Raw genomic sequence first — 113487 nt, 5'->3', positions numbered from 1 at the left:
TCTCGCTGACCGAACCGGCCGGCCCGGAATTCGGCGCGCTGTGGGAGCATATGGCGCGGCTTTCATGGAAAAATTTCCGCTCCTATGTCGGTCTGCCCGGCGAACCCGTGCGGTTCGGCGATCAGTATAATCTGGCGGACGCCCCGTTCGAGCATCGCGAACAGGAAGTGGTCGATCCCACCAAGGGAACCTATGCGACCATGGGCATGCCGCAGCAGAGCGCCGAGTTCGGTCGCTATTCGGATCGCATTCGCGACATCATCCCGCAGCAGCATGATCTGGCGCCTGAGGACAATCCCTTCGGCACCGCTCATGCGCGGCTGTCCTCGGTGATGCATTTCAACTTCGGTGCTTATGGCCATTTGCTGATGCAGCAATTCCTCGAAGCGGGAGGGCGGTTCGAACAGCGCGACTTCCATTCGCCGGGCGACATCATGGACCTTCCGGAAAAGGTCGTGATCAACTCCACCGGCTTCTCCGCCAAGGCGCTCTGGGGCGACAAGCTCATGTTTCCGGTCCGCGGCATGAATGCCCGCCTCACAGCGCAGCCCGAGGCCAATTATGGCGTAACCTATCGCGGCGTCAGCCTGCTCTCCAAGACAGACGGCGTGCGCGCCAACCCGCCGCGCGAGGGCGGAGAGATGCTCGGCTTCAACGATTGGAACGAGGTGCCGGACCGCGCCGCAATCGAGGAGGGATTGCGAACGATCGCGCCGCTCTTCGCAAAAATGGGGGGTTAGCCATGCACCGCTTGCCACTAGCCGCCATTCGCCGCCGACAGACGGGCGATGCAACCGGCCGTCACTCTTGCAGTCAGGCGCGGCCGTCATGCCGCAATGGGGGAATGACCATATGAAAGGCTCCGACATCATTGGGCGCAGAGATCTTCTGCGCGGGACATTGGCGGTAGGCGGGCTGGTCGGTCTTTCGGCCTGCAGCACGACGCCGCGCGCATCCCTGGCGGCTGTTGCCCCACCACTGCCCACCCGCCTGCCGATGCTCCGGCGCCCGCCGCTGGTGCCGTTCAGGGTCGGTGTCGAGGAGCTTGTCGACGTCAAGGCGTGCCTGCGACCTTTCCGCGCGGCAGGGCCGAACCTCAACGCCGAGCAGGTCGGCGACAAGCTCGTGGTGCATAATTATGGTCATGGCGGCAGTGGCTGGTCGTTGAGTTGGGGATCTGCCGAGGTCGTCGTGGGCAAGGTATTGTCGGTGACACCCGGAGACGTCGCGGTGATCGGGTGCGGCGTCGTCGGGCTGACCGCAGCCGTGCATGCGCAACGCGCAGGGCTCAAGGTCACGATCTATGCGCGTGAGCCCTTTGCGCGCACGCGTTCGGTGCGCGCGACCGGCACATGGTCGCCGGACAGCCGGATCGCCTTGACCGAGCCCGCCGGTCCGCAATTCGGCGCCCTGTGGGAACATATGGCCCGGATCTCCTGGAAAGCCTTTCGATCCTATGTCGGTCTGCCCGGTGCTCCGGTGGATTTTGGCGATCAATATGCACTGTCCGATACGCCGGCCAAGCCCCGCGAGGTCGCGCCGCTCGATCCGACTCTCGGCACCTTCTCGACCACGGGCGCACCACAGCAAAATGCCGAGTTCGCCAAATATGACGACCGGATCAGGGACATTGTTCCGCAAGCCTATGATCTGGCGCCCGAGGACAATCCCTTCGGCACTCCCCATGCCCGCTTCTCGTCGCACATGTTTTTCAATTTCAGTTCCTACGGCCATCTCCTGATGCAGCAGTTCCTCGAAGCTGGCGGCAAGTTCGAGATACGCGATTTCCATCGGCCGTCCGATATCGCCCAGCTCAAGGAAAAGGTGGTGATCAACGCGACGGGCTTCGCGGCCAAGGCCTTGTGGGATGACAAGACGATGTTTCCCGTACGCGGCCAGAATGGCTGGCTGACGGCGCAGCCGGAGTCGAATTATTCGGTCAGCTACAGGGGCGTCAGCCTGTTCTCCAAGGCAGATGGCGTGCGCGTTTCGGCGGCGCCGTCCGGCTTGGGGAATATGTACGGCGTCAATGACGGCAATGAAGTTCCTGACTTCTCCGAAATCGAGACAGGCCTGCGAATGATCGCACCGCTGCTCGCGAGAATGGAAAACCGGGCCTGAGCTTCCTTTCACAACAAGGGGTTTCGCATATGCGTAGAATGATCATAGTCACCGGGCTCGGCGCAGCTACGGCGTTGATTTCGATGGCGGCTGCTCCCGCTCCGGCGCCCTCCACCATGACCGGCATCTACTCAACGGAGCAGGCCGAGGAGGGCAAGATGCTCTACGACGGAGCATGCGCGGTATGCCACGGACCCGATTTGCGGGGATCGTTCGAGGCTCCGCCGCTGACCGGCCGGCTGATTGCCAATTGGTCGGGGGGCAGCGTCGACGCGCTGCACGGCTATGTCCAGAAGGCTATGCCATTGTTCGCGCCCGGCTCGATGAGCGCCGAGGACACGTCGAAAATCATCGCCTACATCCTCAAGACCGACGGCTATCCCGCTGGTGCCTCGCCGTTGCCTGCCCAGAGCTCGAGGCTCGCGAAGATGCGTTTCGAGCCGCTGACGCCAGCACGCCTCGTCGCGATCGACGCCGGAAAATGACCGACGCCCCGGGTCACCATGCTGCCAGCAAGGCGTGGCGACCGGGCTGCGACAGGGGAATGTGCATATGATCGGTTCCAGCAGATTCGGGCGCAGGGATTTCCTGCGCGGTACGGTGGCAGCCGGCGGGCTCGCCGGGCTCGCAGCCAGTCCAGTGCGGGCCATGGCATCGCCTGGACTATGGCGCCCGCCGCTCGTTCCGCTGCGGCTCGGTGTCGAAGAAATCATCGACGTCAAATGCTGCCTGCGCCCGTTCCGCGTGGCGGGCCCCAATCTCGACGCCGAACAGCTTGGCGATACGCTGGTGGTGCATAATTACGGCCATGGCGGCAGCGGCTGGTCGTTGAGCTGGGGATCGGCCGAAATCGCGGTGGGCAAGGTCCTGTCGGTCATGCCCCGGGAGGTGGCGGTGATCGGGTGCGGCGTGGTCGGACTGACCGCTGCCGTCCATGCCCAGCGCGCCGGACTGAAGGTCACGATCTATGCGCGCGAGGTGTTCCAGCGAACCCGTTCGGTGCGGGCCAGCGGCTCCTGGTCGCCCGACAGCCGGATCTCGCTGACCGAACCGGCCGGCCCGGAGTTTGGCGCGCTGTGGGAGCATATGGCGCGGCTTTCATGGAAAAATTTCCGCTCCTATGTCGGCCTTCCCGGTGAACCGGTTCGGTTCGGCCCGTCCTATGCCTTGTCGGACACACCACCGAAGGGCCGCGACGTTCCGCCACTTGATCCGGCCAAGGGAACATTCGCGACGACAGGGATGCCGCAGCAAAGCGCCGAATTTGCGAAATATGAAGATCGCATCCGGGACATCATTCCCCAGGCTCAGGATCTGGCGCCCGAGGATAATCCCTTCGGCACCGCCTTTGCGCGCTTCACGACGCGCATGCATTTCAACTTCGGCGCTTATGGCCATCTGCTGATGCAACAGTTCCTGGAGGCCGGAGGGAGGTTCGAGCTGCGCGACTTCCACACGCCGCACGACGTCACACGGCTCCGGGAAAAGGTCGTGATCAACTCCACCGGTTTTGCCGCGAAGGCGTTGTGGGACGACAAACTGATGGTCCCGGTTCGCGGTCAGACCGGCTGGCTCACGGCGCAACCGGCGGCCAATTACTCGGTCAGTTACAATGGCGTCAGCGCATTGTCCAAGACCGACGGCATCGTGGTGATGCATCAGCCGACAGGCATCGGCGAGATGTACGGCGTCAACGACGGCAACGAAGTGCCCGACCGCACGCTTATCGAAGCCGGTTTGCTGAAGATCGCGCCACCGCTCGCCCGGGCGCAGCAGGCGCGGACATGAACGCCCGCCTGCGCGGCGCCGCTCCGGCCGCCGAGCGTGTTCCACCTGTCCGCTTCGGAGCAACCAACCGCATGGGAGTACCGACATGACGACCAAGACCATCTTTGCCCTGCTCCTCGCCGCCACGGCCGCCTCGGCCGGCCACGCCGCCGGCGTCGAGCGCAAGCAGCCGCCCAACGCAATGATCGCCGCTTCCGCAAAGGTACCCCCCGGCACAACCCTGATCTGGCTCTCCGGCTCGACCGCGTCGCCGACCGATCCGAATGATCCGAAGAGCGTCGGCAACACCGAAGCCCAGACATTGAGCGTGCTGACCAAGATGAAGGCACAACTGGCGGAATATGGCCTTACCATGGGCGACATCGTGAAACTGAACGTCTATCTCGTCGGGGACCCGGCGTTGGGCGGCAAGGCCGATCGCCCCGGAATGACCGCGTCCTACCAGAAATTCTTCGGCACCGCCGAACAGCCCAATCGACCAACGCGCACCACTGTGCAGGTGGCGGCTCTCGGTCGACCGGAGACGCTGGTCGAGATCGAGGCGGTGGTCGCCCAGGTTCAGTAACCCGCGTTCGTCGGACCCGGCGTGACGGCGCAAACCAGAGGCCCGTTGTCCCCGCGGCCGAGGCCATGGGCATCCACGTCGTTCGCAGAGGAGGCAGCATGAAGCTCTTTTCCATCGCCATGACAGCCGGGGTGTTTCTGGCGGCATCTCCCTCCGCCGGGCAATCCGACAGGACATATCTTCCCAGGCTCGGTCCCGTGGCCCCCGGGGCCGTTTCTGCGGCTGGCGCTCCGGCCTTCAGCGCCGCCGTCCTGAACGGAAACACGCTGTATATCTCGGGGGCGACGGATATCGATCCGGCGACCGGCAAGCCCCCTGCCGATCCAAAAATCGGCGCGAAACTCGTGCTCGACAGCATCAAGCGCACTGTGGAGCGTGCGGGAATGACAATGGACGACATGGTGTGGGTTCAGGTTTTTGCCACCGACTTGTCGAACTACGCCATGTTCAACGATGTCTATCGTCCGTATTTCAAGGGCCCCGTACCCGCACGCGCCTTCATCGGCGCCGGAAGCTTGCTCGGAAACGCACATTTCGAAGTCATGGCAATAGCCGTCAAGCCGCCCCGCCCAGATCGCGCACCCTGACGGCCCGTCCCGCACCGGGTGCTCCTTCGTTGGGAAATATCCCGACGACCTCGGTGCGCCGCTTGATCTCGCCGCCGACACGCTCGAGCGGATTCGTGCTGTGCAACTTGGTGCGGTGTTGCTGCGGGAAGCTCATATAGGCCAGCACGTCCTCCTCTGCGGTGTCCATGAGGATGGCAAGCTTGGGGACGGTCGGCCTGAGCTGATCGGCCACCTTGCGCCACTGGACCTTGGCGGCTTCGGCGGTCTTCTGCGCGAACGCCGTGGCGATGAACGCGGCGACGACGCGGCGTCCGCTCTTGCTGGAATGGGCCAGGCCATTGCGGGAGAAGTGGACGCGGCAGCGTTGCCAGGTCGCGCTGAACACCCGCGAGACCGAAGCCTTGATGCCTTCATGGGCATCGGAGATGATCAGCTTCACCACGCGCAAACCACGGTGGGCGAGGCCGCGCAGGAAGTCAGTCCAGAACACCTCGGCCTCCGACGGCCCGATCGCCCTGCCCAGCACCTCGCGCCGGCCGTCGCTGTTGACGCCGACCGCGACGGTGACCGCAACCGAGACGATGCGGCCATTTTGGCGCACTTTCAGATAGGTGGCGCAGATCCAGACATAGGGCCAGTCACCCTCGATGGGCCGATCGAGGAAGGCCTTTACGCGAACGTCGATCTCTTCGCAAAGCCGGCTCACCTGGCTCTTCGAGATGCCGCTCATCCCCATCGCCTTGACGAGGTCGTCGACTGAGCGGGTCGAGATGCCCTGAATATAGGCTTCCTGGATAACGGCGGTCAGCGCCTTCTCGGCCAGCCGCCGCGGCTCGAGGAAGCCGGGGAAGTAGCTACCCTTCCTGAGCTTGGGGATGCGCAGTTCGACGGTCCCCGCGCGGGTCTCCCAGTCACGCTCGCGGTAGCCATTGCGCTGGGCCAGCCGGTCGGGGTTCTTCTCGCCATAGCCAGCGCCGGTCAGGCCGCCGACCTCCGGATCCATCAGTCGCTGCGCGGCAAAGCCGATCATCTCGCGCAGAAAATCAGCGTCAGCACTCTTCCCCAGCAGCGCTTGCACGTTCATCACATCGTCTGTCATCGGGGTCTCCGTAAGTTGAGTGTCGCAACCCAGCATTATTCGAAGATCTCCGATGGCCACCCGCGAAGCTGACCGGCCGCTACAGCGCTGTTGAATGGCGCGCGGCCGGTCAGCTTCGCTACCGTCGAACTACACCACGAGCCGGGACACGATCGGGGGCTTCGAAATCGATGGACAACAGCATGGCTGTCAGGGGGAGCAGAACTGAGCTTGATCATGTTCGGTCTGCCTCCAGAGGGTCGTTGAAGACACCGTATTTCGTTGTCCGCCAAACAGACAGCGGCTCAGATCGAGGATCATCAGTGCGGCTTCCAAACGTGCCTGAGCTCCGGCCAACGAGACATATGGTGGCGCTACGCAGAGGCTGCCCGGTCAAAAGCATAAAGCCGCCCGCAAGGCTCCCGATCTCTTCAGGGCAAGGGGCATGCCGCAGTTCGAAAAACTGATGCACGTTGCGATGACCGCGACGCCGGAAACGGTGAAATATGGGCTCTACGTCGACGTCATCGCCTGTGCCCTGTTCCGCGAGCATCAAGGCGACCCGTTCCAGTCGCGCGCCTTCGCGATGGGGACGAAAAGGAGTTATGGAAAGGACGGGCCGATGCCGGATGCGATCCGGCATCTCGTGGGGGGGACGCGACAGGGAGGTTGAACTGGCCCGCGGGGGCGATAGGAGCGGTGCGAATTGGAGTTGCCTCCTTTGTCGCCGGAACTCCCGCTCACGCCTTGACTCCGTAGAGATTGTCTTGAGTGGGGAATGATCCGTTGCGTACCGCAGTCGAGAACGCAGCGATCCCTGCGTCCATGGTTGATCTGAGATCGGCGAACCGTTCAACGAAACGAGCCGTGCGCTCGGTCATGCCCAGCATGTCCTCCAGAACCAGAATCTGCCCGTCACAGGCGGCGCTTGCGCCGATGCCGATCGTGGGAATGGTGACTCTCGCGGAAATGTGCCGGGCCAGCGGTTCAACTACCGCTTCGATCACGACGGAAAAGGCTCCGGCAGCCGCGACGGCTTCCGCATCGGCCTCAATCGAGCCCGGCGCGTTGGACCGCCCCAAACTGGCCGCTTCCTCACGCCCTCGCGCCCTGAAAGATCCCAGAGTGTGAATGGACTGCGGCGTCAGGCCAATGTGGGCCATGACGGGGATCCCTCGCGCTGTCAGAAAGGCGATCGTTTCGGCAAAGTGAACGCCGCCCTCGATCTTGACGGCCCCACAACCGGTTTCCTTCATCATCCTTGCTGCCGATGCGAAAGCCTGCTCCTTCGATTGTTCATAGGACTCGAACGGCATATCGACGACCACAAGTGCATGGCGGGTTGCGTGCACGACAGCGCGCCCGTGGGCGATCATCATCTCCAATGTCACCGGCAGCGTCGATTCAAAGCCATACAACACATTGCCCAGCGAATCGCCGACAAGCAGGATATCGCAATGTGCATCGGCCAATGATGCACTGAGGGCATGGTAGGCTGTTAGGGCGACCAGTTTCTCGCCCCCCTTGGCCGCCAGCACATCTGCTGCCGTGCGGCGCTTGATCGAAGTTTGTGCGCTCACCACGCGGTTCCATCCTTGCGGGTGAAGCGCCAGCCGCCTTCGGACCATGCGGCGGCCAGGTCATCCTCGGGATATTCGCCTTGGTCGGCAACACTCCGGTCGCCCACTTCCAGATAGTGAACATCCTCCCCGGTAAGGTTGACCAGATGATGGGCCATGCCGCCCGCCGAGAATCCCATACACATTCCCGGTGCCAGCGGAACCTCGCCCGCATCTGTGCGCAGGGTGGGACGACCGGAGAGGATGTAGATAAACTCTTCCTGCTCCGTATGCCGATGCAGCAGGGCGGATTGCGCGCCCGGAGGCAGCACGGTGAGGTTCACCCCAAAGCGCGACAGGCCAAAGGCATCGCCAAGCTGGCGCTTGACCCGACCGGACAGGCGCGCGGCAAATTGTGGCGGGTAGTTGGAAGGCTTCGCGCGTGGCGCGATATCCATGGCGCGACGTGGCACCGGGGAAGAAGTGGTCATGCGATATGCCTCGGCGAGATCGTCAAAAATATCGGCCTGATGACAGACAATGCATATCTTGTTGCCGTCGAGATCCCGAAAATAGGCACCGTAGTAATGGGCGTGATACTGTGGTCGCAAACCTGGGGCGCCCTCGCTCGTTGCGCCGGCTGCTATTGCGATCGCGTAGGCGCGGTCGACCGTGGCGCGATCCGGCGCCATCAGCGCCACCATGCCGCCGTTGCCCGGATCGGCCGCTTGCCCGTCGAAAGGCGGACCAAGTACGAAAAGCGGGCGGGTCGACTCCACCGGGTTCCAGATCACGAGATGCGAGGGGGCTTCGGAATGCCGACGGCACCACCCCAGTTCACCCATGATCGGGGTATAGAAGTCGCTCGCCCGACCAAGGTCGTTCGTGCCGACAAAGACATGGGAAATCATCGCTGTACTCCTTGAGGAGAATTTGACGCGGACACGCGCGTCAGAGGATTTTTGCTTCGATTTCGTTGGGGTAGAGGAATTCCCGCGCGTAAACGCCCGCGACACGCCGGATCTCGACCAATTTCGGGGATTCGAAGAAAGCGCGCGCCGCGTCCAGCGAGGTCCAACGAGAAAAGTGGACGACGCGCCTTGCATCGGTGTCACAGGCCAGAAGCTGATAGGCCATCTCTCCCGCCTCCTGCCGGATCGGCGCGGCATCATCGAAGAATGCCTTCGACCTCTCGCAATCCCCGACCTCATGGATGATGAGGAGATGGAATCCATCTACGCCTTCCAAAGGCGTGGTCACATCCGGGCTCCTGTGCTGGCCAGGATATCCACGACGAAGCCCAGCCACATGGCGAACAACGCGACGCTCGAGGCGATGTACACGCGAGCGCGAGTCCTGATCGGATTGGGGCCGATATGGATGATGCTGTGCACCAGCCGGAGGGCGACAAAGACCCAGGCCAGCGCAACCTGTATGCCCGACGCCCTGCCCGTCACAATCAGCAAGGGCACCAGAGCGAAATAGAGCACGGGCATTTCGAACAGGTTGGCCAGGTTCTGCGCGGGCCGTTCGACGGGACGAAAATAGTGCCTAACGGCTTCCGCGCTAGCGAAGTCGGCAGCCGTCGGCCGGTTGGCGGCAATATGGGCGAAGCGCTGCCGCAGAAGCACCCACCAGACCGAGAATATCACGGCAGCCATCGCTACTGTTGGCCAGATAATGGCCAGGTTCGTGTCCGTCATCGCTGCGCGCCTCCTCGCTGATCAACCGATTCTGAGTCCATTTTACATACTTAGGTATAGATGCTGGATTTGCTTTTGCAACCCAGATATTCTTCCGCATATGGCCACACCCCCGTTTCGACGTCAGTCACCGATCCACATCAGCCGCTGCACGCTCGCTGCAAGCTTCGATTTCCTGGGGGATCGCTGGTCATTGCTCATCCTGCGCAGCGCCCTCTTTGGTGTGCGTCGCTATGATGATTTCCACACCGAGATCGGCATACCGAGGACTGTCCTTGCCGATCGCCTCAAGCGCCTCGTCGCCTCAGGGCTGATGATCCAGCAGGACTACAAGGCGGACGGGAGCCGGCCGCGAAAGGAGTATCTCCTCACCGAAATGGGCGAGGCGCTGAGGCTACCTTTTCTGGCGATGCGCCAATGGTCGGACCACTGGGTCGGCCAGGGACGAACGCCACCCATGAGGCTGATGCGCAAAACGGACGGCTCGGAGATAACCGTCGCGTTGGTCGACCAAGCGGGACGTATTGTGCCCCCGGAGGACCTGATGGCAGGGTTCGAAGACTGGGCGTCGAGCCCTGCTGTCGAGGCTTGATCGCCGGCTCGAAGCCTGGCGTCGCCGTTTCGCACGGAGCTTCGAGTCCGCTCTGAACGAACTGGGCGCTTGGGCGTGCCCAAGACCTGCCGCCTCTGAACCGGAGCACCCTTCCTAAGATGGACATGCGAGAAGCATGCGTGCAGCTGGCCTATTCAAACCAGATGGCCGAACGCCCACGCGCAACTGATAGGAAATATGGCCCCGCTTTACGGGTTTCCAAGGATATAGGCGAACCTTGGCGATCAGGGAAATGGTGCCGCTTACAGGACTCGAACCTGTGACCCCCGCATTACGAATGCGATGCTCTACCAACTGAGCTAAAGCGGCTCGCTGGTGTGGCGCGCCTTAACAGTGGTTTTCGGCATATTCAAGCGCTCGATGTTCGGATCGTCGCTTCCCCCTGCCCTCCCCGCCGATCCGCGGCGTCACGGCGTGCGGTAGGGCTTCGGACTCCACCTGCTGCCCCCCATTTTTACCAATCCTCAACCGGCTGCGGCGCATGACGGCGGCAAGGGCGGCGATTCCGGACTGGCCGCCGATGGGGACTGGAATGGAAGATTATCGCTCGTTCATCGCGGAGGACTTCGCCGACTGGGACTTCCCGATCGGCGACGAGCCCTGCATGGACCTGCCGCCGATGATCGGCGCGGACGAGCGGCGAATGCATATCCGCGCCTATGAGATGTGGCTGTCGCTGCTCGACGGGCGCGACTATCCGGCGATCGGCGATCTGGATGCCGAGGCGCTGGGCGAATTCGGTCCGCATTCGGTGCTGCTCGACTTCTCGGCCGATCCGCTCAACCCCGGCATCACCTATCTCGGCCGCGCGCTGCGCGAGGAGGGCGAGATCGACGCCGAGGTGGCGACCGTCTCCGACGTGCCCGAGCAGGCGCTGTTGGCACGCCTGACCGAACATTATGCAGAGATCCTGGCGAACCGCGCGCCGGTCGGCTTCGAGGCCGACTATATCAACCGCCGGGGCCAGCCGATCCTGTATCGCGGCATATTGATGCCTTATTCGTCCGACGGCAGCCGGATCGACATGATCCACGGCGTCGTCAACTGGAAGGAAGCCGCCGGCGCGAACCTCCCCGCCGATATCGTGCAGGCGGTCACCACCGCCTTCGCCGGCCCCGCCCAGCCCCTCGCCGAGATTTCGGCCGAAGGCGAGGGCAGCCCCGCTCTCACGACTTTCACGGACCTGGACCAGCCGGCCCTTTCCGAGCTGGTTCAGGACGCGCAGGAGCTGGCGCAGGAAGCGGTCGCCTGCGAAGGGCGCACGCGCAACGCGCTCTACCGCGCACTCTCGCTCGCCTATGATGTCGCGCTGGCGGCCGAGGCCGAACCGGAAGCATTCGGGGCGATGATCGCCGACGCCGGGATCGTGCCGCAGGCGCGCGCACCGATGACCCCGGTCGTGAAGCTCGTCTTCGGGCGCGATTATGATCGCAAACGCGTGACCGAGTTCGCCGCCGTCCTGACCCACGCGCACCGGCTATGCCTTGCCCCCGGCTCGCTGCATGGCTGGCTGTCCGGCGTCGAAGGCGGAATCAAGGCTGTCGTCACCGCCGAACGCGGCGAGCGTCGCCCCGCGCTCAAGGTCGATCGCGCGCTGTCGGCCAGGATGCTGCTGGGCAGCGCCCCCGCGCGCGCCATCGTCGACATGGGTGAGGTCGAGGCCGAGGTCGTCCTGCTGGTCGCACGGCGCGAGACGGACGGGCGGCTCGCCATCGTTGCGAAGCCGATTGCGGAGAAGGCGCTGGTCGACAAGGCGCTGCAGCGCTTCGCCTGCTGAGGCCAATCACCGGAAAGCCAGCGCCTCGAGTGCCGCGCTGACCTGCGCGCGCATTTCGGGGTCGCGGGTCACCTCCAGCATCGCGCTCAAACTCTCGCGCGCGCCTTCGACCTGGCCATCGGCCAGCTGAAAGCGCGCGAGATCCCACCAGCCTTGCCCATAGGACGGCGCGACCGTGGCGATGCGTTCCTGCACGATCAGCGCGCGCGCCGAATCCTTGCCCTGTTCGGCGCGGATCACCTGGTTGGTCAGCAGCCGGACGAGCGCCAGCCGGTTCGACAGCGGCGCCATATTCTGCGCGTCGATCTTGGCGCCCGGCCCCAACGCCTGCCGGATCAGGCGGACGATCGTGTCGCGGCTGACGACAGCCCCCTCGTGAAAGGGGTCGATCACAACCGCCCCCTCGTCGGCGCCGATCCGGACCATGACATGCGCAGGCGTGTTGAGCGCATGCGCCGACCAGCCGAGCCGGCGGGCCTGCCCGACATAGAGGATAGCTAGCGCGATCGGCAGGCCCATGCGACGGTCGATCACGCGGATCAGATCGGCGTTCACGGGCGCGTCATAGCTGTTGCGGTCTCCGGTGAAGCCTTGGCCGACGGCAAAGACCTCCGCCAGCGCGGCCGCCTGCCCCATCGGATCGCCGGCCGCCACGCCCATCGCACGCAGATCGGCCTCGATCGCCTCGAGCAGGTCGACATAAGGCGCGAGGTCGACGCCCGGATGGTCGAGCGCACTCAGTTCGAGGGCGGCAAGGTCCAGCTGGATATCCTCGTCGTCCAGCAGGCCCAGATGGGCGATGGCTTCGATCATGGCGGCTATCCCTTTCCTCTCGCTTCGACAGGGATCGCAGTCCTGTAGACCACGGGCCGCAGGGCAAAGCTGGACGTCACCTGTGACACGCCGGTGATGCGGGTCAACTTCTGACGCAGAAAATCCTCGAACGCGGCAAGCGAGGCGACGAGCACACGCAGCTGATAGTCGCTTTCGCCGGTCATCAGATAGCACTCCATCACCTCGGGAAAGCCCGACACCGCCGCCTCGAAGGCGGCGAGGTGGCGATCGTCCTGCCCGTCGAGCCGCACCCGCACGAAGGCACTGACATGCAGGCCGAGCGCGGCAGGATCGACGAGCCCGACATAGCCCGACAAGACTCCCACATCCTCGAGCTGGCGAACGCGGCGCAGGCAGGGGCTGGGAGACAGACCGACGCGCGAGGCCAATTCATGGTTGGTAATGCGCCCATCTGCCTGCAGTTCCGCCAATATCCGCCTGTCTATCGCATCCAGCGCACTATCCGGCATGATTGACCTCATTAATCGCTATCAGAGCAATAATCTGCCAAATCATTGCGATATGTCGAGCATCTTCGCAAGAAGTGGCATACGACTTTGCATTATCCTGCAGCGGCCGGCCGCCCGGCGCTTCAGGGAGCATGCCGATGCAGCAGGACGTCAAGCAGCAGGACCCCGATACCGTGGCCGCGCTGGAGGCGCTCGAGGGGCGGCTGCGCTGGCTGTCGAGCTGGACGATTCACAATGCGAACCATCTGCGTGACAGCCGCGACGGGCTGAAGGTGGGCGGACACCAGGCGTCCTGCGCATCGATGACGGCGATCATGTCCGCGCTCTATTTCCATGCGCTGCGGCCGCAGGACCGGGTCGCGGTCAAGCCGCATGCCGGACCAGTGCTCCACGCGATCCACTATCTGCTCGGCAACCAGAGCCTCGATCAGTTGCAGCGTTTCCGTGCTCTCGGAGGCGCACAAAGCTATCCCAGCCGGACCAAGGACCGCATCCCCGTCGACTTCTCGACCGGGTCGGTCGGGCTCGGTGTCGCGGTCACCGCTTTCGCCAGCCTTGTGCAGGATTATCTGATTGCGCATGGCCAGCTCGACGAGGCCGATGCCGGACGGATGATCGCACTGATGGGCGACGCCGAGCTCGATGAAGGCAATATCTATGAGGCGCTGATCGAGGGCTATAAGCACGACATCCGAAATTGCTGGTGGATCGTCGACTATAACCGCCAGTCGCTCGACGCGACGACCGCCGACCGCATGTTCGGCCGCTTCGACGACATCTTCCGCACTTGCGGCTGGCGCGTGCTGACGTTGAAGCATGGCCGGCTCCAGCGCGAGGCGTTTCGTCGGCCCGGCGGTCAGGCGATCGCCGACTGGATCGACAATTGCCCCAATGCCGATTTCGCCGCGCTCACCTATCAGGGCGGGGCCGCCTGGCGCGAGCGTCTGACCCGCGATCTTGCCGGGCAGGACGAGGCGCTGTCGCTGATCGACGGGTTCGACGATGCCGGCCTCGCCGCGCTGATGACCAATCTCGGCGGGCATTGCATCGAGACGCTGCTCGACGCCTTCGCGCGCGCGGACGATGACCGTCCTACGCTCTTCATCGCCTATACGGTGAAGGGCTATGGCCTGCCCTTCGCCGGTCACAAGGACAATCATGCCGGGCTGATGAACCCGACCCAGATCGACGGCCTGCGCCAGTCGATGGGGATCGCCGAAGGCGAGGAATGGTCGCCCTATGCCGGGCTCGGCGACAATGTCGAGGCGGTCGTCCGCCGCTTCGTCGCCGCCTCTCCGCTCGCCCGCCGCCCCGCGACCGCCCCGGCGCAGCCGGTGCCGGTGCCGGCCCAGCTGCCGGTGCCCGAGGGTGATGAGCAATCGACCCAGGCCGCCTTCGGCCGCATCCTGCTCGACCTCGCCAAGTCGGGTCATCCGCTGGCCGACCGCATCGTGACGACATCGCCCGACGTGACGGTGTCGACCAATCTCGGCGCCTTCGTGAACCAGCGCGGGCTGTTCCGGCGGCAGGAGTTGCGCGACGTGTTCCAGGCGGCGCGCATCCCCTCGGCGCAGAAATGGTCAGGCCATGACGCGGGCCAGCATATCGAGCTGGGCATCGCCGAACATAATCTGTTCCTGATGCTGGCCGCGCTCGGCCTGTCGGCGCCGACCTTCGGCACGCGGCTGATCCCGATCGGGACGGTCTATGACCCCTTCATCGCGCGCGGGCTCGATGCGCTGAACTATGGCTGTTACCAGGATGCCCGCTTCCTGCTGGTGGCGACGCCCTCGGGGGTCACGCTCGGCCCGGAGGGCGGCGCGCACCAGTCGATCAACACCCCGCTGATCGGCATCGGCCAGCCCGGCCTGACCTATTTCGAACCCGCCTGGGTCGACGAACTGGCGCTGATGATGCGCTGGGCGTTCGAACATCTGCAGGCCGACAATGGCGGATCGGTCTATCTGCGCCTGACGACGCGCAGCATCGCCCAGATCGCCCGCGAGGACGATGGCTGGCAAGCCGATGCGCTGAAGGGCGCCTATTGGCTACGCAAGCCGACCCCGGGTGCGGAGGCAGCGATCGCCTTCACCGGCGCGATCGCCCCCGAAGTGCTGGCGGCATGGGAAACGCTCAGCGAGGACCTGCCCGGCCTCGGCCTGCTCAACGTCACATCGCCCGATCTGCTGCACCGCGACTGGTCTGCCAGCCGCGCCGCGCGGTGGCGAGACGGCGGCTCGCAGCCATCGCACATCGCCCGGCTGCTGGGGGAGCTTTCTCCGACCGCCGGACTGGTGACCGCGATCGACGGCAGCCCGTCGGCCCTGTCCTGGCTGGGCGGCGTGCGCGGCCAGCGCGTCAGCCCGCTCGGCATCGACCGTTTCGGTCAAACGGGCGACCTGCCGGATCTCTACGCGACCTACCGCCTCGACCGGGACGCGATCGTCGAGGCGGCGGCCGAGCTCTTCCTGCGCGACTAGGCCCGTGGCCCGGGCGGCTTAGCGGGGACGGATCGATGCCGTCGGGCGACCAGCCCGCCTAGAACAGGGCATCGTCGAACAGGGCGTCGTCGTCTCCATCGCCACCGCCCATGGTCGAAGCGGCTGCCAGCGTGATCGGCTCGCCGATGCGGAACTGATCGTGGATACGGCGCTCGCTGGCCATGGTGTAGGTCCGCGCGATCTCATCGAGCACCAGGCGTGCCGGGTGATCGACGTCGGGCGAGAGCGGTTCGCCAGCCCCCACTTCAGCGGCGAGCGTGGTCGCGATACCCTCGATGATCCCGCCCAGGTCGAGACCGGCTTCGAGTTCGTCGGTGGTCTGACGCAGCATGCCCAATATGCCATTGGCTTCGGCCGTGGCGCTGTTCATCGCCTGCTCGGTAAGCCGGGCACCCTCGCGGATTGCATCGAGCGAGCGGGTGAGTTCGTCGCCGGCGCCGGCGCCCGCCGCATCGGAACGGTCGCGCATCCGCAGCGAGATCATGTTGAGTTCGTCGGCCGACTTGGTGATGCCGCCGATCGTCGCGTCGAGCTTCTCCGAATAGCCGCGTATCTCGTTCGAGATCACCGTCACCGCGCGGCCGATGCTTTCCACCCGGCGGCAGCGCAGGCCGATGTTGATCGCCATCTGCTGCACGTCGAGCCGCAGATCGCGGATCGCGACCACCCGCGTCGACAGGTCGGCCACGGTGGCGACGATGATCTTCAGCGTCTCGTCGGCCTGGCGGTCCGCACAGTGGAGCTGGGCCAGCATGGCTGCCGCATCGGAGATGCCGGTTTCCAGCCGGCGCAGGAATATCTGGCCGTCATCGCCATTGCCGCCATGATCCTTGAGCGCGAGCAAGCGCCCCGCCTGAGGCCCCAGCGCGCGCAGCGACCCGATGACGACCTCGGTCTCGCGGCGGAAATCCGAGGCGGTGTCGAACAGCTGTGCCACCAGCATTGCGAGGACGTGATGACGGGTCTGAGCACCGATCTCCGCAGCGCCATCGGGCCCGGCCAGAAAGGCTTCGAGCAGCGTGGCGCCGGTCAGGACATGTTCGAGCCGCTGCCGGGCGATGTCGCCAATCTGGATCGCGCCGAGCACCGCCGCGACATTCCCCTGGATCGAGCGAGCCAGCTGGCCGGTCGATTCGGCGAGCTTGGCGAGCTGCGCCTGGTGATCGCGCAGGTCGCTGGCATCCTGCAGCAGGCGTTCGGGCACCTGCGGCACGACGCGGGCGCATTCGGACGCCAGCAGCCGATCGGTACGCTCCATCCCGGCGAGGCTGGCTTCGAGCTGTTCCAGCTTGATGCCGAAACCATCGGCCTCGACCTTGCCGTCAGTCAGCTGCTGACGCATCACGTCGGCGAACTCGACGAAGTCGGACGCCCCCGACGCGGCAATCTTCACATTCATGCTGTAGATCTGCAGCACCTCCAGCGTGCGCTGGACCTCGTCGACATATTTGCGCAGCGTCGACGATGCCGACCGGATCAGCGACACTTCGGACGCGCGATCCGAGACCTGCGCCGATACGTCGAACAGCCGCCGCGCCGCGTGTGTCAGATTGTCGACCGCTGCCGCCGCGTCCCCGCTCTGGAAGACCGTCCCGACGACGTTGAGCGAGGCGACCACCTTGTCGATCGCCTCGACCGCTGCGGCAAGCGTCGTGCCCACCTGAAGGAAGCGGGCGTCGAGGCTGGTGACGATGCGTGACAGCTCGTCCTGCGAGGCGAAGACCTGTCCCGGCCAGGGCTGCTCGATCGAGAGGATTTGATGCTGCATCCAATAATCTCCTCAGCGCGCCGTGGCGTGCAGCAGTTCGCGGGCGATGGCACCGAGCGGCACCACCTTGTCTACCGCGTTGCGGGCGATCGCTTCCTTGGGCATGCCGAAGACGATCGAGGTCGCCTCGTCCTGCGCAAAGGTACGCGCACCTGCTTGCTTCATCTCCAACATGCCGCGCGCACCATCGTCGCCCATACCCGTCATGATGATGCCGACGGCGTTGGAACCGGCGCAGCGCGCGGCCGATCGGAACAGCACGTCCACCGAGGGACGGTGCCGCGAGACCAGCGGCCCCTCGCGGACCGAGACGAGATAGCGGGCACCCTGCCGCTCGAGCATCATATGGCGACCGCCTGGCGCGATCAGCACATGGCCGCGCATGACGGTGTCGCCATTCTCCGCTTCCTTGACACTGACCTCGCACAGCCCGTCGAGACGCTTTGCAAAGGCGCGGGTAAAGGTCTCGGGCATATGCTGGACGATGACGATTCCGGGGGAATTGGCGGGCAACGCCTCCAGCACTTCGCGCAACGCTTCGGTCCCGCCCGTGGACGCACCGATGCAAACGACCATCTCGGTCGTGCGGCTCATCGCCTTGCCGCTGGGCGGCGGCAGCACAGCATCGGCGGTCAGCTTCGCCTGGGGCTCGATCCGCGCTGGGGAAGCACTGCCTGACGGGCTCGGGCGACGTCCCTGGACGCGTGCCCGGGCCGCGCCCTTGACCGTTTCGCGAATCATCATGCGCGCTTCGGACAAATGGTCGGCCACGCCGACACGCGGCTTCAGGATGACGTCGACCGCCCCTGCCGCCATCGCCTCGAGCAGGGTTTCCGAGCCCTCCTCTGTCAGCGACGAACACATGACCACGGGTAGCGGGCATTGTTGCATCAGCTTGCGGAGAAAGGTGATCCCGTCCATCCGCGGCATCTCGACGTCCAGAGTGATCACATCCGGAAGCTCGGTCTGCAGAAAGCGGGCGGCAGCGAAGGGGTCAGCAGCGGTGGCGATGACCTCGAGTTCAGGGTCCTCCTCCAGGATCGCCTTCATCGTCTGGCGGACGCTGGCGCTGTCGTCGATCACGAGGACACGGGTCTTGGCTTTGGGCATGCTCAGTTCCTCCGGAACACCGTGTTCGCAACCGCTTTGACGGGCAGGTTCATCCCCGCGATCGACTCCGAATGCCCCAGCATCAGATAGCCGCCGGGCCGAAGCTTAGCGCACAGCCGGTTAACGACCTTCTGCTGCGTCGGTTTGTCGAAGTAGATCAGGACATTGCGGCAAAAAACGACATCGACCGGCTCGCCGATCGGGTAATTGTCGTCCATGAGGTTGAGACGCCCGAAGGCGACCTTGGACCGCAAGGACGGACTGATCCTGACATCACGCCGCTGCGGCGAGCGAGGACGCATCACGTAGCGGCGATGCAGTTCGGGTGGAACCGGAGCCAGCAATTCGGCTGGATAAATGCCCTTGACTGCGGTCGACAACACCTCGGTATCGAGATCGGTTGCGATGATCTGGAAATCCGGCCCGCCATTCTGCTGGCTGAAATCGTCGAGCACCATCGCGATCGTATAGGGTTCGGCGCCGGTCGAGCAGGCCGCGCTCCATACCCGGATCCGACGTCGCCCTTCCTGTCGCCATTGCGGCAAGATGGTCCCGCGCAGATAGTCGAAATGACGGGGTTCGCGGAAAAAGTCGGTCTTGTTGGTCGTGACCGCGTTGATCAGGTGGACGAGTTCCTCGTCCGACACGCCGGTCCCCAGGACATGCTCGCAATAGGCATCGAGGCTCGCCATGCCGAGTGCCCGCACCCGGCGGCGCAAGCGCCCCTCGACCATAGTCAGCTTGGTCTCCGGCATCCGGATTCCGCTCTGTCCATAAATGAAAGCCGCGAGCTTCTTGAAGTTGCGGGGGCTGATTCCATCGTCGAGAACAGCAGTGGCGGCGCGAGCATGCACTTCGGGAACTCCAATCGATTGAGGTCATGCGGTGGCGGAAGACGGCCTTGCGGCCAGCGCCTCCGCCGATGCGACATGGCACCGGGCCGTCATGCGACCTTCGCGCTCCCCTGCGGCACGACCACGCTGTCGTCGGTCGTGAAGATGTGGGCAACGTCGACGATAACGACGAAGCCTGCCTCTTCGCGGATCACTCCGGTTATGTAGTCTGAACGCCAGCCGATCCCGATGTCGGGCGCCTGCTCGATCCGCTCGCAGGGGAAAGCGCTGACACCCAGGACACGGTCGATGACCACGCCGAGCGATAGCGTCCGGTCTGCGAGCGGAATGTCGAGGATGATGATCCGTGTCGCCAGCGTCGGCTCTGCCGCCGCCAGCCCCATGCGCAGCCGGAAATCGACCGTCGGCACCCCCTGCCCCCGCACATCGGTCAAGCCGACGAAATGGGCGGGCCCATTGGGCACGTGAAAGGGCTCGCAATAGTCGAGGATTTCGCGAACCAGTCCCACCGGAACCGCGAAAACCTCCTCATCGAGACCGAAGGTTACGACCTGTATTTCGCTTGTACTCATGCCGCTGCTCCAAAGTCGATGTCGTCGGCGTCGGCGCCGCCATTGGTCATGTCCAGGGCGAAGCCCCGGACGCGGGACTGCTGGTCGGCGATCGAGTTGGGCTTCACCTTGCGGACGGTCTTGGCGGCTGCCCGCTTGGCTGCGGGCCGCCCCGCATGTTGCGACCGGCCGGAACCGCTCTGCTCAACCCGGAAGAAGGCGATGCTCGCCTGCAGCTCCTCGGCCTGCGCGGCCAGTTGCTCCGAAGTCGACGAGATCTGCTCGGACGCGCCGGCGTTCTGCTGGGTGACCTTGTCGAGCTGCTGGATCGCTTCGTTGATCTGCGAGGCGCCGATGTCCTGCTCGCGACAGGCCGCGCTGATCTCGGAAACCAGTTCGGCGGTCCGGCGGATATCGGGCACCAGCCGGGTCAGCATCTCGCCGGCCTCGGCCGCCGCCTTCACCGTGTCGGACGATACCGCCACGATTTCGGATGCCGCTGTCTGGCTCCGCTCGGCGAGCTTGCGCACTTCCGACGCGACCACCGCGAAACCCTTGCCATGCTCGCCGGCGCGCGCGGCCTCGACCGCCGCGTTCAGCGCGAGCAGGTCGGTCTGGCGGGCGATCTCCTGGACGATGCCGATCTTCTCGGCGATCGTGCGCATCGCACCCACCGCCTTGTCGACCGCCACGCCCGAAGCCTCGGCGTCCTTCGACGACTGGCGCGCGATCTTCTCGGTCTGCGCGGCATTGTCGGCGTTCTGCTTGATGTTCGCCGCCATCTCTTCCATCGAAGCGGAGGCTTCCTCGGCCGATGCGGCCTGCTCGGTCGCGCCCTGCGAAACCTGCTCCGAGCTTGCCGCCAGTTCCTGGCTGCCCGCCGAAACATTCTCCGATGCCGCCGTGGCGTCCGAGACGACCGTGCGCAGACGCTCGATCATCATGTTGACCGTGTCGACCAGATCCTTGATCTCGTCGTTCGAGCGCACCTGCGCCTGGTTGACCAGATCGCCGGCCGCCACGGCGTCGAGTGCGTCTCCGACGGTCTTGAGACCGCGCGAAAGGGTCATCGATATCCACAGGGCGCCGCCGACCGCCGACAGAAGCGCGAAGACGATCGTGACGATCATCAGGGTGCGCCCGGCCGCATAGGTGGCGTCCGCACTCTCCTCGGCTTCCTTCATCTGACGCATATTGAGGTCGAGAACACGGTTGATCGTGGCTTCCATATCCTCGACCGCCTTGCGACCGACCGTCATGGAAAGCCGTCCAGCCTCGTCCTGCTTGCCCTCCATGCTGAGCTGGCGGACCTGCTCGTCCACTTCTTTCAGCGCCTGCCACTGGCCGCCGATTTCAAGCCAGAGCGGGCGCCCCTCTGCGGTCGAACGAGCGATGCCATCATCGACCATCTGCTTGATCTTGGCCGAGGTCTCGATCGCCTGGAGATCGAACTTCTTGACCTCTTCCGGCGTATCCGCGAGAATTTCATTCTTCTCCCGGCGGATGAGGCGATTGACCTCGATCGCGATTCCGCGGACGTGGGACAGACGTGCGACAGGGCCAGCGATCAAATTGGAGGTGGTCTCATTGAGGCCACTCATCTTCGTGATCGCTACGGCGCCCATAGCCAGCAGGATCACTATCAGGACCCCGAAAGTGGCCCCCATCTTGAACTTTATCGTTGCACGCATCTGTCTGTCTCCTTGAGCCCGCATCGGGGCCGAATGCCATCATCCCTCTCGTCCCGCCTTTCCCCTCGGCGGGCATGCAGATCAGCAGTTGCCGCTGCCGATCTGCATGATGTTCAGCACCGCGTCAGGCGACCTGCCCGAACTCGGCGTCGTCATCGTCGGCCGCACCACTGGTCAGGTCGAGCGCGAAACCCTTCACGCGCGCCTGCTGGTCGGCGATCGAATTGGTCTTGGTCTTGCGAACCGGCTTCGCCGGTGCCCGAGAAGCGCTTTTCGCAACCGCCGGCCGCACCACCGGGCGGGAAGACCGCCCCCCACCGCGCGCATCGACCCGGAAATAGGCGATGCTCGCCTGCAGCTCCTCGGCCTGCGCGGCCAGTTGCTCCGAAGTCGACGAGATCTGCTCGGACGCGCCGGCGTTCTGCTGGGTGACCTTGTCGAGCTGCTGGATCGCTTCGTTGATCTGCGAGGCGCCGATGTCCTGCTCGCGACAGGCCGCGCTGATCTCGGAAACCAGTTCGGCGGTCCGGCGGATATCGGGCACCAGCCGGGTCAGCATCTCGCCGGCCTCGGCCGCCGCCTTCACCGTGTCGGACGATACCGCCACGATTTCGGATGCCGCCGCCTGGCTCCGCTCGGCGAGCTTGCGCACTTCCGACGCGACCACCGCGAAACCCTTGCCATGCTCGCCGGCGCGCGCTGCCTCGACCGCCGCGTTCAGCGCGAGCAGGTCGGTCTGGCGGGCGATCTCCTGGACGATGCCGATCTTCTCGGCGATCGTGCGCATCGCACCCACCGCCTTGTCGACCGCCACGCCCGAAGCCTCGGCGTCCTTCGACGACTGGCGCGCGATCTTCTCGGTTTGCGCGGCATTGTCGGCGTTCTGCTTGATGTTCGCCGCCATCTCTTCCATCGAAGCGGAGGCTTCCTCGGCCGATGCGGCCTGCTCGGTCGCGCCCTGCGAAACCTGCTCCGAGCTCGCCGCCAGTTCCTGGCTGCCCGCCGAAACATTCTCCGATGCCGCCGTGGCGTCGGACACGACCGTCCGCAGGCGATCGATCATCTCGACCAGCGCATTGCCCAACTGGTCCTTGTCGGACAGCGCCTTATGCTCGACCGTCAGGTCACCAGCTGCGATCTTGTCGGCAATATCCGCCGTCTTGCGCAGGCTGGCCGTCATGGTCTCTACCGTATCGACAAGATCCTTGATCTCGTCATTGGTCGTCACCACGACGGTGCTGGTCAGGTCGCCGATAGCAACCGCCTTGAGCGCGGTGTCGATGCTACCGAGGCCCTTGGAGACGGTGCGTGCGATCCACAGCGCCGCAGCGATACCGACAATCAGCGAGATGGAAATGACGGTCAGGAAGATGGTCCTGGCATCGACATAGGCCTTGTCGGCGTCCTTGCTGGCACTAACCGCGGAATCGACGTTGAAACTGACCAGCTTGAGCAGATCGGCCGACATCTCGTCGTAGAGCGCCTTGCTGGCGTCGAGCTTCACAATAGCGGCTTCGGTCTGCTGTGCGCGAGAGAGGGCAATAAAGGCGCTCGACGTCTCCAGATAGCGATCATATTTCTCGGAGAAGGCGTTGTACATCGCACGCTCCTCCTGCGAGGTGATCAGCGGCTCGTAGCGGTCCCGGCTTTTCTTGATGTCGCTCTGGATGCTGGCCATCTCGCGCTCAAGCCGCGCCATCACCGCAGGGTCGGTCGACACGACATGGTTATATTGCGCAATGCGCAGGTCAGATGTCGCGGTGTTGATGCGATGCATCGCATCCATGCTGGGCATCCAGTTTTCGGTAATGATCGTCGACTGTTCGTTGATGCTCGACATCTTGAGGATACCGATGGCGCCGAGCAGGCCCATCAACAAAAGAATGGCGGCAAAGGAGCCTGCCAGCTTCATCTTTATGGTTGCACGCATTGATCGTCTCCGGTCGCCAAGCGACGTCTGGGTTGAGTATTACCTGCGGGATCTCGTGCGTCCCGCCTGGCGCTTCATCTTGTCGTTGCCATCCCCAGCGGCTCAGTTCAGAAAATCTCGCGGCTGTCGGGCGCGCGGTCCGTGTCAGGCGGCTGCCTGCATCCGGCCGTGCATCATTCCGAAAATCGCATCGAGGTCCGGCAGCACAACCAGGCCCGTAGGCTCGCGCACCAGTTCCCGTACGAAATCGCGGCGCCAGCGCATGCCGACCATCGGCGGCTCTGCGCTCGACGCGCGGCTTAGCGTCGCCACTTCGTGGACGCGATCGGTGCGGATGCCGAGCTGGATCGTCTCTCCGGCTATCTCGGTCTCGATCACCACGATACGGCTATCGGCCCCGGGCTCCTCGATCGGCATGCCGAAGGCCAGGCGCAGGTCTGCGATCGGGATGATCTTGCCGCGAAAATTGACGATGCTGCCCACCAGGTCGGCGGCACCGGGAACCTTCGTTTCCGGAAGAAGATCGAGAATCTCGCGGATCATGACCGCTTCGAGCGCGAATTTCTCCTCGCCGATGTCGAAGGTCAGCACTTCGAGATTGCCGGCGTCGTCCCAGGCGGTCTTTTCAACGTCTTGCATGGTCATACAGCGGCGCGAAGCCGCTCCTCCCGGTTCTGTCCGAGCGCGACCAACTGGACGACGTCGAGGATCAGAGCGACCCCGCCGTCGCCGAGGATGGTCGCCCCGGAGAAGCTCGTTACGTCCTGATGCAGGACCGACATCGACTTGATCACGGTCTGGTGGCTGCCGATGATCTGGTCGACGACCAGCCCCACCCGTTCACCGCCTGTCGTGATCACCACGATCTTCTGATAGGGATCGGGGCGCGTGCCCGTGTCGAACAGCTCGCGCAGGCGGATGAACGGCACCAGCGTGTCGCGGACCTGGATCATGCTGCGCCCACGCGAGCGCAGATCCTCTTCCAGCGACAGTTCGAGACATTCCTCGACTGCGGCCAGCGGAATGACATAGCGGCTGTCGCCGACCCGTACGAGCAGGCCTTCGATGATCGCTAGCGTCAGCGGGATGCGCAGCGTGATGCGCGAACCACGCCCTTCCTCGCTCACCATGTCGATCGTTCCACGCAGCGTCTCGATCGTGCGCTTGACGACGTCCATGCCGACACCGCGCCCGGACAGGTTGGTAACCTGCGCCGCAGTAGAGAATCCGGGGTGGAATATCATCTGCAGCAAGTCCTGATCGCTCAGCACCTGACCGGCCTGGACGAGGCCGTTGGCCTCGGCCTTCGCCCGGACCCGTTCGCGGTTGATCCCGCGCCCGTCATCCTCGATCGTGATCAGCACTTCGCCGCCCGCCTGCTGCGCTGCCAGCCGGACTTGTCCCGCGGGGGGCTTGCCAGCAGCGACGCGCTCCTCGGCGGTTTCCAGGCCATGATCGCAGGCATTGCGGATCAGATGCACGATCGGATCGGCGAGCCGCTCGGTAACGGTCTTGTCGACTTCGGTGCTCTCGCCGCTGGTGATCAGATCGATCGTCTTGCCGGTTTCCCGAGACAGGTCGTGGACCAGGCGGCGGAAGCGCCCGAAAAGCGCGGCGATGGGCACCATGCGGAGAACCATCATCGTGTCGCGAAGCTCACTCGCCAGTCGTTCGATTTCCTCGGAGATCGAGCGCAAGGCCAGTTCGCCGACCGGTCCCGACGCGCCCGCATTGGCAAGCTGCGACAGTCGGCTCTGGACGATCACCAGTTCGCCGACGCGGTCCATCAATATGTCGAGGCGTTCGGCGGGAACGCGGACGCTCTCACCGGCCTTGGTGCCGGCGCGCGTTGCCGTTTCGCCTGAGGGCCCGGCGGCCTCGACCGGCTGCGCCGCAGCGGCACGCGCCGGCTGATCAGTTTCGACCCTGGCCTCGGGCGTTCCGCCGAGCGGTTCGAGATGCATTTCCATGTCGTCCATGACGAACAGGAAAACATCTTCGATCGCGCCGCGCTCGATGTCTCCGCGCAGCTGAACATTCCAGCCGATATGGCATTCGGTCGGCACGAGATCCGGCAACGGCGGGATAGCATCGGTGCAGGCCGTGATCGTGCAATCGCCCAGTTCGCGCAGCTCGTCGAGCAGCATCAGCGGGTTGGTGCCGTTGGCCATCGCATCGGGCGGAAGGCGGAAGAACAAATTCCAGCCGGAGGCGCGCACGCTGTCGTTAACTACCTCGGCCTCTTCGTCCTCTGCTGTCGGCGCTGCGGCAGCATCGCCGATCGCGTCGTGCAGGCGTGTGAGAATCTCGGTGCCCGTGGCTTCCTCGGCCGCCGCTTCGTCATCGACCAGGGCACGCATGTGATCCATTGCCGAAAGGATCACCGAGACGAGCTCGACGGTGGCGGGCACGACGCCCTTGCGCACGCGGTCGAAGGCGCTTTCGCAATGGTGGGTGAAGGTGGCGAGCCGGTCGAAACCGAACATCGCGCCCGAGCCCTTCAGCGTGTGCAGACCACGAAAGGTGGCGTCGATCAGCGACTTGTCGTCCAGCCGATTGCTGAGATCGAGCAAGGCCTGTTCCACCTGATCGAGAAGCTCGGCCGCCTCGATCCGGAAGGCGGCTACCGGATCCTGCTCGCTCATCGACCGAGAACCTTCTTGGCGATCTTGAGCAGCTGATCCGGAACGAAGGGCTTGACCAGCCAGCCGGTCGCCCCCGCTGCCTTCGCCTGTTGCTTCATCGCATCGTCGGACTCGGTGGTGAGGAAGATGATCGGCGTGCCCGCCTGGATCGGCAGCTTGCGGATCTCGCGGATCATGCTGAGGCCGTCCATGTTCGGCATGTTCAGATCAGTAATGATCATGTCGAACTTCTGGCTCTGAGCCTTGTTCAGCCCTTCGCATCCGTCGGCCGCTTCAGTCACCGCATAGCCGGCCCCGGACAGAGCGATACGCGTCGCCATCCGAAGACTCGAAGAGTCGTCCACGGTCAAAATGGAAGCAGTCATTCTTGAATCTCCCTCGATTGTCTCGAGTATCGAAAGCCTCGCCTCTTCGCGAAAACAGATAGAATAATGTCGTTAAGATTGGATAAATTAGCTGGCTTCAGCCCTTTATATTTGAACGACACTTTTTGCCGGATCACTCATCAGAACAGCCACTCCCCCGACATCCAGAGCTTGCTGACCGATGCATCGCCGGGAAAGCTCGCCTGCACCCTCGGATGACCGTCGGCATATCCGAGGAGGAAGGCGTCGCGGCCCACTCCGCAGGGGAGGCACGCTCCATCGTTCGATATTGCGGATCGGCAAACGGCGCATGATTAGCCGGGCCGGTTGCCCTGGAACCAGAAATCGAGTGTTTCCGCCGAACCGGGCGACAGAAAGCCTGCGCGCTCGAGCAGCGCTGCACAGTCAGCCGAAGCCGGCTGTGTCAGGCGCAGAAGCTTGTTGTCATGCGCGGCATATTGGCGCGCGGCTTCAAGCAGTTGCACGAAGGACAGGTCGGCGTCGGCGACGCCCGAAATGTCCAGCGCCACGTCCGCATCAGCCTCGATCGCCTCGACGATCTGATGCTGCACCGCAGCGATCGATTGCAGGTTCACTTTTTCCTGGAGCGTGACGACAATACCCACGGCGACCTCATTTGCTGGAGACACCTTGGCCTAATCATTTCCCGTAAACGTCACGTTAAACATGGCGATTTTCAGGAAGAGAAAGACCCGGGGCTCGTCTGGAGATCGCTATGCTTGCGGCATGGCGGACACGGTATGAAATTTCATCGGAAACAGGGTGTTAATCGGTATATCTACTAGTATCCGTACATTTACCTATAGATTTCTACGGAGAGCATGCAGGGAGTCAGGGAAATTTCACCATATCTTTACCCGCCATCACCATGGTCCGCTCCGGGGATGCGTTTCTACAAAGCGGGAGCATGGTGCGATGAATCCGGAGTTGCAGACACGTTTGAGATTTTACGGCCTGGAGCAGGCCGATACCTCGGCCTTTCATAGTGTGAGAAATGCGCTGACCCGCTTCGTGGGCGGCGCACTCGATAAATTCTATCGCAAGGTCAAGAACTTCCCGGAGCTGGCGCACTTCTTCTCGAGCGAAGGCATGCTCGAGCATGCAAAGTCTGCGCAGAACAGCCACTGGATGAAGGTCTTCGGCGACGGCCTGACCGAAGATTATTACCAGCGCGCGGTCGGCGTCGGTCGCGTCCATGCCCGGATCGGGCTGGAACCCAAATGGTATGTCGGCGGCTATGCCGTCATCCTCGAAGAACTGGTGACCGAGATGGTGACGTCCAGCCGTTTCGGCTGGCTGCCCTCGCGGAAGCGCCAGCTCGCGGAAGACCTGTCGGCACTCATCAAGGTGGCGCTGCTCGACATCGACGTCGCTCTGTCGACCTATTTCGTCAATGCGGAGGAAAAGGTCCGCAACGTCGTTCTGGGCCAGATGGGGTCGGCGCTCACGCAGCTGGCGGAAGGTGACATGACCGCCCGCATGTCCGGCCTTCCGGCCGAATATGCGCAGGTGGAGCGCGACTTCAACGCCGCGATCCGCGCGCTGCGCGATACGCTGCAGTCGGTCAGTTCCAGCGTTAACATGATTTCCTCGGGCAGCAGCGAGATCCGCGTGGGATCGGACGACCTCGCCGCGCGCACCGAGAAGCAGGCGGCCTCGCTCGCCGAAACCGCCGAGGCCATGCGCCAGGCGACCGCGATGGTGCAGGAAACCGCGAAAAACGCGGCCTCCGCCAATGGTGCGATTGCCAAGACCCACAAGGAGGCGACCGAGGGGGGCGTCGTGGTCAAGCAGGCGGTCAGCGCCATGGATGCGATCGAACGCTCGTCGGGCGAGATTTCCAAGATCATCTCGGTGATCGACGGCATCGCCTTCCAGACCAACCTCCTCGCCCTGAACGCAGGGGTGGAAGCCGCGCGCGCCGGGGATGCGGGCAAAGGCTTCGCGGTGGTCGCCCATGAAGTGCGCGCGCTCGCCCAGCGCAGCGCCGAAGCGGCGCAGGAGATCAAGAATCTGATAACCAACAGCACCGAGCAGGTCGAGATCGGCGTGAAGCTGGTCGGCGAAACCGGCCGGATGCTGACCCGCATCGTCGACCGCGTCGGCGAGGTCAGCGAGGTCATCACCGACATCGCGACATCGGCGGAGAGCCAGTCCACCAGCCTGATCCAGGTCAACGATGCCGTCGGCGAAATGGACCGGATGACCCAGCAGAACGCCGCGATGGTCGAGGAAAGCGCCGCATCGGCGGTCAACCTTGCCAACGAGGCACAGAGTCTGGCCGAACAGGTTGCCCGCTTCCAGTTCGGCGGCAGCACTTCGGCAGCAGCGCCGCGTCCGACCGCCCTGCCCGCCCCGAAGAAGGTCGCTTCAGCGCCCCGCGTCGCCGGCAATCTCGCGCTGAAAGCCGAGGACGACTGGTCGAGCTTCTGACGCCGGTGCTCCGATATATCGCATGACCGCCTCCCGTTGAGCAGCGCGGCAGGATCGTCTGGGTCAAGAAGCCCGACGGCCTGCCGCGCCGCCCTTTATCGGGCGGCTAGATCGAAATCCGTTCCGATTGCATCGGACGGATCGCTCTAGAATATTGTTTTACCGCGTTTTCCGAGTCACCAGATGATTCCATCTGGTTCGAAAACGCTCTATTCTTGCAGGTGTCAGCGCGCCCGGCGCAGATAGAGCGAGAAGGGCACCGCTCCCTCGCTGTTGAGCGTCCCGAAGACATCCGCCAGCACGTCCGCTGCGGGCCGCGTCTCGTCCGCCTCCGCGGCATCGGCGATCAGCGCGTCGAGTTCGACCTTGCCCGTGACATAGCTGGTGCCATAGCCGGGCTGGCGCAGGTAGAGCAGCTGTTCGAAACCGACGAGCGGATTGTCGGGGTCCGAATAGCCACGCGGGGTCCAGCGGGCATGGAAACGTCCCGCTTCCGCCAGCGTCCATTCGTTCGCCTGCACATGCAGCGATGCCAACCCACGCGCCGCGCGGTTGGCGAGCATGATCCACACCAGTTCACGGCCACGCGGCACGTCGTCATAGAGACCGGCATGCATCGCCAATTCCTCCAGCGCCGTCGCGAAGCCCTCGGAGCGAGACTGGAAGATGTTGAACAAAGGCGCCGTCCGGCGGATAGGATCGGCGCTCGGCTCATGCTTGATCCGGGCCAGCTCCATCCAATGGATGTCGTGCGAGTAGAGCGGCCAGGGATCGAGCGCGGTGACATGGTAGAAGAAGTTGCGCCGCTCGGGCGGGACATAGTTCAAGGTCTGGGCAGCGAGCGCGGCGCGGTAATAGGGCTTGTCCTCCATCAGCCGGTTGGCGACGAGGAAATCGGTAAAGCGGGCCATCTTCTGCTCGGCGAAGCGCCGGTACGCCGCCGGGTCGTCGATCGGCTGAAGCGGGGGAAGATTGCGGTTGCGCGCTTCCTCCAGCCGGAGCCCCGCCCAGGCGCGATCAAGCTCGCGCTGGAGCATCCCGCGCTGCGCTTCCCAGTCATAGGGCAGCAGTTGCACATGCTTCATGTACCAGTCGTAATCAGCCTTGCCGACGCCCGAGGGACCGGTCTTCTTCGGCGCCTCGGCCTTCACCCAGGCGGCGAAGGCGAGCGTCGCATCGCGCGCTTCGGTGACCGCGCGGCGGAGAGCGGGCGACGCCCCCTTCAGCGACGCCGCCTTCTGCCCCTCCAGCGTCCGCATCGACAGGCTGCCGTCGAGCAGCGCCGACAGCACCGATGCCTGCTCGGCCAGCGCCCGATCGCCGTAGCGCCAGAGGTCCGCCGCATTGCCGCCGGCCAGCCAGGTGCGCGCCCGCTGCAACAGGATCGGCACCGAGCGCAGCTGCGTCGTCAACCGGGCATCGTCGGACGTCGACAGGGGCCAGTCGTAGCGGAACAGGTCGATGACGTCGGCCGCCGGCCCCTCATGTGCCGGGACGTCGCTCTCCTCGCCATAGACGGTCGCAAAATAGCTCGGGTCGCGCGCCCAGGGACGGCGGACGCGGAGATCGAAGTCGAGCCCGTTCATCTCGGCTTCGAGCAGCCGCGCATCGGCCTGCGCCCGCTGCGTCCAGCCGGTCCGGTCGAGCTGCGCCAAGCGCGCCTTCCACTCGGTCAGCCCCGCCTGCTTGCGCGCCAGCGCTTCGGGACCGAAGTCGGGAGCGCCAGCGGTAAAATCGGGCTGCGCGAACCGGCGCCAACCGGCCGCGAAATCGACCAGCGTCGGCGGCACCTCCGCTGCGGCGGCCATCGCCGCAGGAGGCGCAGCCAGAGCAGGCGTCAGGGCTCCGCCAACCGACAATATGGCACAACAGCCAAGCAGGACTCTGGTGCGCAGCATCGAACGTCTCCCTGATCAGCGACCGCCGGACGACGGCCAGTCCCGCCTTTTCCTAATGCACGTCCGGGATCATGCGATACCCAGCCGGCGGCGCAGCTGCTTTGCAAACAGAGCCGTGGTCAACAGCAGGCGCGGGACGTGGCGCGCGAACAGGAAGCCCGAGACGCGCCGCGCATCGGCCACCGGCAATTGCGCCAGCTTGCGCTCGCCCAGCAGATAGGCCGCCAGCTCGCGCCCGAGGATGGTGTTGATACCCAGCCCACGGCCATTGCACGCCTGCACCGCGAGCAGGCCTTCGTCGAGCCTGACGATGCGGGGAATGAGGTCGGTGTTGACCGCCGCCTGTCCCAGCCAGACGAAATCGATCTTCAGCGGCTGATAGCCTACCAGCGTCTCGGCGAGACGCCGGTTGATCTTTTCCGCCAGATCGTCGGGCAAGCCGCCATTGCTCGATGGGAAGGCGGTCACGAGCCGTCCGTCGGCGGTGTAGCGGATCGAGAAGACGTCGAGTTCGAGGTCGGTCAGCGCCTCGTTGCCCGGCAATATCTGTGCGCGCATGGCCGCAGGCAGCGGCTCGGTCGCCACTTCGACAACCGGCAGCGGCAGCATCGTCCCGCTGAGCGCCTTGTGGATCCCACCGTTGCTGGCATTGGCCGCGACGATCACGCGCCGAGCGACGATCTCGCCATCGGGCAAGGAAATCTTCCAGCCGCCCGGCGCCCGTCCCAGTCGCAGGGCGGGAGTCCCTTCGTACAGGCGAGCGCCGAGCGCCTCCGCACGATCGGCCAGCCCGCGTGCCAGCGCGAGCGGGTCGACTCCGCCACCGGTCGGATCGACCAAAGCGGCGCGATAGCCCCGACAACCCGTCAGTGCGATCACCTCTTCCGGATCGGCGACGCGCAGATCCGACCGGATCGGCGCCCACTGGCGCACGACGTCCTGCAGAACCGTCAGGCTGTTCGCGCCCATGCGCGGTGCGATGAAACCGGCCGGAACAGCGGCGCAGTCGATGCGATGCCGATCGACCAGATCGAACAGGTGCGTCCCACTGTCTGCAATGAGGCGCAGCAAGCGCGACGACCGCTCCTCCCCCAGCTTCTTGCGGACGGTATCCGGCGTCGTCTTGGTCAGTTGCGGCGCGACGACGCCCGCACTCGCCCCCGTCGCACCAGCGCCGAAGCTCTGTGCCTCGACCAGCGCAACGCCCATACCCCGCTCCGCGAGGTGAAGCGCCGTCGAGAGCCCCGCAACGCCGCCGCCGATGATCGCGACATCGGCTTCCAGCGAGCCGCGTGCCGCCGGCCGGCGCGCCGGAGCGGGCGAAAGCGCCTCCCAAACGGACATCTCGCGTGCGGGCGCGTCCTGTGTCATGCAGCGCCCACCCCCGCCGCGCCAGCGACAGAAACGAGATCCCAGAGGCTGCAATATATGTGCATATTCACGCGATATTGAGCCATATTGCCCCTGTCAAGCCAGCCGCTCAGCGGGGATCGGTTGCGCCGGCAAGGCGCAGGTTGCGATCGAAGAATTCCACCATCTTGCGGAAAGCGAAGCGCGTCTGCGGCAGGCCTTCCATGTCCCAGGGGTGGCCCGCACCCGGCAGGGTCACGAGCTCGAACAGCTTGCCCTGACCGATCATTCGCTCGGCCAGCGCCATGGTGTCGGCATAGAGCACGACCTCGTCGCGCGACCCGTGGATGATCATGAGCGGATCGGCGAGGCCCTGGCTCTGGTAGAGCGCCGACTGCTTCTCGTAGCGGGCAGGGAAGTCGGCGCCGCTCGGCGGGCCCATGATCCATTGCTGCTCGGGATAGGCATGGGCGACATTGCTCGCAGGCGCGCCGGCGATGCCCGCCGCATAGAAGCCAGGCTTCTTGAACAGCGACATCAGCGTCATCAGGCCGCCATAGCTGGAGCCCCAGATGCCGATGCGCTTGGGGTCGGCATAACCCATGTCGACCAGCTTGCGCGCACCGTCCTGGATATCGTCGATATCGAGCGAGCCATAGCTATGGAGCATGGGCTTGTTCCAGTCGCGCCCGCGACCGAAACTGCCACGGATGCCCGGATTGATCACGATATAGCCGCGCGCGACCAGAAACTGGTCGAGACCCCAGGTCGGATGCGCGGTGCGGCCGCCCCACTGGTTTCGGACGGCATCCGAATAGACCGAACCGACGATCATCGGATAGCGCTTGGCGGGATCGAAATCGGGCGGCAGCATCACCCGCGCCGTCAGCAGCGCGCCATCGACATGCGAGCGATAGTCGACATAGCGGACATCGGCCCAGCGCTGCTGATAGAAAGCCGGCAGCGGCGACCGGGTGACCTGCTCGGCCACCGCCGGCCCGCCCGTCGCGCCGACATGAAGTTCGGGCGGCGTACGGTCGTTGCTGGCCCGATCGGCGAACCGCGTGAAGTCGGGCGAGAAGGTGATGTCATGCGTGCCTTCGGTGGGCGTCACAGCCGCCACAGGCCCGCCATTGATGCCCGTGCTGAACCAGCGCCGCTCGGCATAGGTCGGGGCGTTGGCGCGGAAGAAGATGCGCCCGCGCTTGGCATCGAGCGCGAAGATGTCGATCTCGCCCGGCACATTGGTGATCCGCTCGGGCGCCTTGCCCGTTCCCGGAACATGGTAGATCTGATTGAAACCGTCGCGATTGGTGAGGAGGAATATTCCCCTCCCCTCGCCGTCCCAGCTGGCCTGCCAGTCGGGGCGGATCTGTGCGGGATCGTCATAGCTGTAGAAGCGCGAGCGGCGACCGTCCGCCAGATCATAGGCATCGATGAAATGGTGCTTGATCGTCTGGTCGCTGGCGTTGACCAGAAGGCGCCGGCCATCGGGCGACAGCTGATAGTTCCAGATCGGATCGCCCCGGTCGGGACGGTCAAGCAGACGCGGCGCAGCGCCGTCGAGCCCGACCGTGCCGACCGCATAGGTGATGTTGGTCGGATCGCCCGGAAAAGCGCGGGCGAACAGGTCGCGATGCGCCTTTCCCCCTGCGTCGTAGCTGATCGCCACCTCGCGCATTGCCCGCTCGTCGACCTGGACGAAGGCCAGCGTCCGTCCGTCGCGGCTCCAGCTGTAGCTGTCGATACCCAGCTTCGGCTGTCCCTCTACCACCCGACGAGCCGGCCCACCCTCGGACGGCAGGACATACAGCCCGCGCTCCGCGACGAAGGCCAGCGTCTTGCCATCAGGGGATGCGGCCAGACGCGACGCCCCCTTCGGGGCATCGACCGCCGAGAGCCGGCCATTCAACTCGCGGAGCATCAGCCTCCCGCCTTCAACCAGCGCGATCCGTCCCGATGACAGCCAGACTGCGTCGGAAACGCTCTTGCCCTCGTCGCCGAAGCGCGTCAGCCTGACCTTGCGGCGCGTGGCCGGATCATAGGACCAGAGGTCACGCCGCCCGGTGCCGCCCTCGTTCCAAAGGAACAGCAGGCGACTGGAATCCGCCGCCCAGGCGAAGCCCTCGGGCGAGGTGCCGATGATGCTCGTCTCGGCATAGAGGGCATCGATCGACGACAGCGCATTCACAGCCGCAACGGGAGACGACGCCGGCTGAGCGGTGACGACGCCCGACAAGGACGATGTCAGCGCCAGAGCGAGCAGCAGGCGACGAAAGGCAGTCATGTCTCGAACCCCGGACGAGGAAGGGAGAGGCGGAAGGGCACCATTCAGCGCTTGGCGCGCGCGCCCAGCTGCCGGATCAGCACATCCCAATAGTCGAGCTCCTTGTAGAAGGAGGCCAGCGGGATGCGCTCGTCGGTGCCATGGGCCCGCATCTCGCCAGGCTGCATCGCCAGGCTGCCGGCGCCGTAGGTCGGTATGCCGGCGCGGCGATATTCGCGCCCCTCGGTCCCGCCCGACGACATGTTGGGCGACAGCTTGGCACCCGGCCAGCTGACGTCCACGGCACGCTGCAGCATGGCGGTGACATCGGCGCGCAGCGGAGATGCAGGGCTCTCCACCGCCTCGCCGACCAGCTTCACGGTGATGGCGGGATTCGCGATCGTCTCGGCGATGGTCTTCTGCACGTCGGCCACCGGCGTACCGGGGAGGATGCGGCAGTTCACCGTCGCGGTCGCCGCCTGGGCAAGCGCGTTCGGCGCATTGCCGGCCTTGAGCATCGTCGACACGCAGGTCGTCCAGAGAACCGTGCCGACCTCGGGATGCGCGCGCGCCACCTTGATCGCTGCCGGGTCGGCAGGATTGTCGAGCAGCGTGCGCAGCGCCTTCGCCAGCTCGAGTGCGGCATCGGCCGCAGCCTTCTCGGTCATAACGCGGGTGATCGGGTTGAAGATCACCGGAAATTTCAGGTCGCGCAGCTTCACCAGCGCGTCGGCCAGATCGTAAATGGCGTTGTCGTCGCGCGGCATCGAACTATGCCCGCCCTTGTTGGTGGCGGTCAGTTCAAAGGTCGCGTTGGTCTTTTCGGCGGCCTGCATGCCGAAGTCGATCGGCTTGCCCTCGGCGGTGATCGTGCCGCCACCGGCGTCCGCGTTCAGCGCGAACTCGGCCTTGGCGACCAGCGGATTGGCGATCACCTTGCGCGTGGAGAACATGCCCGTCTCCTCGTCGCCCGAGAAAGCCAGCAGCAGGTCGCGGTCGGGAACATAGCCCGCCTTCTTCAGGCGCGCGAAAGTCGACACCAGGACGGCGACGCCGAACTTGTTGTCATGGGTGCCGCGGCCATAGAGCCAGCCATCCTTCTCGACCGGCTTATAGGGATCGGTCGACCAATAGGAGGGCAGCGCATCGACCACGTCCATATGGGCGAGCATCGCGACCGGCCGGCGCTTCGGATTGCGACCGGCGTACCGCACGATCAGTCCCATCGTCTCCTCGCCGTCGATGGTGACGGGGACGCGAATGATATCGGTGGAGGCAAAGCCCGCCTCGGTCAGGCGGGCCGCCAGAACGTCCACCAGCTTCGGGACGCCGGCGCGCCCCTTGGCCGTGGGAATGGCCACGATCTCCTCCAGCAGCGCGCGGGCGCTCTGCTGGTCCGCCGCCGTGGCGTGCCACGGCTTCGAGGGCGTCGATGCAGCCAAAAGCGGCTGGGCGGCAAGCATCGCAGACATCGCGATGGCGGAGATGTGGGAAAGCTTCACTTCAATCCTCCGAACGGGCGTGGCCGCACCCGAAGGCACGGCCACGCGGGCGATCAGAACTTAAACGATACGCTGGCAAAACCATAACGGCCCGTCGCGTCGTAGAACTGCGGGTAGGTGTTGCCGTTGCCGCCATCCTCGATCGCTGCCGTCGTGGTGAGCGGCGGGTTCTTGTCGAGGATGTTGTTGATGCCGACGGTCAGTCGCGCATTGTCGAACAGGTCGTAACCAAGCGACAGGTCGAAATAGCTGCGGCTGTTGAGCTTGCGGTTGATCTCCGCGAAGCTGCCCGTGAGCGCAGCCTGGCTGCTCGTCTGCGAGATCTTCACCGCAGAGATATAGCGCCAGGTCAGACCGACATCGAGACCGAAGGGCGTCGCCCAGCTTGTGAGCAGCTTGTGGCGCCATTCCGGACGCGGACGACCGCACAGGCCGCCATAGAGACCCGAGCACTCGTAGATGTCGTCGGCCGGCGAGGTCGGCAGCGGCTTGGTCTTGTAGCTGTCGAGATAGGTGCCGACGAGGTTGAAGCTCAGCGAACCCATCGTGTCGAGCGGGACGCGATAGTCGACGGTAAGGTCGATACCGCTGGTGCGCAGCGAACCGGTGTTGACGTTGAAACGCTCGAAGAAGCCGTCATTGGTCAGGAACAGCGTACCGCCCGGACCACGGTTGATCGCGGCGCACGATTGCGGATCGGCATTGTACAGGCAGTTCTTGAGCGCCAGGTTCGGATTGACGCTGCCGATCAGGTCCTTCACGCGGATGTTGAAATAGTCGACCGAGATGGTGAGGCGGGGCACGAAGCTCGGCTCGAACACCGCACCGAACGACCAGGTGTCGGCCTTCTCCGGCTTCAGATTCTCGTTACCACCGATAATCGCGTTGAACTGGCCGGCGGGATTGTCGACGATGTTGCCATATTGCGCGGCAGTCACACCGGTGTTGGCGCACTGTGCGAAGGTCGCGAACGGCGTCGGGCCCGAGCAGGGATCGTAGGTGCCGTTGGCGAGTTCGGTCAGCTCGACCTCGAACTTCGAACGCGAGGCGAACAGTTCGACGACGTTCGGCGCGCGGACTGCGCGCTGGTAGCTGCCGCGGAAGCGGACTTCGCTGACCGGCGACCAGTTGAGGCCCAGCTTGTAGGTGTGGGTGTTGAAGCCGGTGTTGTAGTCCGAATAGCGATAGGCGCTTTCCAGCGACAGCAGCTGGAAGAAGGGACGCTCCTCGACGATCGGCACGTTGAGCTCGGCGAAGAACTCCTTGGCGATCGTGTTGCCCGACACCGGGAACTCCGGCTCGGTCGAGTTCTGATAGGCCTGGTCGGGGTTCAGCTCGAGCGTGTTCTTGCGATATTCGACACCGAATGCGATGCCGACGCCGTTCTTTGCCCAGGGCAGCGTCATTCCGTACTTGCCGAGGTCACCGCTGACCGAAGCGACGATGTCGGTGAGCGCGGTCTGGCCGGTGATCTGCTGATCTTCACCCACATAGGCGATCGAGGCCGCGCTGGCGCGGTTGCCGCTGACCAGGTCGAGCGGGGCGCAGCGCGAGTCGTCGTTGGCGGAGATCGCGTCGGCGTTGATCGCGCAGACGGCCTGGCCGAAGGTGGCCGAACCGGTACGACGATCGATCACGGCGTTCAGCGCATTGGCGAAGCGAACGGTGTTGGCATTGCCGACGAAGCGGCTCTTGTAGCTGACCTTCGAGTAGGAACCGAAAACGTCATAGCTGAAGGCTTCGTCGATCTTGCCGCGCACGCCGCCGACCAGTCGGAAGGTGCTATGGTTGATCTGGTCCTGACGGTTGCCGCCCTCGACGTTGCGGCGGCTGACGATCAGACCGTCAGCGACGTCCGAACCGAGATAGTTACCCGCCGCGTCATAGCGACCTGCGCTCGACAGACCCGCAACGCCGCAGAGGAACTGCTGCTGCTGCGTGCTGAGGAAGGCGTTGTCGCAGTTGAGACCGCCGCCCTGGCCGGTGATGCCGCCGGTGAGCACGCCCGGTGCGATCTGCGCCGTGGACGTGTCGTCCATGTAGCTGATCTCGAAATAGGGAACGATGCTCTCGTTGATCTCATAATGACCGATCGCGCCCAGCGTGTAGCGCTCGTCGGGGCGCTGATAATAGTTGGCCGGGGCGAAGTTGTAGGTGCGACGACCTTCGACGAACTGGCCGTTGTCGGCGCGGAACTGCGAGGGCACGCCGGCCAGACCCGAGGTGTTGGCGAAATTGGCCGGGAAGTTGAAGCCCGAGCCGCTGCAGGCATAGTCGCTGCCACCGACGCCCGCCGCGCCGAGAGCGCAGGCGCTGTAGTCATAGTCGGCCTGCAGGATCGGGTTGATCTTGCGGTAGGTACCATAAGCGGTGATGTTGCCACGGCCATCGGCCATGTTGCTGCCCATCACGATCGAATAGTCCTGGGTGAAGCCGTTCCAGACACTCTTGTCCGGCTTCGGATAGGCGCCGGGGACGATCGCGTCATTCTGGTCGAGCAGGTTGCGGAAACCGTCCTGGCCATTGTTGTGCTGGAAGCCGCCGACATTGGCGGTGATCTTCAGCCCCTCGAAATCGTCGATCAGGTTGAAGTTGACGACACCCGCGATCGCGTCCGAGCCATAGACCGCCGACGCGCCGCCGGTGAGGACTTCGACGTTGCGGATCAGCGCGGTGGGCACCTGGTTGACGTCGGACGGGGTCGACTTGGGCGAGCCATAAGGCAGACGACGGCCGTTCACGAGCACCAGGGTGCGCGACGGGCTGAGGCCGCGAAGATCGATCTGCGCGGTGCCGGTCGCCTCGTTCGAGTTGGCCGAACCCTGGGCTGCGAACACCTGCGGCAGCTGGTTGATGAGATCCTCGGCGCGGGTCGTGCCGCGGCTGACGAACTCGGCGCTGTTGATCTGCGTTACCGGGCTGACGCTCTCCATGTTGACGGAGCGGATACGCGAACCCGTAACGACGATGTCGGCTGCCGGCGCGTCGTCTTCGGCGGCCTGCGCGAACGCAGCCTGCGAAATGACCAGCCCCATGAAGGCGGAGCCCGCCAGCAATGTCTTCCTATCGATCAACCTAGCCATGAACATTCCCTTTGCATTGCGCGCCACGTAGGGCGCAGTCTCCCTTCGGGGTCGCCAACGGCGCCCCGGCCCAGATCCTCTCTTGGTCTTTTCGAAATCCGGCTGCCGTGCCGGATCAGTATCTCCAGCTCGTCAGATCGGCGCCCTTGGGCGCGCTTTCCTCGATCCTTTTCAATATCTTCGGCAGGTAGAAGCTGTTGTAGCGCAGGCGCGAGATGGCGTTGCCGTTGGCGAAGTCGCCGTTCCAGCAATGCTCGGCGCGGTCGCCGTAGAGCACCTCGCCCTGATAGGGCGGATCCGCCTTCTTGAGGAAATCCTCGGTCAGGTAGACGGCGTTGTTCAGATAGAAGTTATCCATGTCGCCGACATAGATATGGATCTTGCCCTGCAGCTTCGGCCCGAGCGTCTTCCAGTCGCGCTCCATGATGTAGCGCAGGTCGTAATTGTCGCGCCAATAGGTCGCGACGCTCGGATCGATCACGCCGGTGCGCTTGTCCCAGATCCGCTTCGGATAACCGTCCGGCCCGTTGGGCGAGAAGACCGCCTCCCAGATGTCCCACTGCCCGCCGGAGCGCGTCTTGTCGCCCATGACCAGTTCCCAGCGGTTTTCCATCTCCATCGTGTAGGGGGAGTTGTCGAGATAATCGCGCTTGCCGGCGCGGGCGACGCGGGTGAACGGCCCTTCGAGATAATAGGCGTTCTTGTCCTTGTAGATGTTGGTCAGCATCAGCTGGCGGAAGTCGATCGGGTCCGGGCAGGCAGCGAAGGCGCCATTATAGTCGTCCGGATATTTGACCTGCACGCCCAGCGCTTCCCAGCCGCCGGTAGAGCCGCCGTAGAGGAAACGCGCCCAGCCCTGGCCGAGGCCGCGGAATTTCTTTTCCAGCGCGGGAATGAACTCGTGCGTGATCGCGTCGCCATAGGGCCCGAGATTGGCCGAGTTCACCGCATAGCTGTCGTCATAATAGGGATTGGAGTGGTCGATCTCGACGATCAGCACCCGGGGGAATTTTTCCGAGATCCACTGCTTGTAGAAGTTGTGCGCCTCTTCCTGCTCGGTGCGGTTGTAGCATGGCAGGTTGAACCGCTCGCTCGGCTCGCACTTCAGGTTCGGATCGGGCGGGCTGGTTCGGAAGCCGCCGAAATCGTCCGGGAAATGCCCGTGGAAGATCATCAGCGGATAGCGGGCCTCGGGATGCTTGTCGAAATCCTTGGGGACCAGGACATGCCCGCGCATGTAGATGTCGCGACCCCAGAATTTCGACAGCTTCTCACTGCGGAATTTGAAGTGGCGGATGAACTCGCTGTCCTTCGCTTCCTCGATCGCGGGGTTGACCTTGTCGAGGACGACCTCGATCTCGCCCGGCTTGGCGGGGTCGAAATCGATCCACTGCGGCGTGCTGACGAGATTGCCGGGCTCCTTGCGCCAGTTCTGCCCCGCCCCGCGCGGCGCCGGCAGCTTCACGGTCTTGCCGTTCTCAAGCTTGTACGTGTCGTAACGATGCAGCAGCGCCTGAACATAATAGCGTCCGGCGGGAACCTGGCTCATCGCCTCGGCCGGGAAGCCGAGCACATCGGCGCCGATCGCCGCGCTGGCACCGGGCTTGAGCCCGTCGACGTTCACGCCGAACATCTGCGCGCCGAAATAATCGGGGCGGGTCTGATAGCGCGGCTCGGTCTTGCCGTCGGGGGTGAGCATCAGCATCACCCGGCCGTCGAAAGGACCATCCTTCGCCGTCGCGGGGACGGTGATCTTGAAGGTTTCGGCAAGCACCGGCACCGTCGCCAGTGCCATCGCCGAAACCATGGCCGCCGCAGCCAGCCTGAAACCCTTACGCTTCATCCGTCATGTCCCCCTGATCGTCTCTCGTCCCCCGACCCCGCTCAGTCGCTGGGGATGAGGCGTATTTCGGTCTGGCGCCCGTCGAGGAAGCGGACCTGCTTCCCGTCGAAAAAGGCATTTTCCTCGGTGCGGAACTCGACATCCTGGCCGCCCCATTCGCGGACGTCCCTGCGGGCCGACAGTTCGATCGACCAGGTCGTGTTCGCGTGGATCGGATTCTCACCACGCGGATCGGCATTCTGATTGTCCCAGAAGCCGAGCGACGGACCGGCCGCATGGCCATGATAGCCGAGCGGATGCGAGTAGATCGACGGCTTCAGCCCCTGCGCCAGCGACTTCGCCCGGGCAGCGGAGAGCGCCTGATTGCCGGTCGCACCCACCTTGTAGGAGGACAGCAGCGCATCCTGGACCTTGTTCGCATCGGCAAGGCCAGCGCGCAGACCGGCCGGCACCGCCGTCTCGCCGGGCTTGGCGACATAGGCGAGATGCTGGGTGTCGGTGTTGAGGCGCAGATAGGTGATACCGAAATCGGTCCACAGCATGTCGCCGGGCTGGATGACCGTATCGCCCTCGAGCATGCCCTTCTGACCCTGGCGGATCACCGCGACCGAGGGCTGGAACCAGACCTTGAGGCCCAGATCGTTGACGCGCTGGCGGTACCACCAGACGACGTCGTCGGTCGTCGTCTTGCCCGGGGTGATCACCTTGCGCGAGAAGGCGTCGGCCATGATCGAATGGGCAAGGCGCAGGATGCCCGGATAGATGCGCATCTCCATCGGGGTGCGCGCCTCGAGCCAGCCGATCGACAGCCGCTCGCCCGACACGATGCGCGAGCGATATTGCTCGGGCAGCGCGGCGGTCATCTCTTCATATTGGCTGAGCGTCATGCCGTCCGCGAAGGCCGACAGCGCCGAGGTGTTGATGGCAATGTTCGCCGGGTTGCGCGCGGCGATGATATCGGCGACCGCCTTCCACTGATCGGGCTGCTTGTCGGGATCCCAAGCCGGCTGGAACATGCCGCCCAGCCCATAACGGCTGACGGTCAGGCGCTCGACCGGTTTGCCATTGCCGGGATCGAAGAAGATCAGGATGGTGCGGCGACGCGCATGCATGCTTTCGGCGTTGAGCATGGTGGCGACCACCGGCTCCTCGAAATATTCGCGCGCCATCAGCACCCACATGCCGATCTTCTGCTCGCGCATCAGGCGCGGGACGATCGTGTCGAGGCGGTCGGCGAGGATCGCGTTGATCAGCTTCGCCTGCTCGCGCATCGGCAGGATCTCGGGCGCGACCGGGGAGGCCTGTTCGACGTCGCCCATCGTCACGCTGTCGAGCGGCGCCTGCGCCATCGACGGAATCGCGATCGCCGACGCCATGCAACCAGCGGCCAGACGAAGCGCAGCGAGCCGAAAACCTGTCCTCACCAAATCCCCCTTGCGACCATTATTATGTGATATTGGCTATATTGTGAAACTGTGTCAACCGCCTCGTACAGCGCCCGACGCCGCATTACGGAAAGAATCTTTCGCCACGCTCTGTCCGCCGGATGCAATAGCGCTCCCCGTCTGCCGTCGGGTATCGGTCGATGTCGACAGGCGCTGACGACGCTCGCGGCTCCGATCATCGGTTAAACAGAGCACGCCAAGACTATCGACGAGGATCTCTGGCAGGATAGGGCGGATCATGACCAGAGAAAGACGATCGATGACCAAGACGACGCGCACGATGCTGGCCGCTACTGCCGCCCTGATGGCGGTGCCCTCCGCGCAGGCACAACAGGCGCCGGCGGTGGACATGAAGACCGCCGCCGTCCGCGCTGCCGCCACCGTGAAGGGCATGACCGCCGATGAGAAGGTGGTACTGACCCATGGCATCATGCCGCTCGGGCTCAGCAAGAATGCGCCGCCTATCCCGGCGGATGCCATTCCCGGCGCCGGCTATATTCCCGGGATAGCCCGGCTGGGCATACCCGCGCTGAAGGAAACCGACGCCAGCCTGGGCGTCACCTATGTGATGGGCGCGCGCAAGGATGGGGCGACCGCCCTTCCCTCCGGCGTCGCGCAGGCGGCCTCGTGGAACCCCGATCTTCTCTACCGCGGCGGCGCGATGATCGGGTCCGAAGCGCGGGCCAAGGGCTTCAACGTGCTCCTGGCGGGCGGCGTCAACCTGATGCGCGATCCCCGCAACGGCCGGACCTTCGAGTATCTGGCCGAGGATCCGCTGCTGTCGGGGATCCTCGTCGGCGCCGCCATTCGCGGCGTTCAGTCCAACCACATCATCTCGACGATCAAGCATCTGGCGCTCAACGGGCAGGAGACCGGGCGCAAATATGCCAATGTCCGGATCAGCGAGGGCGCCGCGCGCGAGAGCGATCTGCTCGCCTTCCAGATCGGCATCGAACAGGGTCAGCCCGGCTCGGTGATGTGCGCCTATAACCGCGTGCTGGGCGAGCAGGCCTGCGCCAGCGACTGGCTTCTCAACCGGGTACTCAAGCAGTCCTGGGGCTATAAGGGCTTCGTCATGTCCGACTGGGGCGCGGTGCCCAATATCGAGGCCGCGCTGAACGGGCTCGACCAGCAGTCGGGCGAACAGCTCGATCCGGCCGTCTTCTTCGGCGACATGCTCAGGGAGAAGGCCGCCGGCGCCCCCCGATGGAAGGCGCGGGTCGACGACATGAACCGGCGCGTCCTGACGGCGATCTACGCGGCCGGGCTCGACAGATATCCGGCAAAGCCTGGCGGAAAGATCGACTTCGAGGCGAACGGCAAGGTCGCAGAAGAGGTGGCCCGCCAGGGCATCGTCCTGCTCAAGAACAACGGCATTCTGCCGCTGGCGAAGACCGCCAAGTCGATCGCCCTGATCGGCGGCTATGCCGATGGCGGCGTATTGTCGGGCGCCGGGTCGAGCCAGGTCCATGGCGAAGGCGGCCCCGTGGTCAGCCGTCCCGTGAGCGGCAAGGGCGTCTGGGCTGGCTTCATCGCGCAGCAATATCATCGCTCGAGCCCGATGGAGGCGATCCATGCACTCGCCGGCTCTGCCAAGCTCACCTTCCGCGACGGGCGCTACATCAGCGATGCTGTCGAAAAGGCGCGGCAGGCGGAGGTGGCGATCATCTTCGCGACCCAGTGGGAAACCGAGGGCCTCGACCTTCCGGATCTCTCGCTGCCCGACGGACAGGACGAACTCATCGCCGCCGTCGCCGCCGCCAATCCCAATACGATCGTGGTGCTGGAAACAGGCGGGCCGGTGAAGATGCCCTGGCTCGACAAGGTCGCGGGCGTGATCGAGGCCTGGTATCCCGGCGCGCGCGGTGGCCCCGCCATTGCGTCGGTCCTGTTCGGCGAGACCAATCCCTCCGGCCGCCTGCCGATCACCTTCCCGGCAAGCGAAGCGCAACTGCCCCGCCCCAGGCTCGATGGCAGCGACTGGGTGGAACCCGATTTCGGCGGCAACCCGACTTCGGGCAGCGACAAGCTGGACCTCGACTATGACATCGAAGGGTCCGACGTCGGCTATCGCTGGTTTGCGCGCACCGGCGCCAAACCGCTGTTCCCGTTCGGCTATGGGCTGTCCTACACGAGCTTCGAAAGCGGCGACCTGAAACTGAAGGGCCTGACCGCCAGCTTCACCGTCCGCAACACCGGCCAGCGCGAAGGTGCGGACGTAGCGCAGCTCTACCTCGTCAGCCGCAGCGGCAAGGCCCTGCGCCGTCTCGCCGGCTTCCAGCGCGTAAACCTCGCCGCCGGCGCTTCGCAGACGGTCTCGGTAACGATCGACCCGCGCATTCTGGCCGACTGGAAGGACGGAGGCTGGGCCATGCCCGCCGGCGACTATCGCTTCGCGCTGGGCAAGGACGCCGAACGCCTGTCGGAGCCGGTCACAGTGAAACTGGCCGCCAGATTCTGGAAAGACTGAATATCCGCGAAGGGTGCCGGATCATCCGCAGTGCGCGAAGGATGACCGGCACCACGCCGGCAGGAGCGAGGCCTGCCCTGGCAGTATAGACAGGAAGGCCGGTTGCTTTCGGCCTGATCGAAAACTGGCTGGGGCGGGAGGATTCGAACCTCCGAATGACGGTACCAAAAACCGTTGCCTTACCACTTGGCGACGCCCCAGCATCGCTTGGCGAGGCGCCCTTATATTCATCGGCGCGGCAATGGGAAGAGCAGAAGATCGGTTTTCCTGCGCTCTGCTTGAGGCTAGACCGGAGGCATGACGATCCTCATCACCGGCGTGGCCGGTTTCATCGGCATGCACTGCGCGCTGCGCCTGATCGAGCAGGGCGAGCGGGTCGTGGGGATCGACGATCTCAACGCTTATTACCCGGTCCGGCTCAAGCGCGACCGGCTCGCGCGGATCGAGGCGGCGGCCGGCGAGCGCTTCCGCTTCCTCCACTGCGATTTCGCCGACGACACAGCGCTCGACAGCGCGATCGCCGATGTCGGTTTCGACCGCATTCTGCATCTCGGCGCACAGGCGGGCGTGCGCCATTCGATCGACAATCCGCGCGCCTATGCGCGCAGCAACCTGGTCGGGCATCTCAACCTGCTCGAACTCGCCCGGCAACGGCAGGTCGCGCATATGGTCTATGCGTCCTCGTCCTCGGTCTATGGCGGCAATGACAGTCTGCCCTTCCGCGTCGAGGATCGCGCCGATCAGCCGGTGTCGCTCTATGCCGCGACCAAGAAGGCCGACGAGCTGATGAGCGAGAGCTATGCCCATCTCTATCGCATAAAGCTGACCGGGCTGCGCTTCTTCACCGTTTATGGGCCGTGGGGGCGGCCCGACATGGCGCTGTGGCTTTTTACCGATGCGATCTTGCGCGGCCGCCCGATATCGGTGTTCAACGGCGGGGACATGCGGCGCGACTTCACCTATATCGACGATATCGTCAGCGGCGTGGTCGCGGCGCTCGACCGCCCGCCGCTCGACGACGCACTGGAGAAAGCCGGCGGCAGTCGATCGCCCCATGCCCTCTACAATATCGGCAATCACCGCTCGGAGGAACTGGGCCGGCTGATCGACCTGATCGAGCAGGCCTGCGGGCGCGAGGCGATCCGCGAGGACAAGCCGATGCAGCCCGGCGATGTGCGCGAAACCTTTGCCGACATCGGCGCGATCGAGCGCGATCTCGGCTTCGCCCCGACCACCAGCATCGAGCAGGGCGTGCCCCGTTTCGTCGCGTGGTTCCGCGACTATCATGGGATCTGACATCATGCGTCCTGCCCTGCCCTTGCTGACCGCCCTGCTGCTCGCCGGCTGCGGGCCATCGAAGGAGCCGCCAAGCCAGCCGGCTGCGGATGGCGACGCCTCGCAGATCGCGACGAGCATCGAGGACGATGTGCTGCCGCAGGATCGTTCCGACCAGATCAGCGCGATCGACGCCGCGACCGGTGACGCGCGCGGGATGCCGCGCGACGGCGGCGGGGTGGTCAAGGCCCCGCCTCCGCGTGCGCCGGCCCCTGCCGAGACAGCTGCCGCCAGCGAGACCGCCGCTCCAGCGACGGCTGCGCCGCAACCCGCCGCACAACCGCTCGTTACGCCAGGACCGGCGCCGACGCCGCAATAGGAGACAGTCCGCCATGACCGAGGATGACGATCTGCGCGCCCGGGCGATCGCCCTGTACGACCGCTTCACCCACGGCAGCCAGGACCGCCGCGCCTTCATGGCCGACATGACCCGCCTCGCCGGCAGCGCGGCGGCCGCACAGATGCTGGTCGGGGCGATTGCGGCCGACCCAGCCGCTGCCGCGATCGTCGCCGAGGACGACAAAAGGCTGACCGCCCGGATGGTCAACTGGAAAGGCGCCGAGGGTCGCCAGCTGTTCGGCTATATGGCGATCCCGAAGAAGCACGCGAAGAAGCCGGCAGCGGTCCTCGTGGTCCACGAGAATCGCGGGCTCCAGCCCTACACCAAGGACGTCGCGCGGCGTCTGGCGGTGGCCGGGTTCGTCGGTCTGGCGGTCGACTTCCTCGCCCCCGAGGGGGGCACGCCACAGGATGAGGACAAGGCGCGCGCGATGATCGGAGCGCTCGACCTGGCAAAGGCGACGGCCGATGGCGTAGCGACGATCGACTGGCTGGCGGCGCACCCGCTGCTGAACGGGAAGGTCGGCGTTGTGGGCTTTTGCTGGGGCGGCGCTATGGCCAACCGGCTGGCGGTCGCGGCCGGCCCGGCGCTGTCCGCCGCCTGCGCCTATTACGGCCCCCCGCCCCCGCCGTCCGAGGCAGCCAAGGTCAAGGCGGCGCTGCTGCTCCATTATGCCGGGACCGATGACCGCGTGAATGCCGGGGCCGCCCCCTGGGTATCGGCGCTACAGGCTGCAGGGGCCTCGGTGCAGCGCTACGACTATCCCGGCACGCAGCATGCGTTCCACAACGACACGTCTGCCGCGCGCTTCGACGCCGCCGCCGCGCAGCTGTCCTGGGACCGGACGATCGCCTTCTTTCAAGAGCGGCTGCAATCCGTGAGAAGATAATCCTGGACCGGGCCGATTAACCTCGACGGGTTCGCCAAAGCAGCAGCAGGACCTTTGGCCCGATCAGGAGATAGCGGCGCCACATGCGCCGGGGGCTGACACAAAGGCGGTGCAGCCACTCCAGCGCGAGGCTGCGCATCCAGCGCGGTGCGCGGCGCTCACGGCCGAGCAGAAAATCGAGCGACGCCCCCACGCAGAGCAGGGTCCCCCTTGCCCCGGGATGGCGGGCAATCGCAGCGGCTATCAGTTCCTGTTGCGGCGAGCCCACGGCGACAAGCGTGAAGCGCGCCCCGGCGGCGATGGCGAAGTCTGCTGCCTGCTGCCGTGCGCCGGCATCTTCGCGCAGTCCCATCGGAGGGATGTGCTGGACGACGTCGACGCCGGGACACAGCGCCGACAACCCAGCCGCATCCCCCGCCATGCCCCCGATCACGCAAAGCCTGTCACCGGGCGAGATGATCCCGGAAAGCAGGTCGGCGGTCAGGTCGCTGCCGGTCACCACGGGAAGGTCTATGCCCTGGGTTCGCGCGAGCAACGACAGCACGCGGCTGTCGCACAGGCACCAGTTCGCTTCGCGATAGGCCGCCCGTTCGGGCGCGTTGCTGGCCAGCCGGGCGAGCCGCACGACGTGATCGACATTCGGGGTGACGATATAGGCGCAGCGGTCGCTGTCGGATCTCATGTGCAGCGTCGCGCGCATCCGCGCGGCATCGATCGGATCGAACCGCAGCCCCAGGAAATCCATCGTCCACCTCGCCACGCGCGACCTTAGCCGAGGCACCGGAAAGAAAAAGGGCCCGGTGTCGCCACCGGGCCCCATTTTCCGTCTTCGATCCGAGGATCAACGGCGATCGCCGAGGAACTGCAAAAGGAAGGTGAACATGTTGATGAAGTCGAGGTAGAGCGTCAGCGCGCCCATCACGACCGACTTGCCGACGAAATCGGTACCGGCCACGTAGAAGTACATGCTCTTGATCTTCTGCGTGTCATAGGCGGTGAGGCCCGCGAACAGCAGCACGCCGATGGCGCTGATCGCCAGGTTGAGCGCCGGCGACTTGAAGAAGATGTTGAGCAGCGAGGCCACCAGCAGGCCCACCACGCCCATGATCAGGAAGGTGCCGAAGCCCGACAGATCCTTCTTGGTCGTGTAGCCCCACAGGCTGAGCGCGGCGAAGGCGGTCGCGGTCGAGAAGAAGGTGATCGCGATCGACGAACCCGTATAGAGGAGGAACAGCGAAGCCATCGACAGGCCCATCACGCCCGCAAAGGCCCAGAACATCGCCTGCGCGGCGAAGGTCGACAGCTTGTTGATGCCGAAGCTCAGGACCATCACGAAGGCGAGCGGCGCAAGCACGATCAGCCAGCGCAGCGGAGTTGCGAAGACCGCTTCGGCGAGACCGGACTCCGCGAACAGCAGAGCCACGACACCCGTCAGCAGCACGCCCGACGCCATATAGTTATAGACCGAGAGCATGTAGGACCGCAGGCCTGCGTCGAAGGCTGCGTCGGCCACACCAGCCCGTGTCGCGGCGGGCGCGGCAGTTGCTCGGGGGTCAGACCAATTTGCCATGATGTCACTCTCTCCAATAGAAGCGGCGAGATGCCGCTTGTCGCCAATATCGGCAGGTAGAGAGTCTATTTCAAGCATAACCCGACGTAAAATCGGACGGCAGGCACTGCTTTACCGTCTCTGATCGCAGGAAAGGCCGTCATGCACCGACTTTTCGTAGGGTTGCGCCCGTCGACCGCGATGCGCAGCATTATTTTGTCACAAATGGGCGGGGTACCCGGCGCGCGCTGGCAGACCGACGACCATCTTCATGTGACCCTCCGCTTCATCGGCGAAGTCGATCGTCCGCTGGCCGAGGATGTGGCGGTAGCGCTCGGTTCGGTACGACACAGGCCCCTCGACTTGCAGCTCGGCGGAGTCGGCTGTTTCGATCGCAAGGGCCGGATCGACAGCCTGTGGGTCGCCATCGGACCCGAAGCGGAGGTCCGGAGCCTGCATCTGGCCGTCGGCCGCGCGCTCGATCGGGTGGGCATCGCGCCCGATCAACGCGCCTTCGTCCCGCATATCACCATCGCCCGCTTCTCGCGCACCAACGCGCCGGTCCCGCCCCTGCCGATCGCCTCGCTCTCGCCGCCATCGGTCACCGCCCGTTTCGACCATTTCCTGCTGTATGAAAGCCATCTCGGCAGGGAAGGACCGACCTATGAGGTCGTGGAGCGCTACCCGCTGGCCTGAGGCCTAGTCTTCATGAGACTATGGAGCAGTCCATCGACCCCCAGCCGGATATCCGACAAGGCGATCTCGAATCCCGCATCGTCGCCGAAATAGGGATCGGCGACATCGTCTCCCGAACGGCCCGGCGCATGATCCAGCAGCAGTTCGAGGCGGGCCGTGCCGTCAGCCGGTGCAACCCGTCGAAGATCTTTGAGAACGCTCGCATCCAGGGCGATCAGGCGATGATAGCGGCTGAAGTCGTCCCGCCGGACCTGGCGCGCGCGCAGCCCGGCTATATCGACGTCATGGCGCGCCGCGGTCGCGATCGCGCGCGGATCGGGCGCTTTGCCGACGTGCCAGTTGCCGGTCCCCGCCGAGTCGACCTCGACGGGGATCCCAGCCTCGGCGGCTGCCGCCCGCATCACGCCTTCGGCGAGCGGCGAGCGACAGATATTGCCGAGGCAGACGAACAGGATTCGAGCGGGCAAGATGCGGGCGGGCCAGCTCCGCAGCGTCACGACTTGACGACAACCCCGCAAGCGAGGCGGCCGCCGGCATTGCCGGTCGGGTCGGTCTTATAGTCGTCGGCGGCAGCATGGATCACGATCGCCGCGCCATCCGCGTCGAGAAGCGGGTTGTCGCCGCCCGACAGCATCGCTCCTGCCACCGTCGTGCTGAGCGTGCCGGTTCCATCGGCCGCAACCGTCATGTTCGGCATGTCGCCCATATGCGCGCCCGCCGGATTGTCGCGACCGTGCTGGTGCTTCGAGGGATTCCAATGCCCGCCGGCGCTGGCGAAATCGGGCGCTGTGCAGGTGCCGGTGGTGTGGATGTGCACCGCGTGCACCCCGGGGGTTAGGCCGGACACCTTCACCTGGACCATGATCGCGCCGCCATGCTGCATCAGCACGGCCTTGCCGACCGACTTGCCGGACGCGTCGACCAGACCGGCCTGCGCCATATCATGGCCCATAGCGTGATGTCCGGCATGCTGAGCGGGCGCGGAGGACGCCGCAAGGGCGAGGCCGGCAACGGCAGCAATAGAAATGAACGAGCGAAAGCTACGCATGATCTGATCTCTCTTCTCTCTCATGGCCGACTTTCAGCTGTCAGCCGGCCAAACCGACCAAGCGCCACAATCGTCGGCGCCTAAAGAAAAAGGGGCCGATCCGAAGACCGACCCCCTATTCTGTCCATCATCGAAAGATCGATGATGAAGCCGCTTACATGCCGGCGCCGAAGGTGATTTCGACGCGACGGTTCTGCGGCTCGCGAACGCCATCGGCGGTGTCGACGAGCGGGCGGCTTTCGCCGAACGCTTCGGTGACGATCGCCGAGTCCGGCACGCCCTTGCCAGCGAGGTACGCCTTGACGGAGTCCGCGCGGCGCTGGGACAGGCCGACGTTATACTGGTCGCCGCCCGACTTGTCGGCGTGGCCGGCAAGCTGAACGCGGGCCTGACCCGTCGTCGCATAAGCGTTCGCCGCGTTGTCGAGGATCGAGGCTGCCTCGGCGGTGATCGCCGACTTGTCCCAATCGAAGAACACGATGAACGGACCCGGGGTCTCAACCACCGGCGGCGGCGGCGGAGGCGGCGGCGGGGGCGGAGGCGGCGGGGGCGGCGGGGGCGGAGGCGGCGGGGGCGGCGGTGCGGCCGGCTCGCCGAAGTTGTAGATGAGGCTCAGCAGCGCGCTGTGCGAGCGCCACGTACCCTCATAGGTCGCGCCGACGCGGTCGATGACCTTGACGTCCTTAACCTGGAAGTAGCGATACTTCACGCCGACGTCGACATTGGTGCTGACCGGATAGCGAACACCGGCGATCGCCTGCCAGGCGAAGCGCGAGTCGCTGTCGTTCAGGAAGTCGGCGCCCGAGACGTTGTAGTTGGCGAGCTTGACGCGCGCCACGCCGACGCCGCCGCCGACATAACCCGAGAAGCCTTCGTCGCCACCGAAGTCGAGCAGGCCGTTGACCATGAAGCTCAGCGCGCTGTTCTTGCCGCTGGCCTCGTTATAGGTGCCGGCGGGAGCGCCGACGCCGCCGACGTTCGCAGGCGTGCGAACAGCGGTGGTGGAGAAGCTGTTCACGCGGTTGCGCTTGTAGCCGACTTCACCTTCGAGGCGGAAGCCGCCGAAGTCGTAACCGACGAGACCATCGACATCGAAGCCGACATTGGTGTCTACCGTCGCATTACCGCCGGCCGGTGCCAGCGTCGAACCGCCGACATCCAACTTCATGTCTTCCATGAGCATACCACCGCCCTCGACGCCCACGTACCAGGCGTTGTCACGAGCGAAGGCGGGAGCGGCGAGCGCAGTAGAAGCGAGCGCTGCCAGGATGGCAAGCTTGCGCATATAAATCCCCTTTCCAACAGGTTCCATCAGGAACTGTGTTCACCTAAACCATTCACCCGGATGCGTGCAAGCGCAAGAGCATCCGTTTCTGCAGCGACCAGCCACCAACACGAAAGCGTGTTTCGCGATACTGTCAGCCACCCAGATAGCCGCATAACGACCGTGTAATGAAAGGGTTGCCTGCGTCGCAAAAAAATTTCGCAGCTGTTTCGACATGTGGCTTTCGGGCAACAGATCGCGGAAAGCGTCTATCCCTCCGACGGGCGCGCAATGGGTATCAGCAAAGCGTTGGGATGCGCCGTTCCCGGCTTCAGGGGCGAGTTGTAATAGGCATGTTCGACCGGCCCAGCACACTGTAGCGATCGCGCCACGATCCATGCGCGCAGTTCCGTCTCGCGGCGGGCGAAGAGTTTGTCGGTGGGGCGCCCCGGTACGCTGATGACCGCCACGTCGCGCGCCGGACGCTCGGTAATCTGGATACCATGGCCCGGCGGCGCCAGCGTGGCCGGGTCGGTTCCGGCCGGCAGGACGAAGCGGATCTTCCAGGCGTCCCCGGCCAGCGCCTCGCCGAACACCGGCATCACGATCGGGATCTCGTCGCCCTCACGCCCTTCGCCGAACATATAGTCGGCGAGCAGGCCGAAGCCGTTACCAAGCGCGCGGTCGCGCGATCCCTGCTGGACCGTCTCCAGCATCAGCAGGTCAGGATAGCGCCGGATCTCGAACGCGCCGTCGCTCTCGATCGTTTCGTGAAGCGGCGCCCGCGCCTTGCGCTGCTTGATATAGACATAGGCCGCGCCCGCCGCTGTCACGGCCGCGACGCCCGCCAATATCCTGCCCCAGCCGATCCTTGCCATGCGACACTCCTTCGGCCTCGCCGCATAAGGCGCGCTGCTGCCAATGGCCAGAGCGCGCTTTGCCGCGCCAGCGTCCTGCCCTAAGCATCTGCGGGCAGCTTGCGACGGAAGAATGATGAAGACCCGGATCCGCGAAACGAGACGCGCCAGGGGCCTGACCCTGCAGCAGGTCGCCGAGCGTTGCGAGCCTCCGACGACTGCGCAGACGATCGGCCGCCTCGAACAAGGCAGCCGTACCCTGTCGGTCGCCTGGCTCAACCGTATTGCCGCCGCGATGGGGGTCGACGCTGCCGAACTGGTCGCCCTGCCCCCGCCCCCGCTGCCGGGAATAGACGCAGTGCTGGGGCCCGACGGCGCTGTGGCTGCCGCAGAAGGCGAATCGGTACCGATGTCGATGACGGCACCGCCCGCCCTGCTGATGCGGGTCGATCAGAGCGTCGGCGAATATCGGGCGGGCGATCTGCTGTGGCTCGAACGGATTACCGCCGACGGCTTCGGCCGCGCCCTGAACCGGGACATCCTCGTGCCACGTCCCGGCGGCCGCTTCGCCTTCGGCCGGCTCACCGATCGCCAGGGCAATCGCCTGCATCTGGTCCCGCCCGGACAGGGTCAGCGCCAGATCGTCGTCGCCGACGCGCTGTGGATCGCCATGGCCGTCCAGCTGCTGCGCCAGCTCGCCTGAGCCCGCGCTGCGTCCGGCTGGCCCGATCCGACCGGCCTGCCCACCTTGCCTCCGGCCAGCGCACGGCGCATCATCGCGGCATCATAAAATATTTTCGCAGGAATCCCTCATGCCAAACACCGAAGACTCCGCCATTGGCGGGGTGACGCCGCGTCGTCGCCCCAAAGCCGAGATATTGGAACTGGACGGCCGCCGCCTCCGGCCGTCCACCCTGATGATGGGCCATGGCTATGATCCGATGCTGTCGGAAGGCGCGCTGAAGCCGCCGATCTTCCTAACCTCGACCTTCGTCTTCGAGAGCGCCGCCGCCGGCAAGCGGCACTTCGAAGGCGTGACCGGCAAGCGCCCCGGCGGGGCGGACGGCCTCGTCTATTCGCGCTTCAACGGCCCCGACCAGGAGATTTTGGAGGATCGCCTGGGTATCTGGGAAGATGCCGAAGACGCCCTCTCCTTTTCCAGCGGCATGGCCGCCATTGCCACGCTGCTGCTGGCGACGGTCCGGCCGGGCGACGTGATCGTCCATTCGGCGCCGCTCTATGCCGCCACGGAGACGCTGATCGGGCGCATCCTGGGCAAGTTCGGCGTGTCCTGGCTGGACTTCCCCGCCGGTGCCACGCCCGAAGAGATCGGCACCGTGATCGAGGCGGCCAAGGCCAAGGGCCGCGTGTCGCTGATCTATCTCGAAAGCCCGGCCAACCCCACCAACGCGCTGGTCGATGTCGAGGCCGTCCGCGATGTGCGCGACCGGCTGTTCGCGGGCGAAGAGGACGTGCCGCCGATCGCGATCGACAACACCTTCCTTGGCCCGCTCTGGTCCAAGCCTCTGCGCCACGGCGCCGATCTGGTCGTCTACTCGCTGACCAAATATGCCGGGGGCCATAGCGACCTCGTCGCCGGGGGCGTGGTCGGCGCGAAGAAGCTGCTCGACCCGGTCCGGGCGATGCGCAACACGATCGGCACCATCACCGACCCCAACACGGCCTGGATGCTGCTGCGCTCGCTCGAAACGCTCGAGCTCCGCATGACCCGCGCGGGCGAAAATGCCGCCAGGGTCTGCGAATGGCTGCGAGCGCAGCCGCAGGTCGAGCGGGTCGGCTATCTCGGTTTTCACGAGGACGGATCGCGCCAGGCCGACATCTACCGCCGGCACTGCACCGGCGCCGGCTCGACCTTCTCGCTCTATCTCAAGGGCGGCGAGACCGAGGCCTTCGCCTTTCTCGACGCGCTCAAGATCGCGAAGCTTGCAGTCAGCCTGGGTGGAACCGAAACGCTCGCGAGCCATCCGGCCGGCATGACCCATTTGTCGGTGCCGGAAGAGCGCAAGCGTGCACTCGACATCGGCGACAATCTCGTCCGCATCTCGATCGGTATCGAGGATCCAGACGATCTGATCGCGGACTTCGCCCAGGCGCTGCGCCACATCGTCTGATACTATCGGGGGCGCCGGCTCGTGAAGGGCTGGCGCCTAGCCCCGACGGGGCCAGGGCACCGCGTCGAAATATTCGCCCATCGCCCGCGCTGCACGATCGGTCAGTTCAATGAACACGCGCCGCCCGTCCTCGGGATCGGCAACCCGGTGCAGCAGCCCCGCGTCGGTCAACTGCTTGATCCAGCGGAGCGCCGTCGTGGCGGGAACCGCCGCCGCGATGCACAGGCTGGACACGGCCACCGGCCTGCCTTCCAGCCGCGCGGCGGTGAGGTCGAGCAATATGTCCCAGGCCGGATCGGCGAACAGCCCATGGCCGAACAGATGCTCGCGCATCCGCCGCGCGCGGATCATGTCGCGGATCGTCGCTGCATCGAGCAGCGTCCGCTCGACCACTTCGGGCGGGTTGCCTGCAGCGAGCCGATAGGCCTCGCGCTCTTCGCGCAAGGGCAGGCCCAGGCCTCGGGTCAGCGTGTCGGGCAGTGGCGGCATCACCGGGTGCAGAAGTTCCCCGACCGCTCCTTTCAGCCGAACCTCCTGAAGAACTTTGGTTTCTGCCGCAAGGCGCTCGGCGATCACCTCCTCCAGCGCCCGGCTGTCGCGGCCAACCACAAGGTCGACATCCTCATGACCGACCCGCGCAAGGACGATGTCAAGCACGTCTGGCGAAGCGACGACGACGCTGGAGAAATGGCGGTGCCGTGCAGCGCGGTCGACCCGCCGGAGCAGTTCGTCCAGCGGCTCGCCATGGTCACGACTGACATCGATGATGACGAGGTCCACCGGCAGCTGCGGATCAAGCCGATCGAGAGCACCCATGAGGGGCAGCGTGGCAGCGACCTTGCCGCCATGCGCCTCCGCATGACGTACTGCTGCCGATGCGCCATCGGCCGAATCGCTGAAGATCAAAATAGTGGGAGAATTCCCCCCGACATCCATCAACCTTCTCCAGCACGCTGTAAAACATGCCCGTCCCCGGGTTTCATGTCGCTGTAAAAACTAGCAATCGGCAAAAAGCTGTCAGCACGGAATTGGTCCGTTATGGATCAATCTATTCAAAATCACACAAGTTGCGCAAACTTGGCAACAGGGCATGCACCCAAAATCAGATGAAATGAGGCGCAGGCGGATGATCGCCGACGGGGGGAACGGCGGCCGCGCTCCATCGTTTGGAGTTCAACCCATATAGGGAGAGCGCGATGTTGGACCGTTATGCGAGCCGGAACAAGCGGGAACCCCACAAGATTTCTGCCGGTGACCCCTTGGCCATCGCCCTGCTGAAGGAAGAACACCACGCCTTCCGCAGCCTGTTCGATGAGGCCGAGGACGCCAATCCGGAGAGGCTGGTGCAGGTGGCGCGGGAAATCTGCATGCGGCTGACCGTTCACATGGCGATCGAGGAAGAGCTTCTCTATCCGGCGCTACGCCCGGTGCTCGGTGAGGACGAGGTGAACGAGGGTATCGTCGAGCATCAATCGGGCAAAAGGATCGTCGCCGAACTGGAGCAGTTGAACGGTGACGAACCGCTGTTCGCTGCCAAGGTCCATGTCTTGGGCGAAGAGACCATCCACCACATCGACGAGGAGGATGAGGACATGTTCGCCGTTGCGCGCGAGGCGCACGACAAAGGTGAAATCGACCTCAATGCGCTCGGCGAGACGCTCCGCGCACGCCAGGCGGAACTCTATGATCAGATCATATCGACCGGAGAGACCGGCCGCACCGACGAGGCCCAGCCCGATGAGGTGGCACGGAGCTGATGGGACAATGGGGGCGGTCGACGCCTGCCCCCGCGGTCTCGCTCAGCTGTCGCTTTCGCGCTCGATATCTGCGCCGACCGCCGACAGCTTCTCTTCGAGCCGTTCGTAGCCGCGGTCGAGATGATAGACGCGGTGGACGCGGGTTTCCCCCTCGGCTGCCAGCCCCGCCAGCACCAGACTCATCGAGGCGCGCAGATCGGTCGCCATGACGTCGGCGCCGACGAGCCCCTCGACGCCCTTGACCACGGCAGTCCGGCCATGGACCTGGATATCCGCCCCCATGCGCGCCAGCTCGGGCACATGCATGTAGCGGTTCTCGAAGATGGTTTCGGTCAGGACGCTGGTGCCATCCGCCAGCGCCAGCATCGCCATGAACTGAGCCTGCATGTCGGTCGGAAACGCCGGAAACGGCGCGGTCGAAAGGGTCAGGCCGGATGGGCGACCACTGGCAGCCACGCGAATGCCGTCGGCCTGCCCCTCGACGGTGACGCCCGCCTCGCGCAGCCCCGACAGGATCGCTTCCATATCCTCGATCCGCGCGCCGGCCAGAAAGAGATCGCCTCCGGTCATCGCGGCGGCGCAGGCATAGCTGCCCGCCTCGATCCGGTCGGGCATCACCTCATATTCGGCGCCATGCAGGCTGGTCTTGCCGCGCACTGTCAGGCGGTCGCTGCCGATTCCGTCGATCTCGGCGCCCATCGCGACCAGGCAGCGTGACAGGTCGACGATCTCGGGCTCGCGCGCGACATTTTCCATGATCGTTTCGCCCTGGGCCAGCACCGCCGCCATCAGGGCATTCTCGGTCGCGCCGACCGACACGACCGGAAAGTTGATCCTTCCGCCGCGCAGGCCGCCACTGGGCGCGGTCGCACGGACATAGCCGGCAGTCAGTTCGATCTGCGCTCCCAGCGCTTCGAGGGCCTTGAGGTGCAGGTCGATCGGACGGTTGCCGATCGCGCATCCGCCAGGCAGCGACACCGTCGCCTCGCCCGAGCGGGCCAGAAGGGGGCCGAGAACGAGAATCGAGGCCCGCATCTTGCGGACGATATCGTAGGGCGCGACGGTCGAAGCGATCGCCTTTGCCGACATCGTCATCTCACGCCCGATCAGGTCGCCCTGCCCGCGACGCACGGTCGTCGAGACGCCGAGTTCGTTGAGCAGATGGCCAAAACCGTCGACGTCGGCGAGCCGTGGCAAGTTGGTCAGCGTCAGCTTCTCTTCGGTCAGAAGCGCGCACGGAAGCAGCGTGAGCGCGGCGTTCTTGGCGCCGGAAATCTGCAGGCGGCCGGACAGGCGGTTTCCGCCCCTGATGGTGATGCGATCCATCCCCTGCCTGTATCGGGGAGTCGCCCGCGCCTCAAGCGCGGCTTCGCGACTTCATTTCGTCATGCCTCCTCAACGCAGCTGTCACGCCCCTCCGATACCCGACCTCCGACTTTATCTTTCAGGGGGTTACCGATGAACCGTTCGCATCTGCTCGCCGGAGTGGCGCTGTTGTGTCTGGGCTCCGCCGCTGCGGCGCAGGAGGCCGACGATATCGTCGTGACCGGGCAGCGCGCCCAGCAGGAACGCGCCATCGCCGCGAAGCGCGATGCGATCGGCATCGCCGACATCGCTGCCGCAGACGAGATTGGCCGCCTGCCCGACCGGAACGTCGCCGAAGTCGTCGAACGCCTGCCCGGCGTCGGTGTGACCTATGACCAGGGCGAAGGCCGCTTCGTGTCGGTTCGCGGTATCCCTTCCGACCTCAACGGCTACACGATCAACGGGATCGAGATCGGCAATCCCGACGGGCAGACCCGCGCGCTGCCCCTCGACGTGATATCGGGCCAGTTGCTCAACCGGGTCGAGGTGTCGAAGGCGCGGACCCCGGACATGGACGGACAGGGCATCGGCGGCACGATCAACCTCGTCACCCAGACCGCCTATGACTTTCGCGACCCGTTCGCGCTCGTCGCCAATGCACAGCTCGGCTATCAGGAACTGAACGACAAGCGACCGATCCGGGGCGATCTGGCCGTCGCCAAGCGCTTCGGCAGCGAAGAGCAGTTCGGCATTGCGCTCGGCGCCAGCTATTCGGACCGGACCTACACCAGCTATGGCCTGTATCCCGACGACTGGCGCCCGGTGGCCGGCGCCGCGCGCGGCGGGTTGCCGATCAACATCAAATATACCGACTACAGCCTGAGGCGCGAGCGCATCGGCGCGACCGGATCGCTCGACTGGCGGCCGAACGAGGACCATCAATTCTACCTCCGCGGTATCTATAGCCGGTTTACCGAGGACGAGTATCGTCAGCGCTACCGTCTCGATTTCGCGACCGACGCGCTGGTCGGCTCACGCGCCTTCGCTCTGGATGGCAATGGCCTGTCGGGGACGGTAACGGGCACGCCCAATGTCGGCGTCGGCAACGGTTCGGGCCCGGAGCGGCGGCAGGATCTGCGCCAGGAGCATAAGCAGAAATCGGTCCTCGCCGGCATGATCGGCGGATCGAGCCGGTTCGACCTGCTCAAGCTCGATTATGTGCTGGCCCGCGTTCACAACGAGGTGCGCGAGCCCAACCAGCTGTGGCAGTTCCGCTGCAACCCCGGCACGGTCGACTTCGATTTCTCGGACAAGATCTTCAGCGCAGCGCCTCGGACCGAGTGCAGCGCGTCGCAGATGAACTTCCGCCAATATACCGAGCAGAACGAACGCGGCGACGAGGATATCTGGCAGGCTAAGGTCGACCTGACCTATGACCTCGCATCGCTGGGTGACGGCAGCTTCCTGAAATTCGGGGGCAAGTACCGCACGACCGACAAGGATTTCGACTCCAACAACGACGTCTGGACGCGCGGCGGCAGCGCGGCGACGCGCTTCACCCTCGCCCAGTTCGGGCTGGCCGGTGAGCCCGTGCAGTCCTACCCCAAGGCGGGCAAGCCCTATACCGTGTCGCCCGTCATCGATCTCGACGCGATCCGCGCCTTCACTGCCGCCAATCTGACGGGCAATCTGTTCGTGAAGGACAATGCGACATCGCTGGCGAACGCCACGCTCAACGACTTCGTCGTCGGCGAGGATGTCTGGGCCGCCTATGCGATGGCCAATATCGACCTGGGCGCGATCACCATCACGCCAGGTCTGCGCTATGAGCGCACCAAGCTGAACGTCACGGGCTTCCAGCTTGCCAGCGTCAATGGCGGGGCCGCCGCCGTGGTGCAGGTCCGCGCGCAAAACAGCTATGATGATTTCCTGCCGAGCATGATCGTCCGCATCACGCCGTCGGACGACACCGTTTTCCGGCTCGCCTATACGCGCAGTGTCGGTCGGCCCAATTACGCGCAGCTGTCGCCGAGCGGATCGCTGAGCTATGAGGATGGCAGCACTGCGGGCACGTTCGAGGGGAGCATTTCCTTCGGCAACCCCAATCTGAAGCCCTATCGGTCGGACAATTTCGACGCGACCGCCGAATGGTATTTCGCCAAGGGCGGCCTGTTGAGCGTCGGCGTGTTCGCCAAGTTCATCAAGAACCCGATCTTCACGCAGAGCTTCACCCAGAACAACGTCACGCTGGACGGGCGCACCTACGACATCCTGCGGACGACCCAGCCGCTCAATGCGAACCGGGGCGACATCGTCGGCATCGAAGCGCAGTATCAGCAGCAGTTCAGCTTCCTGCCGGGCCTGCTGTCGGGCTTCGGCGTAAGCCTGACCGGCACGCTGACCAACTCCACGCTGCGTCTGGCCGACGGGCGCACGTCGACCTTTCCGAGCCAGTCGCGCTACCTGTATGGGGCGGAACTCTTCTACCAGCGCGGGCCGCTGGAAGGCTCGATCGCCTATCACAACACCGGCCGGTCGCTGCTGGCCGCCGGGGCGATCGACTATCAGGACCAGTATAATGACGATCTGCGGCGGCTGGACGCCAAGATCAGTTTGGCGCTGAGCGACAATATCCGTATCTTTGCCGAGGCGCAGAACCTGACCGACGAGCCCACCCGCCAATATCAGGGCGGACGCCAGGATTGGGTGATCCAGAACGAACGCTACGGACGGACCTATTATGGCGGCATCTCGGTGAAGCTCTGATGGCAGCGACGCTCCTCGCCCTGGCCCTGGCCCTCTCGCCCGCCGTCGAGCAGAAACGGATGGCGGCGGAGGACGCCCGGCAGGGCGTCGTCTCCGACGGCCGCCACCTGTTCGCGATCGACAATGCGACGATCGCGAAGCTCGATCGCCATACGGGCGCGGTGGTGGCACGCTGGACCGGCGATCCCGTGCTGTTCCGCCACATGAATTCATGCATCGCCCTGAAGGAAAAGTTGGTCTGCGCCGCGTCCAACTATCCCAGGACGCCGATGGCGAGTTCGGTCGAATGGTTCGATACGCGGACCATGACCCATGTCGCCTCGCGCAGCCTCGGCCCCGGCCGGGGGTCGCTGACCTGGCTCGACTGGCATGATGGCAGCTGGTGGGCGTGCTTCGCCAATTATGACGGCAAGGGCGGCGATGCGGGCCGCGACCATCGTTCGACCACCATCGTTCGTTATGGCGCCGACTTCAGCGAACAGGGTGCCTGGCTGCTGCCGGACAGCGTGCTCGAACGCATGGCGCCCTACAGCTCGTCCGGCGGGGTATGGGGACGCGACGGCTATCTCTACATGACCGGGCATGACCGGCCCGAGCTTTATGTGCTCAAGCTGCCCGAGGCGGGATCCGAACTGCAGCATGTGGGCACGATGGCGATCCCGACCAATGGCCAGGCGATCGCCTGGGACCCGAAGGAAGATCGTGTGCTGTGGTCGATCGAGCGGTCGACGCGATCGATCGTGGCGAGCCGCATTCCCCCGGTCGATGGGCAGGCTGCGGCCGGGAAATGATCAACGGGAGAGCGAGGCTCTCCCTACGACAAGAGCCGCGATCAGGCCTTTTCGAGCGTGCACTGCAAGGGGTGCTGGTTCTGCCGCGCGAAGTCGACGACCTGGCTCACCTTGGTTTCGGCGACCTCATAGCTGAACACGCCACAGACGCCCACGCCCTTCTGGTGAACGTGGAGCATCACCCGCGTCGCATCCTCGATGTTCATGCGAAAGAAGCGCTGCAGGCAAAGGACGACGAACTCCATCGGGGTATAGTCGTCGTTGAGCATGAGCACCTTGTAAGGCGACGGCTTCTTGGTGCGCGTGCGCGTGCGCGTCGCGAGGCCCAGGCCGGTGCCTTGATCCTCGCCATCCTTGCGCGTCGTCATGCGGACAGCGGCGTCGATATCGTTCAGGTGGCTCATCTTCGGCGAAGGACTCATACAGGAGCGGGATCGCCAGAATATGGCACTGCCTACCCCTTCGGCAAGGGGGCGACGATCTCTTGCGGCTTTCCGAAGCCCCTAAAACGACGAACCGGCCATTCCCTTTGGGGAATGACCGGCCCGTAATTCGTACGAAAGGATCAGATCAGAGCGAAGCCGACTTGATCTTCTCGGCCGCCAGAGCAGCGCGGCTCGACAGCGGCTGCATGACGTCGCCGGCCAGCTTCAGCCAGGACTCGGTCAGCTTCGACGCCTGGGCGACGGCGCCGTCGAACGCCGACTTGGCATAGTCGCTCTGCAGCTGGAACAGCTCGGTCGGGGTCTTGACAGTCGCCATGCTCTTCATCGTGGCGGTCGCCGCTTCGAAGCTCTTCTTGCCATATTCGGCCATGTCCTGACCGAGAACCTCGGCGCCCTTGGCAGCCGTCTTCGCCGACGTGGCGAGGGCTTCCATGTTGCCCTTGGTGAACTCGGCGATTTCCTCGCCGGCCTTGGTGGTCTTGGCAAAAGCGGTCTTAGCGCGATCGTTGAAGTCGGACATCATCAGATTAACCTTTTCAGCAGCAGCCTTAGGCTTGGGTTGGACGGTGGTGGCCATGACGCTCACTCCCTTCTTTTCCGGCGTTGACGCTGCCGGGGCGGGCTCCGCCGCACCTTCCGAAGAAGCTGCAGGCGTCGGAATTGGGGCGGATTTGACGGACACGGTGGCCGCCGGCTTCGCGACAGGTGCCGGAGCGGCCACCTGCTTGCTTGCCACGGTCGCCGCTGCTGCAGACTTTCCCTTTGCCACAGGGCCAGCGTCAGCCACGATGGCAGGCTCGGGCGCCTTCGCCGGTGCGCTTTCGACCGCACGCCGTTCGGCAGCAGGTGTAGAAGCCGTCACAGGCTTGGCAGGGCGACCGGCAACGGCCTTCCGAGTGATCTTGTTCGCCATCGAATCGCGATCCACTTTCAATGTTGCGTCGCACAATAAACATTTTTCCACGAAGCGCAAGACATCTTGTGCGGTGCAGCAAGACCGGAAATCGGCGCGAACAAGCCCCGCTTCACCATCTTAGTGGTGGCTATATCGTGGTTCGTTGAAGCTTTTCTTGCAGCTGCGCTAACGCGTGCGCACATAGCGACCGGGCGCATCCTCGATCGCCGGGCGGGGCCCTTTCCCCGGAATGCGAGCGCCTTCCACCGACACTTCGGCCGGATCGAGCGCACGAATCCAGTCCTGCCAGTCCGGCCACCAGCTGCCCGGCGTCTCCTTGGCCGCCTGCTCGAACGCATCGAGCGAGTCGGTTGCCTGGTCGCAGGTCCAATATTGATATTTGCGCGCCGCAGGCGGGTTGACGACCCCCGCGATATGGCCCGATCCCGCCAGCACGAAGCGCTTCGGCCCCGCAAGATGGTCCATCAGTTTCCAGACGCTGTGCATGGGGGCGATATGATCTTCGCGGCCGGCCTGGATATAGGCCGGAGTCGCGATCCGGCGCAGGTCGATCGGGACCCCGTCGACCGAGATGCTGCCTGGCTCAACCAGCCGGTTGTCACGGTAGAGATCCTGCAGATAGGCCCGGTGCCATTTGGCCGGCAGGTTGGTGGTGTCGCCGTTCCAGTGGAGCAGGTCGAATGCCGGATAATCCTCACCCAGGAGATAGTTCTGGACGACATAGTGCCAGATCAGGTCGCGGCCCCGCAGAAGGTTGAAGGTCGCAGCCATATAGCGACCGTCGAGCACGCCCGACCCTTGGGTCAGGCTGTCGATCAAGGCCAGTTGCTCATCGTCGACGAACAGCTTCAGGTCGCCCGCTTCGCTGAAATCGACCTGGGCGGTGAAGAAGGTCGCGCTGGCGACGGCATCGGCCTTGCCGGTCGCGGCGAGATAGGCGAGCGTCATGGCCAGCGCGGTCCCCGCGACGCAATAGCCGATCGTATGGACCTTCTCGACCCCGAGCAGGTCGCGGACGATGTCGATCGCGTCGACCTGACCGCGCACGACATAATCGTCCATCGTCACGTCGACCATCGTCTCGTCGGCCGACTTCCACGAAACGACGAAGACGGTCAGCCCCTGCTCCACTGCCCAGCGGATGAAGCTGTTTTTCGGGTTCAGGTCGAGAATGTAGAAGCGGTTGATCCAGGGCGGGAAGATCAGCAGCGGGGTCTGCAACACGCTTTCGCCAACGGGATCATATTGGATCAGCTGATAGAGCGGGGTCTCATGCACCACCTTGCCCGGCGTGGCGGCGATGTTGCGCCCGACCTCGAAGGCTTCGGGGTTGCTGTGGGTCAGCTGGCCGCGCCCCATGTCGGCCATCATATGCTCGATCCCGCGCAGCAGATTTTCGCCCCGCGTTTCGATGATCCGTTCGAGCACGAGCGGATTGGTCAGCGGGAAATTGGAAGGCGACAGTGCATCGGCTGCGGACTTTACCGCGAAGCGCAGTTGCTCGCGCTGGCGCGGCTCGAGCCCCTCGATCGCGTCGACGCCCTTCAGCCAGGCATCGCAGAGCATCACATAGGCATCGGCGATCACCGCGAAGATCGGCGAGGATCGCCATTGGTCGGCCTTGAACCGGCGGTCGCGCGCGGCCTGGGCGCCGGGATTGCCCTCGAGCATCTGGCCGAACAGCCCGAGCCCGGCCTTGATCAGTTCGCTCTGCTGGTCGGCGAGCTTGGCGGGATCGGCGAAAAGCGGCGAGGGCGGCTGCGGCAGGCGCATCTCTTCGGGCAGGGCGGCCATCGTCTCGGCCATCTGCTCCATCATCATCTGCTGGGCCTGCCCGATCACCCCGGTCCAGTGCTGGAGTTCGCCCAGCGTCGGCATCATGCCCTGCCCTTCGCCCGGTCCGCCATCCTTGTCCGCCATGTCAGCCCCCAGCCTCAGCTTTTTTAACGATCCCGCCTGCAATCGCCGCGCAGACTCTGTATAGGTCGCGGTGGCGACCATGGGGGAACTATCCCGGCTCGCCAAGTCCGAAACCCGAAGGAAAAGAAATGTCCGAGGAATTCTACCGCATCAAGCGTTTGCCGCCTTATGTCATCGCCGAAGTCAACGCGATGCGGGCAGCGGCGCGAGCGCGGGGCGAGGACATCATCGACCTGGGCATGGGCAATCCCGACCTGCCGCCGCCGGAGCATGTGATCGAGAAGCTGTGCGAAGTCGCGCGCAAGCCCGATGCCCATGGCTATTCGGCGTCGAAGGGCATTCCCGGTCTGCGCCGCGCGCAGGCGGGCTATTATCAGCGCCGCTTCGGGGTCGAGCTCGACGCCGACAGCGAGGTCGTCGTCACGCTGGGCTCGAAGGAGGGCCTCGCCAACCTCGCCCAGGCGATCACCGCGCCGGGCGATGTGGTGCTGGCGCCGAACCCCAGCTATCCGATCCACACCTTCGGCTTCATCATCGCCGGTGCGACGATCCGTTCGGTGCCGACGACCCCCGATGAACGCTATTGGGAAGCGCTCGACCGCGCGGTGAAGTTCACCGTGCCGAAGCCGTCGGTGCTGGTGGTCGGCTATCCGTCGAACCCCACCGCCGAGGTGGTCGACCTTGCCTTCTACGAGCGGCTCGTCGCCTGGGCGAAGGAGCACAAAATCTGGGTGCTCTCCGACCTCGCTTATTCCGAGCTCTACTATGACGGGGTGCCGACGCCTTCGATCCTTCAGGTGCCAGGCGCCAAGGACGTGGCCGTCGAATTCACCTCGATGTCCAAGACCTACAGCATGGCCGGCTGGCGCATGGGCTTCGCGGTGGGCAACAAGACGCTCATCTCGGCGCTGACCCGCGTCAAATCCTATCTCGACTATGGCGCCTTCACCCCGATCCAGGCCGCTGCCGTCGCCGCGATCAACGGGCCGCAGGACATCGTCGAGAAGAATCGCGAGCTCTACAAGAAGCGTCGCGACGTGATGGTCGAAAGCTTCGCCCGCGCCGGCTGGGAAATCCCTTCGCCCCGCGCCTCGATGTTCTGCTGGGCGCCGTTGCCGCCGGCGGTCGCGCATCTCGGCAGCCTGGAATTCTCGAAGCAGCTGCTGACCCATGCAGGCGTCGCCGTGGCGCCGGGCGTCGGCTATGGCGAGGACGGCGAAGGCTATGTCCGCATCGCGATGGTGGAGAATGAGCAGCGCATCCGGCAGGCCGCGCGCAACGTCAAGCGCTACCTCCAGTCGATGGGCGCCAACGCCGGTTCGCTGAAAGCCAGCTGATCGATACGAAAAAGGGGAGGCGGTCGCCCGCCTCCCCTTTCTATTCGGTGCGATCCGGAAGGATCAGTTCGCGGCGAGGACCGGGGAGCCGCCAGCCTGGGCGGTCATGACCGGAGCGTCGGCCTTGAAGCTGACCGGCCAAACGCCGACCAGACCCGAAACGCGGTCATTCTTGACGCGGAGGCGGAACGCCTCGCCGCTGTTGACGATCTTGCCCTTGATCACGGTCGACTCACCGACGGTCTTGACGGTGTAGTCGTAGGTGATCCCGTCACGGGTGAAGCTTTCGGCCATCGCCGGTGCGGCGATCGAGGCCAGAATTGCGAGTGCAGCGAACTTCTTCATCACAATCTCCCTTCGAGTTTGCCAGCGGATCCTCTTTGTTTGTGCGATGCACCATTCCTGTGTGCAGATGCGAAGGCAATTGAATAAAACTTATCGGTAGATGCATGTTTTGCAATCAGTGCAGATTGCGCACTTATCTGCGGCTTTTCGAGCGACTGCACTCTTGTACCGGTTGCATTCGTGGCCCAGGATCACGGGATGGATCCAACCCAGTTCGCGCTGAACGACATCGCGCACACCATCCAGCTGGCGATGGCGCCCTGCTTTCTGCTGACCGCCATCGGCGCGATTCTCAACATGCTCACCGGACGGCTGGGACGTGTCGTCGACCGGTCACGCTGGATCGAACAGAATTTCACTCCCCGCGACGATCCGCGCCACAAGCATCAGGTTCAGCAGCTCCGCTGGATCGACGAGCGAATGCGCTGGGCCAATCGCGCGCTGATTCTCTGCACCATCAGCGCCGTCCTGATCTGCATCGTGATTGCCGGCTTGTTCATCGCGGTGCTGCTCGACCTCGCGGTCGGTCACGCCATGTCGATCGTGTTCATCCTCGCCATGCTGCTGCTGACCGGGGGGCTCGGCATGTTTCTCCACGAGGTCCGGATCGCGGTCCATGCGACGCGCATCCAGGACGAGCTGCTGGAGCGGGAATGAAGCGCGAACGCCTTTTGCTGCAGCTGGCCGTTTCGCTGGCATCGCTGGTGCCGATCTGCGCGGGCATGGCGGGCATGATCCTCGGTCCCGCGATGGTCGGCGATAGTGCTGCACCGCAAGATATGCACAGCCATTTCCGCTACTTATCGGGATTGCTGGCGATGATCGGGCTAGTCTTCCTCGGCAGCTTGCCTCGTATCGAGGCGCATGGCGCGCGCTTTCGCCTGCTGGGGGCCATCGTCGTGATGGGCGGCCTCGGGCGTGCCCTCGGCTGGATCATGGACGGGCCGCCGGGAGGGGCGCATCGCGCCGCCCTGATCATGGAATTGCTGGTGGTGCCGCTGCTGATGCTCTGGCAGGCCCGCATCGCGCGCGACGCCCAATAAACAAGAAGCCGTATAAATGAAAAGAGTTGCCGGAGACTGGCCCCGGCAACCCCTAACATGGTCAGCGGCCGGAAGTGCCGGCCCGGGAGACCAACCGCGCCTTAGGAGCGCGTCCCCCGAACGGACAGAACCGACCTCCATGCTGAACCATGAGACATCGGATCACCTCCTTTCGCTTGTTGCCGAGGCCCCTACCATCCGCGAAGCCGGGGCCATGAACAAGCCTTGTAATGCATATTATTTTCGGCAATCTTCGATCGCTCGCGCCGGCTCCGCCCAGGCCGGAACCGCCAGCCCCTCGAGGCCCGGCGAAGCGACCGCCAACCGCCCGCGGCTGAACGCCATCGCATCCAGGAAAGTGTCGGATGCATTCAGCACGACCCCCGACATTGCGCGCCCATCAAGTTCGATATGGCCGGTCGGAAAACGCGCTGTGCGGCTGGACGTGAACAGCTGCATCTCGGTTGCAGAGCCAGACCGCATCAGCGTCACGCGGTGGCTGGCAAGGTCGCACCGCACAGCGAAATGCACAGCCGACGCATCGGCATAGAGCGCCGTAGAAACCGCCGTGCCGGGCTCATAGCGCCAGGTGCCGGGTGCGATCGGCCAGTCACGCCAATCTGCCGGCCGGGGCGGGGGCGAAGGCGGGGTCGGTTGAGCCGGCGGCGCGACCGGCGCAGGCGCAGGCCTGACGACACCATCTCCCGAACAGGAGGCCAGCAACAGGGCAGCGACGACCGCCGCGCAGGAACGATAGGAGGAGAGAGGCATGGGCCGATCCATGGCGGATAGCGGCGCGCTTGGGAACCCCGGAGGCGGCTCAGCCGCGACCGCGGCATTTCTGGACGAGACGAACGACCTCCGGGTCGACCGGGATGATCGTCTTGCGAGTCTCGTAAAGCTGGATCGCCATCGGCGCCGAACCATCCAGCGCCTTGAAGAAAGGATGGCTCGCAGGAAGGCGGGTGCTGATCGTGCCGCCACCATCGGGCGAATAGGTCGCGTCCATCATCAGCCGGACCTTGCCGACATCGATCGACTGGCGATCGAAGGTGCCGGGCGATCCGGTCCCCACCGCGATGATCTCGATCGTGGACGTCGCGGGCGTGCAGGCCATCGCATAGTCCCAGCCCTTGCCGGTGCGGCTGTAGATCACGCCGGGTCCGTCGCCGAGCCGGGGTACATAATGCCAGTGATTGGCCTTGCGCCCATCGACGGGCCTGGTGGCGGTGGCGATATCGGGACGGGGCACGTCGATCACGACCGGCGGCGAAGCATCGGCGCTCTCTGGCGCGGGGGGCCGGACCACCGGCGCAGCGGGCAGGCTGGAATCGGCATGGCGCACCGAAGGCGCCTTCGGCGATGGCATCAGGAACAGCGAGCCGATCGCAGCGGCCGCGACCAGAATGATGATGGCAAGCGGAAGACGCAGCCTGGCCCAGACGGACCGGCGCCGTACAAGTGTCGGCGGCGGATAACCGATGGGCGCCTGCATGTTCATTCGGCGTTGAACGCGGCGGCGTCGATCGAGACCGGCTTCACATTGGCCGTCTCGGAAACTGACAGCGCATAGGAGATGCTCGACCGCTTGACCTCGGTATGGTCTTCGTCGTCGATCACGACGGTCTTGAGCACATCCGCGTCGGGCATCTGGTTCGCCTTGATGATCCGCGTGAAGGATTTGCAGTCCGCCGCCAATGCGGGGCCAAACGCATATTGGATCATGTAGGTGCCATCGGGAACGCCCTCGATCGCGAGCTCTTCCTGCGCCCGGATGAAGTAGCTGGCGGCGAGCTTGCCCGTGGCAGCATGGCGGATCTTGACCAGCGCATCACCGCCGCCCGAATTCGCGAGCGTAATGCTATGCCCCTCTTCGCCCAGCTTCATGTCGCCAGCCAGCTTCTGGCCCGGCGCGGGGGGAGCGGTGCAGGGCGAGCCTTCGCCGGGCGCTGCCGCAAGCCCGGCAGCTGCATCGGCGGCCGCGATAGCGGCAGCGCGTGACGGCGGGTCAGCAGCACGAACCGCAGGGGCGGACAGCAGCAGGCAGGCGCCGACCAGCAGCCTGGCAGAAAGAATGGTCATAATCCCACCCCGATCGGGTGCTTTGCGCACCGATTTGTCACAGCATATTGCTGCACATCGTCAGTAAGTAAAAGACCCCAATGGTAAACAATATCCCATCGATACGACGGCACGTGCCCCGAACCACCCAAATGGTTGTGCGGACAGCGCTCTTTTGTGGTCAGACGCGCCACCCGACTGCGCGCGGCACCACCGTGCATCGAGGCTGTGACGATCGGACCGCCGCACGACAGGCAGGCCCCGGCGCAGTCGGGACGGGAGAGACTTCCCCGCCCCGCCCCGTCTCGCCATGATCGTGAGGCGCAGTTCGCGGGCGGGAGGTTCTGGCGACCATGGCGACGACGGTGAACGGGTCTCGATACATGCGGTTAGCTGTTCCGACTCTGCTGCTGTTGTCGACCTTGCTCGCGGGCTGCATTCCTTCCCCGCGAAGCCCACGCAGCGCCTCGCAACAGGCGGTCGAGACGCCCGAACGCTTCCGTCAGTGCGTAGCGACGATGCGCGCCGAAGGATCGGAGGTGCAGCCACTGCCTGACCGAAACTACGACAATGGCTGCTCGGCCACCGCCTCGGTCAAGCTGGTCGCGATCGGCATACCGGTCACCAATCTCGGCGCCGTGAAATGCATCCTCGCCGCGCCCTTCGCGCGCTGGGTACGCGAGGATGTCAGGGCACAGGCCAAGCGCTGGCTCGGCTCCGACGTCGTCAAGATCGAGAGCATGGGCTCCTTCGCCTGTCGGCCGGTCAACAACCAGGCGGGCAACCGCCTGTCCGAACATGGCCGCGCCAACGCGATCGACATCGCCGCCTTCCAGCTGCGCGACGGGCGCCGGATCAGCGTTCGCGAGGGCTGGAACGGCCCCGACGCCAATGCGCGCGCTTTCCTGCGCGGGCTGCACCGCGCCGCCTGCGCCCGCTTCGGGGTGGTGCTGGGCCCGGATGCCAATAGCCTGCACCATGACCATTTCCATTTCGACATGGGCAACGGACCCTATTGCCGATAGGCTGCGCGCCCTGCCCGTCCCCTGTAAGCCAGGGGAAAGATAACCCATGCTACAGAGCGGAAATGGCACATAGAAAGATACCCCAGCGCGTTTTTTCCCGCGCGAAAGAAGACGCCGCCGTCGCGAACGCGGCCACCGAAACTCCGCAGACCGTCAGTGACAGCTATAAGCTGGCCTTTCAGGACAGCGACTTTCTGCTGCGCGACGACCTTCGACCGATCCGCTTCCAGCTCGAACTGCTGAAGCCCGAGCTGTTGCTCGAGGAAGCCAATATCGGTTCTACCTTCGTGATCTATGGCTCCGCCCGCATCCCCGAGCCGGCCAAGGCCGAAGCGCTCGTGGAATCGGCGACGACCGACAAGCAACGGCGGATAGCCGAGCGGCTGCGTGCGAAAAGCCGTTATTATGACGAAGCGCGCAAACTCGCACAGATCGCCAGCCAGTGCCCGCTCGACGCGGCCGGCAAGCGCCAGTTCGTCGTCTGCTCGGGCGGCGGACCGTCGATCATGGAAGCGGCCAATCGCGGCGCGCAGGATGTCGGCGCGGAGTCGATCGGCCTTAACATCGTGCTGCCGTTCGAGCAGACGCCCAACCCCTATGTCACCCCGCACCTGAGCTTCCAGTTCCACTATTTCGCGCTGCGCAAGATGCACTTCCTGCTCCGCGCCCGCGCCGTGGCGGCCTTTCCCGGCGGATTCGGGACGTTCGACGAACTGTTCGAGCTGCTGACCCTCGTCCAGACGGGGAAGATGGCGCAGCTGCCGATCTTCCTGTTCGGCAAGGAGTTCTGGCAGCGGATCGTCGATTTCGACGGCCTGGTCGAAGAGGGCGTGATCGGCGAGGCCGACCTCAACCTGTTCCGCTTCGTCGAGACAGCCGAAGAGGCGTGGGAAAAGCTCAACCTCTATTATGCGACGCGCGACCGAGTGCATCTGCACCGCGAACCGCGCTCGCAAAAGGGCTAGAGACTCAGGCGGGAGCGGCTCCTGGCACCACGTGCCCGGAGCCGACCGCTTCCTCGTCGCGCGAATAAGTGGCGACGAGCATGCCGGCTCCGAGCACCCGGCCCTTCAACGCGTCCACCAATTCCGACCGGCCCGGGCTCGGGACGACATCCACCGCATCGCTGAGCGCGAACAGTTGGAACACATAATCGTGTGACCCGTGCCCCGACGGGGGATCGGGCGGCAGCCACCCCTCGCCGATCAGGCTGTTGCGGCCGACGTCGCGGCCGTCCGCCTGTCCGTCGCCGTCGGGGGCGATAGCGCCTTCTGCCAGCCGATGCTCGCCAGCGGGGATATTCCAGACCAGCGCGTGGACCAGCGGCTGCAGCGCGGGCGCATCGGGATCTTCGACGATCAGCGCTAGGCTGACGGTGCCCTCGGGCAGCGGCCCCCACACGAGCGGCGGCGACACGCCGTCGCCATCGGCGGTGAAGCGCACCGGCAGCCTCGCACCATAAGCAAAAGCGGGGCTTTCCAGATCGATGACCGTCTCCCCGACCGACAGGTCCGGATTGACGATAACCAGCTTGGAATGGCCCGCCCGGACATTGTGGAGCAGCCCGCCCAGCCAGCGCGGCAGATGTTCGAACATCGATCCTTCCTCCTGTGGTTCAACGACTAAATGCGGGACCGGGGCGGAATGATCCCGCCATGCCCGACATTTAAGTGGAGGAGAAACGACGCGCATTGAGACAGGTCATATTGCTTGTCATAGCGCGCTACCCGGGGCATCGCCCGCTGATGGACCTCGACGATCTGCTCCTGCATTATTTCGGCACCACCTCGCTCGATGATCTCGACGAGGAGACGATGGAGACGGGACGCGAGCGGGTCGCCATCGCCTTCGGTACCGAGCAGGAGCGCGGTCGGCGATTCGCCCTGTGGATATTGCTCGAGGCGCTGGGTTCGGCGCCCGAGCCGGACGCCGCTTTCGAGGATGAGCGTGACCGCAAGGCGGCCGAAGATTATCTCTGGGCGTCGCGGCGTATGGGGCGGCGTTGAAGCCGCTGCAGATATCGCTCGCAGAGGCGCGCCGCATTGCCCTCGCGGCACAAGGGTTCGGCGGGCGAACGGCCCCTGCAAGTCCCCGCCGGCTCGCGGCGACGCTCGACCGCCTCTCGCTGCACCAGATCGACAGCGTCAACGTGCTGGCCCGCGCGCATTACCTGCCAGCCTTCTCCCGCCTTGGCAGCTATGATCGCAGTTGGCTCGACCAGGCCGCGTGGGGGCCGCGCGGCAAGCGCCGCATCTTCGAGTATTGGGCGCATGAGGCGTCTCTGTTGCCGCTCGACCTGCATCCACTGCTGCGCTGGCGCATGGCAGAGGCCGATCGGGGCGAGCGCGGCTGGGGCTCGCTGCGCGCCTATGCAGGCGAAGGCCGCGCCGAGGCGATGCGCACCCTCGCCCGGATCGCCAACGAAGGCCCGCTGTCCGCGTCCGACTTCGAAGGCGGCAAGGGACAGGGCGGCTGGTGGGGCTGGGGCGAAGCCAAGCGCCAGCTCGAGTGGCTGTTCTGGGCGGGCCACATCACCACAGCGACGCGACGCAACGGTTTCGAGCGGGTCTATGACCTGACCGAGCGGGTTATCCCGGCCGATATCCTTGCCCTGCCCACCCCCGACAAGGCGACCGCGCATCTTGCGCTGATTGCCCGCGCGGCCTCGGCGCTCGGCGTCGCAACCGAAACCGATCTGCGCGATTATTTCCGGACCGAGGTCGCGCCGACCCGTGATGCCATCGCCGCGCTGGCCGAGGAAGGCGTGATCGAGCCTATCCAGGTCGAGGGCTGGACGAAACCCGCCTGGCGGCATCGCGACGCGCGTGCGCCGAGGCGCGTATCGGCCACAGCCCTGCTCGCGCCCTTCGACCCGCTGATCTGGGAACGGGCACGGACCGAAAGGCTGTTCGGCTTCCACTACCGGATCGAGATCTACACGCCCGCCCACAAGCGGCGGTACGGCTATTATGTGCTCCCCTTCCTGCTGGGCGACAGGCTCGTCGGCCGCGTCGATCTGAAGGCCGACCGGCAGGCGTCCCGGCTGCTCGTCCAGTCGGTGCACTATGAGCCCGACGCACCGGCCCATAGCGGCGAGATCCTCTCGGGCCTGCTCCGCGAGATGGCCGACTGGCTGGGTCTCGATTCGGTGACGGAGCACGGCTGACGGGCACTGGTCGGAAGATGCTTCAAACCGACGGCGCGCAGGACTAAAGCGCCATCATGGATCATCAGATACACATTATCGGCGGGGGCCTCGCCGGCTCCGAAGCGGCGTGGCAGCTGGCGCAGGCAGGGATCAAAGTGCGTCTGTCGGAAATGCGCGGGGTCGAAGCGACGCCGGCGCACCAGACCGACAGCCTGGCCGAACTTGTCTGCTCGAACAGCTTTCGCTCGGACGACCCGCATAATGCGGTGGGGCTGCTCCACCAGGAGATGCGCGCGCTCGGCTCGCTGATCATGGCGCAAGCGGACGCGCACCGCGTGCCCGCCGGCTCGGCGCTGGCTGTCGACCGCGAGGGCTATGCCGAGGCGGTCACCCGCGCGATCGCGGACCATCCGATGATCGAACTGGTGCGCGAACGGGTCGACGTGCTGCCCGACAGTGGCGCGGTGATCGTCGCCACCGGCCCGCTGACCGCCGCGTCGCTGGCGGCGTCGATCGGCGAGGCGACCGGCGCCGATGCGCTCGCCTTTTTCGACGCCATTGCGCCGATCGTCCATCATCATTCGATCGACATGGACGTCGCCTGGATGGCGTCGCGCTGGGACAAGGGCGAAACCAAGGATTATATCAACTGCCCGATGGACAAGGAGCAGTATCTGGCCTTCCATCAGGCGCTGCTCGACGGCGAGAAGACCGAGTTCAAGGAGTGGGAGAAGAACACGCCCTATTTCGACGGCTGCATGCCGGTCGAGGTGATGGCGGAGCGCGGCGTCGACACGCTGCGCCACGGGCCGATGAAGCCGGTTGGCCTCGACAATCCGCGCACCGGGCGCTGGCCCTATGCGGTGGTCCAGCTGCGGCAGGACAATGCGCTGGGAACCTTGTGGAACATGGTGGGGTTCCAGACCAAACTCAAACATGCCGAGCAGGTCCGCCTGTTCCGGACGATTCCCGGCCTGGAGAAGGCCGAGTTCGCGCGGCTGGGCGGACTGCACCGCAACACCTTCATCCAGAGCCCGAAGCTGCTCGACCGCACCCTGCGGCTGAAGTCGCGTCCGCATATCCGCTTCGCCGGGCAAATCACCGGCTGCGAGGGCTATGTCGAGTCGGCCGCGATCGGCCTGCTGGCGGGCCGCTTCGCCGCCGCCGAACTGCTTGGCCGCAGCTTCGCCCGCCCGCCCGAGACGACGGCGCTGGGGGCGCTGCTCAACCATATTACCGGCGATGCGGACGCCGACAGCTACCAGCCGATGAACGTCAATTTCGGACTGTTCCCACCGCTGGAGGGCGCACGGGGCGGGCGCAAGCGCAAGGGCGACCGCAAGGTGATGATGTCCGAGCGCGCCGACGAGGCGCTGCGCCAGTGGATGGCCGAGAGCGAAGCCGCCTGATCGCCCGTGATGAGGCCGTTCCGGTTGCGATGATCGGATTTGCCTCCTAAGGCGGCGCGATGGATGCTTCGCAGCTGCGTGTGGCCCTGTTTACGGGCAACTATAACTATGTGCGCGATGGCGCGAACCAGGCGCTGAACCGGCTCGTCGGCTATCTGCTGAGCCAGGGCGCCGCCGTGCGCGTTTATTCGCCGACGATCGACGAGCCGGCCTTTCCGCCGACCGGCGATCTCGTCAGCATCCCGTCGCTGCCCGTTCCCGGCCGCGGCGAATATCGCTTCCCGCTGATGATCCCGCCCGCGATCAAGCGCGACATCAGCCGCTTCGCGCCGAACATCATCCATGTCGCGAGCCCGGAAATATTGGGGCACCGCGCGGTGAGCCTCGCTCTCCACCGCAATCTTCCGGTCGTCGCCTCGGTCCATACGCGGTTCGAGACCTATTTCCGCTATTATGGCCTCGCCTTCCTCGAACCCGTGGTCGAGGCGCTGCTGCGCCGCTTCTACCGCCGATGCGACGCGATCTTCGCGCCGTCTGAGTCGATGGCGCAGCTGCTCCGCGAACAGCGGATGAGCTATGATGTCGGCATCTGGTCGCGCGGCATCGACCGAACGATCTTCCGCCCCGATCGCCGCAGCCTGGAATGGCGCCAATCGCTCGGCATCGACCATGACGATGTGGTCATCGGCTTCGTCGGACGGCTGGTGATGGAAAAAGGCCTCGACGTCTTCGCCGACACGATCGACCAGCTCGAGCGCAAGCAGATTCGCCACAAGGTGCTGGTCGTCGGCCAGGGGCCTGCACGCGAATGGTTCGAGAAGCGGCTGCCCAAGGCAGTGTTCGCGGGCTTCCAGGCGGGCGAGGATCTCGGCCGCGCGGTCGCCTCGATGGACATGCTGTTCAATCCGTCGGTCACCGAGACCTTCGGCAATGTCACGCTCGAGGCGATGGCGGCGGGCCTTCCGGTAGTCGCCGCGCGCGCGACCGGCAGCGAGAGCCTGATCGACGACGGCGTCACCGGACGGCTGATCCAGCCCGGCCGGACCCAGGCTTTCGCCGACGCGCTGCGCTCATTCTGCGAGGATGGCGAACTTCGACAGAAGATCGGGCTCGCCGGACTGCAGTCGAGCGCGCGCTATGGCTGGGACCAGGTCAACCAGGAACTGGTCGACGCCTATATCCGCATCATCCGCCAGCATCAGGCGGGCGTGCGGATGACCCGGCAGAGCCCCGTTCCCTGAACTCTGCCGGCCGCCGAGCGTTCAGGCCGGCTGCCAGTCGAAGCTGAGCGGTGCCTCGCGAAAGGCGAAGCGGTCGAGGTGGCGCGCAACGGCACCCTGCAGGCCCTCGAGCTGTCCGACGCTGCTGGCGTCGATGCGCACCCGGAGAGCCTCCGGCTCGGCATCGAAGGTCACCCGGCCGTCGCCCGGCCAGTCGGCCCCGCGCGCGTTGCGCGGGAAGACGACCGAGCCATGCTGCGCGTCGAAACTGACTTCCAGATTATGCGCCCAATGCTTGCAAAGCTGCTGGAGATAGCGGCTGGCCGAGGTCGTCGGCACCGAGGCGATCGCGGCGACCATCAGAGGCGCTCGATCTTGCGGGCAGCCTCGTCGAGGATTGCCGCGATGTCATGGCCCAGATCGTCGCGATCGCGACGGCCCATCCGCTCGCGCAGCACCATGGCGAGATTGACCATCGCACGCTTGACCGGAGCCCGGCCTTCGCCACCCGAAGCGTCCTCGTTGAGGCCATCGAGCCGGGCGAACAACGCCTCGATCAGTTCGGCCTGCTCGCCGATCTCGATCTTGCCTGCTTCGGTGATCGCGAAGAGCCGCTTGGCGCCCTCGGCTGCCTGCTCGGCGATCTGGCCCATATCCTCGAGCATGGTGAGGGTCGGGTAGATCACGCCCGGGCTGGGCGCATAGCCGCCCCCGGTCCGCTCCTCGATCGCCTTGATGAGGTCATAGCCGTGGCGCGGCTGCTCACCGATCAGCGCCAGAAGGACGAGCCGAAGCTCCGCGCCGTCGAACACCCGACGTCGCCCCCGGCCACCACCATGGCCGCCGAAACCGCCGCCGAAGCCATCTCCTAACATGTCCGCGCCGCCCCCGAAGAAGCCGCCCCGGCGCCCGCGCATCGCGTGCCGGATACCATGCCCGCCATGAACGCGGGCTTTGTGAAAGAAATGCATTATCAAAATACCTCTGATTCGTTTTCGATGTTTCTAGATATATCGTGAAAGAGTTTTTACAAGAGGAGTTTTGCAAAAGCTGTGCGAGGCTTGCTGCGCGCCCTATATCCCCGCCCATGGCCGACCTTTTTGCGCCCGAGGGCGAGCATGTCCCCACCGCCGAGAGCATTCCGCTGGCCGAGCGCCTGCGCCCTGCCCGACTCGACGAGGTGATCGGACAGGAACATCTGACCGGCGAAGATGGCGCGATCGGGCGGATGGTTGCCGCCGGGCGCCTGTCCTCCCTGGTGCTTTGGGGGCCGCCGGGTACCGGGAAGACCACGATCGCACGCCTGCTGGCCGACGCGGTCGGACTGCGCTTCGCGCCCGTGTCGGCCGTCTTCTCGGGCGTCGCGGACCTCAAGAAGATCTTCGCCGAAGCGCGCGAGCATGCGCGGCTCGGCGCGCGGACCTTGTTGTTCGTGGACGAGATTCACCGTTTCAACCGCGCCCAGCAGGACAGTTTCCTCCCCTATGTCGAGGACGGCACGGTCGTTCTGGTCGGCGCGACGACCGAGAACCCGTCCTTCGAGCTCAACGCCGCGCTGCTGAGCCGCGCCCAGGTGCTGATCCTGAACCGGCTCGATGCGGCCGCGTTGACGCGCCTGATCGCGCGGGCGGAGGAGCTGGTCGGCAGAGCCCTGCCGCTGACGGCGAATGCGCGCGAGGCGCTGGTGGCGTCGGCCGATGGCGACGGGCGTTTCCTGCTCAACCAGGTCGAGACGCTCTTTTCGATCGCCATCGACCATGCGCTTGAGCCAGGCGAACTGGCGAAGCTGTTGCACCGGCGCATGGCGGTCTACGACAAGGATCGCGAGGGCCATTACAATCTGATCTCGGCGCTCCACAAATCGCTGCGCGGTTCGGACCCGCAGGCCGCGCTTTATTATCTCGCGCGGATGCTCGTCGCCGGAGAAGATCCGCTCTACGTCCTGCGCCGCCTGGTCCGCTTCGCCAGCGAGGATATCGGCCTCGCCGACCCGCAGGCGCTGGTCCAGTGCCTCGCCGCCAAGGATGCCTATGACTTTCTCGGATCGCCCGAGGGCGAGCTCGCCATCGTCCAGGCCTGTCTCTATCTTGCGACCGCGCCCAAATCGAACGCCGCCTATGCCGCGCAGAAGGCGGCCTTTCGATCGGCCAAGGAGACGGGGTCGCTGAGTCCGCCCAAGAATATCCTCAACGCCCCAACGCGGCTGATGAAGGATATCGGCTATGGCAAGGGCTATGCCTATGACCATGACGCCGAGGATGCCTTTTCGGGCGACGATTACTGGCCGGAAGAGATGGCGCCGCAGCGTTTCTATGCGCCGACGCCGCGCGGCTATGAGGCGCGGATCAGCGAGCGCCTCGCCCATTGGGACAAGCTGCGTGTCGAGCGCTCCGGCCGCTGAGTCTTGAGCGCCCGATGACTCGCCGTTTCGCTAGCTTTGCCTGCATCGACTGGTCGGGCGCCAGGGGACCGAAACAGCCCGGCATCGCCGTCGCCACGGTGGACGACGCTCAGGCGGCTCCCGCGCTGCTGCCGGGGCCCTGGTCGCGGACCGCCATCCTCGACTGGCTCCTCGACCATGCCCGGCGCGGGACCGACATGCTGATCGGAGTCGACTTCTCCGCTGCTTTGCCTTTCCTCGATGCCGGGGCCTATCTGCCGGGCTGGCGCGACAGCCCCGCCGACGCCCGCGCGCTGTGGGCAGTGGTGGACCGGCTGTCCGCCGACGATCCGCATCTGGAGGCCGGCAGCTTCATCGACCACCCCGAGATCGCGCCCCATTTCCGCCGCCACGGCGGCCGGCAGGGCACGCTGTTCGGTCCCGGCAACGGACGATTCCGGGTGACCGAGCGCCATTGCCGCGACCAACGCCACGCGCCTGCGACCAGCTGCTTCAACCTGGTCGGCGCGGCGCAGGTAGGCAAGTCGAGCCTGACGGGCATGCGCCTGCTCCACCGCCTCGATGGCCGCGTGCCGGTCTGGCCGTTCGACCCGTTGCCGGCACAGGGGCCGGTCATCGTCGAGATCTACACCACCATCGCAGCCCGCGCGGCCGGACTGAAGGGCGGCAGCAAGATGCGCGACTCCGACCGCCTCGCTCTCGCGCTCGCCGGCCTTGGCGTCGACAATGCCCCCGCGCTGGACCGGCACGACGACCACAGCACCGACGCGCTCGTCACCGCGCTGTGGCTGTCGCAGGCGGCCCAAAGGACAGAACTTTGGCATCCACCCGCACTTTCCCCCGCACTCGCTGCGCTTGAGGGCTGGACCTTCGGCATTCCCTGACGCATGAGAGCGCCTGTGCCGGCTTAGCTCAGTTGGTAGAGCACCTGATTTGTAATCAGGGGGTCGCGGGTTCGATCCCTGCAGCCGGCACCATCTCCGATATTGCCCGGACCATCGCGCTACCCCTCCACCGGCTTCGCCGGTCCCCCTCCCCGTTCCGGGGAGGAACTTGGGTGTAGTGCGCGGCAAAGTTCCTCCCCGGAACGGGGAGGGGGACCATGCAGAGCATGGTGGAGGGGAAGCGCCAACCCTCCCCACCAAGCACCGTTTCCCGCTGAACAATAATACCATATTCTCTCGCCTCAAGAGGGGGAGCCATGGCCGTTCTGCTGCGATCGATCAGTATCAAGATCTTCGGGGTCGCCGTCGTGCTGCTCATCATCATGGCGGCTGCGGCGACGTGGTCGGGGCGGTTGACCGAGCAGGTTCATCTGCAGCTGCAGACGCTCGATCGCGGCCTCTTTCCCATGGCGCTCGCCATCGCCGAGGTTCACAGCGGGGTCGCGTCGGAAATGGCGGCCATACCCACCGCTGACCCCGGATGCGCGGCCCAGCTGCATGCGATGCTCGATCGCAACGAGGCGCTGATCCGGCGCACGATCGACTATCGGGCGCGCGCAGCCAAGCTTGCCGTGCTCGAACGCAACAAGCTGGAACTCGCCCGAATCGAGCCCATGCTCGACGACCTCGCTTATGACCATGGCAAGCTCGTCGGGCTCGTGCCCGCGCTGTGCCGGGGAGACGCGGAGGCGAAGGCCGAAGCGGCGCGGCGAGTGAACGAGGTGCGGCGCCACGCGGGTGCGATCAACCATGAGATTGCGCGGTTCGTGGCGACGGGCGCGGTCATCGTGGGCGATAATCAGCGGCAGGCGATGACCGCGAACTTCCTGTTGATCGCGGCGGCGGGCGCGGTGGGGTTGTTGCTTGCCTGGCTGGTGGCGCGCGGGCTGACCCGGCCGATCAGCCGGTTGCAGGCGGGCGCGCGTGCGATCCAGCAAGGGCGGCTGGATGCGGATGTGCCTGTCACGAGCAGCGACGAGATCGGCGACGTGACGCGGACGTTCAATGCGATGCTGGCGGAACTGCGCGAGAAGGAACGGATCAAGGCGACCTTCGGCCAATATGTCGACCCACGCGTCGTCGCGGGGCTCGTGAGCGGTAGCGCCGACCGGTCGACGGTGGGCGAAAAGCAGACCGCCACCTTGTTCTTCTCCGACATCGCCGGCTTCACCCCGCTGGCCGAGCGGCTGGCGCCGAGCACGCTGGTCCGCCTGATCAACGCCTATTTCGCCGCGATGTCGGCCTGCATCCGCGACCGGCAGGGGATCATCGACAAATATATCGGCGACGCGATCATGGCCTTCTGGGTGCCCCCCTTCGCCGAGCCGGCCGAGCAGGCGCGGCTCGCCTGCCTCGCCGCGCTCGACCAATGCGATGCGCTCGACCGTTTCCGGAGTGAGATACCCGATCTGATCGGCATGCGGCGCGATCTGCCGTCGATCGACATGCGGATCGGCATCGCGACCGGCGAGGTCGTGGTCGGGTCGGTCGGGTCCGAACATGCGCGCAGCTTCACCGCCATGGGCGACACGGTGAATTTCGGCGCCCGGCTCGAAGGCGTGAACAAGGTTTACGGTACCCGCATCCTGATCGACGCAATGACCCGCGCGATGGCGGGCGATGCGATCGAGGCGCGCGAGATCGACACGGTCCGCGTCGTCGGGCGCGAGGAGCCCGTGCTCATCCACGAGCTCACCGGTCGCTCTGGTGCGATCGATCCGAAGCTTTCTGCTATCCTTGCCCGATATGCAGAAGGCCTGGCGCTCTATCGCGCGGGAAACTGGGCAGAGGCCCGGCCGCTGTTCGCGGAAGCGGCCGTCGACGACGGCCCCAGCCGGGCGATGCTCGCGCGGATCGATGCGCTGAACTTACGGCCACCAGAAAACTGGACGGGCGTCTGGAAGCTCGCTGCGAAATAGGGCGGGCCGGGCACCCGGCCTGCGATGGCCCGACTAACCTCGGGATCAGGGGGCAGCGCGCTGCTCGCTGGCTTCGGCGAGCATGAGCAGGAAGTCGTCTCCCGCATCGGTCCACATCCCGGCCGGAGCCCAGCCGGCGGCCTGCAGCAGCAGCCGCGCCTGATTGGGCGTATATTTGTGGCTGTTCTCGGTGTGAATGGTCTCGCCGGCGGCCATGCGGAAACGCTCGCCTTCGATATGAAAGACGACATCCTCGACCGCCTCGAGGTGCATCTCGATCCGGCTCCAGTCCGGGTTCCAGCGCGCGACGTGGCGGAAGGCCGATAGCGGCATATCGCCGTTCAGTTCGCGATTGATGCGCGCGATCAGGTTCAGATTGAACGCCGCAGTGATGCCGCGCGCGTCGTCATAGGCGGCGAGCAGGCGATTGACGTCCTTCACGCGATCGAACCCGATCAGCAGGAAGGATGCATTGCCCAGCGTCGTGCACATCGACCGCAACAGGTCGATCGCGACGCGGGGGACCATATTGCCGATCGTGGAGCCGGGGAAGAAGCCCAGCATCGGCATGTCGCGCACCTCGGCGGGAAGGTGGACCGGTCGGGTGAAATCGGCCTCCACCGGCAACACCGGCAGCTGCGGGAACCTGGCGGCAAGCGCCTCGCTCGACTGCCGCAGGAACTCGCCCGATATGTCGAGCGGCACATAAGCAGCGGGCGCGATCGCGCGGATAAGCAGCGGCGTCTTGAGCGAGCTGCCCGATCCGAACTCGACGACAGCACGCCCCTCGCCCACCACGGCGCCGACATCAGCGCCATGGCGCTCCAGCAGCCCGATCTCCGTGCGCGTCGGGTAATATTCGTCGAGCGTCGTGATCTGCTCGAACAGCACGGAGCCCTCGAGATCGTAGAACCAGCGGGCCGGGATCGCCTTTTGGGTCTGCGCCAGCCCGTCGAGGACATCCTTTCGAAAGGCCGTATCCACCTGGCGCCGCTCGCCCATCGGCAGCTTGATCCCTTCGATGACGCCCATGTCAGATATCCTTTGCCAGGCGCAGGCCGGTGAACTGCCAGCGCTGATGCGGGTAGAAGAAATTGCGGTAGGAATGGCGCAGATGGCCGCGCGGCGTGGCGCAGCTGCCGCCCTTGAGGACGAACTGTCCGCTCATGAACTTGCCATTATACTCGCCCACCGCGCCGGGGGCGGTGCGGAAGCCGGGATAGGGCCGATAGGCCGAGCCGGTCCATTCCCACACATTGCCGAACATCGCCGGCGCGCCACTGCGATCGGCACAGGGGCCGACCGCTCCAGCCAGATCGAGCTGCACGCCCGACGCAGGATCATGCGCGCTCGACGCGAGTTCCCATTCCTGTTCGGTCGGAAGCCTCGCCCCCGCCCAGCTGGCGAAAGCGTCGGCCTCGTAAAAGCTGATATGGGTTACGGGCGCCGACAGGTCGAGCGGCTGCCAGCCCGACAGGGTGAACTGCTCCCACCCTCCTTCGACCCGTCGCCAATAGAGCGGGCCCTGCACCTCTTCGGCATTCTCCCAGGTCCAGCCGTCGGATAGCCAGAGATTGGGCGTCGCATAGCCACGATCTTCGATGAACGAGAGCCATTCACCGTTGGTGACAGTCCGATCGGCCAGCGCGAAAGGCCGCAGGAAAGTCTGATGGCGCGGACCTTCGTTGTCGAAGGCGAAGCCGGGCCCATCATGACCCACGCTCACCAGCCCACCCTCGTAGCGGATCCAGCGCATCGGAGCGACGTCGACGCTTCCCTCAGGGCAGGGAGCGGGTCGCGGCCAAGCCGATGGGCCGAGCGGGTTGCAGTGGAGCAGATGCTTCAGGTCCGTCAGCAACAGTTCCTGATGCTGCTGCTCATGATGAAGGCCGAGTTCGACGAGGGCCATCTGCTCGGGTGCCAGCCGATCGAGCGCGCCCATAAGCGCTTCGTCGACCCAGCTACGATAGGCGATCACCTCGCGCAATGACGGGCGCGTGAGCAGGCCCCGCTTGGCGCGTTCGATGCGTGGCCCCTCGGCCTCGTAATAGCTGTTGAACAGGAAGGGCCAGCGATCGTGGAACAGCTGATACCCCGAGACATAGTCACGCAGAACGAAGGTCTCGAAGAACCAGCTGACATGGGCAAGGTGCCATTTGGCAGGCGATGCATCGGGCATCGACTGGGCGGTGGCGTCGGCATCGGAAAGGCCGGCGACGAGATCGACGCTCAGCTGCCGCGCGCGGCGATAGCGCTCGGCGAGCGACAGGGCGGCGGAAGACGGCTGGTCCGATAGGCTTGCCACGATGGTCGATAATCCCCGCCTGATGTCGCACCTGGACGGCACGACAGCTGTAACGAGCGAGACGGGATTAAGTTACCGGGCGGGCGAGATAATCCCCGACCGCTTCTCCCAGCGCCTTTCCATTGCCGCACGTTCCGGCCTTGGGCGGGTAGCGCGCAGGCAGAGACATTTTGATGACCCTATTGACCCTGTTCCGGCCAATAGCCGGATCGCGGCGGATAAACCCCACCGCGTCCCCATCGTCAGCCGCAATAATCGGGGGTGATCGACTCCGAGCCTTGGCGCTTCTTCCAGGCGCCGTCCTTCAGCTTATAGGCCTGCCCCGGCTTGACCGCGCGAAGCGTCTGGCAGGCCGTCGTCTGGGCGAACTGGTCGACGGTCACGTTGCGCGACGCGGCGATCTGGGTGTAGCCGGCCCGCCGCTTGATGTTGATCGCGTCGACCGCCGCCTTCAGGTCCGACGAGGGCGCCGAGACGAAGCCGAGATAGCCGTCCCATTGCTCGCCGACCGCACCGGCCGACAGGGCCTGCTCGACGACCGGATCCGCCGCAAGCAGCGGCGAGGCCACCGCCAGGGCGGCAGCTGCGACAATGGCCGTACCGAATATCTTTCTCATTGCGGAAACAGCTCCGGATTGTTGGCGATGAAGTCCTCGGCATCCTTCTGGAGCCGGACCACCACCTCTTGCTTTACATTCACGTTCAGGTTGATCTCGATCGGCTTGTCGGGGGCGGCGACCTGGATGCAGCCCGCGAGCATCAACCCACAAGGCAGGATCGCCATCGCCGCGACACGGCCATTCGCTATCGTCATCATCCTTGTCATTCCGGGACGCTCGCACCGCGCGTCCCGCTCGTCAATCTGGCAGAGGTCATGACATGCTCCCGCTTTACCTTGGCTGAATGGGGGGCTGAATGGAGGCCGGCACCGGAACGATCACAGCGTCCGAGGCCGGAGGGGTCTGTTCGGGCGCGGCCGTGGCGCCGTTTCGAAGCAATAGCGAGGGATCGACGAAGGTCTGGGCGGAGTTGACCAGCCCCCGGAACGGCGCGGTGATCGTGATATTGAAGCGGAAAGGCAGTCGCGTCAGCGGCGCCAGCAGACGTCCCATGATCCCATTCCGCGTAGCCGTTTCCTCGGGCCGATCGTTGGTCCCGTCGAAGCGCACGCGGCTGACGATCTCGCCGTCGAGCTGGCCGTTGAGATCGATGATCAGCCGGTCATAGCGCATCGACTTGAGCGCATCGAAGGCAAGGCGCGCATAGCGTCCGAGATTGGCGTTGGTCACGTCGCCGACATAGGACAGGGTCCCCCCGCCAGGCCGCACGCGCAGTTCGCCATTTTCGATGCGCCCGCCCGAGGAATCGAAGATGATCGGCAGAACCCCGTCGAACTTGCCGGTCACCGCCAGATTCTTGAACTCGAGCTGCTGAACGAAGGTCGCCGCGTCGAGGCCGTCGATCCGGAACGTGAGTCTGCGGGCCACGGGCCGCGCCATGTCCAGCACGCTCGGCTCCAGCGTCAGCGTTCCGCCCGCAAAGGGCCAGTCGCCCGACTGGATCGACAACTGCCGGTCGGGGAGGATGCGATAGCGGATCAGACCGTTATTGACGGCGATGCCCGGATTCACCTCGGCCAGCATCACCTTCTGGTCGGGCGCGGTCACCAGGCCGAGCAGGTCGACGAAGTGGATCGTGCCCTTGAGCCCGGTAACCGGACCGAAGGCGGCCGCGAAATCGAGCTTGTCGGTCGAGAAGCTGCCACGGCTGGTGACGTCGCCGCCGCGCCACTCTATCAGGCCCTTGCCCGAGACGCGGCCCTCGACATTGGCGACCATGCCCAAGGTGAGCGGCGTTATCGCTTCGGGTTGGAGCCCCTTGCCGAAGGTCAGCGCATCGACCGACAATTCCGCCCCGCCACGGCTGGTGGAAAGATCATGGTTGAGCGCAACGCGGGTCACCGTCGCCTGCGACCTGGGCTCCTTCAGCGTCGCCTTCGCCGATATCCTGCCGCCGATCAGATCCAGACGGACATCGTCCGATCGCAGCGGGTGGAAACGGGGCTCCACGGTCTGGGCATCCGCGACCTGCAGGCCCCCCTCTACCGAGAGGCGGCTACCGGCCAGGCGCCAGCGCCCCTCGCCTTCCGACATGAGCAGGGGCACCGATGCGAGCTTCCCGGAAAGCGTCGCAAAGCTGCCCGCGATTCCCCGGGCGTCGACGCGCCCGTCCAGCCGGACGATAGCGAGCCGGGTCGGGTCATCTTTGCCGCCCAGCCTTACGGCAAGGCTATCGAGGCGGAAGCCCGGATTACCAACCGACGCGGTCAGCGTTCGCCCTTCGATCGACAGCGGCTGCCCGCCGATCGTGCCGCGCAGCCGAGGCGCCTGGACAACCGCCCCACCTGAGAGGGCGCCGTCGCTGGCTCGGCGGAACAGCGCGCCACCGACGGGGCAAAGCGGCAACCGGCTCGGGCCGATCGTCGTGCCGGCGATGGCGAGGCGGGACCAACTGAGCGGCGCGCAGACGCTGTTCACGACCATTGCCCCACGCTCACCGATCGTGAACCGCAGGGGAAGACGAGCATCGTCGACCCGACCGTCAGCGAGGGGACCGCTCATCCGCACGCCGGTCGTGACGAAGACTATGCCACGGCGATCCCGCGTGAAGGCGATCGGATCGAAGGCCAGCGAAGCCTGACCGGTTTGATAGGGTGCGATGCTCGCCGAGCCTTCCAACGGACCACCCGGAACGGTCTGGCGCGCGGTGGCCAGCAGATGCGGCAGGCCGCCGCCGGACACTTCGAGACTGCCATTGGCGGAGACGCCTTCGGAACGGCTCCATCCGATGCCGGCAGCGCCGGTCGGGCGGAGGAGGAGCCTCGCCCCGCTCCGGCTATCGGCGGCGACGCGAAGAACGCGCAGTTCGGCCTCGTCGCCGCCCAGGCTCGCACGAATATCGGCCTTCACATCGGCCTCAGCCCCCGCCCTTGCGAGAGCCCGTGCCCACGCATCGACAACCGGTCCCGGCGGAAGCGGGTCCAGACTTGCGCCCATGCCCGCCAGAGCAGTAGTCGAAGCCGGCGAAAGACGCGCGTCCGATGCGCTCACCTGCCCATCAAAATCCGCATCGCCGCGCGAGGTGACGCGGTATTTTCCGCGCACCCCCAACGCACCGACATTACCCTGTGCCATGGTGATGTCCCCGGCGCGCAGGTCCGCGTCTCCGGCCACGCCGGCACGTCCGGCCGTGAAGGCGAGTTGACCACCCAGCGTGCCGATCCGCGCTCGACCGACAAGGACCGTCCCCTTGGTCGGCTTCAACATCCCCCGCCACTGCGTCAGATCGGAACTGCCCCGCAGATCGGTCTCCACCATGGCGTCGGACAGCCGGACACCGGCGCAATCAATCGTGGAGGCGCGAAGCGGGCCTGAAAGGCGGGGAGCTCCGTCCGCCGTCGTCACTTGCAACGCCGCGCCCAATTGCTCTGCGACGCAGTCTTTCGCGACCAACCGCGGCGCGGAAAGCGTGACCCGCCCCCTGAAACCGTCGTCCAGACGACCGGCGCCATCGAGCATAAGCGACACCAGCCCGGCAGGGCTCGCGATATCGGCCCGTACCGACCGAGCCGTCAGCGAAATCGCGGGCAAGGCGAATGGCGCATCGCCCTGCCCTTCCGGCAACAGACGATCGACGGCACCCAGCGACAGCTTTCCGCTGACGAACCGCCCCTTGATCCGCAGCCCGCCTGCGTCGACCGCGCGAACCTGGACGCCGCGCAAGCCGAAGCCCAGTTCGACCTCCGCCCAGTCCGCCACCAGATCGGGCGAGCGCGGATCGCCGATCACGACATTCTCGATCCGGTGGGTCCGCACGCCTATCTTCGCAAGGCGATAGCGCGCGGCCACGCCCTTCTCGCGTAACATGGCATCGATGTAGGAAGCGGCGATCGGAGTCCGCTCCGACCACAGCCACACGCCACCGGTCGCCAGTGCCACGGCACTGGCGCCTGCCACGATCAGGGCATGCTTCTTGCGCGGCGACGCAGCCTCCATAGCGCGGGGCTTAGTCGTTCAGGACGATGGCGTCACCCCGCTGGCGACAGAGCGTCGCACGCGCGGGTGGGGATCGATCCCCGAAAACATGGTTAACCAACCCTCAACGCTTTCCCTCTATCCACGACAGGGTCCAAACCTTCCGCCGTCCGGCATTGTTCCGCCACCGGCTCGTTTCCGGGACCCGGGCGGAACCTGGTTCGCGTCCGGCGGTCAGGCCGGCTGTCAGGAGTGTCGCGTGTCGATTCAGATTGCAAATGCACTGGTGCAGCGGCTCGGCCCCTGCGTGATCGAGATCGACCAGGCGGCCCATCCGGAACTCGCCTGCGAACTGGCGCTGATGGGCTGCGGCATCGCCGCCCCGGGTGCGAAATCCTCTTCTCTCAACTCGGCTCATGCCGGCTATCTGGCCTGGGCCGGCTCGGGCGCGGGGCCCAGCTTTGCCAGCGCAATCGCCCCGTTCGCCGGAGCGGGAACGCTCGCGCTGCACAGCACCGGCCAACCGCGCGAAGCGCTCGAGGCGCAGCTCTTCGCGCATGGCTGGCGACGTCACCCGGCGTCGATGATGCTGCACGAATATGGCGACTGGACCGCCGACTGCCTGCCCGCGCTCACTTACTGGCAGCATGACAGTGGTCAGCGCGATGGCTGGCTCGACAGGGGCTTCGAAGCGGACGCCGTGATCGCACGCTTTGCGATGGCCGCGACGCATGTCCGCACGGGTGACCGCGTTCTTATCGACGACGCCGGATCGGACGATGCCGCCGCAATCATCCTTGCGCTCTCGCGCGCCGGATCGGTGCTGTTTGCCGGCGCACATGGCGACTCCCGCTGGGAGACGACGGGACCTGCGCTCGACGCCGTCCCGGCCCAGTCGATCGACCTGGTGATCGCCTTCGACGCCGAAGCCCCGGAGGGCTGGCAGTCGCGCGTGGCGGACTATGCCCGCCTGCTGAAACCGGACGGCCGTGCCGTGCTCGGATGGCGGCGCGACCGGGGCGATGGCAGCCGCCCCCGCGACTGGGACGCGATGGACGACGCGGTATCCGAATGGCTGCTCCCGGAGGTCCGCTACGCCCAATGCGCGGCAAGCCCCGATGCCCGGGGGCCGCACATGATGCTGCAGATACCGGCCGAACAGGCGGCCGATGTCGACTGGCTGCTGATGGTCGCCTCGGCCAACCCGCTGCTCGGTGCTGAAGCCACGCTGGAATATGAAAATCCCGCTTATCCGCTACGGCACGGAACCCCGCCGGCGCTGGTCGATTTCGGCTCGGCCTATGACAATCCGTGGCTCTATCGCTCGCTCGTCCAGATGGGCGAGCGACTGAATCACGAGGTCAAGCTCGCCCGCCTGGCCGAATGCGTGATCGAGGATTCGCGCCCCGACTCCGCCGACCGCGGCGCGGCAATCGCAGTGCTCGGCTATCGCATCCTGGAGATGCGCCGGGCCGATCTGGCCGCAGTGATCCTCCCGCCGATCGAAGCCTATGTAGGCCAGCCCGTCACCTCGGAGACGCCCGTCCACGTCCGGCGCTGGCGCATCTCGCTGGCTTTTCTCGCCGGCCGCCTGAGCGAACTGAGCGAAAAACGCGAGGACGCCGCGCGCTGGTACCGGCAGGCCGCCGAAGCCAATTGGTGGGATTTCTCGCCGCTACTGGCGACGAAGAGCATCGCCGCCGCCTTCTACGAGGCACGGCTGCACCTCGCGGCGGGCAACGCCCAGACCGCGCTCGCCTGCTTCCGGCAGGGTATGGAGACATCGCTCAAGGCAGCCGCCAGCGCCCATGATGCGCAGATGGGCCCCGACGGTCACCCCCTGCCCTTCTATCTGCAGGAACTGGCCGAGGTCATCGACATGGGATCGCAATGCGCCAATGCGCTCGCGCATTTTCACCTGTGGCAGCGCGATCCCGGCCTGTTCTGGCGTCAGGTCGACGTCCGGCGCTTTGGTCTCGCGTCCTGGGCCCGCGATCTGGAACATGAGAATCAGCGGCTGCGGGCCGCGTGAGGAGACGAGCATGAATGCCCCCGTTCACGGCTTCGACATCGCCGATGTCCATGCGATCGATGCCCATGGCCATCTCATCCGCTACTTCGGCCAGGGCGCCGGATGGCGCTTCGCGACGCTTCTCGAAAAGGAGCCCGAGACGATCGAATGGATCGACAGTTTCGAGCCGGGAGATCTCTTCTGGGACATCGGCGCGAATATCGGCATCTATTCGATCTACGCGGCGGCCCGGGCCATCCGGACATTTTCGTTCGAGCCGCACTTCGCCAATTATGGTCAGCTCTGCGCCACCATCGCGCTGAACGATGTCCAGCATCTCGTCACCCCGCTGTGCCTCGCCTTCGCCAGCGGCAAGTCGGTCAGCGAGATGAACCTCGCCAGCCTCGATGTCGGAACATCGATGAGCAATTTCGGGGCCGCGCTCGATTTCCGGGGCAATGCCTTCAATCCCGCCTTTCGCCAGGGCATGGTCGGCTATGACATCGACAGCTTTGTCGCCGACTTCGGGATGGAGGTTCCGACCCACATCAAGATCGATGTCGACGGGATCGAACTCGCGATCGTCGAAGGCGCACGCCGCACCCTGGCGGATCCGCGTGTGCGCTCGGTCTCGATCGAACTGATCGACAGTGACGAGCGTCAGGTGGCCGCCGTGACCGAGATATTGGAGAGCGCCGGCCTGCGCTTCGTCCATAAGAGACAGAACGCCGCCTTCGCCACGCCCGAAACGCGGGACGTGCTCAACTTCCTTTTTCACCGCGACCCCGAAGCCTATCGGGCCCGCGCCTTGCCTACCGCATCGCCAGATCCGGCCGAGTCCGAAGATGCGTTGGTTACGACCGATCAGATCATCGACGGGATCGTTGCCCGCATCGCCTCCGCCGATCTCGACGACGACCCATGCGGCAACATCTACGTCCAGGATCTGCTGCCCGCATCGGTCTATCGTGAACTGCTATCGCGACTGCCCGACGACGGCGTGCTGGACCCGATCGAGCATCCCGATGCCATAGACGAGTACGGCCAGGTGACCCGCCTGCTGCTCGACCTCACGCACGAGACGCTGTGGCGGCTTCCCGAAGATGACCAGCCCTTCTGGGAGGCGATGATCGAGGTGTTCACATCGCCGCGCATCGCCGCCGCGATTACCGCCAAATTCGGCGGAACGCTGGCCGATCGTTTCGACGGCCAGATTCCCGAGTTGGTGGCCGTCCCGATCCTCTATCGCGACAAGCCCGGCTACCGCATCGGCATTCACCCGGACGCGGCCACCAAGGTGGCAACGCTCCAATTCTACCTGCCGCAGGACGAGAGCCAGTCCCACCTCGGCACCGTCTTCCACCGCCGGTCGGGCGAGGCATTCGAGCGCCTGAAACAAAATGCCTTTCTGCCCAACAGCGGCTATGCCTTCGTCCGCACCGAAGAGAGCTGGCACAGCGTCGATCGCCTGGGTGCCGAAGAGCGGGATCGCAACACGATCGCGCTCACCTTCTACATCAAGGGTCAGGAATATCGGTCACAGCCCTGCGCAACCGGTCCCGTGCGCTGGTCGGCACATTATACGCCGCAGTTCAGCCGAGCGATTCAGTCGCTGACGGCCGGTTTCGAACGCCGCGACGATGTCGCGTCCCTCTTCGCGGAAAACGGCGTCGGCGTCGAACTCGGGGTCGCGGCAGGCGATTTTTCGGAGCGGTTGCTGCGCTTCCCGCACATCGCGCATCTGTACAGCATCGACATGTGGGCCGGCGACCGTGGCCATGGGATCGACCAGTATCGCGAAGCGGTGATGCGGCTCGATCCCTATCGGGAGCGCAACAGCGTCCTGAAGATGCGCTTCGACGAGGCGCTTCCGCTCTTCCCGGACGGTTCGCTCGATTTCATCTATGTCGATGGCTATGCCCATGATGGACAGCTCAATGGAGCCACCTTCCGCGACTGGTTCCCGAAGCTGAAGCCCGGCGGTGTCTTTTCCGGCGACGACTACTCCCCCGAATGGCCGCTGGTCGTGGAGGCCGTGAATGCTTTCTGCGCCGAGCAGGGGCTGGAACTGCATGTGATCGACTGCCAGGAGGATAGCTGGAACTCGCGCTATCCGACCTGGTTCGCGATCAAGCCCTGACGCACATGGCATCCTTGCCCCGACAGATATTGGCCGCGCCGCAGAGGCACGCCCAAACGGCGGCGATCCTGGCGAGCGGGCGGCAGGTGATCGACCTCGAGGCACGGTCGCTGTTCCAGCTGCGTGATGCGCTGGACGAGACGTTCGCCAATGCCGTGTCGCTGATCCTTGCGACCCGGGGACGCGTGGTCGTCAGCGGCATGGGCAAGTCGGGGCATGTCGCGCGAAAGATGGCGGCGACCTTCGCCTCGACCGGCACCCCTGCCATCTTCGTCCATCCCGGCGAGGCGGCGCACGGCGATCTCGGCATGCTCCTGGCCGGAGACCTGCTGATCGCGCTGTCCAATTCCGGTGCCACGCCGGAGTTGCGGCCGATCACCGACTATGCGCGCGACATCGGCTGTCCGATCGTCGCGATCAGCGCGCAGCGGCATTCGCCGCTCGCCCAAGGCGCGACCGTCCCGATCATCCTGCCGCCGGTCAGGGAGAGCTGCCCGGTCAACATCTCCCCGACCACCTCGACCACCCTCATGCTCGCGCTCGGCGACGCGCTCGCGGTCGCGGCGATGGAACAGCGCGGCATCACCCGCGAACAGCTCGAACGGCTGCATCCGGGCGGTTCGATCGGGCTGCGTCTTCTGCCGGTGAACGAGATCATGCATGGCGGCGAACGGCTGCCTCTCGTGGGGGCAACGACGCCGATGCGCGATGCGATCGTCGTCATGACCGAGAAAAGCCTGGGCATTGCCGGGGTCGTCGATACTGATGGGCGCTTGGTTGGAACGATCACCGATGGCGACCTGCGGCGCAATGTGGACCGCCTGTTCACCAGTCGCGCTGCCGACGTGATGACGCGCGGCCCCAAGACCGTGCCCGACGGCACCTATGCGGAGGATGCGCTGTCGATCCTGACGACCAACAAGATCACCGCCTTGTTCGTCATGGATCATGTCGATCCCGATCGCCCCGTCGGACTGGTCCACATCCATGATTTCCATAGGCTGGGGATGGTCTGACGTCGACTGCACGCCACGGGCTGGCGGCGGCGGAGATTTGCGCTAGCCTGTCGCGGATGGACCGACCGACGACCGATCCCGCCACCGATGCGAGCGGCCACCGCGCGCGGCTGCGCAAGCGGCTGATCGAGGGTGGCCCCGATGCCCTGCTCGACCATGAGCTGGTCGAATATCTGCTGGCGCTGACGATCCCGCGTGTCGACACCAAGCCCACCGCCCGGAAATTGCTCGACGAATTCGGGGGTCTCGGCCCGCTGCTGTCGGCCGACGCCGAATCGCTGCGCCGGGCGGACGTCAGCGATGCAGCCATAGCAGGCATCAAGATCGCCGAAGCCGCCGCCCTGCGCCTGCTTCGCAGCGAGGTGAAGGATCGCCCGATCCTGTCCGACTGGCAGGCACTGGCCAACTATCTCCATGCCGACATGGCGCACCGCATGGTCGAGCGCGTGCGCGTCCTGCACCTCAATACCAAGAATGTCCTCATCCGCGACGAGCTGGTATCGGAAGGGTCGGTCGACCAGGCGGCCGTGCATGTGCGCGAAATCATCCGCCGCGCGCTGGAGCTTGGCTCGGCGGCGCTGATCATCGTCCACAACCATCCCTCGGGCGATCCGGAGCCGAGCCGGCAGGACATCGCCCTGACCCAGGAACTGGTCGCGGCGGCCCGTCCGCTTGGGATCAGCATCCATGACCATATCGTCGTCGGCACCAGAGGGCAGACGAGCCTCCGGAGCCGTGGCCTGATGGGATAGAGCCGCCACGCGATTGCCGCCTGCGGCGCCCTCTGCTAGGCGCGCCCGCATATCGGCACTCGAACAAGGACAGGCTATGATCCCGCGCTATTCCCGCCCAGAGATGGTCAAGATCTGGGAACCGGAAACCCGCTTCCAGATCTGGTTCGAGATCGAGGCCCACGCCACCGACGCGCTCGCCGAGCTGGGCGTGGTGCCGAAGGACGCCGCCAAGGCGATCTGGGAGAAGGGCAGCTTCGACGTCGCCCGCATCGATGAGATCGAGGCCGAGGTGAAGCATGACGTCATCGCCTTCCTGACCAGTGTCGCCGAACATGTCGGCGAGCCCGCCCGCTTCATGCACCAGGGCATGACCTCGTCCGACGTGCTCGACACCTGCCTGGCAGTCCAGCTGGCGCGCGCATCCGACATCCTGATCGCCGATCTCGACAAGCTGCTCGAGGTGCTCAAGCGCCGCGCGATCGAGCATAAGATGACCCCGACGATCGGCCGCAGCCACGGCATCCACGCCGAGCCGGTCACCTTCGGCCTCAAGCTCGCCCAGGCCTATGCCGAATTCGCGCGCAATCGCGAGCGCCTGATCGCCGCGCGCGCCGATGTCGCGACATGCGCCATTTCGGGCGCGGTCGGCACCTTCGCCAATATCGACCCGCGCGTCGAAGCCTATGTCGCGGAGAAGATGGGCCTGACCGTCGAGCCGGTCTCGACCCAGGTCATCCCGCGCGACCGCCATGCGATGTATTTCGCGACGCTGGGCGTGATCGCCTCGTCGGTCGAGCGGCTTGCGATCGAGGTCCGCCATCTCCAGCGCACCGAAGTGCTCGAGGCAGAGGAATATTTCTCGCCGGGGCAGAAGGGCTCGTCGGCGATGCCGCACAAGCGCAATCCGGTGCTGACCGAAAATCTGACCGGCCTCGCCCGCATGGTTCGCGGCTATGTGACGCCAGCACTCGAAAATGTCGCGCTGTGGCACGAGCGCGACATCAGCCACAGCTCGGTCGAGCGGATGATCGGCCCCGACGCGACGGTGACGCTCGACTTCGCCCTCGCGCGGCTGACCGGGGTGATCGACAAGCTGCTCGTCTATCCGGCGCGGATGCAGAAGAATCTGGACCGTATGGGCGGCCTCGTCCACTCGCAGCGCGTTCTGCTTGCGCTGACCCAGGCGGGGATCAGCCGCGAGGATGCCTATCGCATCGTCCAGCGCAACGCGATGAAGGTATGGGAGTCGGACGGCGCCCTGTCGCTTCTCGAACTGCTCAAGGCCGACGAGCAGGTGACGGCCGCGCTGTCGCCGACCGAGTTGGAAGAGAAGTTCGACCTCGATTATCATTTCAAGCACGTCGACACGATCTTCTCGCGCGTCTTCGGTTGAACCCGATCGAGCGATTGTCATGAATGGGATTGCCGGGCATCTGTTCGGCAATCCCCGCTCATACCGAGCGGTGATGGCATAGGGGACCGCCGAGCCATGCCGGTCGCACCGATCCTGGTGCTCATCGTCAACTATCGCACTGCCGCGCTGACGCTGCAGGCGCTCGAAGCGCTGCTGCCCGAGGTCCGCGCGCGGGGTGATGTGGAGATCTGCATCGTCGATAATGGCTCGGGCGACGGATCTGCAACGGAATTGGCTGGGGGAATCGCAAGGCTGGGCGCCGGAGACTGCTGCCGGCTGCTCGCGCTGCCCGGCAATGGAGGCTTCGCTGCGGGCAACAATGCGGGCCTGCTGGACTACAGGGAGCGCGCCACCAACGGCGCACTCCCGCGCCTCACCTGGCTGCTGAATCCCGACACGATTGCGCAACCCGGCGCTTCGACGGTGCTGGCCGACTTTCTCGACGGTCATCCGGGCGCGGGCCTCGCCGGTGGCCGCTGCCACCGCCCCGACGGGTCGATCCGCCACAGCGCCTTCCGCTTCCACAGCCCGTTGAGCGAGTTTCTGTGCGAACTCGACTTCGGGCCGCTGCGGAGCCATTTCTCGCGCTATGACGTGGCGCTGCCGCTGTCCGATGAACCGTTCCGGGCGGAGTGGCTGTCAGGCTCGAACCTGATGATCCGTGACACGGTGTTTGAGGCGATCGGCCTCTTCGACAGCGGCTATTTCCTCTATTTCGAAGAGACCGATTTCTGCGCGCGCGCGGCCGATGCCGGCTTCGAGGCCTGGCATGTCCCCGACAGCGCGATCGTCCATCTCGGCGGTCAGGCGACCGGCTTCACCGAAGAGCGCCCGAAGCGCCGCCCCCGCTACTGGTTCGCCTCGCGCGCGCGCTTCTTCCTGCGCCGCCATGGCGTGGCCAAGACCCATCTCGCCAATCTGCTGTGGCTGATCGCCCACCCGCTCGGCCGCCTGATCGCCGCCATGCGCGGACGCCCGCGCCATGATCCACCGCGGCTCTGGCTCGACTTTCTGACCTATCATTATGGCCCCGGCGGCCTGATGTATCGGTCGCGCGGGGTGTCGGCTTGACCGACGCCGGGCTGCCCCATTTCCTGATCATCGGCGCTATGAAGGCCGCGACGAGCACGCTGCAGGCGCAGCTCGCTGCCCAGCCCGGCATCTTCATGTCCACACCGAAGGAACCCAATTTCTTCAGCGACGACGAGCAATGGCTGCGGGGAATCGACTGGTATAGCAGCCTCTTCACGGCAGCGCCCGCCGACGCGGTCCGGGGCGAAGCCAGCACCCACTACACCAAGCTGCCCGATCTGCCGCTGGCGGTGCCCCGCGCCCGGGAAACACTCGCCGCGCCGCGCCTGATCTACCTCATGCGCCATCCGATTGAACGGCTTATCTCGCACTACAGCCATCTCTGGCTGGAAAATGGCGTGGCGGAACCGATCGAGCAGGCGATTGCGCGACGTCCCGAACTCGTCGATTATGGTCGCTATGCCATGCAGCTGCGCCCGTGGATCGCCGCCTTCGGCAAGCAGGCGATCCTGCCGATGTTCGCCGAGCGACTGGCCACACAACCGCAACAGGAACTGGAGCGCGCCGCCGCCTTCATCGGCCATCGGGGACCGGTCGCCTGGCGAGCCGATCTGGCGTCGCGCAACGCATCGGGCCAGCGCCTGCGCGACGATCCCCTGCGCGACCGGATCATCGATCAACCGCTGCTGGCCGCTATCCGCCGGACAATGATCCCACAGGCCGTCCGCGATCGCGTCAAGCGGCTCTGGCAGATGCCCGCCCGTCCCGTCCTGTCAGCCGAAACGCGCGCCAGCCTCGCCCAAATCTTCGATCCGGACCTCGCTTCATTGGGAGAGATGCTGGGCTGCCGCCTCGATTGCGCCAATTTCGTCGACTCCGTGCAGGAAAAGCCGCTCGACTGGGCCTGACGTCAGGCCTTGCGCGCCGCCGCCGCCAGTTCGGCGTTGCGGCGGGCCGATGCCGCCAGCGTGTCGCGAAGAAGGGACTTCAACCGGTCATCGGCGTCGAGGACGTTGAGCCCTTCGCGTGTGCTGCCGCCGGGGCTGGCGACGCGGTCCGCGAGCACGTCCGGCCCTTCATCGGACGTGGCGGCGAGCAGGCCGGATCCCTTCACCGTCGCGGTAGCAAGCCGCAACGCCTGATCCGCAGGCAGGCCCAGCGCCTCGCCCGCCTGTGCCATCGCCTCGATGAAACGGAACAGGAAGCCGGGTCCGCAACCCGACAAAGCGGTGACGGCGTCGAACAGCCCCTCGTCGTCGATCCATTCTACCAGCCCGAGCGGCGCCACGAGCGCGGCCGCTTCGTCGCGCACATCCTGCGGCGCATCGGCCGAATAGAGCGCGGTCACCCCTTCACCGATCGAAACGGGAAGGTTGGGCATGGCCCTTACGGTCGATGCCGCGCCAAAGCCATCGCTCAGCGTGCGCGTCTCGACGCCCGCGAGGATCGACAACAACAAACGCGGCGAACGCTGCCTGCTAGCGAAGCTCGGCGTAACGGCATCCAGCTGCTGCGGCTTGACCGCGAGCACGAGAATGTCGGGACCGTCTCCGTCGGCGGGCAGCGTACGGAGCAGATCGACACCGTCCGGCACGTCCGCAACGAACGGATCGATCACGCTGATCTTGCCGTCAAACCCGGCCGCCAGCCAACCGCGCAACATCGCACCGCCCATATTGCCGGCACCGACGAGCCAGAGGCTCTTGCCCCCCGCCATGGCCTCAGGCCTCGCCCTGGGTATCGATCATCGCCGCAGCGATCGCTTCCTGCGGCGTCTTGTCGCTCCACAGCACGAACTGGAACACCGGGTAGAAGCGCTCGCATTCGTCGATGCCCGCTTCGATCAGCGTCTCTGCCTGGTCCAGGCCCAGCGTGGCATCGCCCGACTGGCTGTCAAGCAGCGCGGCATGGCGAAACAGCACCATCGACGAGCTTGTCCACATCTCGAAATGGCCGAGCCACAGCTGCTCGTTGATCAGCCCCATCGTCTCGTACATCGCACCACGCTTGTCGGCGGTGACGCGAATATCGGGCAAGACGAGGAACTGCAGGACGCGATCTTCCTCGCGCCACACGGCGCGCAGCTCATACTGCGCCCAGCTCCCTTGGAACTGCGCGACGATTTCTTCGTCCCCCGCGCGCTGATATTCCCATCCCCGCGCGGAGAAATAATGTTCGAGCATATCGATCGGCGCGCTTGCGTCTCGCGCGGACTCGAAATCATCGACGTCCATCAGGGGCTATACTCCGTTGCCCACCAGAGGGTCACTCCGTGGCTCGGAATGCCATGCAATTCAACCCGCAAGGGCCATAAAGCTGTGGATAGCTGTCAGGGCTTCGCCATGCCGGCCGCCGCTTCCAGCGCCGCGATGCGGGCCTTGAGCTCTTCGGCTTCGTCGCGGGCGGCGGCGGCCATCGCCTTCACCGCTTCGAATTCCTCGCGGCTGACGAAGTCCATCCCCGCGATCCACTCGCGCGTGCGCTCCTTGAAAGCGGACTCGGCTTCGCGGCCAACACCGGCCAGCGTCCCCGCCGCGCCGTTCATCAGCTTGACGAAATCGTCGAAGAGGCGGTTTTCGGACTGCATGATCAATTCCTCGTCAAGCCGCGCTGGGCGGCGTCACTCTATGACTATCTGGGTGGTGCCGCCATTGGAAACAAGGGCGCCGCCACTCGGATTGAGTTCATGGATCTGCCAGTTGAGCATACCGGCGAAGATCAGCCAGGCGAGATACGGGAGCATCAATATCCCTGCAACCGGCCGAATCCGCCAGAAAAGCCAGGTCGCGGCGGACGCCCAAAGGAAGATGAAAAGGATCAGCCCGAAGGCCAGCATGATCCTGTGCATGGCGAAAAACACCGGCGACCAGGCCAGATTGAGTCCCAGCTGGATCAGGAACAGCGTGACCGCAACGCCGCGGCCCTTCGCGCCACGGGCATTGAGGATCATCGATAAGGCAACGCCCATCAGGATATAGAGGATCGTCCAGGCCAGGCCGAACGCCCAGCCGGGTGGCATCAGCGCCGGCTTTTCCAGCATGTCGTACCATGGATTGCCCATGCCCGCTCCCGAGCCGCGGCCGGACACCGTACCCAGCAGCACGATCGCAGGCACCGTCACCAACGCCCAGCGTATCCAGGACATCCGCAACTGGCCCGCCGATGCGATCTCACCCATCACTCTGCTCCTCGCCGGCGCGAACCGCGCCGATCAGAAATTCGACATTGCCTTCGGGGCCGGTGATCGGGCTGCGCTCGATTCCCTCCACGGCCCAGCCTTGCGTCTCTATCCACGCCCGGACCTCGGCACAAACGCGCTCATGCACGGTGCCATCCCTGATCACCCCGCCCTTGCCCACTTCTTCGCGGCCGGCCTCGAACTGCGGCTTGATCAGCGCCACCAACCGACCGCCGGTCCGCACGAACGACAAGGCCGCAGGCAGGACCTTGGCGAGCGAAATGAAGCTGGCATCGCATACGACGATGTCGATCGGCTCGGGGATATGCCCGGGGCTCAGGTGCCGCGCATTTGTCTGCTCCAGCACCACCACACGCGGATCGGAGCGCAGTTTCCAGGCCAGCTGGTTCGTCCCGGAGTCGACAGCATAGACGCGCGACGCCCCGCCGGTGAGCAGCACATCGGTAAAGCCGCCCGTCGACGAGCCGACGTCGATGGCGACGGCGCCCTCCGGCGACCAGCCGAAATGGGAAAGGCCATGTGCCAGCTTGATCCCCCCGCGCGACACCCAGGGATGATCGCGTCCCCGCACCTCCAGCGGCGCATCGAGCTTCATCGCCTGCCCCGCCTTCTCAATCTTGCGCTCACCCGAAAAAACCAGCCCCGCCAGGATCATGGCCTGCGCCCGCGACCGGCTCTCGACGAGGCCGCGATCCACGAGCAATTGATCGGCGCGGGTGGTGGACAATCTGACCAAACCTGAGGAGAGGCGTCGCAACGCTGATCTGGTGGGCGGTGACGGGCTCGAACCGCCGACCCTCTCGGTGTAAACGAGATGCTCTACCAACTGAGCTAACCGCCCGAGGGGACTGCGTTTAGGGATTTTTTTCCGCTACGCAAGACGCGATTATGACGAAGTCTCAATTAGGGATTAAAACCTTCGACAAGCAGAGTTCGTAGGTGATGTCCGAAGCCCGTCGCGTATTGCCTTCGCTAGAATGGCACTCAAATCGCTTGCTCTCATTGACCAGCAACTTTAACCCACCTCGGCCTGGCCGGGGGTATTTAGATCTGATGGCCTCAGGAGCAACGATGGATCGCGCCAAACTGCGTAACTGCGCCATATTGGCAGCAGCGTTTTCGATCTTCGCTCTCCTCTTTCTTTACCCATGGGTTTCAGGCTGGAAAGCGCGATATGTGCGCTTCGGCGTTCCTGCCATCACTTATCCTGGCGCTGACTCGCGAACCATCCAGGTGGCCGCCTATTGCGGCAACCACGGCTTTTCCTACTCCACCCCAAATGATTGCTCACGGCAGGCAGCAATCGTAACGTCGATCTACCCCGAAGCACAGATTCCACCGCTCAACTATCCTTCGCTTTGGCCACGTCTTTATGGCGTTTTTGGCGATTTTTCGGAATCCTTTTTCCGCGTCTTCTGGACCGCCAACGCGCTGCTGTTCGTGGCCACCGTTGCACTGCTCTCCTGGCGCTACTCGGCGTTGACCTTCCCTCTCGCGATCTTCAGCCCGATCTCGCTGCTCGCAATAGAAAGAGGGAATATCGATGCTACCGTCTTTTTTGTGACCTTTGCACCCCTCGCCATTCTGCCGCTCGGTGCAAAACGATCTCTCGGGTTCCTCTTTGGCCTGTCGACGGCATTAAAGCTTTACCCGGTCTTCTCGCTGATGGCTCTACTGCATCCCCAAAAGCCGTGGCTCGACAGACGCCTTCTCCAAGGCCTTGCTATTGCCGCTCCATTGATCTTGTTTTCGTTCACCGAGATGCCCGAGATGGTCGCAAGAACGACTCAGGCGTTCTCGACCGCCTACGGGCTGATGTCTGCCCGCTTCGCTCCACATCTCGGCTCCTATGCAAACTGGTCCTATGGGGCAATACTGGCCTATTCGGCGATCTGGCTGGTCGCGATCATCAAGCTGCCGTCAAAGCTCAAGTCGTGCGCCAGCTTCTCGGACGATATGGGAAATCTGGATGAAAGGGCCGCGACCATAGCACTCGTTTCCTTGTGCATCTTTCTGGGAACCTTTTTGGTTTTCACCAACTGGGCTTACCGCCTGATCTTCTTGATCCCGGCCTTCATTGTGATGGCAGGTAGGTTACGTAGCCCGGTGCCGAGAGTGATTTGTGCCAATATACTCTTCGTGTTTTGGATTCCGATCGTCCCTCATGGCTGGTTCTTTGAGAATATTGGCTGCTACTCCCTCGCTTTGCTTAGCTCGATATTAGCGATCGCAATGTGGTCCTACAAGCGGGCCAAGGCGAGCCAACTCTAATGCACACTGGTGGAATGCTTGGGCCACTCGGGACGCGGCCCATATAGCTCTGCCACCGGCATTAATCATTCCGCAGAAAATTTACATGCCACTCTAGGCATAGATGAATTTGGCTATATGTGCATTGATCGAGAATCCCGGACTCCTGTACTGTCCAAGTCTAATTGTATTGAAAGATTCCGTTCCCGATATTGACCCGAATCGAGTACCCATAGCCCTAAATTGGACGAGATAACTGTCCAGATCGTAGGTGATCGATACTTCAACGGGTTCAGCAGTTTTTGGCAAGCTAGAGACATTCGCGACAACGCTGGAATATGCCTTGGCGAAGAAGTTTAATGTTGTTGGCGAAGAGCGATAGATCTCGACAGAATTATCGCCTAATCCGTCGTCAATACAGACGATTTCTCCGTTTGCGCCCCGCGGAAATTCACTGATGGTTTTAATGTAGCCATGTCCCTTTGCTAGCAGCGCAGCAGCACAGATCGGAGGTACGACCGCCAAATCCATCATCCGCGTCGCCGCCCCACTGGTGGTCGGAATGTAGGACGTCGCAAAGCCCCCTGCCTCAAGCTGTTCGCCCCACAGATGCAGTCCGGACGCTCCATCGCCAGCATATGTATCTCCTCCGTCGGCCGTCGCGCAGGACAAGGAAACCGCCACCGCTCCGGCCGTGGCGGTGAAGCTCAGCGAGACCCGGAACCAGCCATTGCCAGCGGGCTCGATCGCGGCGATCGGCGCACCGGTTCCGGAGACACTGCCCATCCCCCCCGTAGAAAGGTTGCAATAAGCGATCGCCAGGCCGCCGCAGGCCAGCTTTGCCCAGCTTCGGCCCGCCGCCTTCAGATAGACCGACCGCGTATAGGCGCCCGCGCTCAGCGTCGCGGTCTGGCTGAAACCATGGACGCCAGTCGTCCCATCTTCGACGATCCTCGCGGCGGTGGCGCTTCCCCCCGGCGTTAGCGCGGTGGTCGCGACAACCGAACAGCGCGTCTTCGTCCAGCTGGATGCGTCGAAATTCTCCGAATGCAGCAGCACATTGGTCCGCTGATCCTCGACCAGGAGACCGCGCGGACGCAGCGTCACCGGATCATGGCTGAAGCGGGGCTGGTGCGCGCCCACCGTCTCGACATGCCCGTTGGCGTTGATCCGGGTTGCGGGCGATGCGCGGGTGAAGCTGATCCGGCTGTCGAGCGCCGAAATCGTCGTGAAGTCAAAGTCGAGCAGCGCTCTCGGTCCGCCCCCGGCGGACAGCCCCAGCCCGCCGCCGAGATGCATATCGGGCAGTCGGAGTCTGGCGGGCAGCATCATGACATTGTCGTCGGTCATCGGTTGTCCTCTGCGATGGCGCGCCATGCTTCCGCAGTGGCGCGCTGGCGGATTGCGCATTCGGCATAGGAAAGAAGCAGGTCAGCCTCCCAGGCCGCCCGCTCGGGGTCGATCGCCGGCACCGGCGGCACCGTCCGGCACACGCTCGCCAGATTGGCCGGCAAGGGCGGCATTGGCCCGGGCGCGGACATCCTCGAGCAGGCGCAGCACGTCAGGCCGTACAGCGCAATCGGCAGGCAGCGGAGCTTCACGATAGACCTCCATGATGCGGGTGCGGACCTGCGGACGCTGGGTGTCCAGCACGCTGCGTTCGGCTTCGAATGTCTCGGACGCCCGGTCGAGCGCCCGCCGGGCCACCAGCCGGTCCTGAGCAGCGCGCGCCGCCGCCCGCGCCTCGGCCCGGTCAGCGATCAGGTCGCGGACGGACCAGCCGGCGCCGAAGGCGCTCACGACCAGAATGGCGGCGCCCGCCAACAGCAAGGGCGGGCTCATGCGGCGCCCTTCCCGCCGGGTGTCGGCAACAGCGCGGCGACAACGCCGGCCAGGATCGCCAACCAGCTATAGGGGCTCGGCAGCGCCGCGGCGGCGGTCACGGCAGCGCCGATCGCCACCCATGTGGTGCGTTCGCGCAGGCGGCAGCGGAGATAGCCGATCATGCTTCATGCTCCGACGGTCGGTCCGCTCCATCCGGGCCAGGCACCAGCGGGCTTGGCAGCGGCACCGTGCCCGGCCAGCGACAGCCCAGCATGCGGTTGCGCGCGAATTTCGCCTCGCACACGCGGTCGCCCTGATTGCCGCCTATCCCCCACAAAAAGCCGGGCGATGCGCGCGTGACGAAGAAGACATGCCCGCCACCGGGCCGTTCGAGGACGCACAGCGCACCATAGGTCGGCGCACAAGGCACGCCCCAGTCGAGCCAGGCCCGTGCCCGATACCAATGCCGGGGCAGCGGCAGGCCTGCCGTCTTCAGGACATGCGCGACGAAGGTCCCGCACCACGGCGTCTCGTCATCGCTCCACCACGCCTTGAGCCGGCTCAGCCAGCCGACGATCGACGCATTGTGGCGCGGCCCCGGAATCTCGCGCACGCCGATCAGGGACAGGGCGTGCGCCATCCAGGCCAAAGCAGACTCCGGCATGCGACCTCCGATATTCTGGGAATTTAGGGAAAGTGACGGTCAGGCCTCGGCGGCGAAGGTCGCGCCGCAGAGGGTCCGCGCCTGGCGGAGCGCGGGCGAGTCCGGCGCCCTGGCCCCCAGATCCGACAGGGTCAGCCGCAGCACCAGCTCATTCCTGTCGCAGCGCTGTTCAAGTCGCGCGGCCTTTTCGGCACAGGTCGCGTTCTCCCGTTCCAGCTTGTCGATCCGTTCCAGCGCCTGCCGGAGCAGATCGGAGGCGAGATCGCCTGCGTCCTTCCGCCGGGTGACCATGGCGGGTACGAGATAGCCGAGTGCCGCGCTCAGCAGCGTGTTGCCGCCCAGCAAGGGGATCAACCAGTCAGGCTGTGACGCGACCATCTCAGGCGATCCTGTTGAAGCCGATGACGATCGTGCTCGATGTCGCAGTCGCGCCATTCGCATCGGTCACCTCGCAGCGCGCGGTCGTGCTCTGATATTCGCCGACCACCATATCGCTCCACTGGACCCGCGCACGCTCGCTCTCGGCGTCGAGAAGCACCGTCTTGTTGACGCCGTTCTGGCGGCTCCAGCGATAGCGATAGGGCGGCGATCCGCCCGATCCGTTCGCGTCGAAATAGCGAAAGCCGCCTCCCGGCAGGACATCGCTGGTGCCGGACGCTGTCGACACGTCGACCGGAACGGAACCGCCGATCACCGATGCGCTGGCACTAAGCGGTGGCGACGGCGGCGGGGTGGTCCGGGCGACAAGCATCTGCAGCAGGCCCGCCATCACGACACCCCTGCGCCAGCGATCACCCACTCGTCGGTGCCGATCTTGATGACGGTGCACAGGCCGCGCGCGCTCAGCGTGCGGCTTCCGGTCGATGTCGACCCGGCGAGGCGCAGCGTAACGCCCGCCGCGCCCGAGATGGTCCGGCTACCCGAGGCATTGTTGTAGATCGAAACCGCGTCACCAAGCGAGAAAGCCACCGCTGCATTGGTCGGCAGGGTGACATCCCCCGCCGACAGCGAGAGCAACTGCCCCACATCGCTCAGCGACAGCGTCTGGCTCGATGCGGCCGTGCGCAGCGGGACGTTGCGATAGCCGATCCTGCGCGCGGTCCCGCCCGGATCCTTGATCGTCGAATCCGCGCCAAGATCGCTGATGGCGCCCGTCATGGCGCCCCCGCTCTTCGGCAACAGCGCCGCGATCGGCCCGTCCCGCCACGCGGCGATCTGCGCCATCATCTCGCGCAGAGCATCGTTGAGGCCTGCGGCCGGGCAGCCTTCGGCAATGTTGATCCCGCCGATGTCGCTATTGTTGGCGGCGACGACATCGAAGGCCGCCACGTTTGACTTGGGCATGATGCCTCCTTCTCATTGGGGATGCGGAGCGCGGCAGGCTACCAGCCGAAACTGCCGCTCAGCTTGCTGGCACCTGCCGTGCCCAAACCACCGCCGAAACTGCTCGCAAAGCTGCCGGCGGCGGACCCGAGCAACTGACCGATGCCGGGGCTGCTCGTTTTGGTCACGGTGTTGTAGCCGTTCGAAGCCTCGCGGATCTGCCCGTTGAGCGCCGCCGTGCCGACATAGGGAATGTCCGCCGCGCTGTTCAGCAACGACAGCGCCGGAGCGATGCCACTGTAATCCGCATTGCGCAGTTCGCCGGTCAGCCCCAGCGCCTGCAGCATCTGCGCGACATTGCTGCTGCCCGCCGCGTCGGACGCTTTCGCGGCCTCCAGCGCACGATCCTGTTGCTGCCCATAGTGACCGGCCAGAGACTGGGCAGCGCCCAGACGATTCTGCGCGTCGGCCCGCGCGGCTTCCAGGGCGCGGTTCTGCGCCGCATCGTAGTTGCTCGACAATTGCCCGGTCGCGGCCCCCATCCGGTCGCGCTCGCCGCCCCAGGCCGCGTCGGACTGGCCTGCCGCCTGCAATTGGCGGTTCGCCGCGTCATTGTAGTTCTGGTAGCGAAGCTGGCCTTCGCTCTCTGCCAGGTTGCGCGAAACCACATCAGCAAAGGCAGAGGATATCCCGCTACCCATGCCCCGCGCGCCGAACATTCGGTTGGCCTGCCGCGCGACATTGGCGTTGCTCTGCTCGATCACGCTGTCGAGATAGGGATTGCCTCGCAAAGCCTCGGGCGCCAGCATCGAGGCATAATAGCCGGCCGACGGCTGCGCGTTCAGATAGCCGCCCTCCGCCGTCCGCCGCGCATAGGCATCGCCGGGATTGGGCCCGCCAGATGCGATAGCAGCAGCCACCGGGCTGCCGGTCGCCATCCGCGACAGCATCCCGCGCGACGGATCGACCGCTTGGCCCACCGCGCCGACCGGGATCTTGGCGGGCATGTCGCCGGTCCCGCCGCGCCCGCCGGCTCCGGCCATCAGCTGGTCATAGACAGGCTGGCCCGATCGAACCGTGCGTCGTCCCTCGAAAATGTCGCGGGCGGCGGACTGGGCGGCGCCAACATAGGGGTTGGGCGTCTCGAAGGCGGTCTTGGCGACGTCCAGAAAGGCGTCCTGCGCCGTCCTCGACATCTCCTGCAGGCGCGGCTGATTGGCATCGAAGACGCTCTGCGTCTGCTTCATCCCGTTCAGGATATAGGGCTGTGCCGGCGCCCAGGGTTCGGTCTTCTGCTTGCTCTTGCTGCTGCCCATGATGCTTGTCCTCGGTCAGGGGTTTGCGGAGAATGACGGCGGTCTGGCGATAGTCGGGCAACACCCGCTTCCACCCGGCCCGTCCGACAATCTCCATCGCTACGCAGCCATGCTCGCGCGCGGCCGCTTCGATGGTCTTCAGGAAATGGAGCCATGATCGGCGCCCGGTCCCACCGGTCAGCCAGATCTCGCAGATCGCTCCCTCCAGGGTGCGCCTGATCCGCGTCACCACCGCCACGCGCGGCACGCCGTCGGTCGCGATCCATAGCTGCGCCCGTCCCTGCCGGATTTCGGCCTGCACTTCGTCGGGCCGATGATCGCCACCCCGCCGGATCGCCGGCAGCAGCAGGTCGCACACCTCGTCCCAGCGATCGGCTTGAACACAGCCGAACCTCATGCCGTATCTCCCATCGCGTCGAGCCACTGGCCTTCCTCGCTGTTCCACCAGACCGGACGCTTGAGCGTGCGGTCGTAGAAGAGCTGCCCGTCGGTCGGGCTCGGCGGCCGTTCGCCGCTGGTGCCGACACCCGTCAGCCGCCGGATCAGCATGTTGACCGCGTCGCGTGCCTTGCGGTTCCACTCGAGCTGGCTGCGCTCCTGCTCCTTGATCAACAGCGTCACGGGCGCCCTCCCGCTGCGAAATCGACGTCATAGCCCTGCGCATAGGTCCAGGCGGTCGCAGCCGGGATCGACAGCTTCACCGAACAGAAGCCGCAGCTGCGGCGCATCCGGTGGACGCCGGATGCCGTCCGCATCTCGTGGCTCGTCTCGTCCAGGCTGTCGCTCAGACCGTCGGCGCCCAGCAGGCCGATGGTCGTCAGGGGCGCATCGGTCAGCGGCCGAACCGAGCGTATCCGCGCCTTGCCGCCGGGTACGAACTCCTTGAGCCCGTCGACCAGCGTCGCCGCCATGTTCGGACCGCTCAACGTGCCGAGCCGGTGGCTGCCATCGAACAGCATCAGCAACGGATAACCACCACGCAGCATCGCGCTGTCGATCGACCAGCCTCCGGCATCGACGCTGCCATAAGCGGCGTCCAGCGCGTCGAGACTCACGCTCTGCGCCAGCGCCGGAAAGATCCGCTCGCTGGTGACGCTCGCGGTCGTCCAGCGCCTGAGCGCGAACTGGTAGAGATAGACCTGGGTCGCCGGGTTCGCGCTCGGTACTGACACGATGAAGGTCGACGAACGTGGATCGACCGCAGCCGACATCCGGTCGAGATAGGTTCGATCGAGCATCGATATGAAGGCGCGGTCGACCGTCTCGATCCCGATCGCCTCGACCATTACCCCGTCGCAGGCCATGAACCCCTTGTTCGACAGGAAGAAGCTCAGCTTGCCGTATGTCGCCAGGCTCCACGGAGCGATGCAGCCGATGTCGGTCGCGATCTCGTCGAACTGCCAGATCGCGTCGTCGGCGGTGTAGCTCATCCGAACGATCCGGTTCTCCTGGAAGATCAGCCCATATTCGCCGCCGACGATGCCGGTGATGTCGCCACCCGATGCCATCAGCTGAAAGCCGGCTTCGCCCGTCCCCGCCGTCCAGTTGGCAGGGTCGCCATTGTCCGACCAGGCGACCCGCAGCGCATCGTTCGCGGCATAGCCGGCAACGACGAAGCCGCGCACCACCGCCAGGAAGCGCGCTGTCGGCGCTCTGGCCGCAAGCGGCGTCATCGTGGTGGGGGCGGCCGGATCGAATGTCTGGATCGGATCCTGCCCGTTGGTGGCGAGCATCAGCCGGTTATAGGCGCAGAAGCGCACGCCCACGTCGGGCGAGGACGACAGGCCACTTTTGATCGCCACATGCCCCGCCGCGCCATAGCGATAGATGCTGCTGGCGGTGGCGGCGAAGACATGGACAGCGTCGCTTGTGCGATAGGCGCCGGCGCCCACGCATGGACCAGCCAGGGTCCCGCCGGGTGCCGCCGCGAAGGACGGCAGCGGCGCATAGCCATTGGCGATCGGTAAGACACCATGGGCACGGACGAGCCCGTCCTGCAGATGCGCGGGCTGGTCGGGTTTCCACTCCCCGAATATCTGCCGCATGGGTCAGCCCTCCCCGCTCAGGAAAGCGGTCTCGCCCCAGGAACCAGACACTGTTCGCGACAGCGGCAGGTCATGGGTCAGCACCGCATGGTCGGCGGGCGCCGGATAGAGTGCGACGATCCCGTCCACCGCCTGCGCGAACAGCGCCGCGAAGCTGGTCATCCGGGCGTCGTTCCATCCGAAGAGTTCGGCCTGCGCGAGCGCACCGTAAAGATAGGCGTTGCGGTGACTGGCCAGCACCCAGTTCGACACGGCCTCCGCCGACAGCGGCGGCACCCGCGAATAGCGCGTGAAGACCGCCTCCACCGGGACGATGGGCGCGGGCAGGAAACGCAATTGGCCGCCGCTCACCGCATAATGACTGGGCACCGCCTGATCGGCACCGACGCCCCACATCGCGCCGCGTTCGGCCAGTCGCCCGGCGGAAGTGAAACGCACCGTCCTTCGACGGCCATCGACATCGATCTCGATCGATACCGGCAGGATCGTCGCGCCATCGGGCAGGTCGACATATTCGCCGTCGATGGTGATCGTGCTGCGCTCGATCATCGGCCGGATCGCGGCGCCCTGCTGCAAGGCCGCGCCCAGCCGTGCGTTGAGTTCGTCCTCGCACAGCGCGATCAGATCGCTTTCGCGTCCTCCCAGGTCCGAACCGTCGAGCCAGGCCGACAGGGCCTCGATCAGCCCCGCATAGGATGTCAGCGCCATGATCTCGCTCCATGAAAAAGGGGCCGATCGACGACCGGCCCCTGTCAGTTTTTGCTTGTGGGACGAACGATCAGGCCATGCCGCTGATGCGCGTGGCAAGGCGCGGATCGATCGCCTTCAGCCCGTAGAGCACGTCGAGCCGCAGGGTGCTGACGTCCGACGACCCGTTATAGAAGGGGATCATGCGGACGCTGACGCCCTTGTAGCTCTCGCGCGCCACGTCGACCGCGCCGGGCGGCGACACCATCGGCACGATCGCCAGCGCAAAGGCATTTTTGTGGAAGGCCAGATTCTGCGCATAGCTCGCGCCGGCCGCGCCCAGGAAGGTCACCGCCTGGTTGTTCAGGTCGCCGGTCCCCACCACGTCGACATTCTTGAACGCGCCCGACCAGATGATCGCGGGATAGATCTGCACGTCGGTCTCGTTGCTCGTGCAGACCGCGTCCGCCACCACGGTGAACTGCTTCAGCCAGGGCAGCCGCGTCTTGGTCACCGGGTTGACCGCATAGACCCCGGCGATGGTGAACACCTCGCCCGCCTTCACCGTATCGCTCGCGGTGGCGAAGCCGTCCATGTGGATCGTCTGCACCATCATATCCTTGACGGCGGCATAGTCGATCGTCGCCGCCGTGATGCTCAGGTCGATCAGGATCGATCCGGCGCGGCTGCCGGTCGTCAGCGTCTGGACATTCTGCGACATGAAGGTGTCGACGCCGCCGATCCGGCCCAGGTCGCCCTTGCGATAGGCATCGTTTGCCGCCCCCTGGATATAGAGATTGGTCTGCGTGCCCAGCATGCCCCAATGATCGGCCGGCGACAGGATCGCGGTGCGCCCGTCCGACATCACCGCCTGTTCGTCCAGCCGCTGCGGGGCCGGCGCGAAGTCCTGGAAGCTGTTGATCAGCTGGCCGGGCGTCCCGACCCAGTTGGGTACCTTGGTGGCCAGCGCGAGCACGTCGCTGTCGATCCTGTTCGCCAGCTGCACCATCGCCGGCTTGATCACGCGCTCGGACAGATCCTTGATGTTGAGCGTCAGCTCCTGCGAGGTGAAGGCGAAGTCGACGCCCTTCTGCTGGTCGACGGTGATCGTGGTCGATCCCTCGACCACGTCCTGCACGGACGCGTTGCTGCCCGACCGCACCGTGAAGTCGGTCGGCCGCTTGATCGTCACGGTCGCGCCGGTCTGATAGCCATTGCGGCCATTGCCGAACTCGGACTCAAGCCCGCGGTGCACCCGCTTCGCCGCGACCAGTTCGTTCTCGAGGACCATCAACGCCTCCTTGGCGATGACGTCGATCGTCAAAATGCTGTTTGCCATGGTTCGGATTTCCTATTTCTGCTTGGCGCGCCAGGCCCGGTACTGGGACATGGACATGCGCGAGGGATCGGAGGGGCCGCTGCCGGCAGCGCCGCCGACTTCGGCCGCCGGTCGAAAGGCGCCCCGGTTGGCGGCGCGCTGCCGCTCCAGCTGCTGGGCGCCCAGAAGGGCCAGGTTGAGCACGCGCATCTCGGCTGGCGACGCATGGCCGAGATGGGTGTCGGGTATGCCGAGGGCGACGGCGAAGCCCTCGAGCATCTGGCGGCGCTGCGGAGACCAGTCGCAGATCTCGCGCGCCATCATCGCGTCCGTCTCCGCCCGCGTCCTGGCAGCGTCCTGCTGTTCGCGGAGGGATTTCGCTTCATTGTGCTGGCCCAGCAGATGGTGAAGCGCCATCTGTTCCTGGGCCATGTCGCCGACCATGGCGCGAAGTTCGGCCAGATCGGGATCGTCCGGATCGACGCTCGACCAGTCATGTTGCGCGAGCTCGTCGAGTTGCTGCTCGATCTCGTGCAACCGCTGGCTCGCCTGAAACTCTTCGGCGGTCATCGCGTGCACCTGCTCGAGCGCCTCGCGATCCGCCGCCAGCGCCCGCCGTTGCTCGGCCAGCGCCATCGTCTTGCGGGTGTAATCGGCCTGCCGCAGCAGCGCATCCTTCAGCGGCGCCGGCACCTCATAGACGCGGCCCTCATATTCGACCTGCGCGATCGCGTCCGCGTCATCGTCGAAGCTGTCATCCTCGGAAGAGCCCTCGTCGCCGCCTTCATCCGGCTCATCGGGCCAATGGTCCATGTCTTCCGAAAGCTCGCCAGCCTCCGCCGGATCATCGCCGGCTTCGAACATCTCCGGACGCACGTCTTCGTCGCCGGCCTGGCCGGACGTCATCTCATCATCAATCATGTGAACTCCCCGAATGAAATCAGGCGAAAGGGGCAAGCTGCAGTGCTGGGCAAGGCAAGCGCCAGCAAGTCGGGCCAAGCGAGCGCATCCGCCCGCGGCCCGCTAAAATTCTATCGAACAGGCAAAAGGAGCGAAGCCGCTTACCCCAAGCTTTGCGAATCCTAGCCGAAAACCTTACGGATCACTCTGTCGAAGAGCTTGCGCAGCGGGCCCTTGTTCAGCTCATATTGCTTCCAGAACTCCTCCTTCTCGCGCAGCAGGAGTTCGGCAATGGCTTCTCCGCTCATCCCGGCGGCGGCGTCGCCCAATCCGGATCGGGCAGCCCCGCGCTGCATCAACAGGTCGAAGTCCTCATATATCTCGCCGGTCGGCTCGAAATGGAAGGTCAGGTCGCCATGATCCACCGCGATGACCTTCTCACCGCGCGCCGTGTAGAAGCGCATCTCCGGCACCTCCGCGCACCAATGCTCGAAATATATAGCGGCCTCTGCAACCGTAGCCCAGACTTCCAGATCGCCAGGCAGGCTCTCGTCGATCAGGCTGCCTTCGTTGGAAACGAAGAGCGAAGCGTCAAAATCTGCCCCTAAAGCCTGCGCCATGGACCGAAACCCTGCGATTGAGCGTTCTCTTTTTGTATTTGCGAGACAGGGGCCCTGTCCAGAGAGCGGCCACAACTAAGCCGTAAACTCATAAAGGCGGCCTGTCGGCTTTCGACCCACTTCTCGTCGTTCGAGCCCCCGTCGCGGTTTCCCAAAAACGGACGCGAGTAGCTGTCATCGCGACCAATGCGTGCGCGGCTCTTGCAGAGCGAGCGCAATGGTCTTTTCGTCTCGCTCCTCGATGTCAATTACATGCTTGGCCGAGAAGGGTAGCTCAGTTCCAAGCCAAAATTCGTCGTTCTCAGCAATAGCATCGGGTTCGTTATCAAGTATTCCGAGATAGCCGTGCGGTGTCCGCTCTCGAACAATAACCCACATGCGCTCTGCGGAGACATTCTCGTCATCATTGTCGACACTGATGCGGAAGATGAGCTTAGCAAGATCACCAGCTTCCAGACCTTCTCGCTTTCCTCGCTCTGGTATCCAGAAGGTGTCGGGTGCTTCGGCATGGCGGGCCTCTCCATCCTCAAGGCACCACCCGTCGATCTCGAAATCAGGCTCACGCATGAGACCAGCTTAGCCCCTCGACTGACGCCTGCAATAGCGGACGTTAGCGGTGCTTGAAAGTCCAACTTCGATCTTTGCCTGGCTCGCCGTTGAAAAAGTAAGTAATTACGTCAATCGCACCTTCTGGGTAAACCACAAGTTCGCATTCGTTGATGAAGTCGATTTGCATCGTGTCGCCGATTGTCGAGGCATCCCAAACGAGCGTCAGTTTGTCGCCGGGCTCGAGCTCAAAGCACTCAGGCCAAGGCTCGACGGAGACATAGATCGGGCCATCCTTACTGTTTGTGAAAGTCTGCTGAGTGCGCGCCATCGGGGCAGGATAGCTCCTCAATGAGTCGGAAGCCAGTGGCAGCTAACCACCCCATTTCGGTCGCACTGAAGCCAAGTGCGGGACTTCGAAACCTGCACTTCCGAAAGCGACC

General features: G+C 65.1%; 108 protein-coding genes, 4 tRNA genes and 1 pseudogene (1 of these 113 only partly in view). 42 read left to right on the top strand and 71 right to left on the bottom strand.

Features of this window, described 5'->3' with window-relative positions:
- The 6 genes from ACNI3R_RS08125 to ACNI3R_RS08100 form a co-directional block, all read left to right on the top strand.
- Positions 1–740, top strand: the 3' portion of a protein-coding gene (locus ACNI3R_RS08125; RefSeq protein WP_426181773.1) for an FAD-dependent oxidoreductase. 520 nt of this gene lie to the left of the window's left edge; the window shows 740 of its 1260 coding nt (coding positions 521–1260); its start codon lies off the left edge, out of view; it ends in the stop codon at positions 738–740.
- Between the two features lie 112 nt (positions 741–852).
- Positions 853–2121, top strand: coding sequence for an FAD-dependent oxidoreductase (locus tag ACNI3R_RS08120; protein ID WP_426181770.1), 1269 nt, complete (start codon positions 853–855; stop codon positions 2119–2121).
- A gap of 116 nt (positions 2122–2237) precedes the next feature.
- Positions 2238–2606 carry a c-type cytochrome gene (locus ACNI3R_RS08115; RefSeq protein WP_426181767.1) on the top strand — a complete coding sequence of 123 codons (369 nt, stop codon included), beginning with the start codon at positions 2238–2240 and terminating at the stop codon, positions 2604–2606.
- 67 nt (positions 2607–2673) lie between these two features.
- Positions 2674–3909: an FAD-dependent oxidoreductase gene (locus tag ACNI3R_RS08110; protein WP_426181765.1), complete on the top strand. Its 1236-nt coding sequence runs from the start codon at positions 2674–2676 to the stop codon at positions 3907–3909.
- An 85-nt stretch (positions 3910–3994) separates the two neighbouring features.
- A complete protein-coding gene (locus ACNI3R_RS08105) occupies positions 3995–4474 on the top strand; it encodes a Rid family hydrolase (RefSeq protein WP_426181763.1) in 480 nt (159 codons plus the stop codon).
- A 98-nt stretch (positions 4475–4572) separates the two neighbouring features.
- Positions 4573–5061, top strand: a complete 489-nt coding sequence (locus ACNI3R_RS08100; RefSeq protein WP_426181761.1) for a RidA family protein — start codon at positions 4573–4575, stop codon at positions 5059–5061.
- 19 nt (positions 5062–5080) lie between these two features.
- Here ACNI3R_RS08100 and ACNI3R_RS08095 read toward each other — a convergent pair.
- Positions 5081–6142 (bottom strand): annotated as a pseudogene (locus ACNI3R_RS08095) (IS256 family transposase); the annotation flags it as partial.
- Positions 6143–6566: 424 nt separating this feature from the next.
- Between ACNI3R_RS08095 and ACNI3R_RS08090 the strand changes: the two are divergent.
- Positions 6567–6794 carry a hypothetical protein gene (locus ACNI3R_RS08090; protein ID WP_426181758.1) on the top strand — a complete coding sequence of 76 codons (228 nt, stop codon included), beginning with the start codon at positions 6567–6569 and terminating at the stop codon, positions 6792–6794.
- 67 nt (positions 6795–6861) lie between these two features.
- On the opposite strand, the gene panB is transcribed toward ACNI3R_RS08090, so the two are convergent.
- From panB to ACNI3R_RS08070, 4 genes are read right to left on the bottom strand one after another with little or no spacing between them, the layout of a single operon-like run.
- The gene (gene panB / locus ACNI3R_RS08085) at positions 6862–7701 is read right to left on the bottom strand and encodes a 3-methyl-2-oxobutanoate hydroxymethyltransferase (RefSeq protein ID WP_426181755.1); all 840 of its coding nucleotides are present in this window, start codon (positions 7699–7701) and stop codon (positions 6862–6864) included.
- Positions 7698–8591: a cupin domain-containing protein gene (locus ACNI3R_RS08080; protein WP_426181752.1), complete on the bottom strand. Its 894-nt coding sequence runs from the start codon at positions 8589–8591 to the stop codon at positions 7698–7700. Before ACNI3R_RS08080 ends, panB begins: the two co-directional genes overlap by 4 nt.
- A gap of 40 nt (positions 8592–8631) precedes the next feature.
- Complete coding sequence (locus ACNI3R_RS08075) at positions 8632–8940, bottom strand: antibiotic biosynthesis monooxygenase (RefSeq protein WP_426181749.1); 309 nt, start codon at positions 8938–8940, stop codon at positions 8632–8634.
- Positions 8937–9383, bottom strand: coding sequence for an MAPEG family protein (locus ACNI3R_RS08070; protein ID WP_426181747.1), 447 nt, complete (start codon positions 9381–9383; stop codon positions 8937–8939). Before ACNI3R_RS08070 ends, ACNI3R_RS08075 begins: the two co-directional genes overlap by 4 nt.
- A 100-nt stretch (positions 9384–9483) precedes the next feature.
- Between ACNI3R_RS08070 and ACNI3R_RS08065 the strand changes: the two genes are divergently transcribed.
- Complete coding sequence (locus tag ACNI3R_RS08065; RefSeq protein ID WP_426181745.1) at positions 9484–9975, top strand: winged helix-turn-helix transcriptional regulator; 492 nt, start codon at positions 9484–9486, stop codon at positions 9973–9975.
- Between the two features lie 254 nt (positions 9976–10229).
- Here ACNI3R_RS08065 and ACNI3R_RS08060 read toward each other — a convergent pair.
- A tRNA-Thr gene (locus tag ACNI3R_RS08060) sits at positions 10230–10305 on the bottom strand.
- 223 nt (positions 10306–10528) lie between these two features.
- On the opposite strand from ACNI3R_RS08060, the gene ACNI3R_RS08055 reads away from it, so the two are divergent.
- Positions 10529–11773: a PAS domain-containing protein gene (locus ACNI3R_RS08055; protein WP_426181742.1), complete on the top strand. Its 1245-nt coding sequence runs from the start codon at positions 10529–10531 to the stop codon at positions 11771–11773.
- A gap of 6 nt (positions 11774–11779) precedes the next feature.
- Here ACNI3R_RS08055 and ACNI3R_RS08050 read toward each other — a convergent pair whose 3' ends face one another.
- Positions 11780–12586 (bottom strand): SirB1 family protein, encoded by an 807-nt coding sequence (locus ACNI3R_RS08050; RefSeq protein WP_426181740.1) that lies wholly within the window; start codon positions 12584–12586, stop codon positions 11780–11782.
- Between the two features lie 5 nt (positions 12587–12591).
- Positions 12592–13077, bottom strand: coding sequence for an Lrp/AsnC family transcriptional regulator (locus tag ACNI3R_RS08045; protein ID WP_426181737.1), 486 nt, complete (start codon positions 13075–13077; stop codon positions 12592–12594).
- A gap of 137 nt (positions 13078–13214) precedes the next feature.
- Between ACNI3R_RS08045 and ACNI3R_RS08040 the strand changes: the two genes are divergently transcribed.
- Positions 13215–15557 (top strand): transketolase, encoded by a 2343-nt coding sequence (locus ACNI3R_RS08040; RefSeq protein WP_426181734.1) that lies wholly within the window; start codon positions 13215–13217, stop codon positions 15555–15557.
- A gap of 58 nt (positions 15558–15615) precedes the next feature.
- Here ACNI3R_RS08040 and ACNI3R_RS08035 read toward each other — a convergent pair whose 3' ends face one another.
- From ACNI3R_RS08035 to ACNI3R_RS07990, 10 genes are all read right to left on the bottom strand, one after another.
- Positions 15616–17346, bottom strand: a complete 1731-nt coding sequence (locus tag ACNI3R_RS08035) for a hypothetical protein (protein WP_426181732.1) — start codon at positions 17344–17346, stop codon at positions 15616–15618.
- Between the two features lie 12 nt (positions 17347–17358).
- Positions 17359–18456, bottom strand: a complete 1098-nt coding sequence (locus ACNI3R_RS08030; RefSeq protein WP_426181729.1) for a protein-glutamate methylesterase/protein-glutamine glutaminase — start codon at positions 18454–18456, stop codon at positions 17359–17361.
- Between the two features lie 2 nt (positions 18457–18458).
- Positions 18459–19271, bottom strand: a complete 813-nt coding sequence (locus ACNI3R_RS08025) for a CheR family methyltransferase (protein WP_426182315.1) — start codon at positions 19269–19271, stop codon at positions 18459–18461.
- Positions 19272–19399: 128 nt separating this feature from the next.
- Entirely contained in the window at positions 19400–19882 is a 483-nt protein-coding gene (locus tag ACNI3R_RS08020) for a chemotaxis protein CheW (protein WP_426181726.1), read from the bottom strand.
- Positions 19879–21552: a methyl-accepting chemotaxis protein gene (locus ACNI3R_RS08015; protein WP_426181724.1), complete on the bottom strand. Its 1674-nt coding sequence runs from the start codon at positions 21550–21552 to the stop codon at positions 19879–19881. Before ACNI3R_RS08015 ends, ACNI3R_RS08020 begins: the two co-directional genes overlap by 4 nt.
- 124 nt (positions 21553–21676) lie before the next feature.
- Entirely contained in the window at positions 21677–23482 is a 1806-nt protein-coding gene (locus ACNI3R_RS08010; protein ID WP_426181722.1) for a methyl-accepting chemotaxis protein, read from the bottom strand.
- Between the two features lie 144 nt (positions 23483–23626).
- Positions 23627–24121, bottom strand: coding sequence for a chemotaxis protein CheW (locus tag ACNI3R_RS08005; RefSeq protein WP_426181719.1), 495 nt, complete (start codon positions 24119–24121; stop codon positions 23627–23629).
- Positions 24122–24123: 2 nt separating this feature from the next.
- Positions 24124–26127 (bottom strand): chemotaxis protein CheA, encoded by a 2004-nt coding sequence (locus ACNI3R_RS08000; protein ID WP_426181717.1) that lies wholly within the window; start codon positions 26125–26127, stop codon positions 24124–24126.
- A complete protein-coding gene (locus ACNI3R_RS07995) occupies positions 26124–26492 on the bottom strand; it encodes a response regulator (RefSeq protein ID WP_426181714.1) in 369 nt (122 codons plus the stop codon). Before ACNI3R_RS07995 ends, ACNI3R_RS08000 begins: the two co-directional genes overlap by 4 nt.
- A gap of 314 nt (positions 26493–26806) precedes the next feature.
- Positions 26807–27118, bottom strand: coding sequence for an STAS domain-containing protein (locus ACNI3R_RS07990; protein WP_426181712.1), 312 nt, complete (start codon positions 27116–27118; stop codon positions 26807–26809).
- 310 nt (positions 27119–27428) lie between these two features.
- Between ACNI3R_RS07990 and ACNI3R_RS07985 the strand changes: the two genes are divergently transcribed.
- Positions 27429–28946, top strand: a complete 1518-nt coding sequence (locus tag ACNI3R_RS07985) for a methyl-accepting chemotaxis protein (RefSeq protein ID WP_426181709.1) — start codon at positions 27429–27431, stop codon at positions 28944–28946.
- Positions 28947–29170: 224 nt separating this feature from the next.
- On the opposite strand, the gene ACNI3R_RS07980 is transcribed toward ACNI3R_RS07985, so the two are convergent.
- The 7 genes from ACNI3R_RS07980 to ACNI3R_RS07950 form a co-directional block, all read right to left on the bottom strand.
- A complete protein-coding gene (locus ACNI3R_RS07980) occupies positions 29171–30844 on the bottom strand; it encodes a DUF885 domain-containing protein (protein WP_426181707.1) in 1674 nt (557 codons plus the stop codon).
- A gap of 69 nt (positions 30845–30913) precedes the next feature.
- On the bottom strand, positions 30914–32215 hold the full coding sequence (locus tag ACNI3R_RS07975) for an NAD(P)/FAD-dependent oxidoreductase (protein WP_426181704.1): 1302 nt from the start codon (positions 32213–32215) through the stop codon (positions 30914–30916).
- A gap of 109 nt (positions 32216–32324) precedes the next feature.
- Complete coding sequence (locus ACNI3R_RS07970) at positions 32325–34481, bottom strand: prolyl oligopeptidase family serine peptidase (protein WP_426181701.1); 2157 nt, start codon at positions 34479–34481, stop codon at positions 32325–32327.
- Between the two features lie 44 nt (positions 34482–34525).
- Entirely contained in the window at positions 34526–35962 is a 1437-nt protein-coding gene (locus ACNI3R_RS07965; RefSeq protein ID WP_426181699.1) for a M20/M25/M40 family metallo-hydrolase, read from the bottom strand.
- A gap of 53 nt (positions 35963–36015) precedes the next feature.
- Positions 36016–39045 (bottom strand): TonB-dependent receptor domain-containing protein, encoded by a 3030-nt coding sequence (locus ACNI3R_RS07960; protein ID WP_426181696.1) that lies wholly within the window; start codon positions 39043–39045, stop codon positions 36016–36018.
- A gap of 115 nt (positions 39046–39160) precedes the next feature.
- Positions 39161–40888, bottom strand: a complete 1728-nt coding sequence (locus tag ACNI3R_RS07955; RefSeq protein ID WP_426181694.1) for an alpha/beta hydrolase-fold protein — start codon at positions 40886–40888, stop codon at positions 39161–39163.
- Positions 40889–40929: 41 nt separating this feature from the next.
- Positions 40930–42312: a M24 family metallopeptidase gene (locus ACNI3R_RS07950; RefSeq protein ID WP_426181691.1), complete on the bottom strand. Its 1383-nt coding sequence runs from the start codon at positions 42310–42312 to the stop codon at positions 40930–40932.
- 280 nt (positions 42313–42592) lie between these two features.
- On the opposite strand from ACNI3R_RS07950, the gene ACNI3R_RS07945 reads away from it, so the two are divergent.
- The gene (locus ACNI3R_RS07945; RefSeq protein WP_426181688.1) at positions 42593–44803 is read left to right on the top strand and encodes a glycoside hydrolase family 3 C-terminal domain-containing protein; all 2211 of its coding nucleotides are present in this window, start codon (positions 42593–42595) and stop codon (positions 44801–44803) included.
- Positions 44804–44928: 125 nt separating this feature from the next.
- On the opposite strand, the gene ACNI3R_RS07940 is transcribed toward ACNI3R_RS07945, so the two are convergent.
- A tRNA-Gln gene (locus ACNI3R_RS07940) sits at positions 44929–45003 on the bottom strand.
- Positions 45004–45100: 97 nt separating this feature from the next.
- On the opposite strand from ACNI3R_RS07940, the gene ACNI3R_RS07935 reads away from it, so the two are divergent.
- From ACNI3R_RS07935 to ACNI3R_RS07925, 3 genes are read left to right on the top strand one after another with little or no spacing between them, the layout of a single operon-like run.
- A complete protein-coding gene (locus tag ACNI3R_RS07935) occupies positions 45101–46099 on the top strand; it encodes a GDP-mannose 4,6-dehydratase (protein ID WP_426181685.1) in 999 nt (332 codons plus the stop codon).
- 4 nt (positions 46100–46103) lie between these two features.
- Entirely contained in the window at positions 46104–46457 is a 354-nt protein-coding gene (locus ACNI3R_RS07930) for a hypothetical protein (RefSeq protein ID WP_426181683.1), read from the top strand.
- A gap of 13 nt (positions 46458–46470) precedes the next feature.
- On the top strand, positions 46471–47367 hold the full coding sequence (locus tag ACNI3R_RS07925) for a dienelactone hydrolase family protein (protein WP_426181681.1): 897 nt from the start codon (positions 46471–46473) through the stop codon (positions 47365–47367).
- 16 nt (positions 47368–47383) lie between these two features.
- On the opposite strand, the gene ACNI3R_RS07920 is transcribed toward ACNI3R_RS07925, so the two are convergent.
- Entirely contained in the window at positions 47384–48127 is a 744-nt protein-coding gene (locus ACNI3R_RS07920; RefSeq protein WP_426181678.1) for a WecB/TagA/CpsF family glycosyltransferase, read from the bottom strand.
- An 81-nt stretch (positions 48128–48208) separates the two neighbouring features.
- Positions 48209–48937, bottom strand: a complete 729-nt coding sequence (locus ACNI3R_RS07915) for a Bax inhibitor-1/YccA family protein (protein ID WP_426181675.1) — start codon at positions 48935–48937, stop codon at positions 48209–48211.
- Positions 48938–49078: 141 nt separating this feature from the next.
- On the opposite strand from ACNI3R_RS07915, the gene thpR reads away from it, so the two are divergent.
- The gene (gene thpR / locus ACNI3R_RS07910; RefSeq protein WP_426181673.1) at positions 49079–49612 is read left to right on the top strand and encodes an RNA 2',3'-cyclic phosphodiesterase; all 534 of its coding nucleotides are present in this window, start codon (positions 49079–49081) and stop codon (positions 49610–49612) included.
- On the opposite strand, the gene ACNI3R_RS07905 is transcribed toward thpR, so the two are convergent.
- From ACNI3R_RS07905 to ACNI3R_RS07890, 4 genes are all read right to left on the bottom strand, one after another.
- Positions 49597–50109, bottom strand: coding sequence for a low molecular weight protein-tyrosine-phosphatase (locus ACNI3R_RS07905; protein ID WP_426181670.1), 513 nt, complete (start codon positions 50107–50109; stop codon positions 49597–49599). The genes thpR and ACNI3R_RS07905 overlap by 16 nt on opposite strands.
- Positions 50106–50660: a superoxide dismutase family protein gene (locus ACNI3R_RS07900; protein WP_426181667.1), complete on the bottom strand. Its 555-nt coding sequence runs from the start codon at positions 50658–50660 to the stop codon at positions 50106–50108. The genes ACNI3R_RS07905 and ACNI3R_RS07900 overlap by 4 nt, the downstream gene beginning before the upstream one ends.
- 154 nt (positions 50661–50814) lie before the next feature.
- Positions 50815–51945, bottom strand: coding sequence for an OmpA family protein (locus ACNI3R_RS07895; RefSeq protein ID WP_426181664.1), 1131 nt, complete (start codon positions 51943–51945; stop codon positions 50815–50817).
- A 248-nt stretch (positions 51946–52193) separates the two neighbouring features.
- A complete protein-coding gene (locus tag ACNI3R_RS07890) occupies positions 52194–52802 on the bottom strand; it encodes an SOUL family heme-binding protein (protein ID WP_426181661.1) in 609 nt (202 codons plus the stop codon).
- 115 nt (positions 52803–52917) lie between these two features.
- On the opposite strand from ACNI3R_RS07890, the gene ACNI3R_RS07885 reads away from it, so the two are divergent.
- Together ACNI3R_RS07885 and ACNI3R_RS07880 are read left to right on the top strand one after the other, a co-directional pair.
- Complete coding sequence (locus ACNI3R_RS07885; RefSeq protein ID WP_426181658.1) at positions 52918–53484, top strand: helix-turn-helix domain-containing protein; 567 nt, start codon at positions 52918–52920, stop codon at positions 53482–53484.
- 109 nt (positions 53485–53593) lie between these two features.
- Positions 53594–54913, top strand: coding sequence for a cystathionine gamma-synthase family protein (locus ACNI3R_RS07880; protein ID WP_426181656.1), 1320 nt, complete (start codon positions 53594–53596; stop codon positions 54911–54913).
- A gap of 36 nt (positions 54914–54949) precedes the next feature.
- On the opposite strand, the gene ACNI3R_RS07875 is transcribed toward ACNI3R_RS07880, so the two are convergent.
- Entirely contained in the window at positions 54950–55819 is an 870-nt protein-coding gene (locus ACNI3R_RS07875; protein WP_426181653.1) for a winged helix DNA-binding protein, read from the bottom strand.
- A gap of 290 nt (positions 55820–56109) precedes the next feature.
- On the opposite strand from ACNI3R_RS07875, the gene ACNI3R_RS07870 reads away from it, so the two are divergent.
- Positions 56110–56670: a hemerythrin domain-containing protein gene (locus tag ACNI3R_RS07870; protein WP_426181650.1), complete on the top strand. Its 561-nt coding sequence runs from the start codon at positions 56110–56112 to the stop codon at positions 56668–56670.
- Between the two features lie 42 nt (positions 56671–56712).
- Here the strand turns inward: ACNI3R_RS07870 and murA are convergent, their stop codons facing one another.
- On the bottom strand, positions 56713–57996 hold the full coding sequence (gene murA, locus ACNI3R_RS07865; RefSeq protein ID WP_426181647.1) for a UDP-N-acetylglucosamine 1-carboxyvinyltransferase: 1284 nt from the start codon (positions 57994–57996) through the stop codon (positions 56713–56715).
- Positions 57997–58128: 132 nt separating this feature from the next.
- On the opposite strand from murA, the gene ACNI3R_RS07860 reads away from it, so the two are divergent.
- Positions 58129–60741, top strand: coding sequence for a TonB-dependent receptor (locus tag ACNI3R_RS07860; RefSeq protein ID WP_426181644.1), 2613 nt, complete (start codon positions 58129–58131; stop codon positions 60739–60741).
- Complete coding sequence (locus ACNI3R_RS07855) at positions 60741–61532, top strand: hypothetical protein (protein ID WP_426181641.1); 792 nt, start codon at positions 60741–60743, stop codon at positions 61530–61532. Before ACNI3R_RS07860 ends, ACNI3R_RS07855 begins: the two co-directional genes overlap by 1 nt.
- 41 nt (positions 61533–61573) lie before the next feature.
- Here ACNI3R_RS07855 and clpS read toward each other — a convergent pair whose 3' ends face one another.
- From clpS to ACNI3R_RS07840, 3 genes are all read right to left on the bottom strand, one after another.
- On the bottom strand, positions 61574–61900 hold the full coding sequence (clpS, locus tag ACNI3R_RS07850; protein ID WP_296625936.1) for an ATP-dependent Clp protease adapter ClpS: 327 nt from the start codon (positions 61898–61900) through the stop codon (positions 61574–61576).
- Between the two features lie 202 nt (positions 61901–62102).
- Positions 62103–62942, bottom strand: a complete 840-nt coding sequence (locus tag ACNI3R_RS07845; protein WP_426182311.1) for a phasin family protein — start codon at positions 62940–62942, stop codon at positions 62103–62105.
- Between the two features lie 117 nt (positions 62943–63059).
- Positions 63060–64814, bottom strand: a complete 1755-nt coding sequence (locus ACNI3R_RS07840; RefSeq protein WP_426181639.1) for a PHA/PHB synthase family protein — start codon at positions 64812–64814, stop codon at positions 63060–63062.
- A 128-nt stretch (positions 64815–64942) separates the two neighbouring features.
- Between ACNI3R_RS07840 and ACNI3R_RS07835 the strand changes: the two genes are divergently transcribed.
- On the top strand, positions 64943–66151 hold the full coding sequence (locus ACNI3R_RS07835; protein WP_426181636.1) for an LL-diaminopimelate aminotransferase: 1209 nt from the start codon (positions 64943–64945) through the stop codon (positions 66149–66151).
- 63 nt (positions 66152–66214) lie between these two features.
- On the opposite strand, the gene ACNI3R_RS07830 is transcribed toward ACNI3R_RS07835, so the two are convergent.
- The gene (locus ACNI3R_RS07830; protein WP_426181633.1) at positions 66215–66496 is read right to left on the bottom strand and encodes a hypothetical protein; all 282 of its coding nucleotides are present in this window, start codon (positions 66494–66496) and stop codon (positions 66215–66217) included.
- A 198-nt stretch (positions 66497–66694) separates the two neighbouring features.
- Between ACNI3R_RS07830 and ACNI3R_RS07825 the strand changes: the two genes are divergently transcribed.
- The gene (locus ACNI3R_RS07825; protein ID WP_426181631.1) at positions 66695–67153 is read left to right on the top strand and encodes a DUF2721 domain-containing protein; all 459 of its coding nucleotides are present in this window, start codon (positions 66695–66697) and stop codon (positions 67151–67153) included.
- Entirely contained in the window at positions 67150–67539 is a 390-nt protein-coding gene (locus tag ACNI3R_RS07820) for a DUF4345 domain-containing protein (protein ID WP_426181628.1), read from the top strand. The genes ACNI3R_RS07825 and ACNI3R_RS07820 overlap by 4 nt, the downstream gene beginning before the upstream one ends.
- A gap of 237 nt (positions 67540–67776) precedes the next feature.
- On the opposite strand, the gene ACNI3R_RS07815 is transcribed toward ACNI3R_RS07820, so the two are convergent.
- The 3 genes from ACNI3R_RS07815 to ACNI3R_RS07805 are packed head-to-tail and all read right to left on the bottom strand — an operon-like array spanning position 67777 to position 69621.
- Positions 67777–68310 (bottom strand): hypothetical protein, encoded by a 534-nt coding sequence (locus ACNI3R_RS07815; RefSeq protein ID WP_426181625.1) that lies wholly within the window; start codon positions 68308–68310, stop codon positions 67777–67779.
- 49 nt (positions 68311–68359) lie between these two features.
- A complete protein-coding gene (locus ACNI3R_RS07810) occupies positions 68360–69034 on the bottom strand; it encodes a hypothetical protein (RefSeq protein ID WP_426181623.1) in 675 nt (224 codons plus the stop codon).
- Between the two features lie 2 nt (positions 69035–69036).
- Positions 69037–69621, bottom strand: coding sequence for a hypothetical protein (locus tag ACNI3R_RS07805; protein ID WP_426181620.1), 585 nt, complete (start codon positions 69619–69621; stop codon positions 69037–69039).
- A 362-nt stretch (positions 69622–69983) separates the two neighbouring features.
- On the opposite strand from ACNI3R_RS07805, the gene ACNI3R_RS07800 reads away from it, so the two are divergent.
- Together ACNI3R_RS07800 and ACNI3R_RS07795 are read left to right on the top strand one after the other, a co-directional pair.
- Positions 69984–70625, top strand: a complete 642-nt coding sequence (locus tag ACNI3R_RS07800; RefSeq protein ID WP_426181618.1) for an extensin family protein — start codon at positions 69984–69986, stop codon at positions 70623–70625.
- 62 nt (positions 70626–70687) lie between these two features.
- Positions 70688–71590 (top strand): LOG family protein, encoded by a 903-nt coding sequence (locus ACNI3R_RS07795; protein WP_426181616.1) that lies wholly within the window; start codon positions 70688–70690, stop codon positions 71588–71590.
- Positions 71591–71594: 4 nt separating this feature from the next.
- On the opposite strand, the gene ACNI3R_RS07790 is transcribed toward ACNI3R_RS07795, so the two are convergent.
- Positions 71595–72221: a YbhB/YbcL family Raf kinase inhibitor-like protein gene (locus tag ACNI3R_RS07790; protein WP_426181613.1), complete on the bottom strand. Its 627-nt coding sequence runs from the start codon at positions 72219–72221 to the stop codon at positions 71595–71597.
- Between the two features lie 149 nt (positions 72222–72370).
- Between ACNI3R_RS07790 and ACNI3R_RS07785 the strand changes: the two genes are divergently transcribed.
- Genes ACNI3R_RS07785 through ACNI3R_RS07770 form a run of 4 tightly spaced genes read left to right on the top strand, consistent with a single transcriptional unit; the run spans position 72371 to position 76423 of the window.
- A complete protein-coding gene (locus ACNI3R_RS07785; RefSeq protein WP_426181611.1) occupies positions 72371–72631 on the top strand; it encodes a hypothetical protein in 261 nt (86 codons plus the stop codon).
- A complete protein-coding gene (locus tag ACNI3R_RS07780; RefSeq protein ID WP_426181608.1) occupies positions 72628–73791 on the top strand; it encodes a winged helix-turn-helix domain-containing protein in 1164 nt (387 codons plus the stop codon). Before ACNI3R_RS07785 ends, ACNI3R_RS07780 begins: the two co-directional genes overlap by 4 nt.
- A 56-nt stretch (positions 73792–73847) precedes the next feature.
- Positions 73848–75182 (top strand): methylenetetrahydrofolate--tRNA-(uracil(54)-C(5))-methyltransferase (FADH(2)-oxidizing) TrmFO, encoded by a 1335-nt coding sequence (gene trmFO / locus ACNI3R_RS07775; RefSeq protein WP_426181605.1) that lies wholly within the window; start codon positions 73848–73850, stop codon positions 75180–75182.
- A 59-nt stretch (positions 75183–75241) separates the two neighbouring features.
- Entirely contained in the window at positions 75242–76423 is a 1182-nt protein-coding gene (locus ACNI3R_RS07770; protein ID WP_426181602.1) for a glycosyltransferase family 4 protein, read from the top strand.
- A 21-nt stretch (positions 76424–76444) separates the two neighbouring features.
- Here ACNI3R_RS07770 and ACNI3R_RS07765 read toward each other — a convergent pair whose 3' ends face one another.
- Together ACNI3R_RS07765 and ACNI3R_RS07760 are read right to left on the bottom strand one after the other, a co-directional pair.
- On the bottom strand, positions 76445–76762 hold the full coding sequence (locus ACNI3R_RS07765) for a DUF2218 domain-containing protein (protein WP_426181599.1): 318 nt from the start codon (positions 76760–76762) through the stop codon (positions 76445–76447).
- Positions 76762–77373: a PadR family transcriptional regulator gene (locus ACNI3R_RS07760; RefSeq protein ID WP_426181597.1), complete on the bottom strand. Its 612-nt coding sequence runs from the start codon at positions 77371–77373 to the stop codon at positions 76762–76764. Before ACNI3R_RS07760 ends, ACNI3R_RS07765 begins: the two co-directional genes overlap by 1 nt.
- Positions 77374–77489: 116 nt before the next feature.
- Between ACNI3R_RS07760 and ACNI3R_RS07755 the strand changes: the two genes are divergently transcribed.
- From ACNI3R_RS07755 to ACNI3R_RS07740, 4 genes are all read left to right on the top strand, one after another.
- Positions 77490–78803: a replication-associated recombination protein A gene (locus tag ACNI3R_RS07755; protein WP_426181594.1), complete on the top strand. Its 1314-nt coding sequence runs from the start codon at positions 77490–77492 to the stop codon at positions 78801–78803.
- 14 nt (positions 78804–78817) lie between these two features.
- Complete coding sequence (locus tag ACNI3R_RS07750) at positions 78818–79687, top strand: hypothetical protein (RefSeq protein WP_426181592.1); 870 nt, start codon at positions 78818–78820, stop codon at positions 79685–79687.
- 17 nt (positions 79688–79704) lie between these two features.
- A tRNA-Thr gene (locus tag ACNI3R_RS07745) sits at positions 79705–79780 on the top strand.
- A 224-nt stretch (positions 79781–80004) separates the two neighbouring features.
- On the top strand, positions 80005–81666 hold the full coding sequence (locus ACNI3R_RS07740) for an adenylate/guanylate cyclase domain-containing protein (RefSeq protein WP_426181589.1): 1662 nt from the start codon (positions 80005–80007) through the stop codon (positions 81664–81666).
- A gap of 45 nt (positions 81667–81711) precedes the next feature.
- Here the strand turns inward: ACNI3R_RS07740 and egtD are convergent, their stop codons facing one another.
- The 5 genes from egtD to ACNI3R_RS07715 form a co-directional block, all read right to left on the bottom strand.
- Positions 81712–82698 (bottom strand): L-histidine N(alpha)-methyltransferase, encoded by a 987-nt coding sequence (gene egtD / locus ACNI3R_RS07735; RefSeq protein WP_426181586.1) that lies wholly within the window; start codon positions 82696–82698, stop codon positions 81712–81714.
- A 1-nt stretch (position 82699) separates the two neighbouring features.
- Complete coding sequence (gene egtB, locus ACNI3R_RS07730; RefSeq protein WP_426181583.1) at positions 82700–83971, bottom strand: ergothioneine biosynthesis protein EgtB; 1272 nt, start codon at positions 83969–83971, stop codon at positions 82700–82702.
- A 242-nt stretch (positions 83972–84213) separates the two neighbouring features.
- The gene (locus ACNI3R_RS07725) at positions 84214–84588 is read right to left on the bottom strand and encodes a YdbL family probable chaperone protein (protein WP_426181580.1); all 375 of its coding nucleotides are present in this window, start codon (positions 84586–84588) and stop codon (positions 84214–84216) included.
- Positions 84585–84785 carry a YnbE family lipoprotein gene (locus ACNI3R_RS07720; protein WP_426182308.1) on the bottom strand — a complete coding sequence of 67 codons (201 nt, stop codon included), beginning with the start codon at positions 84783–84785 and terminating at the stop codon, positions 84585–84587. Before ACNI3R_RS07720 ends, ACNI3R_RS07725 begins: the two co-directional genes overlap by 4 nt.
- Positions 84786–84861: 76 nt before the next feature.
- Complete coding sequence (locus tag ACNI3R_RS07715) at positions 84862–88026, bottom strand: YdbH domain-containing protein (protein WP_426181578.1); 3165 nt, start codon at positions 88024–88026, stop codon at positions 84862–84864.
- A gap of 238 nt (positions 88027–88264) precedes the next feature.
- Between ACNI3R_RS07715 and ACNI3R_RS07710 the strand changes: the two genes are divergently transcribed.
- From ACNI3R_RS07710 to ACNI3R_RS07680, 7 genes are all read left to right on the top strand, one after another.
- Entirely contained in the window at positions 88265–90037 is a 1773-nt protein-coding gene (locus ACNI3R_RS07710; protein WP_426181575.1) for a hypothetical protein, read from the top strand.
- 10 nt (positions 90038–90047) lie between these two features.
- Positions 90048–92156: a class I SAM-dependent methyltransferase gene (locus tag ACNI3R_RS07705; RefSeq protein ID WP_426181572.1), complete on the top strand. Its 2109-nt coding sequence runs from the start codon at positions 90048–90050 to the stop codon at positions 92154–92156.
- 5 nt (positions 92157–92161) lie between these two features.
- Complete coding sequence (locus ACNI3R_RS07700; RefSeq protein WP_426181570.1) at positions 92162–93172, top strand: KpsF/GutQ family sugar-phosphate isomerase; 1011 nt, start codon at positions 92162–92164, stop codon at positions 93170–93172.
- 56 nt (positions 93173–93228) lie between these two features.
- Positions 93229–93924 (top strand): RadC family protein, encoded by a 696-nt coding sequence (gene radC, locus ACNI3R_RS07695; protein ID WP_426181567.1) that lies wholly within the window; start codon positions 93229–93231, stop codon positions 93922–93924.
- Positions 93925–94000: 76 nt separating this feature from the next.
- Positions 94001–95299, top strand: a complete 1299-nt coding sequence (purB, locus tag ACNI3R_RS07690) for an adenylosuccinate lyase (RefSeq protein WP_426181565.1) — start codon at positions 94001–94003, stop codon at positions 95297–95299.
- 96 nt (positions 95300–95395) lie between these two features.
- Positions 95396–96391 carry a glycosyltransferase family 2 protein gene (locus tag ACNI3R_RS07685; RefSeq protein ID WP_426181562.1) on the top strand — a complete coding sequence of 332 codons (996 nt, stop codon included), beginning with the start codon at positions 95396–95398 and terminating at the stop codon, positions 96389–96391.
- Positions 96388–97260, top strand: a complete 873-nt coding sequence (locus ACNI3R_RS07680) for a sulfotransferase domain-containing protein (RefSeq protein WP_426181560.1) — start codon at positions 96388–96390, stop codon at positions 97258–97260. The genes ACNI3R_RS07685 and ACNI3R_RS07680 overlap by 4 nt, the downstream gene beginning before the upstream one ends.
- A 2-nt stretch (positions 97261–97262) precedes the next feature.
- On the opposite strand, the gene proC is transcribed toward ACNI3R_RS07680, so the two are convergent.
- From proC to ACNI3R_RS07650, 6 genes are all read right to left on the bottom strand, one after another.
- On the bottom strand, positions 97263–98069 hold the full coding sequence (proC, locus tag ACNI3R_RS07675) for a pyrroline-5-carboxylate reductase (RefSeq protein ID WP_426181558.1): 807 nt from the start codon (positions 98067–98069) through the stop codon (positions 97263–97265).
- 4 nt (positions 98070–98073) lie between these two features.
- Complete coding sequence (locus ACNI3R_RS07670; RefSeq protein ID WP_426181555.1) at positions 98074–98586, bottom strand: type III secretion system chaperone family protein; 513 nt, start codon at positions 98584–98586, stop codon at positions 98074–98076.
- Positions 98587–98681: 95 nt separating this feature from the next.
- Positions 98682–98939 (bottom strand): accessory factor UbiK family protein, encoded by a 258-nt coding sequence (locus ACNI3R_RS07665; protein ID WP_426181552.1) that lies wholly within the window; start codon positions 98937–98939, stop codon positions 98682–98684.
- A gap of 33 nt (positions 98940–98972) precedes the next feature.
- Complete coding sequence (locus ACNI3R_RS07660; RefSeq protein ID WP_426181550.1) at positions 98973–99530, bottom strand: TspO/MBR family protein; 558 nt, start codon at positions 99528–99530, stop codon at positions 98973–98975.
- Complete coding sequence (locus ACNI3R_RS07655; protein WP_426181547.1) at positions 99523–100278, bottom strand: TlyA family RNA methyltransferase; 756 nt, start codon at positions 100276–100278, stop codon at positions 99523–99525. Before ACNI3R_RS07655 ends, ACNI3R_RS07660 begins: the two co-directional genes overlap by 8 nt.
- A gap of 38 nt (positions 100279–100316) precedes the next feature.
- Positions 100317–100392, bottom strand: a tRNA-Val gene (locus tag ACNI3R_RS07650).
- Positions 100393–100622: 230 nt separating this feature from the next.
- Here ACNI3R_RS07650 and ACNI3R_RS07645 point away from each other — a divergent pair.
- Complete coding sequence (locus ACNI3R_RS07645) at positions 100623–101822, top strand: hypothetical protein (RefSeq protein ID WP_426181545.1); 1200 nt, start codon at positions 100623–100625, stop codon at positions 101820–101822.
- 93 nt (positions 101823–101915) lie between these two features.
- On the opposite strand, the gene ACNI3R_RS07640 is transcribed toward ACNI3R_RS07645, so the two are convergent.
- From ACNI3R_RS07640 to ACNI3R_RS07565, 16 genes are all read right to left on the bottom strand, one after another.
- A complete protein-coding gene (locus tag ACNI3R_RS07640) occupies positions 101916–103151 on the bottom strand; it encodes a phage head spike fiber domain-containing protein (protein ID WP_426181542.1) in 1236 nt (411 codons plus the stop codon).
- Between the two features lie 81 nt (positions 103152–103232).
- A complete protein-coding gene (locus ACNI3R_RS07635; RefSeq protein WP_426181539.1) occupies positions 103233–103643 on the bottom strand; it encodes a hypothetical protein in 411 nt (136 codons plus the stop codon).
- Complete coding sequence (locus ACNI3R_RS07630) at positions 103640–103807, bottom strand: hypothetical protein (protein WP_426181536.1); 168 nt, start codon at positions 103805–103807, stop codon at positions 103640–103642. The genes ACNI3R_RS07635 and ACNI3R_RS07630 overlap by 4 nt, the downstream gene beginning before the upstream one ends.
- Positions 103804–104289, bottom strand: a complete 486-nt coding sequence (locus ACNI3R_RS07625) for a TIGR02594 family protein (RefSeq protein ID WP_426181533.1) — start codon at positions 104287–104289, stop codon at positions 103804–103806. Before ACNI3R_RS07625 ends, ACNI3R_RS07630 begins: the two co-directional genes overlap by 4 nt.
- Before the next feature lie 39 nt (positions 104290–104328).
- A complete protein-coding gene (locus ACNI3R_RS07620; protein ID WP_426181530.1) occupies positions 104329–104667 on the bottom strand; it encodes a hypothetical protein in 339 nt (112 codons plus the stop codon).
- Position 104668: 1 nt separating this feature from the next.
- Complete coding sequence (locus tag ACNI3R_RS07615) at positions 104669–105058, bottom strand: hypothetical protein (RefSeq protein ID WP_426181527.1); 390 nt, start codon at positions 105056–105058, stop codon at positions 104669–104671.
- Complete coding sequence (locus tag ACNI3R_RS07610; RefSeq protein WP_426181524.1) at positions 105058–105633, bottom strand: hypothetical protein; 576 nt, start codon at positions 105631–105633, stop codon at positions 105058–105060. The genes ACNI3R_RS07615 and ACNI3R_RS07610 overlap by 1 nt, the downstream gene beginning before the upstream one ends.
- A 38-nt stretch (positions 105634–105671) precedes the next feature.
- Positions 105672–106928, bottom strand: coding sequence for a hypothetical protein (locus ACNI3R_RS07605; protein ID WP_426181521.1), 1257 nt, complete (start codon positions 106926–106928; stop codon positions 105672–105674).
- 393 nt (positions 106929–107321) lie between these two features.
- Positions 107322–107549 carry a hypothetical protein gene (locus ACNI3R_RS07600; protein WP_426181519.1) on the bottom strand — a complete coding sequence of 76 codons (228 nt, stop codon included), beginning with the start codon at positions 107547–107549 and terminating at the stop codon, positions 107322–107324.
- Positions 107546–108973 carry a hypothetical protein gene (locus ACNI3R_RS07595; RefSeq protein WP_426181516.1) on the bottom strand — a complete coding sequence of 476 codons (1428 nt, stop codon included), beginning with the start codon at positions 108971–108973 and terminating at the stop codon, positions 107546–107548. The genes ACNI3R_RS07600 and ACNI3R_RS07595 overlap by 4 nt, the downstream gene beginning before the upstream one ends.
- A 3-nt stretch (positions 108974–108976) precedes the next feature.
- The gene (locus ACNI3R_RS07590) at positions 108977–109681 is read right to left on the bottom strand and encodes a phage adaptor protein (RefSeq protein ID WP_426181513.1); all 705 of its coding nucleotides are present in this window, start codon (positions 109679–109681) and stop codon (positions 108977–108979) included.
- A 70-nt stretch (positions 109682–109751) separates the two neighbouring features.
- Positions 109752–110999 carry a P22 phage major capsid protein family protein gene (locus ACNI3R_RS07585; protein WP_426181511.1) on the bottom strand — a complete coding sequence of 416 codons (1248 nt, stop codon included), beginning with the start codon at positions 110997–110999 and terminating at the stop codon, positions 109752–109754.
- A 12-nt stretch (positions 111000–111011) separates the two neighbouring features.
- Positions 111012–111899, bottom strand: coding sequence for a hypothetical protein (locus ACNI3R_RS07580; protein WP_426181509.1), 888 nt, complete (start codon positions 111897–111899; stop codon positions 111012–111014).
- A gap of 161 nt (positions 111900–112060) precedes the next feature.
- Entirely contained in the window at positions 112061–112498 is a 438-nt protein-coding gene (locus tag ACNI3R_RS07575; RefSeq protein ID WP_426181506.1) for a hypothetical protein, read from the bottom strand.
- 174 nt (positions 112499–112672) lie between these two features.
- Positions 112673–113065 (bottom strand): hypothetical protein, encoded by a 393-nt coding sequence (locus ACNI3R_RS07570; protein WP_426181503.1) that lies wholly within the window; start codon positions 113063–113065, stop codon positions 112673–112675.
- Between the two features lie 43 nt (positions 113066–113108).
- A complete protein-coding gene (locus ACNI3R_RS07565) occupies positions 113109–113375 on the bottom strand; it encodes a hypothetical protein (RefSeq protein ID WP_426181500.1) in 267 nt (88 codons plus the stop codon).
- Positions 113376–113487 lie beyond the last annotated feature (112 nt).

It is taken from the genome of Rhizorhabdus antheiae, from assembly GCF_049889055.1.
GTDB lineage: Bacteria > Pseudomonadota > Alphaproteobacteria > Sphingomonadales > Sphingomonadaceae > Rhizorhabdus.
The sequence above is the reverse complement of the archived record's forward strand: the minus strand, read 5'-3'. Positions and strand labels throughout refer to the sequence as shown.

Excerpts from the sequence above, each read along its gene's own strand:
- ACNI3R_RS08020 (WP_426181726.1), bottom strand. The coding sequence starts at position 19,882 with ATGAGTACAAGCGAAATACAGGTCGTAACCTTCGGTCTCGATGAGGAG.
- ACNI3R_RS07610 (WP_426181524.1), bottom strand. The coding sequence starts at position 105,633 with ATGCCCAAGTCAAACGTGGCGGCCTTCGATGTCGTCGCCGCCAACAAT.
- clpS (WP_296625936.1), bottom strand. The coding sequence starts at position 61,900 with ATGACGACGCGCAAGGATGGCGAGGATCAAGGCACCGGCCTGGGCCTC.
- ACNI3R_RS07810 (WP_426181623.1), bottom strand. The coding sequence starts at position 69,034 with ATGCAGGCGCCCATCGGTTATCCGCCGCCGACACTTGTACGGCGCCGG.
- ACNI3R_RS07975 (WP_426181704.1), bottom strand. The coding sequence starts at position 32,215 with ATGACACAGGACGCGCCCGCACGCGAGATGTCCGTTTGGGAGGCGCTT.
- ACNI3R_RS07685 (WP_426181562.1), top strand. The coding sequence starts at position 95,396 with ATGCCGGTCGCACCGATCCTGGTGCTCATCGTCAACTATCGCACTGCC.
- ACNI3R_RS07955 (WP_426181694.1), bottom strand. The coding sequence starts at position 40,888 with ATGAAGCGTAAGGGTTTCAGGCTGGCTGCGGCGGCCATGGTTTCGGCG.
- ACNI3R_RS07805 (WP_426181620.1), bottom strand. The coding sequence starts at position 69,621 with ATGACCATTCTTTCTGCCAGGCTGCTGGTCGGCGCCTGCCTGCTGCTG.
- ACNI3R_RS07770 (WP_426181602.1), top strand. The coding sequence starts at position 75,242 with ATGGATGCTTCGCAGCTGCGTGTGGCCCTGTTTACGGGCAACTATAAC.
- ACNI3R_RS07930 (WP_426181683.1), top strand. The coding sequence starts at position 46,104 with ATGCGTCCTGCCCTGCCCTTGCTGACCGCCCTGCTGCTCGCCGGCTGC.
- ACNI3R_RS07725 (WP_426181580.1), bottom strand. The coding sequence starts at position 84,588 with ATGAGAAAGATATTCGGTACGGCCATTGTCGCAGCTGCCGCCCTGGCG.
- ACNI3R_RS07665 (WP_426181552.1), bottom strand. The coding sequence starts at position 98,939 with ATGCAGTCCGAAAACCGCCTCTTCGACGATTTCGTCAAGCTGATGAAC.
- ACNI3R_RS07615 (WP_426181527.1), bottom strand. The coding sequence starts at position 105,058 with ATGGCGGGCCTGCTGCAGATGCTTGTCGCCCGGACCACCCCGCCGCCG.
- ACNI3R_RS07605 (WP_426181521.1), bottom strand. The coding sequence starts at position 106,928 with ATGGGCAGCAGCAAGAGCAAGCAGAAGACCGAACCCTGGGCGCCGGCA.
- ACNI3R_RS08050 (WP_426181740.1), bottom strand. The coding sequence starts at position 12,586 with ATGATCGAAGCCATCGCCCATCTGGGCCTGCTGGACGACGAGGATATC.
- ACNI3R_RS07970 (WP_426181701.1), bottom strand. The coding sequence starts at position 34,481 with ATGACTGCCTTTCGTCGCCTGCTGCTCGCTCTGGCGCTGACATCGTCC.
- ACNI3R_RS07835 (WP_426181636.1), top strand. The coding sequence starts at position 64,943 with ATGTCCGAGGAATTCTACCGCATCAAGCGTTTGCCGCCTTATGTCATC.
- ACNI3R_RS07820 (WP_426181628.1), top strand. The coding sequence starts at position 67,150 with ATGAAGCGCGAACGCCTTTTGCTGCAGCTGGCCGTTTCGCTGGCATCG.
- ACNI3R_RS07660 (WP_426181550.1), bottom strand. The coding sequence starts at position 99,530 with ATGGGTGAGATCGCATCGGCGGGCCAGTTGCGGATGTCCTGGATACGC.
- ACNI3R_RS07750 (WP_426181592.1), top strand. The coding sequence starts at position 78,818 with ATGACTCGCCGTTTCGCTAGCTTTGCCTGCATCGACTGGTCGGGCGCC.
- ACNI3R_RS07625 (WP_426181533.1), bottom strand. The coding sequence starts at position 104,289 with ATGCCGGAGTCTGCTTTGGCCTGGATGGCGCACGCCCTGTCCCTGATC.
- ACNI3R_RS07855 (WP_426181641.1), top strand. The coding sequence starts at position 60,741 with ATGGCAGCGACGCTCCTCGCCCTGGCCCTGGCCCTCTCGCCCGCCGTC.
- ACNI3R_RS08055 (WP_426181742.1), top strand. The coding sequence starts at position 10,529 with ATGGAAGATTATCGCTCGTTCATCGCGGAGGACTTCGCCGACTGGGAC.
- ACNI3R_RS07720 (WP_426182308.1), bottom strand. The coding sequence starts at position 84,785 with ATGACGATAGCGAATGGCCGTGTCGCGGCGATGGCGATCCTGCCTTGT.
- ACNI3R_RS07825 (WP_426181631.1), top strand. The coding sequence starts at position 66,695 with ATGGATCCAACCCAGTTCGCGCTGAACGACATCGCGCACACCATCCAG.
- ACNI3R_RS07640 (WP_426181542.1), bottom strand. The coding sequence starts at position 103,151 with ATGACCGACGACAATGTCATGATGCTGCCCGCCAGACTCCGACTGCCC.
- ACNI3R_RS07885 (WP_426181658.1), top strand. The coding sequence starts at position 52,918 with ATGAAGACCCGGATCCGCGAAACGAGACGCGCCAGGGGCCTGACCCTG.
- thpR (WP_426181673.1), top strand. The coding sequence starts at position 49,079 with ATGCACCGACTTTTCGTAGGGTTGCGCCCGTCGACCGCGATGCGCAGC.
- ACNI3R_RS07765 (WP_426181599.1), bottom strand. The coding sequence starts at position 76,762 with ATGGTCGCCGCGATCGCCTCGGTGCCGACGACCTCGGCCAGCCGCTAT.
- ACNI3R_RS08065 (WP_426181745.1), top strand. The coding sequence starts at position 9,484 with ATGGCCACACCCCCGTTTCGACGTCAGTCACCGATCCACATCAGCCGC.
- purB (WP_426181565.1), top strand. The coding sequence starts at position 94,001 with ATGATCCCGCGCTATTCCCGCCCAGAGATGGTCAAGATCTGGGAACCG.
- ACNI3R_RS07630 (WP_426181536.1), bottom strand. The coding sequence starts at position 103,807 with ATGATCGGCTATCTCCGCTGCCGCCTGCGCGAACGCACCACATGGGTG.
- ACNI3R_RS07635 (WP_426181539.1), bottom strand. The coding sequence starts at position 103,643 with ATGAGCCCGCCCTTGCTGTTGGCGGGCGCCGCCATTCTGGTCGTGAGC.
- ACNI3R_RS08005 (WP_426181719.1), bottom strand. The coding sequence starts at position 24,121 with ATGCAAGACGTTGAAAAGACCGCCTGGGACGACGCCGGCAATCTCGAA.
- ACNI3R_RS08045 (WP_426181737.1), bottom strand. The coding sequence starts at position 13,077 with ATGCCGGATAGTGCGCTGGATGCGATAGACAGGCGGATATTGGCGGAA.
- ACNI3R_RS08110 (WP_426181765.1), top strand. The coding sequence starts at position 2,674 with ATGATCGGTTCCAGCAGATTCGGGCGCAGGGATTTCCTGCGCGGTACG.
- ACNI3R_RS08040 (WP_426181734.1), top strand. The coding sequence starts at position 13,215 with ATGCAGCAGGACGTCAAGCAGCAGGACCCCGATACCGTGGCCGCGCTG.
- ACNI3R_RS08090 (WP_426181758.1), top strand. The coding sequence starts at position 6,567 with ATGCCGCAGTTCGAAAAACTGATGCACGTTGCGATGACCGCGACGCCG.
- ACNI3R_RS07995 (WP_426181714.1), bottom strand. The coding sequence starts at position 26,492 with ATGACTGCTTCCATTTTGACCGTGGACGACTCTTCGAGTCTTCGGATG.
- ACNI3R_RS07705 (WP_426181572.1), top strand. The coding sequence starts at position 90,048 with ATGAATGCCCCCGTTCACGGCTTCGACATCGCCGATGTCCATGCGATC.
- ACNI3R_RS07570 (WP_426181503.1), bottom strand. The coding sequence starts at position 113,065 with ATGCGTGAGCCTGATTTCGAGATCGACGGGTGGTGCCTTGAGGATGGA.
- trmFO (WP_426181605.1), top strand. The coding sequence starts at position 73,848 with ATGGATCATCAGATACACATTATCGGCGGGGGCCTCGCCGGCTCCGAA.
- ACNI3R_RS07700 (WP_426181570.1), top strand. The coding sequence starts at position 92,162 with ATGGCATCCTTGCCCCGACAGATATTGGCCGCGCCGCAGAGGCACGCC.
- ACNI3R_RS08105 (WP_426181763.1), top strand. The coding sequence starts at position 3,995 with ATGACGACCAAGACCATCTTTGCCCTGCTCCTCGCCGCCACGGCCGCC.
- ACNI3R_RS07585 (WP_426181511.1), bottom strand. The coding sequence starts at position 110,999 with ATGGCAAACAGCATTTTGACGATCGACGTCATCGCCAAGGAGGCGTTG.
- ACNI3R_RS07565 (WP_426181500.1), bottom strand. The coding sequence starts at position 113,375 with ATGGCGCGCACTCAGCAGACTTTCACAAACAGTAAGGATGGCCCGATC.
- ACNI3R_RS07840 (WP_426181639.1), bottom strand. The coding sequence starts at position 64,814 with ATGGCGGACAAGGATGGCGGACCGGGCGAAGGGCAGGGCATGATGCCG.
- ACNI3R_RS07785 (WP_426181611.1), top strand. The coding sequence starts at position 72,371 with ATGGACCTCGACGATCTGCTCCTGCATTATTTCGGCACCACCTCGCTC.
- ACNI3R_RS08030 (WP_426181729.1), bottom strand. The coding sequence starts at position 18,456 with ATGCCCAAAGCCAAGACCCGTGTCCTCGTGATCGACGACAGCGCCAGC.
- proC (WP_426181558.1), bottom strand. The coding sequence starts at position 98,069 with ATGGCGGGGGGCAAGAGCCTCTGGCTCGTCGGTGCCGGCAATATGGGC.
- ACNI3R_RS07890 (WP_426181661.1), bottom strand. The coding sequence starts at position 52,802 with ATGGCAAGGATCGGCTGGGGCAGGATATTGGCGGGCGTCGCGGCCGTG.
- ACNI3R_RS07755 (WP_426181594.1), top strand. The coding sequence starts at position 77,490 with ATGGCCGACCTTTTTGCGCCCGAGGGCGAGCATGTCCCCACCGCCGAG.
- ACNI3R_RS07945 (WP_426181688.1), top strand. The coding sequence starts at position 42,593 with ATGACCAAGACGACGCGCACGATGCTGGCCGCTACTGCCGCCCTGATG.
- ACNI3R_RS07715 (WP_426181578.1), bottom strand. The coding sequence starts at position 88,026 with ATGGAGGCTGCGTCGCCGCGCAAGAAGCATGCCCTGATCGTGGCAGGC.
- murA (WP_426181647.1), bottom strand. The coding sequence starts at position 57,996 with ATGGATCGCATCACCATCAGGGGCGGAAACCGCCTGTCCGGCCGCCTG.
- ACNI3R_RS07760 (WP_426181597.1), bottom strand. The coding sequence starts at position 77,373 with ATGCATTTCTTTCACAAAGCCCGCGTTCATGGCGGGCATGGTATCCGG.
- ACNI3R_RS08100 (WP_426181761.1), top strand. The coding sequence starts at position 4,573 with ATGAAGCTCTTTTCCATCGCCATGACAGCCGGGGTGTTTCTGGCGGCA.
- ACNI3R_RS08015 (WP_426181724.1), bottom strand. The coding sequence starts at position 21,552 with ATGCGTGCAACGATAAAGTTCAAGATGGGGGCCACTTTCGGGGTCCTG.
- ACNI3R_RS08120 (WP_426181770.1), top strand. The coding sequence starts at position 853 with ATGAAAGGCTCCGACATCATTGGGCGCAGAGATCTTCTGCGCGGGACA.
- ACNI3R_RS08010 (WP_426181722.1), bottom strand. The coding sequence starts at position 23,482 with ATGCGTGCAACCATAAAGATGAAGCTGGCAGGCTCCTTTGCCGCCATT.
- ACNI3R_RS07800 (WP_426181618.1), top strand. The coding sequence starts at position 69,984 with ATGCGGTTAGCTGTTCCGACTCTGCTGCTGTTGTCGACCTTGCTCGCG.
- ACNI3R_RS07575 (WP_426181506.1), bottom strand. The coding sequence starts at position 112,498 with ATGGCGCAGGCTTTAGGGGCAGATTTTGACGCTTCGCTCTTCGTTTCC.
- ACNI3R_RS07580 (WP_426181509.1), bottom strand. The coding sequence starts at position 111,899 with ATGATTGATGATGAGATGACGTCCGGCCAGGCCGGCGACGAAGACGTG.
- ACNI3R_RS07870 (WP_426181650.1), top strand. The coding sequence starts at position 56,110 with ATGTTGGACCGTTATGCGAGCCGGAACAAGCGGGAACCCCACAAGATT.
- ACNI3R_RS08070 (WP_426181747.1), bottom strand. The coding sequence starts at position 9,383 with ATGACGGACACGAACCTGGCCATTATCTGGCCAACAGTAGCGATGGCT.
- ACNI3R_RS07790 (WP_426181613.1), bottom strand. The coding sequence starts at position 72,221 with ATGTTCGAACATCTGCCGCGCTGGCTGGGCGGGCTGCTCCACAATGTC.
- ACNI3R_RS07980 (WP_426181707.1), bottom strand. The coding sequence starts at position 30,844 with ATGCTGCGCACCAGAGTCCTGCTTGGCTGTTGTGCCATATTGTCGGTT.
- ACNI3R_RS07740 (WP_426181589.1), top strand. The coding sequence starts at position 80,005 with ATGGCCGTTCTGCTGCGATCGATCAGTATCAAGATCTTCGGGGTCGCC.
- ACNI3R_RS07880 (WP_426181656.1), top strand. The coding sequence starts at position 53,594 with ATGCCAAACACCGAAGACTCCGCCATTGGCGGGGTGACGCCGCGTCGT.
- ACNI3R_RS07895 (WP_426181664.1), bottom strand. The coding sequence starts at position 51,945 with ATGCGCAAGCTTGCCATCCTGGCAGCGCTCGCTTCTACTGCGCTCGCC.
- ACNI3R_RS07915 (WP_426181675.1), bottom strand. The coding sequence starts at position 48,937 with ATGGCAAATTGGTCTGACCCCCGAGCAACTGCCGCGCCCGCCGCGACA.
- ACNI3R_RS07795 (WP_426181616.1), top strand. The coding sequence starts at position 70,688 with ATGGCACATAGAAAGATACCCCAGCGCGTTTTTTCCCGCGCGAAAGAA.
- ACNI3R_RS08000 (WP_426181717.1), bottom strand. The coding sequence starts at position 26,127 with ATGAGCGAGCAGGATCCGGTAGCCGCCTTCCGGATCGAGGCGGCCGAG.
- ACNI3R_RS08035 (WP_426181732.1), bottom strand. The coding sequence starts at position 17,346 with ATGCAGCATCAAATCCTCTCGATCGAGCAGCCCTGGCCGGGACAGGTC.
- ACNI3R_RS07620 (WP_426181530.1), bottom strand. The coding sequence starts at position 104,667 with ATGGTCGCGTCACAGCCTGACTGGTTGATCCCCTTGCTGGGCGGCAAC.
- ACNI3R_RS07960 (WP_426181696.1), bottom strand. The coding sequence starts at position 39,045 with ATGGCTAGGTTGATCGATAGGAAGACATTGCTGGCGGGCTCCGCCTTC.
- ACNI3R_RS07670 (WP_426181555.1), bottom strand. The coding sequence starts at position 98,586 with ATGGACGTCGATGATTTCGAGTCCGCGCGAGACGCAAGCGCGCCGATC.
- radC (WP_426181567.1), top strand. The coding sequence starts at position 93,229 with ATGGACCGACCGACGACCGATCCCGCCACCGATGCGAGCGGCCACCGC.
- ACNI3R_RS07935 (WP_426181685.1), top strand. The coding sequence starts at position 45,101 with ATGACGATCCTCATCACCGGCGTGGCCGGTTTCATCGGCATGCACTGC.
- ACNI3R_RS07595 (WP_426181516.1), bottom strand. The coding sequence starts at position 108,973 with ATGCGGCAGATATTCGGGGAGTGGAAACCCGACCAGCCCGCGCATCTG.
- ACNI3R_RS07925 (WP_426181681.1), top strand. The coding sequence starts at position 46,471 with ATGACCGAGGATGACGATCTGCGCGCCCGGGCGATCGCCCTGTACGAC.
- ACNI3R_RS07645 (WP_426181545.1), top strand. The coding sequence starts at position 100,623 with ATGGATCGCGCCAAACTGCGTAACTGCGCCATATTGGCAGCAGCGTTT.
- ACNI3R_RS07900 (WP_426181667.1), bottom strand. The coding sequence starts at position 50,660 with ATGCGTAGCTTTCGCTCGTTCATTTCTATTGCTGCCGTTGCCGGCCTC.
- ACNI3R_RS07830 (WP_426181633.1), bottom strand. The coding sequence starts at position 66,496 with ATGAAGAAGTTCGCTGCACTCGCAATTCTGGCCTCGATCGCCGCACCG.
- ACNI3R_RS07860 (WP_426181644.1), top strand. The coding sequence starts at position 58,129 with ATGAACCGTTCGCATCTGCTCGCCGGAGTGGCGCTGTTGTGTCTGGGC.
- ACNI3R_RS08080 (WP_426181752.1), bottom strand. The coding sequence starts at position 8,591 with ATGATTTCCCATGTCTTTGTCGGCACGAACGACCTTGGTCGGGCGAGC.
- ACNI3R_RS07985 (WP_426181709.1), top strand. The coding sequence starts at position 27,429 with ATGAATCCGGAGTTGCAGACACGTTTGAGATTTTACGGCCTGGAGCAG.
- ACNI3R_RS07815 (WP_426181625.1), bottom strand. The coding sequence starts at position 68,310 with ATGCCTCTCTCCTCCTATCGTTCCTGCGCGGCGGTCGTCGCTGCCCTG.
- ACNI3R_RS07590 (WP_426181513.1), bottom strand. The coding sequence starts at position 109,681 with ATGGCGCTGACATCCTATGCGGGGCTGATCGAGGCCCTGTCGGCCTGG.
- ACNI3R_RS08115 (WP_426181767.1), top strand. The coding sequence starts at position 2,238 with ATGACCGGCATCTACTCAACGGAGCAGGCCGAGGAGGGCAAGATGCTC.
- egtD (WP_426181586.1), bottom strand. The coding sequence starts at position 82,698 with ATGGGCGTCATCGAAGGGATCAAGCTGCCGATGGGCGAGCGGCGCCAG.